The organism is Arthrobacter sulfonylureivorans (genome assembly GCF_047607445.1).
Lineage (GTDB): Bacteria > Actinomycetota > Actinomycetes > Actinomycetales > Micrococcaceae > Crystallibacter > Crystallibacter sulfonylureivorans_A.
Map to the genome: position 1 here is coordinate 1 of NZ_JBLKRT010000014.1, position 102,662 is coordinate 102,662.

Here is a 102,662-nt window from a genome sequence, read left to right on the forward strand (position 1 = left end):
GGAGACGCGACACCTCGCCGCCGGCACGCTGCCGGCAGCGGGGTATCGCGGTGTGTGGGGTCAGACGCGGGCCGGGCGCTGGATGGCCATGGCGCATCCCATCGAGACCAGCACGGCGACCACTGCCAGCAGCAGCATCCCGCCGAAGCCGCCGCCGGCGGACTCGATCAGCATGCCGCTGACCACCGGCCCGATGGCGAAGCCGGTGCCGATCATCAGGTTGGTGGAGTTCATCACGTGGCTGCCGCCGATGTCGGACAGGGATGCGAGCAGGTACGGAAGGATGAAGGTCCAGGCGAACTTGAAGACCAGGGCGGCGAGCGCGAAACGGATGAGCCCCGGTGCACCGAACAGCAGCGCCACGCTGCCGCCCAGCGCCAGGTAGCCAATCAGCAGGAACCATTTGCGCTTCGGGCTGTCGCCCAGGAAGGTTGCCACCAACGGCGCCGCGATGCCCGGAATGGTGGCTATGGCCAGCACCAGGCTGGAGGTCGCCAGGTCGATGCCGGCGCCGCCGGAAATCTGTGCCATGAAGGACCACACACCGCTGAGGCCGATGTAGAACAGCAGCACGGCGGCCAGGCCGATCACGAACTTAACCCTGGACGCCGTCGGTGCGGGGCTCTGCTCCGCTGCAGGGATATCCGCTGTGGCCTGGGCATTTGATGCTTCTCGGGGACGACGCAGCAGATCGCCGTCGATCATCCGCACCACAGGCAGGCAGCAGGCCGTGAGCGCGGCCATGGTCCAGTAGATGGCGGAAACGTCGGCATCGGCATACAGCGCCGGGAACGCGAACAGGATGACTGCACCCATCAGCAGTTGGAACACCACAAAGACGCCGAAACCGCGGCTGGGGTTGGCCGTTTTCCCGCTCAGCGTCAGGATGATGACCGTAATGGATCCGGCCGCCAGGGACGTCACCACGCGCACCAGTACCAGGAGCGCGAAACTGTCCAGGAAGCCGGACACCAGATTTCCGGCAATCGCGATAGCGGTGCATACGTAGGTGACCGTCCTGAGGTTCAGCCGGTTAAGCCAGAGGTAGGCCGGCACGGTGGCCAGGCTGAAGGCGCCGAGCTCAAGCGAGAACAACATGCCCAGCTCTGTGGGCGTCAGGCTGTACTGCGCGATCAGCTTGCCGGCGATGACCGGGGCGATCAGCAGGACCATGTAGAGAACCGCGCTATAGACGGCGATGTAGGTGTAGATTCCGCGGTCGGTGCGGGCGGCGGGCCGCGCGGAAGTCAGCGTAACGGACATCGGTGTCCTTTCGGATTGTATGAAAGATCCGATGGCTCCAGTCGGCAGGCCGGCCGAAGCCATCAGGGTGATTCGGAGGTTTGGCGATACGCGGTGGTCAGGCGTTGGCCTGTTCCGCCTCCGTCGCAGCGCTTTCGGCTGCGGCGGCGTCGTAGACCTTGCGTCCGGCAAACCAGGTCTGCCGGGCGCTGATGTAGCGCACTTCATCGATGGGGACGTCGTAGGGATTGTTGTTCAGCACGATGAAATCAGCGGACTTCCCCGGGACGAGTGAGCCGGTGACGTCATCAAGGCCCATCGCCGCGGCCCCGGCCGAGGTGTAGGTGCGGATGGCCTCATCCAAGGTGATGGCTTGCTCTGGCCACAGCGTTCCCGGGAATTGGCCGGTGGGGTCCTGCCGGGTCACCAGGCCGTAAATGCCTTCCCACGCGTTCGGCGAGACGCTGACCGGCCAGTCCGAACCGCCGGCGATCCGGGCACCTGCATCGAGCAGGCTTCTGTTCGGCTGCATCTTTGACGCTCGATCCGCGGGCAGCACGGCAGCGATGGCCTCGGAGATCACGCCGGGGAACCAGAGCGATGGCGAAATATCGGCCGTCACATCCAGCCGGGCAAAGCGTCCGATGTCGTCCGGATGCACGAACTGGCCGTGCGCAATGTGGTACTTCGGCTCGGTGTAGCCGGCGGCCCGCACCTTCTCGACGGTGTCCAGGACCAGGCGGACTGAGGCGTCGCCGGTGCAGTGGATCTTGGCGGAAATTCCGCGCGAGGCTGTACTCATCAGCCATTCCTCCAACTCCGCCGGATCCATGGTGGTGCCGCCGCAGTGGCATTCCGGGAAGCCGGCCACCGGCAGATACGGCTCGATGAAGGCTGCGGTGCCGGCCGGCGGAACGCCGTCGAGGAAGATCTTGATGAAGTCCGGCCGGTGGTGGCGCGACCGAGTCTCTTCACGGTGGGCAATGATGCCTTCGCCCAAGGGCTGGGTGCCGAAAATGAAATCGTTCGCCTGCATGGAGGAGACGACCCAGGCGTGCAGTTCGCCGTCGTCATCCAGTTGCTTGAGCGCACGCATGAGCGGGAGCGACGCCGCTGCGTCCTGGAACCCTGTGACCCCGTAGGAATGCAGGATTTCGATACCGCGCGCAGCAGCTTGGGCCAACTGCCCGGTGCTCACCGGCTGCAATGCGGCCAGTGTCTGCTCCACGAGCACACCGCCGGCCTCGATCAATACCCCGGTAGCGGCTCCGGACCCATCCCGCAGGATCTGCCCGCCGTCGGGATCGGGCGTGGCGGCTCCAATCCCGGCCAGCTCCAGGGCTCGCGAATTGGCCCACCGGTTGTGCTTTGAATCGTCCTTGAACAGGGCAGGGCGGCCACCCGTTGCCGCATCCAGCCGTGCCAGCGCGTCCGCCGAGTTCAGCTCGGTCATCAGGCCGGACCCCCAGCTTCCACCGACAACCCACTCGTCCGGTCCAAGTCCCGCCGCATAGGAGGCAATAGCTGCCAGGAAGCCGTCCAGGTCGAGCGTGGGAGGCGCGTCCAGTTCAAACAGATCCATCTGGCCGGCGATCATATGGTGGTTGTGGACATCCATCAGGCCCGGCATGACGAAGGCGCCCGCCAGGTCCACGGTGAGGGTCTCCGGCCCGCGAAGTCCCTCGGCCCGTTCCCCGATCGCTTGAATTAGGCCACCGCGGACCGCCATCGCCGTGGTGCGGGGCACGTCCGCATCGAGGGTCTCAATCGTGCCGTTGACCAGCACCACATCCGCAAACTCTTGGGCCACGCCTTGCTCCTCGTCGTTGAATCGTTTCGGTCGATCGAGCATCAGAGTATGTGTGACGCGAGCCATTCGGCTTGACTCTCAGAGCATGACGTTTGATTTCTACTGCAGGAGAATTACCCCGGAACTTGGTGGACCGTGAACCTTCCGGCCGTCAGGCACCTGGTGTGAACCTTCCGGCTGATACACGCGTCTCTATGGATGACGGCGGGTACACCGAGGGCCGAGGCACCTTCACACACTGTCCTGTTCAACAGCACAGCCTGCTCTCCCGGAACACCCGCCGTCATCAGGTTTCGCCAGCACTGTCGGGGAAGGTCAGCCCATGAGTCTCGATGCCGGTCCAAGCAGACGCACACTGCTAGGTGTTTCCGCGGCGGCCTGTTCCGCCTGCGTCCTGGCGGCCTGTGCCCCCTCGGGAAGCGGCAGCGGCGAATCCGCGACGGGCGGCGGCCAAGGGTCTTCGGCGCCCAGTGCCGCCAGCGGCACACCGGTGCAGGTCCTCAAGCTTGCGGACGTTGCTGTCGGGGACAGCGCGAGCGGTGAGGCCAACGGGCAGAAGTTGCTGGTCTACCGACCGGATCAAGAGACGGTGGAGGCCTTCAGCGCCATCTGCACGCACCAGGGCTGCACGGTGGCGCCGGCGGGCGCCGAGTTCCATTGCCCCTGCCACGGCTCTGTCTACAGTGCCCAGGACGGCACGGTGCTGGACGGACCGGCACCTAAACCGCTGCCGCGCTATACCGCCGCCATCGACGGCGACTGGATCACCGTCACGCTGTGAATCCGCCGACTGTTCCCCCGGCTCCAGCGGTTCGGTTAGAAAGATGCAAGGAACTTCCGGAACAATAATCGACATGACTTCCTCGCAGCCTTCCCGCAGAGCCGTCCTGACTGTCACCACTGCCGCCGGTTCGGTGGGCGCGCTCACCGCCTGCTCGCCGTTCCAGGACTTCACCGGCGCGCAGGGCGCTGACCCATCGCCTGTCGCCACCGATGGGACGCCGGTAAGGGTCGGCAAGCTCAGCGACGTGCCGGTCGGCGGCAGCGCCAGCGGTGAGGCGAACGGGCAGAAGATCCTCGTCTACCGCCCTGATGAGACGACGGTGCTCGCGTACAGCGCGGTGTGCACCCACCAAGGCTGCGCCGTGACCGCCACGGACAGCGAATTCGCCTGTCCGTGCCACAACTCCACCTTCGCGCTCGAGGACGGCACGGTGACGGGTGGTCCCGCACCGGCACCGCTCCCCCGTTACGCGGCTGCCATCGACGGCGACTGGATCACCGTCACGGCCTGAATTCCCTTAGTGCCCCTTAAACGCCTCGGCCAGCCACCAGGAGCCGCCGTCGGAGGCGATCTTGGCGTCGATGACCAGGGGCCGGGTGGGCGAGGACGCCAGCCAGCCGGACACACCGGCGAGGTCGTCGAGGGTGCGCACTGTGATGCCGTCGGCGCCGAAGCCGCGGGCCATCGCGGCGATGTCGGTGTCGGGGAAGGTGACCGTTGACAGGTCGACCGGAGCACCGCCGTCGTTGTTGCCGAAGTGGTGTACCTCGGCACTGTAGGCGGCGTCGTTATAGACGATCACCACCAGCGGCAGGCCGAGCCGGACGGCGGTCTCCAGCTCCGCAATCGACATCAGGAACCCGCCGTCTCCGGTGCCGAGGACGGGCAGCCGGTCCGGACGGGCCAGCGCGGCACCGATCGAGGTGGCCAGGCCCAGGCCGATGGACTGGAAGGCCTGGGTGAAACAGAATCCAAACTCGTCGGGTACGTCCAGGTACTGGCTGGGGTAGCCCATGAAGTTGCCGGAATCGATGGAAACTATCCGGTCGGCCGGCAGCAGCTGGTCCAGCCGGCCGGTCAACAGCCGCGGATCGATCCGGTCCTCGGTCGACAGGTCCTCGACCGCGACATCGTGCCAGCGGACGCCGGTGCTGATGCGGTCCCGGACCGGCCCGGTCCGGTACTTGGCGGCGGCGGGGCCCCGTCCGCGCAGGATGTCCAGCACCGCCCCGGCCGTCTGCCCGCTGTCCCCCAGCACACCGAGATCCACCGGCCGGTTGGCGCCGAGGGCGGAGTCCTCCACGTCCACCTGCGCCACCTTGGCCCCGGCACCGATCAGGGCTCCCTGGCGCATGGTCCACATGTTCAGCGTGCAGCCGAATCCGACAATCAGGTCCGCTTCCGAGATCAGCTCCGCGGCCACCGGCGAAGAGAAGCCGCCGGAAATGCCCAACGAGAACGGCTCGCCGTTGAACAGGCCCTTGGCCACCGCCGAGGTGGCCAAGAGCGCGCCGGCCTGGGCGGCCAGGGCGCGCAACTGGTCGCCGGCATCGCGCGCCCCGCGGCCGGCCACGAAGACCGGACGATCCGCGGCGGCGATCAGGTCGGCGAGGGCTTCAGCCGCGGAGCCCGCCGGCCTGACCGGCAACGGCGCGGAGACGGTGGCGGCGGCGCCGTTCTCCGTGCCTCCGGGGGCCGGCTGGGCCTGCACGTCCAGCGGCAGGTTCAGCACCACGGTGCGGCGTTCATTCATTGCCGTGCGGTAGGCCCGGACCGTGTCAGCGACTGCGCTGGCCGCGGAATGCACCCGCTCGGATACTGCGCCCACGCTGCGGGCGAAGCCGGGCTGGTCCATGGCGAAATTGGAGCGGACCGCTGAGCCCGCGGTCTCGGCGGCCAACACCAGCATGGGCGTCCGGGACTTGGCTGCCTCGCCGATCCCGGTGGCGGCATTGGTCAGCCCGCATCCCTGGTGCACCGAAACGACGCCGAGCCGGCCGGACATCCTGGCGTACGCGTCCGCCATGGTGGCCGCTCCGCCTTCATGCCGGCTGGCTGTGAAGGGCACGCCGGCGGCCTTCAGCGCATTCGTGACCGCGAAATTTCCGCTGCCCACCACACCGAAGGCGTGTCCGGCGCCGAGCCCGGCCAAAGTCTGGCCGACTAGTTCGGCGATGGTGCGGGGCGCGTGCATGCGGCACTCTCTTTCACGATGAAGCTTCACGTTGCGGGTATCTGAAGGCGGCGCGTGAACTGGCCGGTGCGCGGCAGTGCCGGCCTAGCGCTCCACCATGGCGAAGATCCGGGCCGGGCTGCCGGTGCCACCGACAATCGGCAGCGGCGCCACCACGATCACCGCGCCCGTGGTGGGCAGCTGCGCCAGGTTCTGCAGCGAGGTGATGCCGTACTTGTTGTTGCCCATCAGGTAGTGGTGCATCGGGAAAATCGGGTCCAGCGCACCGGCGTTGCCGGCGTCGATGCCGACCGTCTCCACGCCGACTCCGGAAATTTTCGTCTCCTCGGCCAGCCACCGCGCGCACTCAACGGTGAACCCCGGAGTGTGGGAACCGGCGTCGTCCGCGTTGAGGAACTTCTCCTGGTCCTGGGCGTACGCATCCCAGCCGGTGCGGAACAGCACCCAGGCGTTATCCGGGATGGGACCGTGCTGCTCTTCCCAAGCCCGGACGTGGCGGACGTCCAGCAGGAAATCCGGGTCCGCGGCCGCTTCGGCGGAGAAATCCAGCACGACGGCGGGGCCCACCAGCCGCGGCAACGGCAACTGGGCGACGTCGTCGCCGTCGCGGCCGGTGGCCCAGTGGATGGGCGCATCAATGTGCGTGCCGATGTGCTCGCCGGTGTGGATGTTCTGGTGTTTCCACATTGGGCCGCGATCGTCATAGGCCGCGATCTCTTCGAGGCTGAAATCGATCAGGTTGGCGAACGGGTCCGGCAGCCGCAGCGTGGGCGTCTGGGCGGACAGCTTGTTGGTCAGGTCGATCAGCTCGATCCGTCCGGTGGACAGCGAGGAGAGCAGGTCGGTCAGTTGGCTCATGGACGTCACTTTCGTCACGGCAGACCACCTTCAACGCACAGTTGCTGCTGGGTGCGAGGAACGGAAGGTCATGCGGCGGTAGGTCGGCGCCCGCGACTTTGCGGCCGCTCATTGCCTATATCTTGCCCCTCCCGGGGCGTCGATGCTTGTGTTACGCCCGTCATCCCGCGGCGGGCGTAACACCAGCAGACATCAGCAAGGCCGGCGTCGGCCCGGCGCTCCGGTTGTTGCCGCTGGCCTGGACGTTAGAACAGGGCCGCCTTGGGCACAGCCGGGAAGATCCCGTCCAGCTCGGCCAAGTCGTCGTCCGTCGGCCGCCAGCCTGCCGATTCGGCGTTCTGCCGGATCTGCTCAGGCTTGGTGGCGCCGGCAATCACCGATGCCACGGACGGCCGGGAGGCCAGCCAAGAAAACGCCACCTCAATCTCCTGCAGCCCACGGGCGGCGGCGAAGCGTGAGAACGCGCCCAGCTGTTCCCAATCCGCGTCCTTCAACAGATTGGTCCGAGAGTGCGTCAGCCGGCTGCCCTCCGGCGCCTTCCCGTCCTTGTACTTGCCGGTCAGCAGTCCGTTGGCCAGCGGGAAGTACGGCAGCACGCCCAGCCCGTAGGCTTCGGCGGCGGGCGTGACTTCGAGTTCCGCCCGGCGGTCCAGCAGGTTGTAGTGGTTCTGGCTGGAGACGAACGGTGTGTAACCGCCCATGCGGGCGGTGAATTCGGCTTCGGCAATCTGCCAGCCGGCCCGGTTGGAATGGCCGATGTAACGCACCTTGCCGGCACGGACCAGATCGTCCAAGGCGGACAGGGTCTCCTCGATCGGCGTCAGCGGGTCAGGAGTGTGGAACTGGTACAAGTCGATCCAGTCGGTACCGAGCCGGCGCAGCGACGCTTCGGCGGCCTTGACGATGTAGCGCCGCGAGCCGCGTGCGCCGAAGTCCTCGCCGTTGGCACCATGCATGTCCATGCCGAACTTCGTGGCCACCACCACGTCCTCGCGGCGGCCGCCGAGCGCCTTGCCCAAGAACTCCTCGCTCAGCCCCGGGGTCTTCCCATAGGTGTCGGCGACGTCGAAGAGGGTCACGCCGGCGTCGAGCGCAGCCTTGACCACGGCATCCGTGCCCTCTTGGGTCTCCGTGGGAGTGTTCGAGCGGCCCAAGTTGTTGCAGCCCAGCCCTACGGCGGAGACTGTCAGTCCGGACTTGCCAAGGCGGCGGTATTCCATCGATACATCCTTCTCGGTTGAGGTTTGTGGCCCGCCTCAGATCCTACCGGGGCGATCCCGCCCGTGATTTTCGGCACGTCACGCAGGGGCCGTCGGCGTTGCCGCTTCTGCCTTTAGGCACCGCTGCACATATGATCGAACCCATGGCCAAAGTTCTGACTTCCCTTCCCGTCGGCGAACGCGTCGGCATCGCCTTCTCTGGAGGACTCGACACGTCCGTTGCGGTTGCGTGGATGCGCGACGGCGGAGCCGTGCCCTGCACCTACACGGCCGACCTCGGCCAGTACGACGAGCCGGACATTGACGCGGTGCCTGGCCGTGCCGCCGAATACGGCGCCGAGATCTCCCGCCTGGTGGACTGCAAGCCGGCCCTGGTGGAGGAAGGCTTGGCCGCGCTGGCCTGCGGCGCCTTCCACATCCGCAGCGGCGGACGTTCCTACTTCAACACCACCCCGCTGGGCCGTGCCGTGACCGGCACCCTGCTGGTGCGTGCCATGCGCGAAGACGGCGTGGACATCTGGGGCGACGGCTCCACCTACAAGGGCAACGACATCGAGCGCTTCTACCGCTATGGCCTGCTGGCCCATCCGCGGCTGCGCATCTACAAGCCGTGGCTGGACCCGCGCTTCGTCTCCGAACTGGGTGGCCGCCAGGAGATGTCCGAGTGGCTGACCGCGCATGACTTCCCGTACCGCGACTCCGCCGAAAAGGCGTACAGCACCGACGCGAACATCTGGGGCGCCACGCACGAGGCCAAGACCTTGGAGCACCTGGGCACCAGCCTGGAAGCAGTTGAGCCGATCATGGGCGTGGCCTTCTGGCGCGAGGACGTCGAGATCGCCACTGAAGACGTTGCCATCCGCTTCGAGGCCGGCCGCCCGGTGGCGATCAACGGCACCGAGTTCGCCGACGCCGTCGCCCTGGTCAACGAGGCCAACGCCATCGGCGGCCGGCACGGCCTGGGCATGTCCGACCAGATCGAGAACCGGATCATCGAGGCCAAGTCGCGCGGCATCTATGAAGCTCCGGGCATGGCACTGCTGCACATCGCCTACGAGCGGCTGCTCAACGCCATCCACAACGAAGACACCGTGGCGAACTACCATGCCGAGGGCCGCCGTCTGGGCCGCCTGATGTACGAAGGCCGCTGGCTGGACCCGCAGTCGCTGATGCTGCGCGAATCGCTGCAGAAGTGGGTCGGTTCCGCTGTCACCGGCGAGGTCACGCTGCGCCTGCGCCGCGGCGAGGACTACACCATCCTGGACACCACCGGGCCGGCGCTCAGCTACCACCCGGACAAGCTCTCCATGGAGCGCGTGGGCGACGCCGCCTTCGGTCCGCTGGACCGCATTGGCCAGCTGACCATGCGCAACCTGGACATCGCCGACTCCCGCTCGCGGCTGGAGCAGTACGCCACATTGGGACTGGTGGGCGGCCCGACTGCCGAACTGGTCGGCGCACTGGAGGCCGGCGGAGCCACCGAGATTGCAGACACTGCGGCGCTGGCCCCGGCAGACCGTGCAGCCGACGAGGCGCTGGACCGCGCCGCGTTCGACGCCGGAACCGACTGATCCGTACGGTCCCGACGCGAGAACGTCGCGAGGACCACGGCTAAGGCCCGGCGCCCCTAGGGTGCCGGGCCTTTCGCGTGTTTGCCGCCCAGTCGCCGGTTGGGCAACCGGTCCTTCGACGGCCGGCTGTCAAGAGCCGGGGCACCGAACGCCTAAACTGGTCGGGTGCCACTTCGCTCTCCTTATCAGCTCGTTGCTACTCCTCCCACCGTCGATGACTACATCAGGGTCAGGACAGGCAGCGGACTGTCGCACAGGACTCCGGAGCAGGCGGCAGCGGCGATCGCGGGGTCATGGTCATTCAGGCAGGTGCTGGGTCCGGACGGCCAACCGGTCGGGATGGGCCGCATCATCGGAGACGGCGGCTGGTACTTCCTGATCGCAGACATGGCCACCCTGCCGGAACACCAACGCTGCGGTATCGGCGGTGCTGTGCTCGATGGCCTGTTGGACGATATCCGCACCCGCGCGCCCCGCGGCGCTTACGTCAGCCTCACGGCAGATCCGCCCGGCCGCAGGCTCTACGAGTCACGGGGTTTCACCGACCTCGGAGCATCCGCAGACGCCATGCTCCTCTACACCTGACGCTGCGGTACCGGCCGGCCGAGCGGCAAGGGGCCGGCAGCGCTAGCGGCTGTACCGGCCGTCTGCACGGCATGGGGTCGGCTGCGCTGGCTGGCAGCGCTTAGCCACGGCCGCATGGCACAGTGGTTGGGTGGCTTTCTCCCGAACCGAACTGCTCAGCTTCCAGAACGCACGTGTCCCCGATCTGCTGGGCCCGGGCCTCCGCCTGCTGTTCGTCGGCATCAATCCCGGCCTATGGTCGGCTGCCACCGGTTCGCATTTCGCCCGACCCGGCAACCGGTTCTATCCTGCCCTGGCAGCCGCCGGCATCACCGATTACCTGATCCGCGCCGGCGACGGGATGGCGGAGGAGGACCGGAACCACCTGATCGCACGCGGCGTCGGCATCACCAATATCGTCCCGCGGGCCACGGCCAGGGCGGACGAGTTGGAAGCCGAGGAACTCCGGACCGGAGCCCGGCGCCTCGAGGGGATGATCGAAGAGCTGGGTCCGCGGGTCGTGGCGGTGGCAGGAGTGACGGCCTACCGAGTGGGCTTTGGGCAACCGAAGGCGCAGCTGGGCCGCCAGCCGGAGCGGATCGCCGGGGCCGAGCTCTGGGCGGTGCCGAACCCGAGCGGCCTCAACGCCCACCACAACCTGGCGACCCTGGCCGCGGTGTACCGCGAAGCTGCCCTTGCCGCCGGCATTGTTCCGGCAGGGCCGGCGTAGCGCCGCGCTGCGAGCTGCCGGCACCAGCGTCAATGTCAGCGCGGCGCCAGCGTCGAGTGGCGGTGTCAGCGCCGGCGTAACGCTGCGTTGCGAGCTGCCGGGTCCAGCGTCAGGTGCCGGTGCGTCAGTGCCGGCGCCAGTGTCAGGGCCAGCGCAGTGTCAGTGACGGGTGTCCCAGTCAGCCCAGGCTGAAGGCTGCCTTGGCCGGCAGAGGATGCTTTTGCTTCACGGCGGCGAGATTGTCGTGCGGGGCAACCCCGATGCTGAGCTTGGTGTAGTCCAGTTTGGCTTCGCGGAGGCAGACCTTCAGGCCCGCCACGGCTTTGGCCGCGTCCGGAGCCATCACGTAGATGTTGAGCTTGTGCGGGACAAACTCGGTCCTCTCCACGGTGCCGAGCCCGCGCCAGGCGAAGTACTCGGTAATGGTGCGTTTGGCCTTGTCTTCCAGGTAGCGGTCGCGTTCGCTGCCGGCGGCCGTCTTCAACGCGTACTGGGCCACCACCCAGGACTGCTCCCCCGGCGCAAGCTCCGCATAACCGTCTTCCGTGCATTGGGCAGCAAAGGCGTCCATCAGCGACTCGGCGCCCTCCGCCGTGACATTCTTGCTGTCCTGTGCGGTGCTCTGGTGGCCGACCGTTCCGTGGTTGACCACGAACTGTCCGTAGTCTTCGTCGAACCACGCCTCGCGGAAGACCAGCGCGCCGTCGTCGTTCTTCTTGTAGACCCGAAGAAAACTCATGTCCGTCCTTTGTTCAACCACGTCAGGGCCGTTCCATCGAACGGCGCGGCCTCTGCCAAAACCTGCTCGTAAAGCGCGCGGCAGCTGTCCTGTATCTGTTCGGCCAGCGCTTCCGGATAGTCCATCGTCACGCGATGCTCGGCGAACTCATCCTCGTCGTCAACATACACGCGGCCCGTGACCGAGCGGATCACGTCCAGGTCCATGTCCGTGACCTGGACTTCCCATCCGGCGGGCAGCAGCGGGTCCACCCGGATGCCGGTAGCCAGGTCAATGTAGATGCGGAAGTCCCCGGGATAGGTGTCGTCGTAGAACGTCGCCACAAAATCGCCCTCGCGGGGCAGCAACTGTACGGCGTCGGATTCGGCGAAGAATGCGACGCCGGGCCGAGCCACAAAGGAGCCGGCCGGCTGGAAAATCCAGTCGCCGTACGAGTCCGATCCCAGGTACGTCCCGGGCACCAGCCAGTGCGCACTGCGGTTGTATTTCCAGTTGCGGAACACCACCATGTCGCCCGGCTGAGCCTGGGCCGGGATGCGCCTGTTCACTGGATCTTGGGTAGCTGGCCGGTCGGCAGTTCCTGGCCGGGCAGCGGGCGCGCGAACGGCACCTTGGTGCCCAGCACCTGCGCGACCGTGTCTTGGGCCACCTGCTGTGCGGTCAGGCCAACTCGTTCCAGCACTTCGGCGCGCGTTCCGTGGGCCAGGAACTCGACCGGCAGCCCCACCTCGTTCAGGGCGGTGTCCACTCCGGCGGCGCGCATCTCCTGGCGGATCCGTGATCCCACGCCGCCGGCCTTGACGCCGTCCTCTATCACGACGACGATCCGGTGCCGGGCCGCGAGTCCGATCAGCGACGGCGCCACCGGCAGCACCCAGCGGGGGTCCACCACGGTGGAGCTGATGCCCTGTGCGCCCAGGCGGTCGGAAACGTCCAGCGCCAACTCGCTCATCGCACCTACGCTGACGATCAGCACGTCGTTTTCCATCGGCATGGTTCCGCCCGATGGCCGGCGGGCGAGAACGTCCACCCCGTCCTTGAGCCGCTCGATGGCCTCGACGTCCGGCCCCACGGAGCCCTTGGAGAAGCGGACCACGGTGGGCGCGTCGCTGACGGCTACCGCCTCGCGCAGTTCTTCCTTCAGCCGGGCGGCATCCCGCGGTGCTGCCAGGTGCAGGCCCGGCACAACCTGGAGCAGCGCCATGTCCCACATGCCGTGGTGGCTGGGGCCGTCGGGCCCGGTCACTCCGGCACGGTCCAGCACCACTGTGACGCCGGCCTTGTGCAGCGCGACGTCCATCAGCAGCTGGTCGAAGGCCCGGTTCAGGAAGGTGGCGTAGAGGGCCACCACCGGGTGCAGTCCGCCGTAGGCCATTCCGGCGGCGCTGGTCAGGGCATGCTGCTCCGCGATCCCGACGTCGAAGACCCGCTCCGGGTGCTTGGACGCGAATTTCTGCAGGCCTACCGGAATCAGCATGGCACCGGTGATGCCGACGATGTCCCGGCGTTCGTCGGCAATATCGGCAATCTCGTCCGCGAAGACGGAAGTCCAGGACTTCCGGCCGCCGGACTCCACCGGCTCGCCGGTCTCCGGGTCGATCACGCCCACGGCGTGGAATTGGTCCGCTTCATGGGCGCGGGCGGGCGCGTAGCCTCGGCCCTTCTCGGTCATCGCGTGGACAATCACCGGCCCGCTGTAGTTCTTGGCCTGGGACAGCGCCGCTTCCACCGCCTCCAGGTCGTGCCCGTCGATCGGTCCGATGTACTTCATGCCGAGGTCTTCGAACAGGCCCTGAGGCGCCCACCAATCCTTGATGCCCTTCTTGGTGGCGTGCAGGCTCTTGTAGGCGAATTGGCCCAGCGGCCCGCCAGACTGCAGCTTCCGTTTCCACCAGTCGAGGGTGCCTTCATAGGCGCGGTGGGTGCGGACCCGGTCGATGGTGGTCCGGCGCAGCGCGGCCAGTTGGTCGGCCAGCCCGCCGATGGTCGGCGCATACGAGCGCCCGTTGTCGTTGACCACGATCACCACGCGCCGGTCCCGGTCCGCGGCGATGTTGTTGACGGCCTCCCAGGCCATGCCGCCGGTCAGGGCGCCGTCGCCCACCACGGCGACGACGTAGCGGTCGCCCTCGCCGGTCAGTTGGCGGGCGCGGGAAATTCCGTCGGCCCAGGACAACGACGACGACGCGTGCGAGCTTTCCACGATGTCGTGCACCGATTCGGCGCGGTCCGGATAGCCTGCCAGTCCGTCCTGCTGCCGGAGCGTTGCGAAGTCCTGCCGTCCGGTGACCAATTTGTGCACGTAGGACTGGTGGCCGGTGTCAAAAACTATGCTGTCGTGTGGGGAGTCAAACACGCGGTGGATTCCCAGGGTCAGTTCGACAACGCCCAGGTTGGGGCCCAGATGGCCGCCGGTCTGTGCGACGTTGGTGATCAGGAACTGGCGGATCTCCTGGGCCAGGTCCTGCATCTGGACCATGTCGATCCGGCGGAGGTCGCGCGGCTCGCGGATGGTCTCAAGCAATCCCACAGAGCAGGTCCTTTCCTTCACAAAGCGTCGGTTAATCCTACCGCCATCCATCCTGCACCTCCCGTTCAGCCGATGCGAGGGTGCACACACAACCGTCGGCCAGTCCCCGGCTGTCCGTGCAGGCCGGAGCCGGGGCTGCACGAGAGCCAGGAGACGGGCCGGAATGCGCCAGGGGCGGGCGTCCGGATTCCCGAACGCCCGCCCCTGTGCTCGCGCACTCAGCGGTGCTTAGCTGGCCGAAATCTGGCGCAGCACGTACTGCAGAATGCCGCCGTTGCGGTAGTAGTCGGCTTCGCCTGGCGTGTCGATGCGCACCACGGCGTCGAAGCTCTTAGCGGAGCCGTCCTCCGCGGTGGCGGTGACCTTCAGCGTCTTCGGCGTGGTGCCGTCGTTCAGGGCGGTCACCCCCTCGATGGAGAAGGTCTCCGTGCCGGTGAGGCCCAGCGACGTGGCGGACTCGCCGGCCGGGAACTGCAGCGGGAGCACGCCCATGCCAATCAGGTTCGAGCGGTGGATGCGCTCGAAGCTCTCGGCGATGACCGCCTTGACGCCCAGCAGCGCGGTGCCCTTGGCCGCCCAGTCACGGGACGAACCGGAGCCGTACTCCTTCCCTGCCAGAACCACCAGCGGAGTGCCGGCAGCCTGGTAGTTCATCGCCGCATCGTAGATGTAGGCCTGCGGGCCACCGGTCTGGGTGAAGTCGCGGGTGAAGCCGCCCTCCACGTTATCCAGCAACTGGTTGCGCAGTCGGATGTTCGCGAAGGTTCCGCGAATCATCACCTCGTGGTTGCCACGGCGGGAACCGTAGGAGTTGAAGTCCTTGCGCTCCACGCCGTTCTCCAACAGGTAGCGGCCTGCCGGGCTGTCCGACTTGAAGGAACCGGCCGGGGAGATGTGGTCGGTAGTGACCGAGTCGCCCAGCTTGGCCAGCACACGGGCGCCGCTGATGTCCTGGACCGGCTCCGGCTGCGCGCTCATGCCCTCGAAGTACGGTGGCTTCCGCACGTAGGTGGAGTTCGGATCCCAAGCGAAGGTGTCGCCCTCCGGGGTCTGCAGCGCCTTCCAGCGCTCGTCGCCCTCAAACACGCCTTCGTAGCCCTTGGCGAACATCTCCTTGTTGATCGCGGAGTCGATGACCTCCTGGACCTCGACCGGGTTCGGCCAGATGTCCTTCAGGAATACATCGTTGCCCTCCGGGTCCTGGCCCAGCGGCTGCTTCTCGAAATCGAAGTCCATGGTGCCGGCCAGTGCGTAAGCGACCACCAGCGGCGGGGACGCCAGGTAGTTCATCTTCACGTCCGGGTTGATCCGGCCTTCGAAGTTGCGGTTACCGGACAGGACCGAGGTGATGGAGAGGTCATTGTCCTGGATGGCCTGCGAGATTTCGGGCTCCAGCGGACCGGAGTTGCCGATGCAGGTGGCGCAGCCGTAGCCGACCACGAAGAAGCCGAGCTTCTCCAGGTACGGGATCAGGCCGGACTGTTCGTAGTAGTCGGTGACGACCTTGGACCCGGGGGCAATGGAGGTCTTGACCCAGGGCTTGGAGGCCAGGCCCTTTTCCACCGCGTTGCGGGCCAGCACGGCCGCAGCCAGCATCACCGAGGGGTTGGAGGTGTTGGTGCAGGACGTGATCGACGCGATCGAAACTGCACCGTGGTCCAGCTCGAACTCGCGCCCGTCTGCCATGGTGACGTTAACGCGCTGGGACGGGCGGCCGTCGCTGGGCAGTGCCACGTGGCGTCCCTGCGAGGCCGAACCGCCGGCGGGGCGGTCATCCTGGGCGGCCGAGGAGTGGCGGAACCGGGAGGTTGCTGCCGGGGCATCGGAGGCCGGGAAGGACTCCTCGATGGCCTCATCCAGGGCGTCTTCGTTGTCCGAAACCACGTAGTTCTGCAGATCCTTGCGGAACTGGTGCTTGGCGGTGGTCAGCTCGATCCGGTCCTGCGGGCGCTTCGGCCCGGCGATGGAGGGAACCACGGTGGACAGGTCCAGCTCGAGGTACTCGGAGAACTTCAGTTCGCGGGACGGGTCGTGCCAGAGGCCCTGTTCCTTGGTGTATGCCTCGACCAGGGCGACGTTCTCCTCGGAGCGGCCGGTCAGGCGCAGGTACTCGAGGGTCACGTCGTCGATCGGGAACATCGCGGCGGTGGAACCGAATTCCGGGCTCATGTTGCCGATGGTGGCACGGTTGGCCAGCGGCACAGCGGCCACGCCTTCACCGTAGAACTCGACGAATTTGCCGACCACGCCGTGCTTGCGCAGCATTTCGGTGATGGTCAGCACCACGTCGGTGGCGGTAGCGCCCGCCGGGATGGAGCCGGTGAGCTTGAAGCCGACAACGCGCGGAATCAGCATGGAGACCGGCTGGCCCAGCATGGCGGCCTCGGCCTCGATGCCGCCCACGCCCCAGCCGAGCACGCCCAGGCCGTTGACCATGGTGGTGTGCGAGTCGGTGCCAACCAGGGTGTCCGGGTAGGCGCGCAGCTTGCCGTCGACCTCGCGGGTCATCACGGTGCGGGCCAGGTACTCGATGTTGACCTGGTGCACGATGCCGGTTCCCGGCGGGACGACCTTGAAGTCTTCGAACGCGGTCTGGCCCCAGCGCAGGAACTGGTAGCGCTCACCGTTGCGCTGGTACTCGATTTCCATGTTGCGTTCCAGCGCGCTGGCGTTGCCGAACACGTCGATCTGCACCGAGTGGTCGATGACCAGCTCGGCCGGAGCCAGCGGGTTCACGCGCTTCGGATCGCCGCCAAGGTCCTTGACGGCCTCGCGCATGGTGGCCAGGTCCACAACACAGGGAACACCGGTGAAGTCCTGCATGATCACGCGGGCGGGGGTGAACTGGATTTCGGTGTCCGGCTGTGCGTCGGGGTTCCAACCGGCCAGGGCGCGGACGTGGTCCGCGGTGATGTTCGCACCATCTTCGGTGCGGAGCAGGTTCTCCAGCAGGACCTTGAGGCTGAACGGAAGGCTCTCGGCACCTTCTACTGAACTCAGCCGGAAAATTTCGTATTCGGAACCGGCGACATTCAAGACGCCTTTGGAACCGAAGCTGTCCACATTACTCATAACAGGACTCCTCTCGCCACACTTTATCTTTGTCCGGGCGGCAACCACCCGCTAGTTAGGCGTCCCTAAGTGTGAAGGGGCCGCTGCGGGGTTTGGCCTCTGGTCGGCTTGCACGCCGAAGCCCGCAAAATCTGCGGGGCAGGGACACCAGGCACCGTCCGGAACCGCTGTTCCCATCCTAGCCGGTAGCAGGTTTACCGGAACCGGAGCGCCGTTCGAGGCCTGCGTCACAGTCAGGATCCACACGCCCGTCGCGACGACCAGCGGCCGCGCCGACGCCGTCGCCGCGCCGTGGGATGCGCCGTGGGCTGCGTCTTGGGCTGCGTCCGGTCGGCGCTGTAGCTGTGGTCAGTCGCCGGGTGTGAGCACCGCGAACGACTCCATGTGGTGGGTGTGCGGGTATAGGTCGAAGACCCGCAGCGAATCCAGGTTCCAGCCCAGCTGCCGGAAGTAGCCAAGGTCGCGGGCGAAGGACGCCGGATCGCACGCAACGTACCCGACCACGCGGGGTTGGCGGGAAGCCACCGCCTGGACCACCGCCTTGCCGGCGCCGGCACGCGGCGGATCAAGCACGACGGCGTCCAGCACCTTGGCCTGCGAGCGCAGCACGCGCTCCACCTTGCCCTGGACGATCTCGATCTGGCCAAAGCCGTGCAGGTTTTTCCTCGCATCCTTGCTGGCGGCCGGCGATCCCTCCACCGAGAGCACGTTGCCGGTGACGCCGACCGCGTCGGCCAACGGCGCCGTAAACAGTCCGGCCCCGGCGTACAGGTCGGCCACGCGCTCCCCCGCACGCGGCGCGACGCCGTCCATCACGGCAGATGTCAGGGTGGCAGGTGCCAGCCGGTGGATCTGCCAGAAGCCGTCGCCGGTGACCCGGTACTGGTGCGGGCCGTTGGTCTCGGCTACCCAGGTGCGTCCGCGCAGCCGGGTGAGCCTTCCCGGTTCGGGTTCCCAGGCCGCCACCGACACGCCGGGCTCGATTCGTTCCGCCAGCTTCGCCAGCCGCTTGGGCGTAGTCCCTGCGGCGGGCACCAACAGCACCAGCGGGGTGCTGCCGTCCTGCGGCGCGGCCACTTCCACCCGCTCCAGTCCGGTCAGGTCCAGCTCCCAGAGCCGCAGGTCGTTGACGGCGTCCACGGCCAGCGGCATGTCCTGAACCGGAATCAGCTCGTCAGAGCGGTGCGCATGCATGGCCAGGCGCCCATCCGGCCCCACACCAAAGGCGGCACGCGTGCGCCAGCCGAGTCCGTCGTCGTACTCCCCCTCCGGAGCTTCCACGGTCACCTCGTGTTCCAGCTTGGCCAGCCGCTGCAGCTGCTCCGCGAAGATCTGGCCTTTCAGCCGGCGCTGTGCGGTGAGCGCGATGTGGCCGAATTCGGCTCCGCCCACTGCGGGCCGTCCGGCTTTCGCGGCGGCCAGCGCATCGGCCGGCGCCCAGGGGTGCGCCACCCGGTCGGCGGACGCTTCCAGCACCTGCACGGTGTCCGCACGCCAGAACCCTGCGTCAGCTCCGCCGTCGGTGACCCGGGCCAGCACGCGTTCACCCGGAAGTGCATGGCGGACGAAGACCACCCGGCCCTCGTGCCGGGCGACGAAGTGGCCTCCGTGCGCCGGGGCACCAACGGTGAGTTCGATCAACTGCGGCGCGGGTTGGGGCGCAGCGTGCGGCACGGGTTCGCTCATGGAAGCTCCTGGTAACGGCGGGCGGAATCGGAGGAGGCCAGCTGCCACGGCACGCTGGCCACCATGACCCCCGGCTCAAAGTGCAGGCGGGCCTTGATCCGCAGCGCGGTCTGGTTGTGGACAAGCTGTTCCCACCAGCGTCCCACGACGTACTCCGGGATGTAGACCACCACCAGTTCGCGCGGGGAATCCCGTCGGATGCTCTTGATGTAGTCAATGATCGGCGTGGTGGTTTCCCGGTACGGGGAGGCGAGCACGGTGATCGGGACCGGAACGTTGAGTTTCTCCCAGTCGCTCAGGGTCCGCTCGGTCTGCTCGGGGTCCAGATCCACCACCACGGCGTCGAGCCGCGATGGCCGCGACGCCCGGGCGAAGGCGAGCGCCCGGACGGTTGGCTTGCGCACATGCGAGACCAGGATCACGGCGTGCACGCGTGAGGGCAGCGCAGTGGTCGGCTCGTCCGGATCGAGCGCGAGTTCCTGCGCCACCTGGACGTAATGGCGGTTAATGCTGTGCATGATCAGCCAGAGCACCACGATGCCCAGCACGGCCAGCCAGGCCCCGAAGATGAATTTGCTGACCAGCACCACCACCAGCACGGTGACGGTCAGGAGAAAGCCCACCAGGTTGATCAGCCGGGAACGCACCATCCGGCGGCGTACCGGCCGGTGCGGGGTGGCCCGGATTTCGCGCGACCAGTGCCGGATCATGCCCAGCTGGCTGAAGGTGAACGAGACGATGACGCCGATCACGTAGAGCGGGATCAGGCGGGTGACGTCCGCCTTGAAGATCAGCACCAGCACGACGGCCGCGGCCGCCAGCGCCAGCACGCCGTTGCTGTAGCTGAGCCGGTCGCCGCGGGTGCGCAACTGGCGCGGCAGGAACCCGTCGGTGGCGAGGATGGATGCCAGCTGCGGGAAGGCGTTGAACGCCGAATGGCTGGCCAGCACCAGGATGGCGGCGGTGGCCGCGACCGTCAGGTAGAAGAGCAGGGCGCCGCCGCCGAAAACCGTTTCCGCCAATTGGCTCAGCACCGGGGACTGGACATAGCCGGCCGGCAGTGCCTCTCCGTTCAGCCGCAGCTGCTCGGCCGGCACCTGCACCACCCGAACCTGCGTTGCCCGGGCCAGGTACATCACGGCCATGGTGATCACCGTCGCGGAAAGGCCCAGCATCAGCAGCGCGAATCCGGCGTTCTTGGCCCGCGGCTTCTCGAAGGCGGGTACGTTGCTGGCCGGGGTCTCCACCCCCGTCAGTGCCGCGGCACCGGTCGAAAAGGCCCGCAGGACCAGCAACGCGCCGGCCACGCCCATCAGGCCGGCCTCCATGCCGGGTTCCGGGACGACGTCGAATGCGGCGCTGGGTGCCTCGCCCAGGCTTCCGGCGAGGTCCAAGACAAAGCCCATCAGGCACATCAGCAGCACGGTGCCCACAAAGACGTAGGTGGCAATCGCCACGGTACGCCGTCCGCGGGCCAACCCGCGCAGATGCAGCAGGGCCAGCACGGCGATACCGGCCACGGCTACCCCCGGCTGCCAGCCGTTCAGAGCGGGGAGCGCGGACACCAGATACTGGGCCGCGGAGGACATGGACACGGCCACGGTGAGCACATAGTCCAGCATCAGGGCAGAGCCCACCGTGATGCCTGCGGACTTGCCCAGGTTCTTGGTCGCGATTTCGTAGTCGCCGCCGACCGGATAGGCGTGGATGCTTTGGCGGTAGGAGGCCACCAGCACCAGCAGCACCACCATCACCGCCAGGCCCACCCAGGGAGCAAGCGCGATGGCTGCCACACCGGCCAAGGCCAGCGTGAGCAGGATTTCGTCGGGCGCATAGGCCACCGAGGAGAGCGCGTTCGCGGAGAACACCGGCACCGCGAACCGGCGCGGCAGCGCCTCCTGCCTCAACCGATCGGTGCGGAATGGCTTGCCCACCAGGACCCGCTTCAGGGCGTCGAAAAATGTCAACACGCTTCGCTCGCTGCGACAGGCACCAACATGAGCCAATTCTTCACGGCTCCGAGTCTATGCCAGCGGAGGCACCCCGCCGGGGCGGACTCCAGTGGGGCTATGGAAACTCCGCCCTCCGATTTCATAGCCACGGAACCTCCGCTGGGGTTAGCATGTGCGTGTCAATGTGCACTGGCTCACACCAGCATCCGGGGCCGTTGGAGCCCGGACTGCTTGCAAAGGAGTCTTGATGGGCAACGCAGCCGCCGTGATGACCGGCCTGAACACCATCGAGATTCAGGAGCGCCCGATGCCTGAGCCGTTGCCGGGCCAGGCCGTGATCCGGGTGGAAGCAGTGGGCGTCTGCGGCTCTGACGTTGCCTATTACCGCTACGGGAAGATTGGCCCGTTCGTGGTTGACGGTCCGTTCATCCTGGGCCACGAGGTCTCCGGCGAAGTGGTCGCTGTCGGCGACGGGGTGGACAACGTCCACGTCGGCGACCGGGTGGCCGTGGAGCCCGGCACGCCGGACCGCAACTGCGAAGAATGCCGGGCGGGACGCTACCACCTCTGCCCCAACCTGGAGTTCCTGGCCACCCCGCCCTACGACGGCGCGCTGCTCCAATATCTGGCCATGGACGCCCGCTGCTATTTTCCGATACCGGATTCGATGAGCTACGAGGAAGGCGCGCTGCTTGAGCCCCTGTCGGTGGGGCTCTGGGGGTGCCAGCGGGCGAATCTGCAGGCCGGCGACGACGTGCTGATCACCGGCGCCGGGCCGGTTGGCCTGCTGGCAGCGGAAGCGGCACGGGCGCTCGGCGCGGGAAGCGTCACGCTCACGGACATCTCCGACTTCCGGCTTGGCGTGGCCCGCGACCACGGATTCGCGGTGGAGAAAAGCGACGCACCGACCTCGCGGACCTTTGACGTGCTGCTGGAATGTTCCGGCGCCAACGGCGTTCTCGCCGCCGGGCTGGGCCGGTTGCACGAGGCAGGGCGGGCCGCCGTCATCGGCTTGGCCAAAACCGAAGAAGTCCCGCTCCCGCTGTCCACGCTCAATTGGAAAGAGATCACCATCTCGATGGTGAACCGGTACAAAGACACCTGGCCACTGGGCATCGCCTTGGTTTCCTCTGGCCGGATCAACTTGGAAGGACTGGTGACGCACAGCTTTTCACTGCCGCAAACCGCGGCTGCGCTGGAAAACACGTCCACCGAGCCTGAATCGCTCAAGGCGATGATCTACCCCCAGCGGCTCTGACCGCGGATGCCGGAAACAGAACGAACGCAACGCGGCACACCATCAGTACAAGGAGTTCCGATGAAGAAGTACACGCGGGGAATCCTAGGCTTTACCACCGCCCGTTTCGCCGCCGCCCCCACCGCCTCCTCCGCCGCCGCCGCCGCAAGCGGTCATGCCGGCTGCCAGAAACAAGGCGGTGGGGGCGGCGGCGAAACGGGCGGGGGCGGCCAGACCGAGGGAAAGATCGCCTTCCTGATGCCGGACCGCGCCTCCACCCGGTACGAGCAGCAGGACAGCCCGCTGTTCAAGGCCAAGGTCATGGAGTTGTGCAGCGGCTGCGAGGTGCTGTACCAGAACGCGGACGGCAACGCTGACAAGCAGCAGCAACAGGCCAATGCCATGATCACGCAGGGCGTCAAGGTGCTGGTGTTGGACGCGGTGGACAGCACCGCGGCCGCCTCGCTGGTCAACACCGCGAAGAGCCAGGGGATCAAGGTGGTCACCTACGACCGCCCGGTTCCGGACACGCCGGCAGACTTCTACGTTTCCTTCGACAACAAGAAGATCGGCAACCTGATCGCCACCGACTTGGTCGAAAAATTAGACTCCGAGGGCGACAAGACCGGCGGCGTGCTGATGGTCAACGGCTCCCCCACCGACAGGGCGGCGCAGCTGATCAAGGAAGGCGCGCAGGAAGCCGTCAATGCCAGCGACCACAAGGTGCTGGCCTCCTATGACACGCCGGAATGGCAACCGTCGAAGGCCCAGGACTGGGTCGCCGGCCAGATCACCCAGTTCGGTGACGACATCACCGGCATCGTCGCCGCCAACGACGGCACGGCAGGTGGCTCGATCGCAGCCCTGAAGGCTGCCGGTGTGTCGCCCATCCCGCCGGTCACCGGTAACGACGCCGAAATAGCCGCGATCCAGCGGATCATCAGCGGCGACCAGTACAACACCATCTCCAAGCCCATCAAGATCGTGGCGGAGAAGGCGGCCGAGGTCTCGGTCCAGCTGCTCAACGGCGAAACCCCGGAACCCGATGCGACGCTCTTCGACACTCCATCGGCCCTGTTTGTGCCGACGGTGGTGACCAAGGAGAACGTCAAGGAAGTGATTTTCGACGGCGGGATCTACAAGCCTGAGGAAGTCTGCACGGGCGAATACAAGTCAGGCTGTGACGAACTCGGCATCCAGTAGCGCAGCGGCGGCCGGCGGTGCCGCGGCCCAGCGGCGCCGCCGTCGTAATGGAAGGGGAAGGCAGTGTCCACTGTGTCAGCGGAGCGGACGGAGGCAGCCGCACCGGTGCTGTCCATGCGGGGCGTGAGCAAGCACTTCGGTGCCGTCGCCGCCCTCACGGACATCGCCTTGGACGTCCATGCCGGAGAGGTTGTTGCCTTGGTCGGCGACAACGGCGCCGGAAAGTCCACCTTGGTCAAGATCCTCGCGGGCGTGCACCCGCAGGACGCAGGAACCGTGAACTTCGACGGCAAGGACGTGACCATCCACACGCCGGTGGATTCCATCCAGTTGGGCATCGCCACGGTGTTCCAGGACCTCGCCCTCTGCGACAACCTCACCGTGGTGGACAACCTCTTCCTCGGCCGGGAGTTGGGGCCGTGGCGGCTGAACGAAGTCGAGATGGAGGTCCAGTCGTGGAAGCTCTTGCGGCAGCTCTCGGCGAAGATCCCCTCGGTCCGCATCGCGGTCGCTTCCCTCTCCGGTGGACAGCGGCAGACCGTGGCGATTGCACGGTCGCTGCTGGGCAGCCCGAAGCTCATCATCCTGGACGAGCCGACGGCCGCCCTTGGCGTGGCGCAGACCGCCGAAGTGCTGAATCTAGTGGAGCGGCTGCGTGAAAACGGACTCGCCGTGATCATGATCAGCCACAACATGCAGGACGTGCAGGCCGTCGCGGACCGTGTTGCGGTCCTGCGGCTGGGGAAGAACAACGGCACGTTCCGGATGAAGGACGTTTCCACCGACGACCTGATCGCCGCCATCACCGGCGCCACCGACAACGTGGTGACCCAGCGCGCGGCCCAGACCGGTGCCGCGGCCGCGGCCAGCACGGACGGAACGGCAGGTCCGGACGGTACGGCACGCGCCTCCGAAGGAGCAGCCGAATCAGGTGCCGCCGACGGACCAGCCGGGCCAGCGGGGATGGGCGGCCCGGGCGGCGGATCAATGCCGCCCGGCCAGCCCGCCGGAAGCACGGACCAACCGGGATCCGGGGCAGTACCGGAAGAAGGGAACGTACCATGACAACGAACCCCACCAGCCCAGTCGTCCCGCTGGCCACCGACCTGCAGGATGAACGGCTGATCCGGACCGAAGGCTTCAAGGGAGCCATCAAGGTCGGCGTCAACCGGGTCCGCGGCGGCGACCTTGGCGTGCTGCCCATCATTGTGGGACTGCTGGTGATCTGGACCATTTTCCAGGCCCTCAACCCGTTCTTCCTCTCCAGCGCCAACCTGGTCAACCTGCTGCTGGAAAGCGCCGCCGTCGGCGTGATTGCGCTCGGCATCGTCTGCGTCCTGCTGGTTGGCGAGATCGATCTGTCCGTCGGCTCCGTCAGCGGCCTATCGGCGGCGATCGTCGGCGTGAGCTTCATCAAGCTGGGCTGGCCGATCGGGCTGGCGGTCCTGACGGCTCTGGCCGCCGGCGCGGTCATCGGCCTGGTCTATTCGCTGGTGTACACCAAGTTCGGGGTGCCGTCCTTCGTGATCACACTGGCCGGCTTGCTTGGTTTCCTCGGCGTGCAGCTGTTCGTACTCGGCGTCGAGGGCACCATCAACCTGCCGTTCGATTCCTTCCTGGTCTGGTTCGGCCAGCAGGCCTTCGTGCCGGCCTGGCTGTCCTACGTGCTGGCGGCGCTTGGCGTGGCCGGCTTCTTCCTCAGCCAGCTCACGCTCTCCCGCCAGCGGGTCAAAGCCGGCCTGTCCGGCCGGCCGATGCGGCTGGTGGTGATCCAGACAGTGGTGCTGGCGGTGATCCTGTTCTTCGCGGTCTGGTACCTGAACCAAACCCGCGGCGTCGGCTGGATGTTCGTCTTCTTCGCCGCACTGGTACTGGTGATGCACTACGCCTTCACCCGGACCCAGTGGGGCCGCTCCGTCTACGCCGTCGGTGGCAACCGGGAAGCGGCACGGCGGGCCGGCATCAGCGTCAACCGCATCTACGTGTCCATCTTCGTCCTGTGCTCGACCTTCGCGGCCATCGGCGGCATGCTGGCCGCCGGCCGACTGGCCGCCTCGGCACAGAGCAGCGGCACCGGCGACGTGAACCTGAACGCCATTGCCGCCGCGGTGATCGGCGGGACCAGCCTGTTCGGCGGCCGCGGCTCGGCGTTCTCCGCCCTGCTGGGCATCTTGGTCATTCAGTCCATCTCCAGCGGCCTGACCCTGCTCAACCTTGAGTCCTCCTTCCGCTACATGATCACCGGCCTGGTGCTGTTGCTGGCTGTGATCCTCGACGCCGTTTCGCGCAAGTCCCGTACCTCCCACGGCCGCGCCTAGTGGCCAGCCGGTTGGGCGATATGTTCCTCGGCATCGATATCGGCACGGGCAGCAGCAAGGCCGTGCTGACCAATGCCGACGGCGAGGTCCTGGACAGCGCGACGGTGATGCACGACGTCTCCTACCCGCGGCCGGGCTGGGCGGAGTTCGACGCCGAGGGCGGGGCGTGGGCAGAGGTGGTCGGGCTCTGCCGGGAGCTTTTCTCCAGGAACGACGCCGGTGCGCTCGCCGGTGTGTGCGTCAGCGCGATGGGGCCCTGCCTGGTCGTGACGGACGAAAACCTGACCCCGCTGCGTCCCGCGATCCTGTACGGGATCGACGCGCGCGCCGTCGTCGAAATCCGAGAATTGACCGAGGAATTCGGCGCCGAGGCGATCTTTCGCGATGCGGGAAAGGTCCTCTCATCCCAGGCCGTCGGGCCGAAGCTCCGCTGGCTGCGCAACCGGGAACCGGAGGTCTTCGCCCGCGCCCGGAACTGGCACAGCCTGAACTCCTTCATCCTGGCCAAGCTCACCGGTGAACTGGTGGTGGACCACCACACCGCCAGCCAATGCGATCCGCTCTACGACCTGCACGCCAACCGGTGGCACCCGGAAAGGTACAGCGCCGTCGCCGGCCACCTGCCGGAGCCCCGGCTGGCGTGGTCGGCCGATGTCAGCGGCCACGTTCATCGCGAGGCGGCCGAGGCGACCGGGCTGCCGGAAGGCGTGCCGGTCTGCGCGGGCACCGTGGATGCCTGGGCCGAGGCATTCAGTGCCGGCGTCCGGCAGCCGGGCGACCTGATGCTGATGTACGGCTCCACGATGTTCTTCGTCCAGGTCCTCGGGGAGTTCCGCGCCGAGCCCAAGCTCTGGACCACGGCCGGAGTGGATCCGGGGTCCCTGACGCTGGCCGCCGGGATGTCAACCTCCGGGAGCCTGACCACCTGGCTGCAGCGGCTGTTTGGCGACGTCCCCTTCGAGCAGCTCGTCACCGAAGCCGCCGCGGCTCCCCCGGGGTCCGACGGGCTGCTGCTGCTGCCCTACTTTGCCGGCGAGCGCACCCCCGTCTTCGACCCCGACGCCCGCGGCCTGATCACCGGTTTGTCGCTGCGCCATGGCCGCGGCCACCTGTTCCGTGCCGCGTACGAGGGCATTGGCTTCGGCATCCGGCAAATCCTGGAGTATCTCGAGAACTCCGGCGAACCGATCCGGCGCGTTGCCGCAGTTGGCGGTGGCACCAAGGCCAGGCTCTGGACGGAGATCGTTAGCAACATCACCGGGCGCGACCAACTGGTTCCGGAGCAGACCATCGGTGCCAGCTACGGGGATGCCCTGCTTGCCGCCATCGGAACCGGTGCGGTGCCGGCCGCTACCAACTGGGCCCGTACAGCGGCCACGGTGAAGCCCGATCCGGCCACCGCCCCGCTCTACGAAAAGCTCTACAGCACCTACGGGCTGCTCTACCCGTCGAACCGGGAACACATGCATGTGCTCGCCGCCCTGCAGGAGCCGGCGGACGAATAAGGGGCCCGGGCAGCGCATGAGAATCCTGGTCACCGGTTCCACGGACGGCCTTGGACGGGCTGCAGCGGACGCCCTGCTGTCCGCAGGCCACGCCGTCGTCGTACATGCCCGCAATCAGGACCGCGCCGCCGCCGTCGACCCACTCGTCGAGCGCGGCGCGGACCTTGTGCTGGGCGATTTCAGCAACCGAGACGCGGTGCGACAGGTTGCCGCGGAACTCAATAACAGGGACCCCCTCGATGCGGTGATTCACAACGCGGGTGTCTGGAGCGGGCGAGCCGTGATGCCGGTCAACATCATCGCCCCCCTACCTGCTCACCGCGCTCCTCGAAGGACCACGGCGGCACGTGTACGTGAGCAGCGGTTCGCACTACGCAGGGCGACCAACGCTTGCAGGGGTCGACTGGCAGGGCCGAACGCCCGGATCGTACGCGGACAGCAAGCTGTTCGTCACCGCGCTGTCCGCCGCGCTCGCCCGAATGTACCCGGAACCGCTCAGCAACGCCGTGGATCCCGGCTGGGTCCCGACCAAGATGGGCGGACCCGGTGCTCCCGACGACCTCGACCTCGGGCACCAAACCCAGGAATGGCTCGCAACCAGCGACCAGGCCCAGGCGCTCACCAGCGGCGGGTACTGGTACCACCGGCAGCGGCAGCAACCGCACCAGGCAGTCAACGACCCTGCCTTCCAAGACCGGCTGCTCCACGCGCTCGCCGAAGAAACCGGAGTGACTCTCTGAGCGGCTTCAGCTGCATGGCGAGATGATGCCAAACTCCCGACCGGCTCCGGGTTAGGCTTCTGCTTGGCTCGTGGGCGGCAAGATAAAGAGCCCTCCCGCGATATGAAGTAAATCGATGGCCGGCATCGAATTATTGAAAAATATTGTGGCCGCACCAGTCCGGATGCCAGCATCTTTCCAACATCCTGAACGGCGCAGATCCAGCTGGGCCGGCTGACCTAAGAAGAAAGCAAGGGGACCATGATCCAGCGCCTGAACGGGTGGGGCCGGGCTGCGGCCAGCATCGCCATGATTGCATTGTTGACGACCACCGCAGGGTGCGGACGCTCCACAGCCCCGGCTGCCAGCGGCGAGACTGGTGCCGCAACGACCGCCGCCGAGGGATCCAGTGCCGAAAGCCTGGTTCCCGCTGACCTGAAGGAAAAAGGGGTCCTCAAGGTCGCCACAGCCGAGGGATACCCTCCTATGGAGATGTATAAGGAAGGGACTACTGAGCTGATCGGTGTGGACCCGGAACTCGCTGAGCTCATCGCCGGCCAACTGGGCCTTGAGTTCCAGATTTCCAACGCGTCCTTCCCCGGCCTGATTCCGGGGCTTCAGTCCAAGCAGTGGGACCTTGCCATCTCCTCGATGAGCGACACCGAAGAGCGCCGGCAGGCAGTCAACTTCATCGACTACTTCGTCGCCGGCGGAGCCGTCATGGTGAACAAGGGAAATCCTGAAGGAATCTCCGGAATTGCCGACCTGTGCGGCAAGAACGTCGTCGGGGCCAAGGGCTCGTCCAATCTGGCCATCCTGCAGGACTACTCCGAGCAGGAATGCAGCACCCCCATGAAGATCTCGGAATCGGAAGACGCACCAACCGGGCTGCTCCAACTGGACACCGGCCGGGCCATCGCCACCATGGTCGACTACCCGGTAGCGATAGAACTGGCGACTAAATCCGGCAAATACGAAGTCCTCGAGGACCAGTACGAGGCCGGGCCCTGGGGCATGGCCGTGGACAAGACGAACCAGGAGTTGACGACCGCAGTGCAGGTCGCCCTCCAGGAACTGATCGACAACGGGGACTACCAGGCCGTGCTTGAGAAGTATGGAGTGACCGACGCAGCCGTTGAGAGCGCGGAAATTAATGCCGGCCAGTAGCGCCGGCACCTCCCAAGTCGGCGACAAGCAGGCGCCGGAGCTTCCGCTCAACGCGAGACGACCGCCGGCGTGGGGTCGCTGGATCGGCGGTACAGCGGCTGGAATCTTCGGGGTGTGGGTCCTCTACATACTGGTGGTGACGCCCAACATCCACTGGGATGTGGTGGCCGCATACATCGCTTCCGGGCCCATCCTCGAGGGTCTCTGGATCACGATTGCCCTCAGCGTCATCTCGATGGCAGCCGGCACCGTCATCGGGTTGGTAGTCGCCATCATGCAGTTGTCCCGGAATCCGGTACTGCGCATTGTTGCCGGGGGGTTTTCCTGGTTTTTCCGCGGCACTCCCCTGTTGGTGCAGCTGCTGTTCTGGTTCAATCTGGGCGTCATCTTTCCCCGACTGGAATTCGGCATCCCCTTCGGCGGTCCCAAATTGTTTGGCGTCGAGGCCTCCATCATCACCCCGTTCATTGCCGGGCTCTTGGGACTGGCGATCAACGAGGGCGCCTACATGTCGCAAATCATCCGTGCAGGCATCCTCTCGGTGGACAACGGCCAGCGGGAAGCGGCCGAGGCGATGGGCATGTCGCGCGCCGGCATCATGGGACGCATCATCCTGCCACAAGCGATGCGTTTCATCCTCCCGCCAACCGGCAACCAGTTCATTTCCATGCTCAAGACGTCGTCGCTGGTATCCATCATCGCCGGGTCAGATCTCATGACTGTGGTGCAGCGGATTTACCTAGGCAACTTCGAGGTCATTTCAATGCTGATCGTCGCTTCGATCTGGTATTTGGTCCTGACGAGCGTGGCCACCGTCGGGCAGCACTTCCTCGAGAAGAAGTACTCAAAGGGCTTCGACGGCAGGACCTCCGTCCGTAGCAAGGTGCTGACCAACCTCGCTCCTATCTCACGACGAAAGCCAGGATTCGATGACTGACGCCGTTGTCCGTGCCCGGTCCATCCGGAAAAGTTTCGGGGACAATGAAATCCTCAAGGGGATCAACCTGGATATTTCCACCGGGGACGTTGTGTGCGTCATCGGGCCGTCCGGATCCGGGAAGACGACGCTGCTGCGCTGCCTCAACCGGCTGGAAGCCATTGACTCGGGCCGAATATGGTTTGACGGAGAGTTGCTCGGATATGTGGAGCAGGCCGACGGGCGTTTGCTGGAACGCAGGTATGAGGACCTGCGGCGGCAGCGCCAGAACATTGGCATGGTTTTCCAACGATTCAATCTGTTCCCGCACCTGACCGCCCTGGAGAATGTCGCCGAAGGGCCCTGGAAGATCAAGGGCCGGTCGAGGGCCGCTGCGGTAGCAAGCGCTGAGGCTCTCCTGTCCAGTGTCGGTCTTGGCGACCGGATGAACTTCTACCCGGCACAGCTGTCAGGCGGCCAGCAGCAGAGGGTAGCGATTGCGCGGGCCCTGGCCATGGAGCCGAAACTCATGCTTTTCGATGAGCCCACGTCCGCCCTTGACCCGGAACTCGTGGGCGAGGTGCTCGCCGTCATGAAGGACCTGGCCAGCACCGGGATGACCATGGTGGTGGTGACCCACGAAATGTCTTTCGCCCGGGAGGTGGCCGACCACGTGATCTTTATGGCCGACGGCGCGATCGTGGAAGCAGGAAGCCCTGAACAAGTACTCGGCAACCCCGAGCACCGGCGCACCGCCGATTTCCTCGCCAGGGTCGGGTAGCGTGTCCGGCGATTACCTGCTGCGCGGTGGCCACGTGGTTGACGGCAGCGGGTCGGTCCCCGTGCGGGCAGACCTCGCCATCGCGAATGGCCGGATCGTTCATCCCGGCGATGTCGACGTGCAGCAAGCAACTGTTCTTGATGTCACCGGGATGGTCGTCAGCCCCGGATTCATCGACGTGCACACCCACTCCGACGCCACGGCGCTGGGTGCGAGCGCCGCAGATCCGTCCCCGGATTTAGCGGCGGCAGCCGCGCGGCAGGGAGTAACGACGGAGATAGCCGGGAACTGTGGGTACTCGCTGTTCCCTGCCGCGACGGAGCCTGCCCACACCACCGGCTTGCGCGAATTCTGCGTTGCACTGCTCGGCCCCGCTGCCGATCCGCTGCCATCGATGGACGCCTTCGCGGCACGCCACGGCGCGGCCGGACGCATCAACAACATCGCCTCGCTGCTGGGCCATTCCAGCTTGCGAGCAGCCGTCATGGGTTTCGCCCAGCGTCGGGCGACCGAATCAGAAACGGCGAAGTTGTGCTCTCTTCTGGACGAGGCCTTGGCTGCAGGGGCAACGGGGTGGTCCTCCGGACTGATTTACCCGCCAGGAACCTACGCAGACACGGCCGAGCTAGTCGCTTTGGGGAAGGTCTCGAAACGGCACGGGGCCCCGTATGTCACCCACCTGCGCGATGAGATGAGCAAAGTGGAGAAGGCCTTGGAGGAGGCGCTGGAGATTGCACGGCGGTCCGGCACTGCCCTGCACGTATCGCACCATAAGACGGCGGGTAGATATGGCATCGGCCGGTCCACCGCCACGCTGGCCATGATGGATGAGGCGCGCTCCCACGGCGTTGATGTCAGCTGCGATGTTTATCCCTATGTGGCTGCCAGCACTTCACTTCATGCCATGCTGCCTCCATGGGCTGCAGACGGCGGTTTCGGCGCCTTGTTGGCCCGGCTCAGGGAACCGGGGCAACGGGACCGGATGCGTGCCTCGATCACCCATGGTGAACCGGACTGGGAAAACACCGTGGGGAATGGCGGATGGGACCGCATTGATATCGCGAGCGCACCGCGCCATCCTCACAGCGAAGGACACAACATCGCCCAGCTGGCGGCACACGCGGGTCAAGACCCGCTGGACTACGTGGCGGACCTGCTGCTGGCTGAATCCGGTGCGGTCACCATCATTTCCCACTCCATGGATGAGGCAGACATGCAGCGGGTGCTGGCGCATCCGGGCACCATGATCGGATCCGACGGCGTGCCCAAGGAAGGCAAACCCCATCCCCGCTGGGCCGGTACCTTCGCTAGAGTCCTCGGCCGCTATGTCCGCGACCTTGGCCTGCTGTCACTGGAAGATGCCATCCGCAGAATGACGGCGCTTCCGGCGCGGAGGTTTGGCCTGGCGGGGAGGGGCCGGCTGGCCCCGGGGGCAGTCGCTGACGTGGCCGTTTTTGACCCGACCGCGGTAACGGATAACGCGACCTTTACGGACCCGTTGCTGCCGCCGACTGGCATCGAGCATGTGTTCGTCTCGGGCACGGAGGTCCTGCGCGGCGGCCGTCTGTTGCAGGCGCGGCCAGGCATGGCGGTGCGGCGGGATCCACGGGCTGAACAGCGCTGAAGCACGCCGGGTGCTAGCCGGCGGAGGCTGAATCGACGGCGGCAATCAGGAGTTCGACTTCTTCACGGATCCGGCTGGCAGTGTTGTGAAGATGCGTCAAGAACGCCGGAACGAGCGGATTGGGGTTGTCCCCACGGGTCGCCGCCCGGATATGCCTGGCAGACGGGTGGGGCGTGGAGAGCCGGCGGAGCGGGACGCGCCGTCGTTCAGCGACAGGGCCAAGGCTGAGAGCGGGAATCAACGCAAAGCCGAGTCCAGCGGACACCATACCGAGGGTGATGTCGTAGTAGTCCGTCCGGCAACGAACGTTCGGTGCGTAGCCCTCCGCGGCACAGATTCTGTCGACTAGCGCCACCTCGTTGTCCATACCCTCTGTGGCAATCCACTGCTCGCTGGCCAGGTCCGCGATCCGTACCGGTCCGTTGGCCCGCTGCCGGTACCCGGGCGGCACGGCAAGGAAGTGGGGATCGACGAGCAGCGGATGGTAGGCGACGCTCGAAGTCCTGCTGTGGGTAATGTTGGAAGGCGCTGCAGCCGAATAGTCGAAGACCACGGCGACGTCGAGTTCGGTGCTCAGCAATCGGGGCAGCAGTTCATGAGGCTGGCCGGGAATGAGATTCAGGTCCACACGGGGACGCTCTGCCATGAACGTGGACAGGGCCGTGGGCACCAAGTGAAGGCCGGCCGAGGCAAAGAAGCCCAAACTCAGGGTGCCACGCTCCCCGCCACCCAGTTCCCGGGCTTCCTGCTCCGCCCGTTCCATCAGGTCGGCGATGGACTCACTGTATTCGGCAAGGCGCCTGCCGGCAGCGGTGAGCCAGACACCCCGTGTGCCCCGCTCGATCAGCTTGGTCTCCAGTTCGCGCTCCAACGTCGAAATCTGGTGCGAGACGGCGGAGGGGGTCAGCTGAAGCTTTTTGGCCGCAGCCGAAATGCTGCCCGTCCTGGACACTTCCAGGAGGGCGCGCAGGCGGCCGGAGGAGAGCATGTGAGCCATTATTCCGCTACCCGCCCCGCCCATGAGAGCATTTCGAACATGCCCGTGTCTTCCCCCTACACTGACGGTGTTCCAGCTGTCTCTCACCTGGCTGTGGATTACCTCGGCCGCGTTCTGGCATCACGCCAGCCCGACGCCGTCGTCTACTCAGCCAGCACGATCAAACTCGCCGTTCTCATCGCCGCCATGCGGCAGGTCGACGCCGGCCGCCTCAGCCTTGACCAGCCGGTGACCGTCAAGGAGCAATTCCGAAGCCGGATCGCCGGCGCCGGCGCCTTCACCTTCGAGGCGGACGAGGTAGACCGAGGGATGCCGCCTTCGGGCAGCACCGTCACGTTGGACGAGGCGTTAGGACGGATGGTCTATGCCTCCTCCAACTCCGGAACGAATATGGTGCTGGAACTGACCGGCATGGATGCCGTAGCCGACGCGCTGGACCTGTGCGGAGCCAAGTCGTCGAAGCTGGAGCGGCTCATCAGTGACCATGCTGCCCGGGATGCAGGCTTCACCCACCAGACGACCGCCGGGGATCTGGTGCGGATCATGCAGGCGATCACGACCGGATCAGTGGCTAAGCCACAGAGCACCGAGTTCATGCTGACGCAGCTTCGTCGGCAGCAGCATCCCGTGATCGGGGCGGAACTGCCGCCGTCAACGGACTGGGGCAGCAAGTCCGGGTGGGTTGACGGGATCCATCATGATGTCGCGTTCGTTGGCAGGCCTGATGCTCCGGGCTCCTACCTTCTTGCTGTCTGCACCCAAGGCTATGAGCAGGCGCAGGCAGTGGAGGTGATCAGCTCAGTAACCGCTGCCGTTCATGCATCTTCCGGAAATCCCTCGGGGCACACTGAGTTTTGGCCCGGGACAGTAGCATGATCTCTTTCCCCTGGGGTATCCCCGGCACCGCCTCTCAGCGGTCATCCCCGTATACTCGAAGCATGCTGATGACCTGCTTAAACCGGGGCCTCGATGCCCAGCAGTCCGCCGTCGAGCAGCGCCGGGGCGAACTGTGAGCGGCGGCCTCGTCGCCCTGCTGGACGACGTCGCAGCCCTGGCCCGGATAGCGGCCGCGTCGCTGGACGACGTCGCAGCCGGGGCCGCCAAAGCGGGCACCAAGGCCGCCGGCGTGGTGATCGACGACGCCGCCGTCACCCCGCAATATGTGTCCGGGGCAGACCCGTCCCGCGAACTGCCGATGATCAAGCGGATCTTCTGGGGTTCGCTCCGGAACAAGCTGTTGATCATCCTGCCCGCACTGCTGCTCATCAGCGCCTTCATCCCTGCGGTCATCCCGTTCATCCTCATGCTGGGCGGCACCTACCTCTGCTACGAGGGTGCCGAAAAGGTGTGGCACAAGGTCCGGGGCCACCACGACGCAGAAGAGGCCCCTGCCGTCGAACGCGGTCCGGCGGCGGAGGGGAAGGTCACCAAGGGCGCTATCACCACCGACTTCATCCTGTCCTGCGAGATCATGGTCATCGCGATGAACGAGGTGGCCGACCAGTCGCTGTGGGTGCGGGCGCTCATCCTGGTGGTGGTGGCGATCGCGATCACGGTGCTCGTGTACGGCGCGGTCGCTCTCATCGTCAAGATGGACGACATCGGCCTGCATCTGACCACGAAAGACTCCGCAGGCTCGAAGCGCTTTGGCGAGCTGCTCGTCAAGGGGATGCCCGCAGTGCTGGCCGCGATCACGTTCGTCGGGACGATCGCCATGCTCTGGGTTGGTGGCCACATCATGCTCCAGGGCGCACACGACCTCGGCTGGCACGCTCCCTATGACCTGGTCCACCTGCTCGAGTCCCCGTTCAGCGGAATCGCAGTGGTCGGCGGCTTCCTGGCTTGGCTCGTGAACACCCTCTGCTCCGCCGTCCTCGGACTGGTCTGGGGCCTTGTGGTCATGGCCGTCCTACACCCACTGCTGAAGGTGCTGCCGTTCGGCAGGAAGAAGGGCGAACACGAAGAGGGCGACGCCCGCGCCGCCGCCGCAGGCCATCAGCCGCCCGGTCGCGACGCCGAACCCAAGTCCTAGCTCCTACGCCGACCGGCCGCCTTCCTGTGGCCTTGGGGCAGCTTTGCCGCCCGCGGCAACTTGAGGAAGTCCCGCACCGCGGGTGGTGGCCTCCGTGCCGCGGCGCTGATGGTGGCGGGGACGCGGCCCGTTCGGCGTTATGGTTGCAGTAGATTTGTATCCGCTGTTTCAGGCTGGTGCCGGAAGGACGTTGATGGCGCATTTTGTGATCATGGGTTGCGGACGCGTGGGCGTCACCCTGGCCCATACCCTGGTTGACTCGGGGCACAGCGTGGCCATCATCGACCAGGACGACAGGGCCTTTCGCCGGCTGCGTTCCGGCTTCACCGGGCGCAAGGTCACCGGGGTTGGGTTTGACCGGGACACGCTGCGGCAGGCCGACATCGAGAACGCCTACGCTTTCGCAGCAGTCTCCAGCGGCGACAACTCCAATATCCTGGCCACGCGTGTGGCGCGTGAAACCTTCCATGTTCCGCACGTGGTGGCGAGGATCTATGATCCCGGCCGCGCGGAAATCTACCAGCGGCTGGGCATCCCCACGGTGGCTGCCGTTCGCTGGAGCGCTGACCAGGTGCTGCGGCGGATCCTGCCGGAGCAGAGCATCAAGGGCGATTTCCGCGAAGCGTCCGGCCGGCTGATCCTGGGCGAAGTGCAGCTGGACGACGGCTGGGTAGGCCGGCAGCTGACCGAGATCGAAGCCGCCTCCGGCGCCCGGGTGGCCTATCTGACGCGCTTTGGTGAAGGAATCCTGCCCGGCCCGGGCACCCGCTATCAGAAGGGCGACATCGTGCACGCCATGATGAGCGTAGATTCAACCTTCGAGATCGACCGGATTCTGTCCAAGCCGCCGGTGGAGGAGTCCGAATGAGAGTCGTCATTGCAGGTGCCGGCAGCGTAGGGTCGTCGATTGCGCGCGAGCTGCTCTCGAACAACCACGACATCCTGCTGATCGACCCGAAACCGGAGGTGATCGGCCGCAGCGGGCTCAAGGGTGCACGCTGGCTCATCGGTGACGCGTGTGAGATCACCACGCTGCGCGAAGCCCGGCTGGAGGATGCCGATGTGGTGGTCTCGGCCACCGGTGACGACAAGGTGAACCTGGTGGTCTCGCTGCTGGCCAAGAGTGAGTTCGGCGTGGGCCGCACCGTGGGACGGGTGAACAATCCAAAAAACGACTGGATGTTCGACGACTCGTGGGGCGTAGACGTTGCGGTGAACACACCGCGCCTGATGACGGCGTTGGTGGAAGAAGCCGTGGAAATCGGCGATCTGGTCCGCCTGCTGACGCTCCAGACCGGTACTTCCTCGATGGTGGAGTTTACTGTTCCCACCGATTCGGCGTTGATCGGCCGCAGGATCGGTTCCATCGACTGGCCTCAGGACGTCACGGTGGTGGCCATCCTGCGCGACGACGCTCCGATCACCCCCAGCCCGGATGATGTGGTGGAAGCCAGCGACGAACTGTTCTTCATCACCACCATCGCCGCGGAGGACGACCTGCGGGCGGTCCTGACAGGGCGGCCGGCCGCCGGAAATTGATTCAGTCGGCCCGCGTTGCCTCGACGGCTGCCGGGCGGGAGACCAGCCAGGCCAGCCACAGGCCCAGTGCGTAGAGCGGAACACCCATGATCAGGCGGGTGGTACCCAGGGCCACGAGCCCCTCATCACCCATGAGGTACAGCGGAACCTGCACTGCCAGCCGCAGGAATAGCACCGCAGTGAGGATCCAGGTGGCGAGGGTGTAAGCCTTGAGCCGCTGCGGCTGCTTCCGCCAGGCGGTCCCCTCGTTGCGAATCAACCCGAAAATGAGTCCCAATGCCGGCCATTTGACGGCAATGGTCACCAGCATGGCCACGATGTAGGCCGCGTTGGTGAAGAAACCCCAAACGTAGAAGTCCTCGGCGCGCCCGGTGCTGTTGGCAACGAACGCGCAGATGGCAACCCCCACCAAGCCGGAGAAGGCCTGGGTGACGGTGCCCCGCTGCACCAGTCGCAGCACGGTAAAGATGGCCGCGGCCGCCAGTGCGCCGATCAGTGCAGGGCCGAGCTCCTGGCCGATGGTGAAGACCACCAGGAAGATCACGCCGGGCAGGATGCTCTCGGCCAGCCCGCGGACACCGCCCACGGTCTTTAAAACGTCAATCTGTCCATCGGCGCTCCGCTGGACCCCGGCACGTGCGGCATAGTTGCTGGCAAATGCTTCGGCAGCGTCCGGCCTCCCCGTGGCCGGTTCTTCGCCGGGGGCGGGGTTGGGCACGGGCTTCTGCCCTGCGTCATACGGGTGACCGCTGTGCTGCGGACGGGAGTCCGGCTGCTGATCTGTCATAGGTCAATTCTCCAACGGGCTGAGGATCTCGTAGCGGGGGTTGTAGATAGTGGCCAGCCCGTCCACATGGAACAGCATGCCCTCGAACGACAGCCGGATGCCGGCCACGATCCCCGGGACACGGTGCTGTCCCAGCCAGACCAGCCTGACTCGTGGGTGTCCGCCGTCGCGGGACTTTCCGGGTAGCTGCTGGCCCGCGTCGGTAACGACGGCGGCAAAACGCGGCGGCCGACCGGGCGGTTCGATGGTTATGGCCTCGACCAAGCCGGTGCCAGCAACGTGGCCGCGCACCGGCAGTTGGGCCATCGGACTGACCCCGGAGACGGGCGGACGCTCAGGCAAATCAGCGAATCTCGGTAATTTCCGGGCCCCGTTCCGGGACAGATAGCCCGGGCTGCGGCGCAGCGGCCTGCTGCTCGGCGGCGCCCTTGGGCATCTTCAGCTGGAGCAGGTCCTTCGGCGGCAGCGGTTGTGTGCCGCGAACCACAATGGTGGAGCGGAACAATTCCTCGAGGTCGGCGGCCTTGGCGCGGTCGAGCGCGGCGGGACCACCGATGACACCGCGCAGGAACCAGCGGGGCCCGTCAATGCCGAGGAACCGGGCTACCCGGTAGCCCTTCTGCCCGTCGGAAGTCTGTGCCGGCAGCTTGGCCACGACTTCGGTACCCATCGGTCCCTCAAACTCCTGGACGGTGCCGCCCTGCGAACCGACGGAGCTGGCGATCTGGGTGCGGATTTCGTCCCACAGGCCCTCGGATTTCGGCGCAGCAAATGCCTGGAGCTGCAGGTTGGATCCGCCAAAGTCCAGCGTCACGGCGACAACCCGCTGAGACTTTTCCTCGATCTCGAGCCGCAGCTGCAGGCCTTCACGGGGGCGGATTTTCAGGGCGCCCAGATCCAGGTAATCGGTTCCGGCGTCCTGTTCGGAGTCGTCGAAGGGGCCGTTGCGGCGGGGACCGCTCTCCGGCGCCTGCTGTGTGGTTTCCTCACTCAGGGCGGACGCCTCGGTAGCCGGCTCTCCGCCGTCGTTCTGGTTCTTCTTTTTGGAACGCCCAAATGCCATAGCTTGAGTTTCCTCTTCCTCCGGTGTTGCACCGGGTTGCTCTCTGTCTGCGCGGCGTGCCGCCGCCTGCGGCAGGTAGCCGCCGCCCTGCTGGCGGGCTTTGCCGCCACCTGGGCCTGCGTCTACTGCGCGCCGAACCCTCCGGTGGACCCGAATCCCCCGGCGCCTCGGGCGGAGTCCGGAAGCTCCGTGACGAGCTCGAAGGCGGCTGTCTCCACCTTCTGGATGACCAGTTGCGCGATCCTGTCGCCCCGCTTGAACGACAGCGTCTCGCTGGAATCGGTATTGAGCAGGGTGACCGAGATTTCGCCCCGGTATCCGGCATCCACGGTGCCAGGGGCATTCACGATGGTCAGTCCGTGCTTGGTGGCCAGACCGGACCGCGGATGCACCAGCGCAACATAACCGTGCGGCAGCGCCAGTGCCACGCCCGTCGGGACCAAAATGCGCTCCCCTGGACCGATCTGGAAGTCAATCCGGGTCCGCAGGTCTGCTCCGGCGTCTCCCGGGTGGGCGTAGGAGGGCGCTTCAAGGCCGTCGTCGAGCATTTTCAGCTGAACGGTCAGTGTTTCAATTGTCTGCTGCACTCGTGATCGTCTGTCCTTGAGAGGGGCGAAGGTGCGGGCTGTTTTCCAGCGTTCCAAAGGCACGCCCGCTGAGATATTCCGCACAACACTCTAGCGCGTTTTCAGCCCTCCCGCCCGCCGACGGGGCTGGTTCCGCCACGGCGGCGGTGGCAAGGTGAAATGGCTGCCAAAAGGTGAAAAGCTGAGTCCATGACACAACCCGCGACCCCTGCAGGCAGCTCCGGTCCCGCCGGCGGTCCTTCCTCCGCGCCCCGCTACGATGAGCGGCTCTGGCCCAACTTCTGGGTCTGGCTGATTGCCGCCGGCACCGCCGCCGCCGTCGTCGTAATGCTGGCCCCGATCAGCATGGCCGCCGGCATCATCGGTGCCATCGTTGCCGCCATCCTGCTGGCCGTCCTGCTGATCGCGTCCACCCCGCGGATCCTGGTGACCGACACCATGCTTCAGGTGGGCCGCGCGCAAATCGAGCGTCGCTATGTGGGGCGCGTGGAGGCATTCACCGGGGAGGCTGCCACCGAGCAGCGCGGTCCCAAGCTGAACGGCACCGCCTACATGTGCATGCGCGGCTGGATTGATCCAGTGGTCACCATCGAGATCACCGACGAAACCGACCTGACACCGTACTGGATCGCCTCGACGCGCCGCCCGCAGCAACTCCTCGCCGCCTTGGACCGTCCCGCCCAGCGCGAGGACTAGCCCGGCGTAGCGTGGCTCCGCCGGCGGCGGCGCCCACCTAGGAGAAGACCGCTGCCACGAGGCCGGTGCCGACGGCAGACGCTACGAGGGCTGGCGCTGTGCAGCTGGCCTGCACAGCACGCAGCTATCCCTCACAGTCCGTGCAATAGAGCAGTCCGTCCTTTTCCTTGGCCACCTGCGACCGGTGGCGTACCAGGAAACAGGAAGCGCAGGTGAATTCATCCTGCTGCGCCGGCAGCACGCGTACCAGCAGTTCCTCGCCGGACAAGTCGGCGCCGGGCAGTTCAAATCCTTCCGCTGCCTCGGCCTCATCCTCGTCGACGACGGAAGACTGCTTGTCGGTGCGCCGATGCGACTTCAGCTCCTCAATGGACTCCTCGCTGGTCTCTTCGTCCGGCTTCCGAGGGGCATCGTAGTCAGTGGCCATTGTTGTTCGTTCACTCCCTTCCGTCTCCAGGTTCATCAAGGCAGGATCCCCCGCCCCGGGACTGATGTCCCGCGCCTGACGAGCCGCTCACACATCAACGTATTCGCCACCGGATTTGTGCCCGTGACGCGAAGATTCTTGCCTATGTAGCGTACGCGTGACAAACTTCACCGCCACCGGGCGCTCGTTCCTGGCTCAAGGCCGGTCGCAATCGACGGCGACCTTGGCCACAAACTCCACGCCACACCTGCAAAAACAATAGGAAAAGCACCGTATCGGTGGCAGAGTTTCAGGCAGAAAGTGTCGTCTGGTGGAGGGTTTTCATGCAGGATCTACGGCTGGTGGGTGTCCATGAGGATGGCGAACATCTGCTGTTGAGCGCAGGTGGAGACGACTACCGTCTGGCGATAGACGAGGCCCTGCGGACAGCGGTGTTCCGACCGACAACCACCCGCGCCCCCGGCGCCGGCGAGCCAACGGAGGCTGGCCTGTCCCCGCGCGAGATCCAGGCGCGCATTCGTGCAGGCGCCACCGCTGAGGAGGTTGCGGCCGAATCCGGCCTCGGCCTCGACCGCATCCGACGCTACGAAAGCCCGGTGCTGGCCGAGCGGCACTACATCGTTGAGCAGGCCCGCAAGGTAGAGGTGGCCGGCCCGTTGCCTGGCCACGACGGCTACCGTTCGGCCTTTGGCGATGAGCCGGCCACCCTGGGCGGCATGGTGGACCACCGGATCCATGCCTTCGGCATCGAACCGGAATCGATGAACTGGGATTCCTGGCGGCGCAGCGACGGCACCTGGGAGATCGTGGCCTCGTTCACCGTCCCGGCTGCACCGGCCACCGATTCGATCGGAGAAGAGCCACCGGCCAGGTGGATCTTCCACGCTTCCCGCCGCACCATCCAGAATGCCAACCGTTGGGCGCAGCAATTGAGCGAGCTCGAGACGGTGGAGGGCCCTGTGCCCGGACGCCGGTTGAAGGCAGTGACCGACCATGTCTTCGACTTCGAGGCCGACACCGAGACAGACCTCGGCCCCAATGACGAGCAGGACGAGGAACAGTCCGCCGAGTCGGAAGAGCTGCTGGAAGTGCTGCGCGCGCGCCGCGGGCAGCGGTTGGGCGTCGATGAGGACGCCGATGACGCGCTGGCCCTAATGCTTACCCAGGGTCCGGTGCCCGCCGCCCATCCCCGGGAGCCGTTTGACGAAGCAGATGAAGATCACGACGACGATGCCCCGGTTCTTCGTCCGCGGGCCGGGTTCCCGCTGACGCTGGCTCCGGCCTATGACGACGGGGCCTTCTCCTCCTTGGAGTTGGAGCACGGCATCAGCACCATCACGCACGAAATCACGCTCTCCGGAGCACCCGAATTCCTCAGGGACTCGCCCGGCGAGGACACTGCCGGCGATGATCCGGACCCGGTTGGCGACGATACCGGAGAAGACGACGTCGAACCGACCGATGACGGGCAGGCCTCCCCCTCCCCTGCCGCCGAGCCTGCCGACGATGCCCGGCCTTCCACCGCGCCGGTCAAAACCGTCACACCGGACAGTACCCTCTGGGCCAGCAACCGGGCCGAGCAGGTTGGGTCCCGGGCGACAGAAGCCGCACCAGCGACCGAAGCCGACGGCTCGGATGATACGGACTCGACGCCGGAACCGCCCAAGCGGACCATCAAGCCCAAGCGGTCCAGCGTCCCCAGCTGGGACGAAATCGTTTTCGGCACCAAACACGACTGACGGCTGCCGGCCTCGATCGGCCGCAGCAGTGGGCGCACATCTCCGGGACGTGCTTCCGGGAAGCGCGTCCCGGACAGCGGATGTTTAGCGGCGTTTGCCCGGGGCGGCCAGCGTCAGCAGGGGAACTTCCCGCTCGGCCTTGGTGAGCGAGCCGTGCTGGCCGACCACGGACATCGCGGTTTCCGGGACCCGGCGGGTGTCGTAGAAAGCCACAGGTTCGCGGGCGGCCACCATCAAGTCACCGATGCGCGGCAGCACCCTGGGATCCACGTGACCGAAGAAACCGTGGCTGATGGCGTCCTCGCGGGTGAAGATCCAGGCCTGGTTTCCGTAGGCGGAGCGCCAGGCTGCAGCCGTTTGTTCGCGGTGCGCGGCAGTGGCATCCGGCTCAAAGTAGAGGTGTACCAACCGGGGCTCGCCCGCGGTGTGCCGGACGCCGGCCACCAGCGCCGGATCGGCCGAGTAATCGAACCGGAATTCTTCGGCCACGTCCAACATGCCGTGATCGGCGGTCAGCAAGAGCAGCGTATCGGCCGGCAGTTGGCGCGTGAGGCGGCGCATGTCCGCATCGAGTTCTTCCAGTTCGCTGCCCCACTGGGCCGAGGCGGCGCCAAACCGGTGGCCGGCTTTGTCCAGTTCGTTGAAGTACAGGTAGACCAGGGCGCGGTCGCTGGCCGCCAGGGCTTCAGCCGCCGCCAGGGTGCGGGCGTGGCTGCTTGCCCCCGGCCGGAAGGAGCTCCCGCGCAGCGCCGCCCGGGTCATCCCGGAGTCGGCGAAGCGGGGAAGACTGACCGTGGTGACCGGCAGGTGTTCCGCCACCTGTTCGAACACGGTTGGATGCGGCTGCCAGACCTGCGGATCAACCTTGGCGTCCCAGCCGCCAAGCTGGTTGACCACCTTGTCCTGGGCCGGGTCCAGGACGTCGTAGCCGACCATGCCGTGCAGGCCCGGCGCCAGTCCGGTCCCCAAGCTGGCGAGGGAAGCCGCCGTCGTCGAGGGAAAAGCGCTGCCGAGGGTGCGCGAGTTCTCCATGGCCTGGCGCAGGAAGGGTGCGTGTCCGCCGCGCTGCTTCAGCAGCGCCTTGCCCAGCCCGTCCACCATGACCACGCAGATGCGCCTGGCCTGCGGCAGTTGCAGGACATTGTTGAAGCCATCGGCGCCCAGGGCGGCGGCGGCACTGGTCATGACCTCGGCCAGGGAGTTGCGGCCATAGCCCGGGGCGGCCGGAAGCGGTGTGTGTGTCAGGGTCACTCAGTCAGTCCCGCAGATCAGCGGCCGTGGTGTCCGCGGACCAAACGGTTGCCGATCCGCGGCCGCGGCTGCACCGGGCCCGACGCGGCCGGTTCGGGGTGGCTGGTGCTGACCTTGCGCAGTGCCCGGGCGAAATCCTTGGCGTTCTGCACCGCTTGCAGGCCGTCGGCCTCCGCACTGACGCGCAGCACGATGTCCTCCTGGACAATGTTGCCGGTATAGCCATGGTCGGCATCGCACTGCGGATCGCCGCAGCCGGCCGGGCCCATGTCCAGGCGCTGGCCGCCGGACCAAGCGATGGCCAGGGTCAACTCGCGGGCCTGGTCGGCGGAGGTGTAGTTCTGCGGCTGGGCGTAGACGTAGCTGAGCACTACCGAACGAATCTGGCTGACCGGCACGGACTCGGTGGAAATCTGCGCCACCATCTGCTCGCCCTCGTCGTCCAGTTGCTGGTCGTCCACGTGGGTGATCACCAGCATGTCCTCGGTGAGCACCAGCACGGTGATGTGGCGGTGCACCTCGTTGCGGTCGAAGTGTGTCTCCAGGTGGACTAAATGCGACAGCGGCTCGCGCTGGTCCAGGGCGTCGTGGACCACATCGGAAACCAGCAGCGGGTAGAAGCCTGCCCGGTTGAGGGCGTCGTCAAGACTGCGGCGTTCGGCCGTCGAAAGGTGGCTCATATACTCCATAATCCCCTACCCTGCGGCCAGATGGCCAACGCAGGCTCAGTCACGCATGGCGCGCCGCGCGCTGTCTGTCCGGTGCGCGTGGTTGCCGAGCCTGATCTCCGCGTTCAGCACGGCGAGGCTGTGATTGGAGAGCTGGACCGGATTGAGCTCCAGCAGCGCCACCTCGGGGTGCTCATCCTTTAGTTGCGCGACCCGGGCGATCAGGTCCTCCAGCGCGGGAACGTCCACGGCAGGCAGGCCCTGATAGCCGAAGAGCTTGCTGGCGGCGCGCGGCCCGCGGACCAAATCCGCCACATCCACGGTGGTCAGCGGCGGGATCCGGTGCGACCAGTCCCCCAACAGGTTCACGGCGTCGCCGGCCAGTCCGAAGGACACGACTGGGCCGAGCAGCGGATCTTCGATGGCGCGGATGGTGCAGGCCTGCCCCGCCGGCACCATGGACTGGACTTCCAGCGGTATGTCGCCGAACTGGGCCAGGCTGGCCCGCATGTGCGCAATGTTGGCCCGGAGGGTCGCGGCGTCGGTGATGTTCAACCGGACACCGCCCAGGTCAAGCCGCTGCCGCAGCCGGGCATCGGTGGTCTTCAGGGCCACGGGCCAGCCGAGCCGCTCGGCGGCCGCCACCGCCTCGTCGTCGCTGGTGAAGGCGGCGGACTCCTGCACGGTGATGCCGTAGCAGCCCAGCAGCCCGGCGGCCTGAGCGCGGGTGGGTGTGAGCAGGTCGGTCCCGGTCACCCCGGCCAGCAGGGCGTCGATCTGCTGCTGTGATGCGGCAGGGTCGCAGCCGGTCGATTCGGTGTATTCGCCCTTGTCGCGGGCCTTCCATTCGGCATAGCGGACGACGGCGGCCAGCGCGTTCACGGCGCTTCCCGGGCTGGCGAAACACGGCAGCGCCCGCTGCAGTCCGCCCGCCGCGGATTCCGGATCCGCCGCGGGTGTTGAACCGGCCAGGGATTCATCGCCGGCTGCCAGCAAACCGTCGGTGCGTTCGGCCAGATCGAGCACGCCGGTAAAGGAGGCCACCAGCGGTTTGCCCGCCTCTTCGGCGCACTCGCGGAGCACTTCGGCCAGCACTGGGGTCGGGATTCCCGTCGCCGGCAGAAGGGTGACGACGGCGGCGTGCACCTCCGGCGCCGACAGCGCATGCCGCACGCGCTGGCGAAGCACCGGCAGCGCCTTGGACTGGCCGGTATTCAGGTCCATCCCGGTTTCCAGCCGGACGACGTCCAATTGGTGGGCCTTGGCTGCATCGGCCACTACATTGCCCAGAGCCAAGGAGTTGCTGAAGACGGCCAGATTCGCTCCGGCCGGGAGCGGCTGGCTGACCAGGATCTGCGCCACGTCCATCAGCTCTTCGTTGGTCTCCACGCGGATCACGCCGGATTGACGGAACATCGCGTCCAGCGCGCCCACCGGCGCCTGGGTGGTCCGCACCGCGTGGCCTGGCGGCAGCTGCAGTCCCATCACGTCGGACTTGGCCACGATCACGGGCTTGCTGAGCGAGAGCCGGCGCGCGATCCGGGAAAACTTACGCGGGTTGCCGATGGACTCCAGATACAGCCCCACCGCCTTGGTGGCCGCGTCATCTTCCCAGTACTGCATCACGTCATTGCCGGAGACGTCGGCCCGGTTGCCGCCGGACACCATGGAGGACAGGCCGAGCCCGCGCCGGCTGGCGGCGGTGTAGAGCAGCACGCCGATCGCTGCCGACTGGCTGAACAGCCCCAGCGGTCCGCGCCGCGGCATGGCAGGGGCCATGGACGCATTCAGCGACACCGCCGGATCGGTGTTCAGCAGCCCCAGCGAACCAGGGCCGATCACGCGCATCCCGTGGGCTCGGGCCTGGCGGACCAGCTCGCGCTGCCGCTGCAGCCCTTCGGCGCCGGCCTGGGAGAAGCCGTCGCTGGCCACCAGGATTCCTTTGACCCCGGCGGCGGCACATTCGCGCGCCACCTTGGATACCTCGTCATACGGCACGGCCACCACGGCCAGTTCCACCGGCTCCGGGACCTCGGCGATGGTCCCGTAGGAGATCATGCCATTCAGTTCAAAGGCCTGCGGGTTGATGGCGTAGACGGGGCCGGTGAAGCCGCCCTCGATGATGTTCTCCAGCAGCGAGTAGCCGACGCTGCCCCAGTCCCGGCTGGCGCCAATCACCGCCACGGAGCGCGGTGCCAGCAAAGCGGCAACGCTCTTGGCCTCGGCCCTGTGTTCGCGGGAGGCCATGACCGCACGGGACCGTTCGGTGGGATCAAGATCGAATTCCAGGGCGACCACACCGTCGTCGAAATGCCGCCGCACTTCATAGCCGGCGTCGTTGAACACCGTGATCATCTTGCGGTTCTCCGGCAGCACCTCGGCGGAAAATTTGCTGATGCGGTTTTCCCGGGCCGCCGCCGCCAGATGCTCCAGCAGGATGGAGCCTAGTCCGCGGCCCTGGTGGACGTCCGAAATGTTGAAGGCCACTTCGGCCTCGGCGGGATTGTCCAGCCGGTCGTAGCGGCCGATGCCGATGATTTCATCGCCGATGGTGATCACGAAGGCAACGCGGTTCATGTAGTCAACGTTGGTGAAACGGGCAAGCTCGCGTGCACTGAGCTTGGCCTTGAAGGTGAAGAAGCGCAGGTAGATGGAGCTTTCCGACTGGCCCACATGGAAGGCTTGAAGCGCCTCGGCGTCGGCAGGGACTATCGGGCGCAGGTGTGCCGTTCCGCCGTCGCGCAGCACGACATCTGCTTCCCAATAATCCGGATAATCCGGGGAATCCGCCTCTTGCGCCATAAACTCACTGTATCCGCATCTTTTAACTAAGGACCGAAGCACTACCCATGCCCCGTCGCCAGACTCCCGCCCCCGAAGAGGACTTCACGGAGAACATCGTCGATATTGACGTGACCTCCGAGATGGAAGGCTCCTTCCTCGAATACGCCTACTCGGTCATCTACTCGCGCGCGCTGCCCGATGCCCGCGACGGGTTGAAGCCGGTACAGCGCCGGATTCTGTACATGATGACCCAGATGGGACTGCGGCCGGACCGGGGGCATGTGAAGTCCGCCCGCGTGGTCGGCGAAGTGATGGGCAAGCTGCACCCGCACGGCGACGCCGCCATTTATGACGCCATGGTGCGCATGGCGCAGTCGTTCTCGCTGCGGATGCCGCTGATCGACGGGCACGGCAACTTCGGATCGCTCGACGACGGTCCGGCGGCCCCGCGATACACCGAAGCGCGGCTGGCTGCCCCGGCGCTGGCGCTGACGGACCATCTGGACGAAGACGTGGTGGACTTCGTCCCGAACTACGACAACCAACTGATGCAGCCGGAAGTCCTCCCGGCCGCCTTCCCCAACCTGCTGGTCAATGGTTCCTCCGGCATCGCCGTGGGCATGGCCACCAACATGGCTCCGCACAACATGGGCGAAGTGATCGCTGCGGCCCAGCACCTGATCGCCCACCCGGAAGCGACGCTTGAGGACATCATGCGGTTCGTCCCGGGCCCGGACCTGCCCTCGGGCGGCAAGATCGTGGGGCTGGACGGCATCCGGGACGCCTACGCCACCGGACGCGGCTCGTTCAAGACCCGCGCCAAGGTGGAGGTGGAGAAGCTCACCGCCCGCCGCACCGGCCTGGTGGTCACGGAACTGCCCTACGGCGTCGGCCCGGAAAAGGTGATCGAGAAGATCAAGGACGCGGTCACGTCCAAAAAGCTGCAGGGCATCAGCGACATTGTGGACCTGACCGACCGGCAGCACGGCCTGCGCTTGGTCATCGAGCTGAAGAACGGCTTCAATCCCAACGCCGTACTCGCCCAGCTATACCGCTATTCGCCGATGGAGGATTCCTTCGGCATCAACAACGTCACGCTGGTGGACGGGCAGCCGCGCACCCTGGGCCTGCTGGAGCTGCTGCAGGTCTATGTGGACCACCGGATCGGCGTGGTCCGCCGGCGCACGGCCTTCCGGCTGGGCAAGAAGAAGGACCGGCTGCACCTGGTCGAAGGCCTGTTGATTGCCATCGTGGACATCGACGAGGTCATCCAGATCATCCGTTCCTCGGACGAGGCAGCTGCCGCCCGCGAACGGCTGATGGCCATCTACGACCTGTCCGAAATCCAGGCCAACTACATCCTGGAACTGCGGCTCCGCCAGCTGACCAAATACTCGCGGATCGAGCTGGAGAAGGAGCAGGACGAACTGCGCCGCGAGATTGCGGAGCTGGAGGAGATCCTGGCCAACGAGTCCACGCTGCGCCAGCTGGTCTCCACCGAGCTGGGCGAGGTCTCCGCGCTCTACGCCACGCCGCGCCGGACCGTACTGCTCGAATCGGAGGCTGCTGCCCCGCTGCGCGGCACCGCGCTGCCAGCGCCCGCCGCTACGGGCAAGAACGCCAAGGCGGCGCTGCCGCTGCAGATAGCCGACGACCCGTGCTGGGTATTGCTGTCCGCTTCCGGCCAGCTGGCCCGGACGGTGGACCAGGAGCCGTTGGCGGATGGCCAGCGGATCCGGCACGATGCCCTGCTGTCCGTGGTGAAGACCACCGCACGGGCCGAGATCGGAGCCGTCACCTCGCTGGGCCGGATGCTGCGGCTTCCGGTGCTGGACATGCCTGTCCTGGCCGGGTCGGCCGGCTCGCCGAACCTGGCCGGCGGTGTTCCGGTCAAGGAGTTCATCACGCTGGCGAAGGGCGAATCCCTGGTGGCGCTGGCGCCGCTGGACAAGGTGCTGGCCATCGGCACCGCGCAGGGCGTGGTCAAGCGCGTCACCCCGGATTACCCGCTGAACCGGGAGGACTGGGAGATCATTGCGCTCAAGCCCAAGGACTACATTGTGGGCCTGGGGGTACCGACCGACGAGGACGAACTGGTCTTCATCACGCGGCAGGCCCAACTGCTGCACTTCCCCGCCTCCACGGTGCGGGCCCAAGGGCGGACCGCCGGCGGTGTGGCCGGAATCAAGCTGGCCGCCGACGACACGGTAACGTTCTTCGGCTCGGTCGCTGCCGGCGATGCGGACGCCGTCGTCGTCACCGTGGCATCGACTCAGGACGCCCTGCCGGGCACCTCCCCCGGATCCGTCAAGGTCACCCCGTTTGCCGAGTACCCGGCGAAGGGCCGCGCCACCGGCGGTGTCCGCGCGCACCGCTTCCTGAAGGGCGAAGACGTGCTCTCGCTGGCGTGGGCCGGTCATGGTCCGGCGAAGGCGAGTTCCTCCAATGGTGCTTCGCGGGCGTTGCCCACCGAGCATGGCCGCCGCGATGGTTCGGGCATCCCGCTGTCCCAGTCGGTGGATGCCGTCGGTCCGTCCTTGTCGCAGCAGTCGCAGCCCTCGCAACAGGCAGCAGAAGACTCGTAGGCTGGGAGCATGCCGATCCCTCCGGATACCAAAGACTGGACCTGGGTCACCGAACGGCGCTGCCCTGAATGCGGCTTCGATCCGGCCGGCATCACGCCGGACCGGATCGGCCCTGCGGTGCTGGCGTCGGTGCCGCGCTGGCAGGCCGCCTTGGCGGAACCCGGCGTCAGCATCCGTCCGGACAGCAGCACCTGGTCAGTCCTGGAGTATGCCGCCCACGTGCGCGACGTCTGTCGTGTGTTCGAAACCCGGTTGCAGCTGATGCTGCGCCACGACAACCCGGGCTTCCCGAACTGGGACCAGGACGCCGCAGCGGTGGAGGGACAGTACGCCAGTTTGGATCCGCGCGCCGTGGCCGAAGAGCTGGCCGCGGCCGCAGCCGACGTGGCCGCCGGTTTCAACGCGGTGACTCCGGCCGAGTGGGACCGCCGCGGCCTGCGCAGCAACGGCTCCGCCTTCACGGTCACCACGCTGGGCAGCTATTTCCTGCACGACGTCACGCACCATCTGCACGACGTCGGCGCCTAGCTACCCTACAGACCCGCCCGCCAGCCACTAACGACGGCGGCGCCCGAGCCAGGCCACGTCACGTCAGGCCGAGTCAGATCAGGCCGAGTCACGTCAAGGGCAGTTCATAGTCCAGGTAGCGTTTGGTCGGCACGTAGCCCATCCTCGTGTACAACGCCAGCGCGCCGCTGGGATTCTCGGTGTCCACACCCAGCCCGGCATGGGCCATCCCGCCGGCCTTGAACCGGCGCATCGCCTCGGCCAGCAGCGACTGGGCGAGCCCGCGGCCGCGCCACGGCCGACGGACGCCCAGCAGATTGGTGAACCCTTCGTCATAGCCCGACTGCAGCACGAAAGCGGGGTCAAAGCTGGCCACCTGGTACGCCACCGTCTCGCCGGACGCGGCCTCCACTACCGACATACTCCATTCCGGCTTGGTCTCCGGGTGCTGCACCAGGGTCTTCCACCGTCGCTCGTCCCTCGGCTCGCTGCCCCAGTGGTCGGCGAACGCCTCGTTGTGGGCCAGCCGCACGGCTTCGCTGTCCCCCGGGTCCAAGTCCACAAAGGCGAAACCCTGCGGCAGCGGTGCGTCCGGAATCTCGTCCAGCGGGCGGGTCATTTCGGTGAAGTAGCGCACCACCGTGGCGCCCACCGCCGCCATCAAGGCGTTGTGCGCCGGATCTTGTTCCTCCGTGCTGGTCCGCAGGACGCCGCCGTCTATGCCGGCAGCCTTGAACCGGCGGCGCTGGCAGTCGGCCTGCCATGCATAGAGTGCCTTCCCGATACCGCGGCGGCGCCAGTCCGGATCCACTCCGCCCCAGGTGTGGGCCACCGGTGAGCCCGCGTTGGCATAGACCCGTCCCACGGCACGCACGGTTCCGTCGGCATCCAGCCCGACGGCGGTGGACTCCGCCGGGTCGTTGGCAGGGTCGTCGAAAGCCTCGGCCAAGTCCGCGGTCGTCTCGGTCCAGACCGGTTTGTCCACCGCGGCCATCCGTTGAATCAACCGGTGCCAGCCGTCGATGTCTGCCTCGGTCATGGCCCGCCACTGCAGGCTGCCGCCGGGATCGGCCGGGAGATCGGGATTCGTCATTGCCTCAGCCTAAGGCAGCAGCGTACTTGCCGGTAGACATCCGCAAGCGGTGCTCGCACCACGCCGCCTGGCGCTCGTCATGGGTCACCATGACCACTGCCTTGCCCGCGAGCGCGCGCCGCAGATCCAGCAGCAGGGCGTCCGCCGCCTCACGGTCCAAATGCGCGGTGGGTTCGTCCAGCAGCACCACGTCCGCGTCGGCGAGCAGCGCCCGCGCCACGGCCAACCGCTGCCGCTGGCCGCCGGACAAGAAGTGCCCGCTCGGGCCGATGCGCGTCTGAAGTCCGTCCGGGAGTCCGGCCAGGAAGTCGCCAAGCCCCACCGCGGCCAGCGCCGAGCGCAGCTGCTCCTCGCTGGGCGCCTCTTCCGGCGGTCGGGCCAGCAGCAGGTTGGCCCTTACCGTGGAGTTGAAGAGGTGCGCTTCCTGGGGCATCCAAGCGATAGCGGAGCGCGGTGCTGCGCCGTCCGCACCGTTGACCAGATACTGTCCGCTGGCCAGCGGCAGGAATCCCAGCAGCACGCCCAGCAGCGTGGACTTTCCGCTGCCCGACGGCCCGGTCACGGCGAGCCATTGCCCGCGCTGCACCCGCAGATCCACTCCGGAGAAGGCATCCTGGGCCGCGTCGGGATACCGGTAGGACGCATCTCGCAGCTCCAGCTCGTCGACGGCGGCCGGCGCGGCCACCGCTTGGTCGGCAGGGAGCGCCGTGCTGCCCAGATCCGGCGCCACCCGCGCCCCGGCAGCACGCCACGCACCCCACTGCTGCACCGCGGTGTTGACTGCCATGAACGGCTCCACCAGCGCCAACTGCATGAGGACGACGACGGCGGCCACCCCAGGTGCGGTGCCGTCAGCTGCCCCAATCATCACCACCGCTGCCAGCGAGCAAGCCAGCGCGGTCAGTCCGTGGCCCAGTCCCTGGGCCCAGGCGCTGCGCCGCACTGCCGCTGTGGACTGCCGGTCCAACCGCCGGGCCCGCTGCAGCAGCGGTAGGGCAGCCGTGTTGGCGGCCAGATCGGGGGCGGCTGCCAGCAGCCGCGTCACGGCGTTCAGTGACGTGCCCTTGAGCTGCACGTTGGTAGCCTGCGCGTGGCGGTCGGCCCAGCGGGTCAGGGCGGGCGCCAGCACCACACAGACCGCCGACAGCACCAGTTGCCAGCCGAGGGCGGCCGGCATCAACAGCGCCGTGGCTACACAGGAGGCCGCGGCCACCAGCAGCCCGACCAGCGGGGCAAAGACGGCCCGCGGAGCGATGTCGCGCAGTTCGTCCACATCTCCGACCAGCCGTTCCAGCGCGCCGCCGCCGCGCGCCAGCCGCCGCCACGCTGCCGGCCGCTGCAGCAGTCCGTTCCACAACCGGAGCCGCAGCCGGTCGGTGCTGTCAAAGACCGCGTCGTGCAGCTTCAGCCGCTCCTGGTAACGCAGCACCGAGCGACCGATGCCGAAGAACCGGACACCGACGATGGACGTCATCAGGTGCAGGATCGGCGGTTGCTCGCTGGCGTAGACAATCAGCCAGCCGGACAGTCCGGCCAGCGAGACGGCGAAGAGTGCTGCGCCGAGGCCGAAGCACAGCGCGGCCAGGAAGCGCGGGCTCCACGGCCGCAGCAGGGCCACTTGCCGCCAGAGGCCGGGTCCGGCAGTGGGGACTCCGGCATCGGGCGCGTCGGTGTGCCGGCGCTCGGCCGCAGCCTCGGTGTGGTCCGTGTCCGGTTCCGCCGTCGGTGCGACGCGGCCGGATGAGAGCGCGGGGGCGGCTCCCCCGCCGGACGGGGCTACCGGCACCACATGGTCGGCGAGTGCCGCGGTGTCCGGGTCGTGGGCCACCAGCACGGTGGTCACGCGGCCGCGGAGCCCGGCCAGCGCTGCCTCAATGGCACGCGCACTCCAATCGTCCACATGGGCGGTGGGTTCGTCGGCGAGCAGCACGTCCACCCCCGGGACGTGCTCGATCCGGACCAATGCCCGGGCCACGGCCACCCGCCGCAGTTCGCCGGGGCTGAGGTCGCCGGTGCCGGCGTCCGCCAATCCGGCAGCGTTTACTGTGGACAGTGCTTCCCTGGCTGCTGCCTGCCCGGCCGCTCCGGTCAGGCCCGCGTACAGTGCCACTTCGTCGGCCACCGTCGCTTCCGAGGGGACCGGGTGCTGCGGGATCCAGGCGATCCGGCCGCGGTGGATGCCGGTCACCTCTCCGGTCAGCCGGATGCCCGCACCGTCGCGCCGCAGGCCCGCCAATATTTCCAGCACTGTGCTCTTGCCGCCGCCGCTTGGTCCGGACAGGGCAGTGATGCGGCCCGCCGGGGCGGTGAAATCCAGCCCGGCCAGCACTTGCCCCCGGCCGGGGTACGCTGCGGACAGGCCGGACACGCGCACGTCCGGTGCTCCCCCGCTTGCCGGCACCAGACCGGCGGGCACCGGACCGGCAGGCACCAGACCGGCGGGAACCGGGCCGGCAGGCACCGAACCGGCGGGCACCGGGCCGGCGGGCACCGGGCCGGCGGGCACCGGGCCGGCGGGCACCAGGGCCCGTCCGGCCGGTGCATCCAGCACGGCCTTGCTGCGCTTGAGCGCTTCCATTCCATCTTCGCTGGCATGGTGCGCCGAGCCGAGGTCGCGCAGCGGCTGGAAACAGTCCGGCGCCAGGATCAGCGCCAGCAAGCCGGCTTCCAGCTCCATTCCGCCGTACACCAGCCGGATGCCGACGAACACGGCCACCACGGCCACCGAAATGGTGGCGATCAGTTCCAGCGCCAACGAGGAGAGGAAGGCGACCCGCAGCGTGGCCATGGTCCGTTCGCGGTAGGCGCGGGCAACGTCGCGCAACGCCTTGGTCTGCGCCGCCGCCCTGCCCAGACCGACCAGGACCGGAAGACCACGGGCCAGTTCCAGCAGATGGTCCGAGAGCCGGTCCAAGGCCGCGGCGGCTTGCTCGGTCCGGTCTTCGGTGTGCTTGCCGATCAGGATCATGAAGACCGGGACCAGGGGCAGCGTGAGCACCACAATCAACGCGCTCACCCAGTCCGCGGCCAGGATCCGCAGCCCCACCAGCAGAGGCACCACGGCACAGGTCACCAGCGCCGGCAGGTACTTGGTGTAGTAGTCGTCCAGGTTGTCCAGGCCCCGGGTGGCCAGCACGCTCAGGGCGCCGTCGCCGGTGGAGGCGGCGCCGCCGGCCGGAGCACCTCCGTCTTCCAGGATCCGCTCGGCCAGGCGGGCACGCAGGTCCTGCTTGACTCCCGCTGCCGCCCGCTGAGCCGCGACGTCCTGGCCCCAGGCCGCCGCCGCCCGGAGCATGGCGCCGATGGCCCCGGGCAACAGCACCCCGTCCCAGCTAAAGGTACCGGCCGCCAGGCCGGCCACTCCGGCGGCCACCGCCGAGGCGAGCAGCACCAGTCCGGCGGCCTTGACGGCGGCGGCTAGCCCCAGCAGGTACAGCGCGCGTTTGCCGGCGGCGCCCACCGGCGGCATGGGCTTCACTGCGCTTCCTTCACGGGGACTTCCTTCACTGCTCGGTCTCCACTGCTCTTTCTTGACTGCTCTGTCTTCACCGCTTGGTCTTTACGGCTTTGCCTTCGCGGCCCGGTTCGGGCTTCGCTGGTTTAACCTCACTGCACGACGACGGCGTGCGCGGCGGGGATAGCGGACGAACTCACCCGTTTGCGGAACACCCAGTAGGTGTAGCCCTGGTAGACCAGGACGGCCGGGATGCCGAACAGTGCCACCACGCTCATCACGCCCAACGTGTAATCGGACGAGGAAGCGGATTCCACCGTCAGGTTGAAGGCCTCGTTGATGGTGGAGGGCAGCACCGTGGGGAATACCGCGGTGAAGATCGTCACCGTCCCGGCGACCAGGAAGACGCCAAGCCCGGTGAATGAGAGCCCGTCACGGCCTGCCTTGGCCAGCAGCCAGGCGGCCACCGCGCCAATAGCGGCAATCAGCAGTGTCACCACCGTGACCGCCTTGCCGTTGCGCAGCACCAGCGCCGCGGCCCAGACGGCCATCGGCAGCAGCGCCACCGGCAGCCAGCGCAGCACCAGCGCCTTGGCACGCAACCTGATCTCGCCGTCGGTCTTCAGCATCAGGAACGCTGCCGCATGCACCAGGCAGAAGCACACGACGGCCAGCCCGCCCAGTACGGCGTAGCCGTTGAACCAGGCGAACGCGCCGCCCACCCGGTCGCCGTTGGCGTTAAGCGGCAGGCCGGTGGTGGTCAGGCCCAGCATGGCGCCGACCCCGAAGGCCGCGACCAGGGAGCCCAACGCGATCGCCCAGTCCCAGCCGGACCGCCAGCGGTCGGAGTCCACCTTGCCGCGGTATTCGATGCCGACGGCGCGGAAAATCAGGGCCAGCAGCACCAGCACCAGCGGCAGGTAGAGGCCGGAGAACAGCGCGGCATACCACTGCGGGAAGGCCGCAAACGTGGCGGCCCCCGCGGTGATCAGCCAGACTTCGTTGCCGTCCCAGACCGGCCCGATGGTGTTGAGCAGCACGCGGCGCTCGGAGTTGTTCCGGGCGAAGCCACGCATCATCATGCCGACGCCGAGGTCGAATCCTTCCAGGAACAGGTAGCCGGTCCAGAAGAAGGCGATGACGACGAACCAGACAGTGGGCAGGGTTTCCATGTAGTCCTCTTATCGTTCCGTGGGAGCCGTTCAGTAGGCGAAGGAGAGCACGTCGTCAGCGTCGCTGTCCTTGCCGCGGCCGCCGGTGCCGTCGCCGCCGCCGTGCGGGCCGCCGTCGTCGTCCTTCTTGGCACTTTCCTTGTTTGCACTTTCCGCGGACGGTGCGTGCAGCAGTTCAGGCATGGCTGCGGGCACACCGCCGCGGCAGTAGGCGGCCAGCAGCTTCACTTCCACCACCAGCAACGTGCCGTAAACCAAGGTGAAGGCACTCAGCGAGAAGATCAGCTCTCCCAGCGAGACGCCCGGCGAGACCGCGGCGGCGGTGAACATGAACACGTTGTCGATGCCGTCGGGATCCGGGTTGGGCGCGACGACGAACGGTTGACGGCCCATTTCGGTGAAGATCCAGCCGGCCGAGTTCGCGCCGAACGGGGCCAGGATGCCAAACACGGCCAGCCGCATCAGCCACTTTGATTCCGGCACGGTGCCCTTGCGCACCACCCACAGGGCGACGGCGGCGGCCGCGGCGGCCAGCATGCCGAAGGTGATCATGATGCGGAAGCCCCAGTAGGTGACCTCCATGACCGGCACGTAGTCGATCTCGGTGCCGGCACGCTCGCCGTAGATCGGGTCGTCCGGCAAATGCGTGCCAAAGCGTTCCTGGTACTCCGGCAGCAGGGTGTTGATGCCCCGGATGTCGGTGTCAAAGTCGCCGTTGGCCAGGAAGGAGAGCATCCCGGGCAGCTCCACCACGGCCACCATGTCGGCGCAGTCGTTCGAGCCGAGGTCGCCGACCGAGAGAATGGAGAAGCCGGTGCCGTCGTGGCAGGCAGCCTCGGCAGCCGCCATCTTCATGGGCTGCTGGTCGAACATGAGCTTGGCCTGCAGGTCACCCGTGAGCGAGACGCCGGCGAAGGAGACCACCGCGACGACGGCGCCGATCCGCAGCGAGCGGAGCCAGACTTTATGGTCCGCCGCGTCCCGGCCGCGGGAAGGCTCCGAACCGACGATTACCTTGCCGTCCCCACCGACGGTATCGATGCCGTCGCGGCGCCGCTTCCACAGGTGGTACCAGCTGATGCCCAGCAGGAACCCGCCGGCCACCGAGAGGGCGCCGAAGATGGTGTGCGGGAAGGCCACCAGCAGGGTGTTGTTCGTCAGCACGGCCCAGACGTCAACCATGACGGGCCGCCCGTCGATCATTTCGACGCCGACCGGGTGCTGCATCCAGGAGTTTGCGGCCAGAATGAAGTAGGCCGAACAGATGGTGGCCAGCGAGGCGCACCAGATACTGAGCAGGTGCACGGCCTTGGGCAGCCGGCCCCAGCCGAAAATCCACAGGCCCAGGAAGATGGACTCCACGAAGAACGCCAGCAGTGCTTCCATAGCCAGCGGCGCGCCGAAGACGTCGCCGACGAAGCGGCTGTATTCGCTCCAGGCCATGCCGAACTGGAACTCCTGGACCAGGCCGGTGGCCACGCCCATGATGAAGTTGATCAGGAACAGCTTGCCCCAGAACTTGGTCATCCGCAGGTACTGGTCCTTGCCGGTGCGGTACCAGGCCGTATGCATGATCGCGACCAGCAGCCCCAGGCCAATGGTCAAGGGCACCATCAGGAAGTGGTAGACGGTGGTGATGCCGAATTGCCACCGTGCGATTTCCAGTGCTTCCAACCCGCTGCCTCCCGGACTGACGTAGCTCCCGGATGGCCCGGGAAACCTTTTCTACAAGCCGTAGAACTTAATCTTCTACGTACTGTAGAACATTTGCGCGAAAGACGGTAAATTAGAGACCAAGAGCACGGTCGCGGGAAGGTACCGCGGGCCGTTGATTCGACGTTAAGAGACGAAAAGGAACCAAATGGCTACTCTCGGAGATCTGGAACGGGCAGTCATGGACGTGCTGTGGTCCCAGAACGCTGCCGATCCCGACGAAAGCGGGCTCACGGCCAACGAACTGCGCGACCTGCTGGCTCAGGCCACCGCCGACGGAGCGGACGGCAAGGAGCTGGCCGTCACGACGGTTCTGACAGTCCTGTCCCGGTTGGAGAAGAAGGGGCTGGTCCAGCGCGGCCGGGACATCCGTCCGCACCGCTACCGGGCGGTCACCAGCCGTGAAGAGCACACCGTGGAACTGATGCACGAAGTCCTGGGTTCGGCGCCGGACCGCGAGGCCGTCCTGGCCCGCTTCATCGGTACGGTCACGGAGCAAGAGGCCGAGGCGCTGCGCAAGATCCTCTCCAGCTAAAGCCGAATGTTCCTGGCCTCCTACCTGCTGGCCGCCTTGGCGGTAATTTTGGCATGGCCGGCGCCCATCCTGCTCTCACGGGCACGCTGGACGGCGCGAAGTCCGGAGAGCGCGCTGGTGCTGTGGCAGGCCATTGCCCTGGCCGGCGGGTTGTCCATGATCGGGGCCATGCTGACGTGGGGGCTGGAACCACTGGGGGAAAACCTGTTGCAGGGCCTTCGGGGCCTGACCGCGCTGTTGCTGGACGGCAGCCCAGATGCCGGACTCGACCTCATCCATGTGTTCGCCCTGAGTGCGGCTCTGCTGCTGACCGTCCATTTGGTCTTCACCTTGCTGCTGACCTACTACAAGATCCGCAAACAGCGCAGCCGGCACCGCGATCTGCTGAACTTGCTCAGTTCCCCGTCCGCCGACTCGCCGCGGACTCTGGTGATCAACCATCCGGCACCGGTCGCCTACTGCCTGCCGGGCGGCGGCGGTTCTGTGACGGTGCTTTCCAACGGGTTGCTGGAACTGCTCTCCCCCGATGAGCTGCAGGCAGTGATGACGCACGAAAAGGCGCATTTGGACCAGCGCCACGATCTGCTTTTGTGGGCCTTCGCCGCCTGGCGGTCAGCCCTGCCGTGGCTGCCCACGTCGAAACTGGCCCGGACCGCGGTCAACGAGCTGACCGAAATGCTCGCCGACGACCACGCGTTGAAGACCTCGGACCGCGAGACCCTCGTGCGGGCGATCGCCGTGGTCGCGGCGGGCGAACGGCCCGAGGCGGGGGCGGCGGTGAGCGCCGGCGTCGGCGACCCGGCGAAGGCCTTGCTCGGCGCGGCCGAGACCGAAACCTTTGTCACCGCGCACCGGCTGCGGCGGCTGCTCTCCCCCGTTCCGGCCCTCGGCCGCGCGGCGCAGTCGGCGGTGCTGCTGGGGTCAGCTTTGTTGCTGGCCGTGCCGACCGTGCTGCTGGTGGCGCCCGGCCTGGCGTCCTAGGCGTCGATCCGTTCGCGGTCCAGCATTGAGGCGCCGGCCACGATGAACTCCTTGCGCGGCGCCACATCCGAGCCCATCAAGAGGTCGAAGGCGCGCTCGGCGGCTTCGGCGTCCTCGATCCGCACCCTGCGCAACGTCCGGTGCCTGGGTTCCATGGTGGTTTCGGCCAACTGGTCGGCGTCCATCTCGCCCAGCCCCTTGTAGCGCTGGATCGGTTCCTTGTACTTCCTGCCGTCCTGCTCCAGGGTGGCGAGCAGCTTGTGCAGTTCGTTCTCCGAATAGGTGTACACCACTTCGTTGGCCTTCGAGCCGGCGTTGATGATCTCCACCCGGTGCAGCGGCGGCACCGCGGCGTAGACCCGGCCGGCATCGACCAGCGGCCGCATGTAGCGGAAGAACAGCGTCAGCAGCAGTGTGCGGATGTGTGCGCCGTCGACGTCGGCGTCGGTCATCAGGACCACCTTGCCGTAGCGGGCGGCGTCCAGCTGGAAACTGCGGCCGGACCCGGCCCCCACCACCTGGATGATGGCGGCGCATTCGGCGTTGGACAGCATGTCGCCCACCGAGGCCTTCTGCACGTTGAGGATCTTGCCACGGATCGGCAGCAGCGCCTGATGGTCGGAGGACCGGGCCAGCCGTGCGGTGCCCAGGGCGCTGTCGCCCTCGACGATGAACAGCTCGGACCGTTCCACGTCGTTGGTGCGGCAGTCGATCAGTTTGGCCGGCATGGTGGAGGTTTCCAGCGCATTCTTCCGCCGCTGTGTCTCCTTGTGGACGCGGGCCGAGATGCGGGATTTCATCTCGCTGACGACCTTCTCCAGCAGCAGCGCGGATTGCGCCTTGTCTCCCCTGTTCGAAGAACCCAACTTCGCTGACAGTTCCTTCTCCACCACGCGCGAGACGATGGCACGGACGGCTGAGGTGCCGAGGATTTCCTTGGTCTGGCCTTCGAACTGCGGCTCGGCCAGGCGGACGGTGAGTACTGCGGTCAGGCCGGCGAAGACGTCGTCCTTCTCGATCTTGTCGTTGCCCGCCTTGAGCTTGCGTGCGTTGGCTTCGATCACCTTGCGGAAGGTCTTTAGCAGCGCCTGTTCGAAGCCGCTCTGGTGCGTCCCGCCCTTCGGCGTGGCGATGATGTTCACGAACGAACGCACCGTGGTGTCATAGCCGATGCCCCAGCGCAGCGCCACGTCCACCTCGCAGTCGCGGTCGACCTCGGCGATCTTGCTGTGGCCGTTCTCGTCGAGCACCGGAACGGTTTCTTTGAATTTTCCCGAGCCGTGGAAGCGCCAGACATCTGTGACGGCGCTGTCGTTGGCCAGGTAGTCGACGAACTCGCCGATGCCGCCGTCGTGGTGGAACACTTCCTCGAAGGGACCCTCTTCGCCGGGGGTACCGGGCAGCCGGCGTTCGTCGCGCAGCGTGATCTTCAGCCCGGGAACCAAGAAGGAGGTCTGCCGGGCCCTGTTCTGCAGTTCTTCATAGGAGAACCTGGCGTCCGGGGTGAAGATCTGCCGGTCTCCCCAGTACCGGATGCGTGTGCCGGTCACGCCGCGCTTGGCGGTGCCCACCACTTCCAGCTTGGATCCCGTGACGAACGGCTCGAACGGGGACTCCGGGCCCGGGCCCTTGGCAGGGTCGATGAATTTGCCCGGTTCGCCGCGGCGGAAGGACATCTGGTAGGTCTTGCCGCCGCGGTCCACCTGGACATCCAGCCGGGAAGACAGCGCGTTGACCACGCTGGCGCCCACGCCGTGCAGGCCGCCGGAGGCGGTGTAGGAGCCGCCGCCGAATTTGCCGCCGGCATGCAGTTTGGTGAACACCACTTCAACACCGCTCAAGCCGGTCTTCGGCTCGACATCCACCGGGATGCCCCGGCCGTCGTCGTGGATCTCCACCGCCCCATCCGGGTGCAAAGTGATCTTGATGCTCTGCCCGTAGCCCGCCAGGGCCTCGTCAACCGAGTTGTCGATGATTTCCCACAGGCAATGCATCAGCCCGCGGGAATCGGTTGAACCGATGTACATGCCCGGCCGTTTGCGGACGGCTTCCAGTCCTTCCAGAACGGAAAGATGGCGTGCTGTGTACTCAGACTTCGTTGGCGCCACGTGTACAGGTGCTCCTTGGCAAGACAGAACGGCGGTTCCTGGCCGCGGCCCGCCGCGAATAACGGACCGTTACTAGGCTAATCCCCTTTACCCGCGCGCTTGTGCACCGCGCCGCACCGGTCAACCGCATGTGACGCAGCTCCCGCTGTAATGCAGCTGTGATACGCGGTGAGCGAAAGTGACCTTAAGATGCGAAGTTTTGCGAGGTCCGGATGGTTGTATGGGTAGACGCACTCGTAAGGAGGTCATCATGACAACAGCAGTAGCCCCCCGTGAACTGACCGCAATGGACCGTTGCGACCGTTGTGGCGCCCAGGCCTATGTACGGGTGGTCCTGGCCTCCTCCGGCGGCGAGCTCCTCTTCTGCGGGCACCATGCCCGGCAGCACGAGCCGCAGCTTCGCTCGAAAGCCTCGGAGTGGCAGGACGAAACCGGCCGCCTGACCGAAAAGGCCGGCGCAGGCGCCGAATAGACCCATGCTTCAGAGCTGCCCATGCAGCTCACTGTGACATGGCCCGGCCGGCCCCCACGTTGAAGGGCGCCGTTCCCCGCATTGGGAGCGGCGCCCTTCGCTTTTTCCGGCGGACGTCGGCTGTCCGCAACCGCGCCCCGGCCAGCCGCCGGCCACAGCCCGCAGCCCCACTCCGTCCGGAGCCGCTGCGGCACCGCCACTGTCATGGATGCAGGGTTAACGGCAGCAGGGCCGGCCCCCTCTCCGGGTGCCGGCCCTGCTGCTGCGTTGTGGGATCAGTCCAGGTAGTCGCGGAGTACCTGCGACCGCGACGGGTGCCGCAGCTTGGACATAGTCTTCGATTCGATCTGGCGGATGCGCTCACGGGTGACGCCGTAGACCTTGCCGATTTCGTCTAAAGTCTTCGGCTGGCCGTCGGTCAGGCCGAAGCGCATGGCCACCACGCCGGCTTCGCGCTCCGAGAGCGTGTCCAGCACGGAGTGGAGCTGCTCCTGCAGCAGGGTGAAGCTGACCGCGTCGGCGGGAACCACAGCTTCGGAGTCTTCAATCAGGTCGCCGAACTCAGAGTCGCCATCCTCGCCCAGCGGCGTGTGCAGCGAAATCGGCTCGCGGCCGTACTTCTGGACTTCGACGACCTTTTCAGGCGTCATGTCCAGTTCCTTGGCCAATTCTTCCGGCGTAGGCTCGCGGCCCAGGTCCTGGAGCATCTGGCGCTGCACGCGGGCCAGCTTGTTGATGACTTCCACCATGTGCACCGGGATGCGGATGGTGCGGGCCTGGTCCGCCATGGCGCGGGTGATGGCCTGCCGGATCCACCAGGTTGCATAGGTGGAGAACTTGAAGCCCTTGGTGTAGTCGAATTTCTCGACCGCGCGGATCAGGCCCAAGTTGCCTTCCTGGATCAGGTCCAGGAACAGCATGCCGCGGCCGGTGTAGCGCTTGGCCAGCGAGACCACCAGGCGGAGGTTGGCTTCGAGCAGGTGGTTCTTGGCCCGCTTGCCGTCGTGGACAATCTGCTCCAGGTCACGGCGCAGCCGCGTTTCCATGGTGCCGTCGTCCTTGGCCAGCTTTTCTTCGGCGAAGAGCCCGGCCTCGATCCGGAGGGCAAGGTCGACTTCCTGCTCAGCGTTGAGCAGGGCGACCTTGCCGATCTGCTTCAGATAGTCCTTGACGGGGTCCGCGGTGGCACCCGCGGAGACTACTTGCTGGGCCGGTGCGTCATCGTCGTCAGCATCGGAGTAGACGAAGCCGGAACCGGTTTCGCCGTCCTTGCCCTTCTTGCCGCTGGCTTCCTCGACGGCTTCAACATCTTCGTCCGCGGGTTCCGGCTCAACGTCTGCATCCTCGTCGACTTCTTCTGTGGCCGGATCGGCAGTGGCCGCGTCCTTCTTGGCGGCAGCACCCGGCTTCCGGCCGCGCCGCTTGGGTGCGGCATCAGCCGTTGCCGCTGACTGGGCGCCGGTGCGCTTGGCAGTCGCGGACTTCTTCGGAGCGGAGGCAGCAGTCTCCTCATCGGGAGCTGCAACAGTCTTCTTGTCCGGTGACACAGAGAACCTTTCGTACGGCGGTCTGTGACGCTACCTGCGGGCAACACCACTATGACCCTGTCAAGTCCGTGTTTGATTTCAAACCAAGTCACGGACGCAGGGTCTGCATCGCATAACCTGATCCGCGGCTGCGGTATTCCCGAGGGAAGTACCGCTGTTTGAAACACGAACCCAACCGGGTCTCGGTTCCCATTGTCTCACGATTCAGCCCACCGGAAGAACCGGATTTGGCTCCCCTTCAGCCCGGCTAAGCAGCCAAATGCCTCGGACCGGGCCACGCCGTCTCGCGCCGGCGTGCCCAACGCGGCAACATCCCGCTGGCCGCCAGTTCACGGACGAGCTCGGCGAGCCGGTACCCGGGGTGCTCGCGCAGGCAGCCTTCGGCGCGCTGGTGCGCATGCGAGCCGCGGCCCCGTGCCCATTCGATCCAGGCATGCAACGCACCGGCAGCGGCCCGGGAGCTTCCGGTGCCAACGGTGTGAAGCTGTCCGAGTAACTGCGCGGTGGCATCCACACGCTGCCAGTCGGGTGCCACGGGCGAGTCACCGACCAGAATCCTGGACAAGTTCCGGGCAGCCGCAGGGTCATCGGCCTCCGGCAACGGCTCGACGTCCGCATCCACGTCCACGTCCGCGCCCGGATCAGGTCTATCGAGGAGTCCAGCCGCGCCGGCCCATAGGAAAGCGGGCTCAAGTCCGTTGCAGGCGAAGATGGCAATGGCGTCCCGAACCGCGTTGTCGGTCAAGCTGGCGAGCAGAAAGGCCTGTGCTTGGGCCGTCATGGTGCCGGCCTGGTTCGCTGTCAGGGCATGCTCCCACCGGCGCAGCGTAGCGAAGTAGAAAACCGGATGTGTCCAGCTCCCGGCAAGTCCGGCGGCCAGTTGGTCGGCTTCCCGTTGGATGGCTCTCGGCGTAGCGGATGCCGGCGGCGTTCCCGCACCGGGCGGTGCTTCTGACCCCCAGGCCTCGAGTGCCGTCCCGGCAGCAGGGCGTTCTCCACGGGGAGCGGCCGGGATTGGTTCGGCTGCGGCCTCCGCCGCCGACGCGGCATAGGTGCTGCCGTTGTAGACAAGTTCGGCGTTCAACGCGCTGTCCCGGATCTGCGATACCGGCCGTCCAGGCAAGGGGCAGCAACTGGTATCGGCGCAGTAGAGCTCTCGCCAATGCTCGGTGCCAACCGCCCAGCCGCCGCGGACCGGCAGTCCCGCGGCCACCAGGGACCGGCCAAGGGCTGCCACAAGTTCAGGATGTGGCGGCCGGTCTGCTGCGCGCCACGCGTGGTGGGTGTAGAGGATCAGCAGCGATGAGTCGGCCTCCTCGTCTGAGCGCAGATAGTCAGCCGCGGTGTCGGCAAACAGCTCCAACTGGCGGTTGTCGCCGGTTCTGGGAAGGTCCAAGCGCAAAGTGGCCCCGAGGCGGCCGCCGGCTAGGGACAGCAGGACCACGCTCTCGGCAGGCAGGAATCCCAGCGTGTGCGGCACGAAGCCCAGGACGTCGGCGGACTGGCGGGCCGTGAATCGCTTCTTCTCCATGGCAGGAGCTTGCTGCTGCAGCGGCCGCGGCGGCCATCCGGCAGAGCGATCCTGTGGACAGGATGCGCCGCAGCGCACCCTGTGGAGGGCAACACGTCAGCCCCGCCGGCTTCCGCCGTTCTCCCGTCGCTCCCTAATCCGCTCGCGCCGCCGGCGCCGGTCCCGTGCCAGCGCATCCCGCAGCGGGGGCACAATGACTCCCCCGTGGGACATCCTCGTGCGCACGCGTTTGCGTACAGCCAAAATGGCCAGCGTGCCGCCGATCAGGAAGACGAATTGGAGGCTGAAGGCCAGCTTGAACGAGTCCAGCGCATACAGCTCACCCTGTGAGAAACCGCTGGCCAGCAGGGTGTCCAGGACAACGCCCATGCCGAACATCACCAGCAGCGCAGAGATGAAGCCGCCGACGTTGACGATGCCGGTTGCCGTACCGGCGCGGCTCAGCGGGTTAAATGTCCGCGCGAAATCGAAGCCGATCATCGATCCCGGGCCGCCGATGGAAACCGCCATCACCAGCAGCAAAAGCAGCCAAAACGGCGCGGGGCCGGGATAGAGCAAGACAGCCAGCCAGGCGGTGGACATGACGCCAATGATCAGCAGAACCATCGTGGAGCGCCGTAAAGGATGCCGGCCTACCCAGCCGCCCAGCAACGGACCCGCAACGAAAGAGGTCAGTACCGCTACCGTCATCAGCACCGACGCCACGGCCGGCGCCAGCCCTTGGGCGGAGACAAGGAACGGGTAGCCCCACATCAGCATGAACACGTTGGCGGGGAACTGGACCGTGAAATGTGTCCACAGCCCCAGCCTGGTGCCCGGTTCCCGCCAGGCCTCGGCCAGCGAGGAGCCGGTCTGGCGCAGCGTCGGCGGCAACGGCTTCTGATGTTGGGCCGGCTCGTTGCGGACCACCGCGAGCGCCAGCACAAAGGCCACCGCGGACAGCGCGGCCACCGAGAGGAACGCCGGCGTCCAGCCCGCAAGGTTCAGGATCGCCACGAAGGGGATGACGCTGATTAACTGGCCGATTTGGCCCAGTTGGCCGGTCAACTGGGTCAACAGCGGGATGCGCTTCGCACTGAACCAACTGGGCAACAGCCTCAGCACGGACACAAAGGTCATGGCGTCGCCGGCGCCCACCAGGACGCGGCCGACCAGTCCTTCCGGTACGGACGACGCAAAGGCCAAGGCGGTTTGCCCGGCCAGCATCAGCAGGGCTCCGCCGGCCACCATGACCCGGGGGCCGTACTTGTCCACCATCAGCCCGACCGGGATCTGCAACCCTGCGTACACCACCAGTTGGACCACGGTGAAGGTCGACAGGGCTGCGGCGGTCGCGTCGAAGCGCTCGGTGGCCTGCAGGCCGGCTACGCCGAATGATGTGCGCTGGGTGATCGCGACCAGGTAGGCAAAGATTCCGCTTGCCCATACCCACCATGCACGCCGCGAATCCATTGCTCCAATATTGCCCGCTTCCCGCGGTGCAAAGCTAATCGGGGGTTCCGGGCTCGGCCGAGGGCCCCTTGCCTCCGTCGTTGTCGCCGGCGGGTTGCGTGGCGAGGAACGCTTCTACCGCGGCACCGAGCTCGTCGGCGTCGGGCAGCTCTTCGTTGTCCTTGACCAGCAGCGAACGGCGCTCTTCGTGCCCGGCATATTCGTCGTAGCGCTCTTCGAGACGGACGACGACGCGCTGCACCTCGGCGGAGTCCTGTACCTGCCGGTCAATCTGCCCTTCGACGTCGCGCCCGTTCTCGCGCAGCCGGTCGGTCGGGAGCACCAGCGAGGTAGCGGCGCCAATATACTCCAAGGCGGCGACGGCGGCAGGAGGGTACTGCGCGTCGGCCAGGTAGTGCGGCACATGGATGGAATAGCCGACGACGTCCCGGCCGGCCTCGGCCAGCCGGACTTCCAGCAGCGGCCCGATGCCCGCCTGCAATTCCGCCTGAGGCTTCCATGTGGTGATGCCGTTGATCAGATCCGGCCGGGACCCGTGGACGGTGACGCCAATGGGCCGGGTGTGCGGCACCGGCATCGGCAGCGACTGAACCCATGCCACCAGGCGCGTCTCGAGCCGGTTCGCCAGCCAGACGACAGCAGCGGAGAAACGGTCCCACTGGTAGTCGGGTTCGGGGCCGGTCAGCAGCAGGAACGGAGTGCCCAGCCCATCGACCACTCGGTAGAGCTCGATGGCGGGTGCTTCATAGTCGGTGAAGTGATCCCCCGCGAACGTGATTTTGGGCCGCCGGCTGCGGTAGTCCACCAACTGGTCGGCGTCGAAGGCAGCAACCAGTTCGGCGTCCAGCTCATCGAGCAGTTCATCGCCGATCTGCTCCATCACGTGACCTGCTTCGGCTGCTCCGGTGAACCCCATGATGAGGTCAAGCCCGCGCAGCGCCGGTGAATCGAACAACTCTGCGTTCGTCGACATCAGCGACCGTGGATCCAACAATGTTCCCTCCGTTCGGGCATCTTCTTCCTTGCAGTACATGGCCCTCTGTCATGACAGCGCGCACGCGGGCGGAAAAATTCCGCGGCTACGGACCTCAGCGGGCGTGAAGAAACAGCGCATCCGTGTGGGAGAGACTACGATCGACAGGTGCAGGCCCTGTTCCGGCGAACGCCCGTCCCGGGTTTTTCCTGCTGGAACTACTGTAAACACAACGGTATGCAACCGGTCAGCGGCGGCCACCCCCGTTCCGCGCTGGTCGGCTGAAGGACAAGTTAGGACAGATCTGCGTGATCCCCACGACCGAGCTCAAGCTCAGCGCCATTGCCAAGGATGTCAGAAAAGCCAAGTCCGATGCCCTGGTCATCGCGGTCGGACAGGGCAGCAACGGCCCGGTTCTGCTGGAGAATCCGTTGTCCGCCAAGTCTGCCAAGGCCTTGGCGGACACCCTGCCGCTGCTCGGCGTCACCGGCGCTGCCGACGAGGTTCACCGGCTGCCGGGACTGCCTGAGTCGGGTACGGATGTGCTGGTGCTGGCCGGCGTCGGGAAGCTGGGGCCGGACCATGCCGTGACCGTTGAGACCCTGCGCCGCGCTGCCGGTTCGGCAGTGCGGCAACTGGCCGGCGTGCAGTCGGTGGCCCTGGGCCTGCCGGCGGCCACGGTGGCCGAGGCCGCGGCGGTGGCTGAAGGCGCAGCGCTGGGCGCCTATGCCTTCAACGAACACCGCAGCCGCGGAAACGATGGCCGCGGCCCGGTCGCCGAAGCCACCGTGCTCACACCGGTTGCCGGCGACAAGCAGTTGGTCAAAGCGCTCAAACGGGCCGCCGTGCTGGGCCGCGCCGTCAATGCGACGCGCTCCCTGGTCAATCAGCCGCCGAGCCACCTCTACCCTGCCTCGTTCGCCGACACCGCGGCACAGATGGCCAAGGGCCTGCCGGTCAAGGTCACCGTGCTGGACGAGGACAAGCTGGAGAAGGACGGCTACGGCGGCTTGACCGGCGTCGGCAAGGGATCCACGCGGCCGCCGCGGTTGGTCAGGGTTGAATATGCCCCGGTCCGGGCCAAGGCGAAACTCGCCTTCGTCGGCAAGGGCATCACCTTCGACTCCGGCGGCCTGTCGCTCAAGCCGGCCGCCGGAATGATGACCATGAAATGCGACATGGCGGGTGCCGCCGTCGTGCTCAACGCCGTTTTGGCCATCGCCGAGCTGGGCGTGCCGGTGAAGGCCACCGCGTGGCTCTGCCTGGCCGAAAACATGCCCTCGGGCACCGCCTCCCGCCCCTCCGACGTGCTGACCATGTACGGCGGCAAGACGGTGGAAGTACTCAACACCGACGCCGAGGGCCGGCTGGTGATGGCCGACGGCCTGGCGGCAGCCAGCGAGGAACACCCCGATGTGCTGCTCGACGTCGCCACCTTGACCGGCGCGCAGATGGTTGCGTTGGGAAGCCGGGTGGGCGCGGTCATGGGCGAAGAACCCGTGCGCGATGCGGTCAAGGCTGCCGCTGACCGGGCCGGCGAACTGTTCTGGCCGATGCCGCTGCCGGACGAGCTGCGCTCCGGCCTGGATTCGCAGGTGGCGGATTTGTCCAACATGGGCGACAAGTACGGCGGCATGCTGACGGCCGCGATCTTCCTGCGTGAATTCGTGGGCGAGACGGACGGCGTGCGGATTCCGTGGGCGCACCTTGATATTGCCGGCCCGGCCTTCAATGAAGGGTCACCGCACGGCTACACCCCGAAGGAAGGCACCGGCGTCGCAGTCCGCACGCTGGTGGCCTACGCGGAGGATGTGGTAGCCCGCAGCGCCTGAGGACCGTATCCCGGCCCACCCACCGGCGTGAATCCGCCCACAATCCGCACTCTTGGTGCTGTCACCAAGTAGATGATGGTATGCGGGACCGCTAAGGTGAAACCCAAACCAACTCCGAGCTTTAACCCCAATCAACTCATCGACGTGTCACCACACGTTACGAACACGCGAGGGAGCGTTCACGTGGCCGATTCGGCAACAGCGCAAGAATTCGACATCCTGGTCCTCGGCGCCGGCAGCGGCGGTTATGCCGCGGCCCTGCGCGCCGTGCAGCTGGGCTTCACCGTCGGCCTGGTCGAGAAGGCCAAGCTCGGCGGCACCTGCCTGCACAACGGCTGCATCCCCACCAAGGCTCTGCTGCATTCGGCCGAGTTGGCCGACCACGCCAGGGACGCTTCGAAGTACGGCGTGAACCTGAGCCTGGACTCGATCGACATGGCTGCCGTCAACGCTTACAAGGACGGCATCATCGCGGGCAAGTTCAAGGGCCTCACCGGCCTGATCAAGTCCAAGGGCATCACCGTCATCGAAGGTGAAGGCAAGCTCGTCGGAACCGACACGGTCGAGGTCGGCGGCACCGCGTACAAGGGCAAGAACATCGTCCTGGCTACCGGCTCCTACTCGAAGACGCTCCCCGGCCTCGAAATCGGCGGCAAGGTCATCACCTCGGACCACGCCCTGCAGATGGACACGCTGCCCAAGAGCGCGGTGATCCTGGGCGGCGGCGTGATCGGCGTCGAGTTCGCCTCGGTGTGGAAGTCCTTCGGCGTGGACGTCACCATTGTCGAGGGCCTGCCCTCGCTGGTGCCCAACGAGGACCCGGCCATCATCAAGCAGCTGGAGCGCGCGTTCAAGAAGCGCGGCATCAAGTTCAACACCGGCGTGTTCTTCGACAAGGTGGAGCAGAACGACGACGGCGTCGTGGTCACGCTGGCTGACGGCAAGACTTTCGAGGCCGACCTGCTGCTCGTTGCCGTCGGCCGCGGTCCGAGCACTGCCGGGCTGGGCTTCGAGGAGGCCGGCGTCACGGTGGACCGCGGCTTCGTGATCACCGATGAGCGCCTGCACACCGGCGTCGGCAACATCTACGCCGTCGGCGACATCGTCCCGGGCGTCCAGCTGGCGCACCGCGGCTTCCAGCAGGGCATCTTCGTGGCCGAGGAAATCGCCGGCAACAAGCCGGCCGTGATCGAGGACATCAACGTCCCGAAGGTCACCTACTGCGAACCGGAGATCGCTTCGGTCGGCCTGAACCAGCCGCAGGCCGAAGAGAAGTACGGCAAGGACAACGTAGAGACGGTCGAGTACAACCTGGCCGGCAACGGCAAGAGCTCCATCCTGGGCACCAGCGGCATCATCAAGATGGTCCGCGAGAAGGACGGCCCCATCGTCGGCATGCACATGATCGGCGGCCGCATTGGCGAGCAGATTGGCGAAGCGCAGCTGATCGTCAGCTGGGAAGCGTACCCGGAGGACGTCGCAGCCCTCATCCACGCGCACCCGACCCAGAACGAGGCGCTCGGCGAAGCCGCCATGGCCCTGGCCGGCCGTCCGCTGCACGGATAACAAGCTTCACCTGGTGCACCCGTCCTCGCCGGACGGGTGCACTAGGCTCAAGAGTAAGACTCGATGTACCGGCCAGGCCGGAAAATAGACTCAAAGGAGAACGGGGACGACATGTCTGAAACCGTGAACTTGCCCGCCCTCGGTGAAAGCGTCACCGAAGGCACTGTGACCCGCTGGCTGAAGCAAGTCGGCGACCGGGTCGAAGTCGACGAACCGCTGCTCGAGGTTTCCACCGACAAGGTCGACACCGAAATCCCCTCTCCCGTAGCCGGTGTGATTGAAGAGATCCTGGTGGCTGAGGACGAGACCGCCGACGTCGGGGCCCCGCTGGTGCGCATTGGCGACGGTTCCGGTTCCGGCCAGGCGGCCGAAGAGGCTCCGGCCGAGGAAGCCCCGGCAGAAGAGCCGCAGCAGGAGGCGGCCGCGCCGGAAGCCCCGCAGCAGGAAGAGTCCCAGCAGGAAGCCCCGGCCGAGGAAGCTCCGGCCGCCGGCTCCGGCGAAGGCACCGAAGTCACGCTGCCGGCCCTGGGCGAAAGCGTCACCGAAGGTACCGTCACCCGCTGGCTGAAGCAGGTCGGCGACACGGTCGAGGTCGATGAGCCGCTGCTCGAGGTCTCCACCGACAAGGTCGACACCGAAATCCCGTCCCCCGTGGCCGGCACGGTCCAGGAGATCAAGGTCGCCGAGGACGAGACCGCCGAGGTCGGTTCGGTGCTGGCCATCATCGGCACGGGGGCCGGTCCCGCCAAGGCGGAGCCGAAGGAAGCCGAGCCGGTGGCCGCCGCCCCGGCCCAGGACCGCGAGGCCCCGGTGGAGGAGCCTGCAAAGGCCGAGCAGCCCGCCGCCGAAGCTCCGAAGGCTGAGGCCCCCAATGCTGAGGCTCCTGCTGCAGCGGCCCCGGAGGCAGCACCTGCCCCCGCCGAGGCTGCCGCAGCCTCCGACGCCGGCTACGTCACTCCGCTGGTCCGCAAGCTGGCCAACCAGCACAAGGTGGACCTCTCCACCGTCAAGGGCACCGGAGTGGGTGGCCGCATCCGCAAGCAGGACGTGCTGGAAGCAGCCGAATCAGCCAAGCCGGCCGCTGCTCCCGCAGCAGCGCCCGCCGCGGCTCCGGCCCAGGCAGCGGCCTCGGCCAAGCGCGGCACCGTGGAGAAGGCTCCGCGGATCCGCCAGGTGATCGCCCGCCGGATGCGCGAATCGCTGGACGCCTCCACGCAGCTCACCCAGGTCCATGAGATCGACATGACCAAGGTGGTCAAGCTCCGGGAACGCGCCAAGAAGTCCTTCCAGGATCAAAACGGCGTCAAGCTGACCTACCTGCCCTTCATCGCCAAGGCCGTTGCGGAGGCGCTCAAGCAGCATCCGAAGCTGAACGCAGAGTACGACGAGGAAAAGCAGGAGATCACCTACCACAACGCCGAGCACCTGGCGATTGCGGTGGACACCGACAAGGGCCTGCTGGTACCGGTCATCAACGACGCAGGCAACCTCAACCTCGCCGGCCTGGCGGGCAAGATTGCCGACGTCGCGGACCGCACCCGGAGCAACAAGATCGGCCCGGACGAGCTCTCCGGCGGCACGTTCTCCATCACCAACATCGGCAGCGTCGGGGCCTTGTTCGACACCCCGATCATCAACCAGCCGCAGGTCGGCATCCTCGGCACCGGCAGCATCGTCAAGCGGCCGATGGTGGTCCAGGATGAGAACGGCGACGATTCGATCGCGATCCGCTCGATGATGTACCTCTCGCTGACCTACGACCACCGTTTGGTCGACGGCGCGGATGCCGGCCGTTTCCTGCAGACGCTGCGGGCGCGCCTGGAAGCCGGGCAGTTCGAGGCAGATCTGGGCCTCTAGCCCGGCAGATCCACACCGCGCACCAATCAGCGACGGGCCGCGTTCAGTACTGGACGCGGCCCGCCGCTGATTCATCTGCCAGGGCTACTACAGCAAGTAGAAAAATCCGTTCCGGCCCGGCATGCCGCAGCCTGCAGGCCCACTGGGGCCCGATAGGCTGGGCCCATGGACATCCTCTACAACCTTCTCGTCTTCCTGCACATCGTCGGTGCGGCCATGATCGTCGGCATCTGGATCGGCAACATGAAGAAGCCCACCGTCCACCCGCGGCAGTTCGACGGCGCCGCCCTGCAGATCATCACCGGTGTGATCATGATGGGCCTGATTCCGGCCATGGACATGGACGCGAACTATGTGAAGCTGACCATCAAGCTGGTCATTGCGCTCGTTGTCGGCGTCCTGGCTTTCATTGGTCGCCGCAAGTACAAGGCCGGCGAACCGATTTCCGCCGGACTGGCCCACTCGGTCGGCGGTCTGGCGCTGCTGAACGTTGCCATTGCGACGTTGTGGAACTAACCCTGCGAAGCCCCTGACACTGCGGCCGGTCCCGGATTCGGGCCGGCCGCAGCAGTTTAACCCGCCCACCGGACAGGCCGCGGCAACTCCCCTAGTATGAACAGGACGGCGCCGGCCGCATTCGGCCGGCGCCGGCATGGAACCTATCCCAGATCGACCAAGGAGGACACATGGCTACAACCCGTACTGCCAGCACCGAATGGAAGGGCGACCTGTTCGGCGGCAGCGGCCAGACCACATTCGAAACGTCTGGAATCGGCACCTACGATGTCACCTGGAAGGCCCGGGCGGAGCAGGCCGAAGGAAAGACCAGCCCCGAAGAGCTGCTGGCTGCAGCCCATGCCACCTGCTACTCGATGCAGTTCAGCAACATGCTCAAGGAACACGGCACCACCGCGGAAAGCATCAAGACCTCTGCAGCGGTCGACTTCGTGCCGGGGACCGGCATCACCGAGATCCGGCTGACCGTCAACGCCACCGTGCCCGGTATCAGCGAGGATGACTTCCAGCGCCTGGCCACCGGAGCCAAGGAGAACTGCCCGGTATCCGGAGCCCTGGCCTCGGTTCCCAGCATCACGCTTGACGCCACGCTGGCCAGCTAGTTTCGACAAGACAGAAGAACCCCGACGCATCCTGGATGCGCCGGGGTTCTTCTCTTTCGCGGACGGCCGCACTGGCGAAGGTCAGCGCAGATCCTGTGGACGCGGCGGCAACGCTCCGGGACGCAGCACCGGATAGCCGCCGCGAGCCGGCGGCTGGTCGGTCGGGAGTTCGCCGAGCATCTCCTTCAGGATCCCCACGCCGTGCTCAAGCTGCGGGTCCTCCCCCGCGCCGTAGGCGTGCGGCGGGAACGGCACCTCAATGTCCGGTTCAACCCCAAAGTTTTCCACGCCCCAGCCCACGCCCTGGGTGAACCAGAACGCGTACCGAGGCTGTGTCACCCCAGTACCGTCAGCCAGCGCAAACTTCGCGTCGATGCCGACCACGCCGCCCCACGTCCGCGTCCCGACAACGGGGCCAATGCCGCGCAGCTTGCTCACCTGCGTGATGATGTCGCCGTCGGAACCGGCAAACTCATCCGTGAGGACCACGACAGGGCCGCGCGGTGCATGTGCCGGATAGGTGCCCGGCTGCTCGCCGCGTGCCAGGCTCCAGGCGTTGACCTTGCGGCCGATCAGTTCGGCGACCAGCTGCGAGGTATGACCGCCGCGGTTGCGCCGGACATCGACGATCAGCGCGTCCTTGGCGGTCTCCACGTCCAGGTCACGGTGCAGCTGGGCCCAACCGCGGGCCACCATGTCCGGGATGTGGAGGTACCCGAAGCGACCGTTCGAGGCGTCGCGGACGTTGCGGCGGTTGCCGGCGACCCAGTTCTGGTACCGGAGCCGTTCCTCGTCACGGATCGGGATCACCGCAATCCGCCGCTGTAGGCCGGCTTCCGGGCTGCCCGATCCGTTGACGATGGTCAGTTCAACGGTCTTGCCGGCGGCGCCCACCAACAACGGCGCCGGGCCGGCGAGCGGATCCACCGGGATGCCGTCCACGGCAGCAATGACGTCGCCCGGTTGGACGGCGGCGCCGGGAGCGGTCAGCGGAGACTGTGCCAGCGGATCCGAAGACTCCCCGGCCAGGATCTTGTGCACCGTCCAGCCGGCCTCGGTCCGCACCAGGTCGGCGCCCAGCAGACCCTGTTTGCCGGCGCCGGGCTCGGTGACCGGTGCGGGCATGACGTAAGCGTGCGAGGTGCCCAGTTCCCCGTGCAGTTCCCAGAGCAGGTCGATCAAGTCGTCGTGGGAACCCAACCGTTCCACCAGCGGCCGGTAGCGGTCGTAGACGCCCTGCCAGTCCATGCCCGCCATGTCCTCGGCCCAGTAGAAGTCGCGCTGCAGCCGCCAGGTCTCCTCGAATGCCTGGCCCCAGACCTTTAGCGGTTCCAGCGTGAGCCGGATCCGGCTCAGGTCCACCTGCACACTCTCCGGCGAGTCGTCGTCGACCTTCCCGCTGACGGGGACGGCCCTGACCTTCGACTTGTGCACGTACACCAGCCGCTTGCGGTCCTGCGACATTTCGTAGGCATCCAGGGCAGGCACCAACACGGAAACCTCGCGGCGGGACAGGTCGAACCGCTCCAGCCGCTGGGACTGCTCCGCGTCCTCGGCGGAAGCACGTCCTTCTCCGGTGACCCCGGCAGGATCCGTGGCCAGCCACAACAAGGCACCGTCCACGGCGGTAAGGCGGGTGTAGCGGCCCTGCTGGACCGGGACCGGAATGATCCGCTCGCCCAGCCGTTCCGCGTCGACGGCGATCTCCGCGGCGGCAGGCTTGGTCTCGCCAGCGTCCGGCTGGCCGTCCTGGTCCTTTTCCGCTGCCGGCGGCGCATCCGGCAACGTGCCGTGCACCGAGGGTCCGAACGGCGAGGGAGTGGCGGCGGCCAGAGCCACAAGGAACGGCTTGGTTGATTCAGGGAAACCCAAATCGAAGCTGTGGGTCGAATAGACCGGGTCGAAGCTCCGCTCGGAGAGGAAGGCCGCGAACTTGCCATCGGGAGTGAAGGCCGGCCCGTGGTCGCGGAAACGCCCGTCGGTCACATCAATGATGCTGCCGGTGCCGTCGGCGCGGACCAGCCGGAGACGGGTCCGGGTGCCCTCCGCCGTCACCGGTTCGGCCCAGAGGATCCAGCGCGAATCGGGTGAGAAGGTCAGTTCGTTGACTGCCCCGTGGTCGGTACCCGCGAGCCGGCGCAGGTCCCCGCTGTCCACGTCCAGGACCAGCAGCTGTCCGTATTCGGTGGCGACCGCCGCCAGTGTGCCGTCAGGGCTGGCGGCCAGCGCGCTCACCCGGTCCGGTCCAGGCAATTCCACCCGGCGCAGCTGCTGCGGCGCCAGCGCTGCGTCCGAACGGGCCTCCGCCTCCTGGCTGTCGGCTCCGCTGCCGCCCTGCCGTCCGCCGGAACGGACTTCGACAATCGGCTGGGATTGGGTCGGGTTAACGACGGCGGAGGCGGACACCGGGCGCGGCAAGCCGGCCGGTTCCGGTTCTGCAGGTGCCGCGCTGGCTTCGGCGGGTGCGGGCGCGTCGGGTTGGGGAAGCTGTTCGAAAACCTGGCGGATGTAGAGGGCCTCTTCGCCCCCGTGGTCGGCGACGTAGACCACCCGCGAGTCCCCGAGCGGCCGGGCCAGCCGGGCCCGGACGCCGGGTGTCGACTCCACGACGCGCGAGGGACCGTCCCGGTGGGTCAGCCAGTGCACTGTTCCGTGTGCCTCGATGACGGATGCGGTTCCCTTCGGATTCGGCACGGCCGACGCCAGGTGCTGCGCCACGTTGAGAGGGCGGCTGCGGCGTCCGGTCGAGGCCGAGCCTAGCGTGAGCTGAAGCCGCCGCGGTTCCGCGGCAAGGGAATCGAGCAGCCACAGCTCGCCGGCGGACTCGAAGACCACGCGGGTGCCGTCCGTGGAAGCGTGCCGGACGTAGAAGCCGTCATGATCGGTATGCCGGCGCAGGTCCCCTCCGTCCGGTCGGACCGAGTACAGGTTGCCGTGACCTTCGTGGTCGCTGAGGAACGCTATCCGGTCGCCGATCCACATCGGATCTGCGAGGTTTCCGTCCAGCTCAGCGGCGAGGCGCCCGAATTCGCCGACGCCATCCCGGTCGATCCAGAGTTTTCCGGCCGTGCCGCCGCGGTACCGCTTCCACCAGGCCGGTTCGCGCGAGAGCACGCTGCCGAGCACCACCGGGCGCTCGTCGCCGAGCTCCGGCCCGAACGCGACCGACTCGACCGGCCCATAGGGCAACACGCGGGCGCCGGAGCCGTCCAGCGGTACGGCGTAGGCCCAGGTGTGGCGCGATTCTTCGCGCTGGAAGGAACTGGTCACCAAGGCTTCGCCCCGTGGTGTGAAACCTTTGACCTTCGTCGATGCATGCCCCCAGTAGGTCAGCTGGCGGAAGCCGCCGCCGTCGACCGTGGACGTGACCACCTCGGGCGCGCTGGCCTGCACCACGCCCCACACCAGGTTCTGGCCGTCGGGCGAGAATCTGGGGTTTCTGGCCGGCAGTTGCAGCGACGAAACCCGCCACGCCCTGCCCCCGGCAATGGGGCCCACCCACACATCGTCCTCGGCGACGAACGTGACGAGATCGGCGTGCACGTGCGGGTAGCGGAAGTAGCTGGATAAAGTCATGCCTCGATCTTAGTCACGGCCGGCAGCAGCCCTCGGGTCATCCGGGCGGCGGCGTTTCATAGACCGCTTGGATCAGCCAACCGACCTCCTGCCACACGAGTTCCAGCTGGATCCGCTGCACGCTGGGTTCGGCGTGGTCCTTCACCACGCTGCCATCGGCCGCTAGCTGGCGGAACGGCGACGTGATGACCGTCGCAGCCACGCGGGCCGGTGGCGACGAGATTCCGGCCGCAGTGTCCTCCCCCGCGAGGTCTTCCACCGTGGTGTCGAAGTCCGCCAGCCAGTCGCCGGCCTCGGTCAGCGCGGAGACAATGTCCTGATCGGTCTCCATCACGGCGGTTCCGGGAAGATTGACCCGCTGAAGCAGCGCCGCGTCCCGGGTTCGCAAGGCTTCGGTGCGCAACCAGACCAGGGCGGGCACGGCCGCGGCCGCGTCGTCGCCGTGCAGCGCCTTCTCGAGTTGCTTCGGCATGGAGCGTGCCTCCGGCGGTGCCGGATGCCGGCTTTCACGCGGCGCCGCCGCAACCGACCGCGCCACGGACTGCCCGTGGCCGGTTACCTGCACGGACTGACGGGCCTCCGGTGCAGCAAAGAAGCCCCCGGCCGCTAGCGCCACTCCCGCTGCCACGGCCACGGCAGTCAGCGCGAACGCTGCCCTGCCCCGCATGCCAGTGGCGGGCGGGGCAGTGGCGCCCATGGGCCGGCCCTGGCCGTGGCCGGCCGCGCCGCTCCCCCGCGACCCGGGCCACCGGGGCACCCGGCTGCGGCTCCGGGCCGGGGACCGGCCGGACACCGGCCGCAATCCCTCCCGCAATCCCTCCAGCAATCCCTCCAGGAGGCCCGCGGGCCTTGCCGCCGTCCCGTGCCGGGTCAGCAGCTGGCTCGCCACCGAAGGATGTGCCGACGCGCTCAGGTCCAGTGCCTCGGGGTGGGCGGCCCGGATCACCCGCCGGGCGAACTCCGCCGCGGACGGGCGCTGGTCCGCGTGCTCCGCCAGCCCTTCCTCCAACAGGGCCACCAGCTCGTCCGGCACGTCGGGGACCAAAGCACCCAGCGGCGGGCGGTGCGCCGTGGCGCCGGGCACCCGTCCGGTGAGGGCGAACCAACCGATGGCTGCCAGGGCATAAACGTCCGCTTCCGGGTCCAGCCCGCCCTCGGCTACATTCCGGGACGGGGCCTTGAAACCGGGAGTCCCTGCCGCCGGTGCCCGGGAGCTGCCCAGTGCCCGCGCCACCCCCAGATCGGCCAGCAGCGGCTTGCCGACAGCAGTGAACAGCACGTTGCCGGGCGACACGTCGCCGTGGACCACGCCGATTCCGTGCAGGTAGTCGAGCGCCTGGGCAACCGGAGACAGCAGCGTCACCGCTTCGCCGACCGCCACAGGTCCCCGCGCGGCGACAAGTGCCGCCAGCGAACCGCCGGCGGCATACTCCAAGAGCAGCCCCGGCCCCCGGTCCGTGGCCACCTGGCCATGCGCCTGCAACAGATGCTCATGGCTGCCACCCGCCAGCAGGACGGACTCACGGCGCGCCGTGGCAGCCGCTCCCTCCTCCCCCTGCTGCCGTCCGGCAACCGGCCAGGGGGCCGGCTTGCCTGCCTCCGCCGCCGCGCCGTACCGTGCCGCGCGCCGGGTGGGAGGCGGCGCACCGGCGTCGTCGTCGTGATTGGCAGGAGTGAGCGGGGCAGATAGCACTTTCAGGGCATACTCAGTGCCCGTGGCAAGCTCCCTGACCAGCCACACCGACGCCGATGCGCCGCTGCCGAGCCAGCGCTGCACGGCGAAGCCCGGTGCCGCCGGGCGCGGCGGTTCCTGTCCTGTTGAGACCGTTCCGCCTGCCCGCTCGTCGTCGCCCATGGACTACTTCTACTCGGTTCACCGTCGGCGCGCTGGAGTTATCCACAGTTCGGTGCGCTACACAAATAGCAGTGCCGGACGCCGAAGCGTAGGCTTGCGGAATGGCTTTAGAGTTTTCGCGGGTGGGATTTGCCCCTGACTACGTCGACTATGAAGAAGGCTGGGCGCTGCAACGCCGGCTGCACAGCGAAGTGGTGGCGGGCTCCGCCCCCAGCACGGTGCTGCTGCTGGAACACAGCCCGGTGTACACGGCGGGAAAACGGACCGAAGAACACGAACGCCCGCTGGACGGCACCCCGGTGGTCAGTGTGGACCGCGGCGGCAAGTTGACGTGGCACGGCCCCGGCCAGTTGGTGGGCTATCCGATCGTGGCCCTGCCCGATCCCACGAAGGTGGCCGACTATGTCGACATCCTGGAGCAGGTCCTGATCAACGTGCTCGCCGACTATGGCGTGGCCGGCACCCGGATCGAAGGCCGGTCCGGCGTATGGATCGACGCCGACGAACGCGGCCCTGCCCGCAAGATCGCCGCCATCGGCATCCGGGTCAACCACCGGGTGACCATGCACGGCTTCGCCCTCAATTGCCGGAACGATCTGGCCCCTTACAGCCAGATCATCGCCTGCGGTATCACCGATGCCGGCACCACCACCATTCAGGCGGAAACCGGACTGGATGTTGCGCCTGCCGACATCGCCGACCGGGTGGAAGCTGAACTCCGCTCGTACGAATCTTCCTTGGTCAAAGCCGGCACCCCCGGAGCTGCGGCCACCGACACCGACCCTGGCCACCGCCAGACCGAAGGAGCCCTGCTGTGACGCTCGCCCCCGAAGGACGCCGCCTGCTGCGCGTCGAGGCCCGCAATGCTGCCACGCCCGTGGAACGTAAACCGGACTGGATCAAGGCCAAGGTCAACATGGGTCCCGAGTACGTGGCCATGAAGAACCTGGTCAAAAAGGAAGGGCTGCACACGGTCTGCGAGGAGGCAGGCTGCCCCAATATCTTCGAATGCTGGGAAGACCGTGAAGCAACCTTCCTGATCGGCGGTTCGGAGTGCACTCGACGCTGCGACTTCTGCCAGATCGATACCGGAAAGCCCTCGCCGATCGACATCCTGGAGCCCACCAAGGTTGCCCAGTCGGTCCAGCAGATGAACCTGCGCTACGCCACCGTCACCGGCGTGGCCCGCGACGATCTGGCCGACGAGGGCGTGTGGCTCTACGCCGAGACCGTCCGGAAGATCCACGAGCTCAACCCGGGCACCGGCGTCGAACTCCTGATTCCGGACTTCTCCGGCAAGCCCGAGCACATCGCGGCGATCTGCGACGCCAAGCCGGAGGTGTTCGCGCACAACGTGGAGACCGTGCCGCGGATTTTCAAGCGCATCCGGCCGGCCTTCCGCTACGAGCGTTCGCTGGACGTTATCACCCAGGGCCGCGATCACGGAATGGTGACCAAGTCGAACCTGATCCTGGGCATGGGGGAAACCCGCGAAGAGATCTCCGAGGCGCTGCGCGACCTGCATGCCGCCGGCTGCGACCTGATCACCATCACGCAGTACCTCCGCCCGACCGAACGGCACCACCCGGTGGAGCGCTGGGTCAAGCCCGAGGAATTTGTTGAGTTGAGCCAAGAGGCCGAGGAGATCGGCTTCCTGGGCGTGATGAGCGGACCCCTGGTGCGTTCCTCCTACCGGGCGGGCCGCCTCTGGGCCACTGCGATGCGCAAGAAGGGCTTGGAGCTTCCGCCCGAGCTGGCCCATATTGGCGAATCCGGCAGTACCCGCCAGGAAGCTGCCACGCTGATTGCTTCCCGTTAACTGAACGGCCGGAACGACGGTCCGGGGCCATCAGGCTGCCGGACCGTCGCCGTGTCCGGAGGCCGGGCGCGAGCGACCCGTCCGTCACGATAGAATTGAACATTATGGCCAATCGCACCGATTCCGACGCCCCGAAGCGGGGTCTCTTCTCACGCAAGCCCAAGGCTGAGAAGCCGTCCAAAGCCAACAAGCAGCCCGGCCGGCTGAAGCAGATCGGCCAGGTCTTCCAAATGACCCGGCGCAATGACCCGAACGTTGTCTGGTTCATGCTGCTGGCCTTCCTCGGCATCGTTGCCGTGGGCCTGGCCGTCGGCCTGCTGATCAACAACTGGATCACGCTGCTGATCATCTCGATCCCGCTGGGTCTGCTGGCTGCCACCTTCATCCTGTCGCGCCGGGCTGAACGTGCGGCGTTTTCGCAGATCGAGGGCCAGCCGGGTGCATCCGGAGCTGCGCTGAGCGTGCTGCGCCGCGGCTGGATCCTGCAGGACCAGCCGGTGGCCGTGAACCCGCGGACCCAGGACGCCGTGTTCCGCGCCGTGGGCCGCCCCGGCATTGTGCTGGTCACCGAGGGCCCCTCGCACCGCGTACGCCAGTTGGTTGAGTCGGAGCGGCGCCGCATGCGCCGCATCCTGCCGAACGTCAAGATCCACGTGATCGAGACCGGCCGCGGCGAGGGCCAGGTGGAGCTGAGCAAGGTGGCCAAGACCGTGCAGAAGCTCAAGAAGGAACTGACCAAGCAGGAAGTCAGCGCCGTGGACAAGCGGCTGCAGGCCCTGGGCAGCAGCAAGCTTCCCATCCCGAAGGGCGTGGACCCGTTCAAGGCCCGCCCGGACCGCAAGGCCATGCGCGGACGCTGATCCTTTCCTCAAAACGCACGTGAGGGGCTGCCGGTAACTAACCGGCAGCCCCTCACGCCTTTCAGGAGTCTTCAGTTGTGCGCGTACCCTGCCGGCTCAGCGGCGGATCAGGATGGTTCCCATGGCCCGGTCGTGAAGGCCGCGCTGGTCGGCGTCGAAAACGACCGCCGGAATCACCAGGCACAGCAGCACGGTGCGGACCACAGCCGGCAGCAATCCGGGAGCGGACCCGTCGAGTTTGCGCACCTGGATGCCGAGCAGCCGGTGCCCGATGCTGTAGCCCAGGGTTCCGACCAGCAGCAACTGCTCGACGGCGAAGACTCCGAGAATGGCCAGCTGCCCCCCGCCCAGGAACGCGTTGGCGATTGCGTAGCAGAGCAGCCAGTCAATCAGCAGCGCCGCCACCCGCCGACCCGGCCGGGCAATTGAGCCGCTGCCGGTTTGGGGTAGCCCGAGCCGCTGGCCGGGCCACTGCTGCATGTTGGACTGCGGAGGGCCTTCAAGCCAGGAACCAAGATCGCGTCTACTTACCACCCCTCAAGTTTACCGGTCGGGCGATGACGCAGGGTTCCCGGGCCGGCGGGCTGCCGCCGGGCATGGGCCCGCGTGCCCTTTGCCCGCTCCGGCTGCAAGCGCCAGGACCGCGGACGGTAAGCTTGCAGTGCACATCGATTTAAGTAACCTGCCTGAAACAATTGCGACACTGACGGGAAATTCCCTGCTCCTACTGTTGTAACTGTTGCCGGCCCCGTAGAGCGGAGGCAGGTTCCCCCAGAATGCGTAAGGAGCATGACCCGATGTTCAAGAATGCGGACGAGGTCCTCAAGTACATCGCCGACGAAGACGTTAAGTTCGTCGATATCCGTTTCACCGACCTGCCCGGCGTCCAGCAGCACTTCAATGTGCCGGCGAAAACCGTAGACGCCGACTTCTTCGTGAACGGGCAGCTCTTCGACGGCTCCTCGATCCGCGGTTTCCAGGGCATCGCCGAATCCGACATGCAGCTGATCCCGGATGTCACCACCGCATTCATCGATCCGTTCCGGGTGGAGAAGACGCTGGCCCTGAACTTCTCCATCGTGAACCCGCGCACCGGTGACCCGTACCACCGCGACCCGCGCGGCGTGTCCGAGCGCGCAGAGGCCTACCTTGCTTCCACCGGCATCGCCGACACCGCGTTCTTCGCCCCGGAAGCGGAGTTCTTCATTTTCGACGACGTCCGTTACCAGTCCAGCCCGGAACACTCCTTCTACAAGGTGGACTCGGTCGAGGCGCACTGGAACTCCGGCAAGAAGGAAGAAGGCGGCAACCAGGGCTACAAGACCCCGGTCAAGGGCGGCTACTTCCCGGTTTCCCCCACCGACAAGCAGGCCGACCTGCGCGACGCGATCTGCGTGGAACTGGACGCGGTCGGCCTCGAGGTCGAACGGTCCCACCACGAAGTAGGTTCCGCCGGCCAGGCCGAGATCAACTACAAGTTCAGCACCATGACGCACGCCGCCGACGACCTGCTGAAGTTCAAGTACATCGTCAAGAACGTGGCCGATGCCTGGGGCAAGTCCGCTACCTTCATGCCCAAGCCCGTCTTCGGCGACAACGGCTCCGGCATGCACTGCCACCAGTCGCTGTGGACCGGCGGCCAGCCGCTGTTCTACGACGAAAAGGGCTACGCCGGCCTGTCCGACACCGCCCGCTGGTACATCGGCGGCCTGCTCAAGCATGCTTCCGCCGTGCTCGCCTTCACCAACCCCACGGTGAACTCCTACCGCCGGCTGGTCAAGGGATTCGAGGCGCCGGTGAACATGGTCTACTCGCAGGGCAACCGCTCGGCAGGCATTCGCATCCCGATCACCGGTTCCAACCCCAAGGCCAAGCGCATTGAGTTCCGCGCCCCCGACCCCAGCTCGAACCCGTACCTGGCCTTCGCCGCCCAGCTGATGGCGGGCCTTGACGGGATCAAGAACCGCATCGAGCCGGCCGACCCGATCGACAAGGACTTGTACGAGCTGCCGGCCGAAGAGGCCAAGGACATCCAGAAGGCTCCGGGTTCGCTGGAAGAAGCCCTTGAGGCGCTGGAAGCGGACAACGAGTTCCTGCAGGCCGGCGGGGTCTTCACCCAGGACCTGATCGACACCTGGATTGCCTACAAGCGCGAAATGGAAATCGCGCCGCTGGCAGCCCGCCCGAACCCCTACGAGTTCGAGCTCTACTACGGCTGCTAGGACACCCTTGCGGTGAACGCGGCCATTCGGCGCCCGCGGGATCCGGAGCTCCTCAAGGCGGCCCACTATTGCCCTCCGGCAGTCAGTGGGCCGCTTTCGTGCGTTTAGACCGCACCGCTAGCGGCCCAAGGCCTTGCGGAATATGGCCACCACGCCAACGAACACCAGCGCGGTGAGCGTCAGCACGAACGAATACGCGACGCCGATGCGAAGTATCACCAGCAGCACCAGGAACAGGACGAGCGCTACGATCAACGCGCTCTTCACCGGTCGCGGGGTACGGCCGCTGAGCGTGGATCCTCCGTTTCCACCCATAAGCCACATTTTGCCACTCCCGCGCCACCACGTCCTGTCCCGGCCGGGTCATCCGCTGCCCTGATACGGCCACCGGTATGGGTGCTGCGGCGGCCCCGGCGGGTGCCAGGTGCCGGGCCAGGATGGTGTCAGCGGCGCTCGGGGCGGGTGCCCGGCGCGGGCCCGGGCTGCGCCTCCGAAAAGCCTAAAGACGCGTTTCGGTGACGGCCGTGAGTAGGAACACCGAGTCCTCCGATGCCTCGACGGAATGCCGCTCCTGCGGAATCACGGCCAGCTGGTCCTGGTTGACCGCCATCCGGCCGGATGCCGAAACCACGGTCACCGACCCTTCAAGGACCAGTAGCGTACCGGCGAGCGGGGCGTTGTGCTCCCCCAGTTCGGCTCCGGCCTTCAGGGCGATCACGGTTTGGCGCAGCGGGCCGTCCTGGGCCACCAGAACAGCGCTGCGTCCGTGCGGCGACCCAACCGCCACGGCCAGATGTTCACGTCCAACCACATCGATGTCGGTCATCGGGCGTCTCCTTCGCTTGGCTTCCGGCCTCAGCCTAACCCGGTCCCCTGCCGGCAGCCATCAAACACGGTAGGGGCCGACGGCGGTGCCTTCCGGCACGGGCCGGCAGATCAGGTGCCGTAACCGTAGAAGTAGCGCTCGAAGATAGCCCGGGCGCGGCGGGTCAGGCGCAGATAGTCTTCCTCGATCGCCGCCGCGTTCCCCGGCTCGTACCCGCACCAGCGGGCCACCGCTTCCAGGTCCCGCCGCGACGCGGGAAGGAGGTCGGAATTCTTCCCGGCCCAAATAACATTGGCTGAACGGATTCGGGTGGCCAGGCTCCAACTGCGGCCCAGGGCGGCCGCGTCGTCTTCCGGAAGCAGCCCGGCGGCGGCGATGGCGGAGAGCGCCTCCAAGGTGTTGCTGGTACGCAGTTCCGGACGCTCGTGGGCGTGCTGCAGTTGCAGCAGTTGGACCAGCCATTCCACGTCGCTGAGTCCGCCGCGGCCCAGCTTCAGGTGACGGGCCGGATCGGCGCCGCGCGGCAGCCGTTCGGATTCCACCCGGGCCTTGATCCGGCGGATTTCGCGAACTTGGTCGCTGCTGAGGTCCGTCGGGTAACGGATCGGGTCCACCAGGGTGATAAAGTCCTCGGCGAGGGCGTCGTCTCCGGCCATCGGGCGGGCACGCAGCAAGGCCTGCGCCTCCCAGACCAGCGACCAGCGCTGGTAGTACTCGCGGTACGAGTCCAGCGACCGTACCAGCGGACCGTTCTTTCCTTCCGGACGCAACGCGGCATCCACCTCCAGCACCCGTTCGGCGAGCACCGGCGGAGTACAGGGCTGCTTCAGCAGCGAGGAAATCCGGGCCACAATGCGCTCCGCCTGCTGCTGGGCCCGGGCGGGATCCGCGCCGGGCAGGGGCCGATGCACGTACATCACATCGGCATCCGACCCGTAGCTGATTTCGCGCCCGCCCTGGCGGCCCATGGCCACCACCAGCAGCGCGGTCAGCCGTTCCTCCGACTCCAGCACGGAGGTCTCCGCCACATGCAGTCCGCCGAGCACCGCGGCACGGTCGGCGTCGGCCAGGGCCGCGCCGACCTGGCGCTGCTCCAACAGCCCGGAGGAGTCGGCCAGAGCGATGCGCAGCGTTTCCCGGCGGCGGATCAGCCGGATCAGCCGGATCGCCTCTTCCGGCACCGGATGGCGGGACATCTTGGACTGGATCTCCTGCCACTGGGCGTCAAAGCTCAGCGGCACCAGATCCTTGTCCGTGCCCAGCCACGCCGTGGACTCCGGCGAAACCTCCAGCAGGTCGGTGATGAAACGGCTGCTGGAGAGGACGTGACACAGCCGTTCGGCCGCGGAGCTTGAGTCCCGCAACATGCCTAAGTACCAGTGCGAGTCCCCCAGCCGTTCGCTCAAGCGCCGGAAGCCCAGCAGCCCGGCGTCGGGATCCACCCCGGAAGCGATCCATTCCAGCAGCACCGGCAGCAATTGGCGCTGCAGCGAAGCCTTCCTGCTGACCCCTCCAGTGAGCGCCTCGATGTGGCGCATGGCGCCGCGCGGATCCAGGTAGCCTAGGGCGGCCAGCCGCCCCTGGGCGGCTTCGGGACTGAGCCGCACTTCGTCCAGACTCAGGTTGGACGCGGCGGCCAGCAGCGGCCGGTAGAAAATTTGCTCATGCAACGCCCGCACCCGTCGCTTGGTCTGCTGCCATTTCTCCAGCAGCTCTGCCGGTGCCGGGCGCCGCTCCAGCAACGCACCCTGCGCGGCCTTGGCCAGCACCCGCTGGGCCTGCTCGCCGTCGGGCATCAGATGCGTCCTGCGCAAACGCACCAGCTGGATCCGGTGCTCCAAAACACGCAGGAACCGGTACGCCTCGTCGAATTCGCGGGCGTCCCCACGGGAGATGTAGCCGGCCACGCTCAGGGCTCCGATGGCCGAGGTGGTGTCGCGCTGGCGGATCGACTCGTCAACGCGCGCATGGACCAGCTGGAGCAATTGGACCGTAAACTCGACGTCGCGCAGGCCGCCGCGCCCCAGCTTGATCTGCCGGCCGCGCTCATGGGCCGGGATGTTTTCGGTGACCCGGCGGCGCATGGATTGCACTGACTCGACAAAACCTTCGCGCTCGGACGAGGACCACACCAGCGGGGCGACCGCTTCCTCGTACCGTCGGCCCAGATCGGCGTCTCCGGCCACCGCCCGGGCCTTCAGCAGTGCTTGGAACTCCCAGCTCTGGGCCCAGCGCCGGTAATAGGTCAGATGGGAATCCAGCGTCCGCACCAGCGGTCCGTCTTTGCCCTCCGGCCGCAGATTGGCGTCCACTTCCCAGAGCCCCGGCTCCGGTCCCGGGGATGAAATCGCCCGGGCCGTGCCGGTGGCCAGGGCCGCGCCGATGGCGGCGGCAGGGCCGTCGTCCAGCTCCTCGGCCTCGACGACGTACACCACATCGACGTCGGAAATATAGTTCAGTTCGCCGGCGCCGCACTTGCCCATCCCGATGATGGCCAGCTTCACGGCCGCAACATCGTCGGGGCCAAAGCGTTCCGCCGCCTCGGCGCGCGCCACCGCCAGGCCGGCCTCCAGCGCCGCGCCGGCAAGGTCGGCAAGCTCCCGGCCGACCGCCGGCATGAAGTCGACCGGCGAGGCGGCGCAGAGGTCACGGATGGCGAGTTCTGCCAGGTGCCGGCGGTAGGTGCTCCGCAGCTCGGTGTAGGCATCCGTGCCGGAGAGGGAGGCGACCGGTTGTTCGGCGAGCGGATCCGCCCCGACGGCGTACAGCATCGAACTGCGCAACCGGGAGGCCGGGACGCTGCCGGGCTCCGGCCCGATGTCCGTGTCCAGCACGTCCAAGTGCTCCGGCCGGCGCAGCAAAAAGTCGCCCAGTGCTTCCGAGGCCCCCAGCAGCCGGAACAGGGCTTCGCTGCTGTCCCCACCGGTATTGATGATCTCGGCCAGAGAGGGGTTCTTCTCCAGCAGCCGGACCAGTGAGACCAGTGCCTGATCGGGGTCTGCGCTGACGGCGAAGCCTGCGTCCAGCCGTTCCGGGGTGACCTCGGACAGCTCCTTGGCCTGCAGGAAGCGGGTGCTGCGCTCCAGGTCGTGGAAACCTCGGGCGATCAGGCGCCGGTTAGTGAGCACTTTCGTCGACCTAGAGGATTCCGATGTTGCGCTTCAGCTCGTGCGGGGTGACCTGCAGCCGATAGTCGTGCCATTCGGCCCGCTTGTTGCGCAGGAAGATTTCGTAGACCTGCTCGCCCAGGATGCCGGCAACCAGCTCCGACTCCTCCATCGCCCGGATGGCGTCGTGCAGGCTGGACGGCAGCGGGTCCAGCCCCATGGCGCGCCGCTCCGCGGTGCTCAGGCTCCAGACGTCGTCCTCGGCGGCCGGCGGCAGTTCGTAGCCCTCCTCGATCCCCTTCAGGCCGGCGCCGAGCAGCACCGCGTAGGACAAGTACGGGTTGGCCGCCGAATCAATGCCGCGGTATTCGACGCGGGCGGACTGGCCCTTGTTCGGCTTGTAGAGCGGAACCCGCAGCAGGGCGGAACGGTTGTTGTGGCCCCAGGAGATGTAGCTGGGGGCCTCTCCCCCGCCCCACAGCCGCTTGTACGAATTGACGAACTGGTTGGTGACGGCGGTGAACTCCGGCGCGTGGTGCAGGATCCCGGCCATGAACTGGCGGGCCGTTTTGGAGAGCTGGTATTCCGCGCCGGCTTCGAAGAACGCGTTCGAGTCGCCCTCAAACAGGGAAAAGTGGGTGTGCATGCCCGAGCCTGGGTGGTCGGAGAAAGGCTTGGGCATGAAGGTGGCATAGATGCCCTCCATCAACGCCACTTCCTTGACCACTGTGCGGAAGGTCATGATGTTGTCCGCGGTCTGCAGCGCATCGGCGTAGCGGAGGTCGATTTCGTTCTGCCCGGGACCATCCTCATGGTGGCTGAACTCCACCGAGATGCCGACGTTCTCGAGCATGGTCACCGCAGTGCGGCGGAAGTCCTGGGCCACGCCGCCGGGCACATGGTCGAAGTAGCCGGCCCGGTCCACGGGCACCGGAATCCCGTCCGGTCCCAGTTCGTCGGACTTGAGCAGGTAGAACTCGATCTCCGGATGGGTGTAGCAGGTGAAGCCCATCTCCGCCGCTTTGCTCAGCGTCCGCTTCAGCACGTTACGCGGATCGGCGCTGGAGGGCTCGCCGTCGGGCGTGAGCACGTCGCAGAACATCCGCGAGGTCTGCTCCGCTTCGCCCCGCCAGGGCAGGATCTGGAACGTGGTGGGATCCGGCTGGACCAGCATGTCCGACTCGAAGACACGGGCCAGGCCCTCGATCGAGGAACCGTCGAAGCCGAGCCCCTCTTCGAATGCACCTTCCACCTCAGCAGGAGCCAGCGCCACGGATTTCAGCGACCCGACGATGTCCGTGAACCAGAGCCGGACAAACCGCACGTCGCGCTCTTCGATGGTACGGAGGACAAATTCCTGCTGACGGTCCATGGGCTGCCTTTCACTGTGTCCGAGAGCGGCTTCTGATGTGGCATCTCAAGCCGCTTGCCAGAGCCTGCCGTGTACTTCCCCTTAGCCTACTGGCAGCACCCCCGAAGTTTCCGCCCCGGTAACGCATCCGCGCCCAAGTGGAGCAAGCAGACGTCTGAGGATTAGGCTCTATCACATGCCCACTTCACAGCCTTCCGGCGCTGAGCAGCCGGCTCCCTACGGCACGTCCGCGGCGGCTGCGGCCTCGCGCCCGGCTCGACGCACCCGCATCCACCACCTGCAACAGGCCAAGGACGAGGGCCGCCGCTTCGCGATGCTGACCGCCTATGACCAGTACACCGCGGAGATTTTCGACGCGGCCGGGATCGAAGTGCTGTTGATTGGCGACTCGGCGTCCAACAATGTCCTGGGCAACGAGACCTCGCTGCCGATCACGGTGGACGAGATGCTGCCGCTCTGCCGGGCAGTCGCCCGTTCGGCCCGCAGCGCCTTCGTCGTCGCCGACCTGCCCTTCGGCAGCTACGAGGTCTCGCCGGCGCAGGCAGTGGAAACCGGTGTGCGCTTCCTGAAGGAAACCGGAGTGCACGCAGTGAAGATGGAGGGCGGCGCCTACTACGCGGACACCGTCCGGGCCCTGGTCCAGGCGGGGGTCCCGGTGATGGCCCACATCGGCTTCACCCCGCAGAGCGAGCATGCGCTGGGCGGCTACCGGGTGCAGGGCCGCGGCGATGATGCCGGGCGGCTGATTGAGGATGCGCTGGCGCTGGAAGCGGCCGGTGCTTTTGCGGTGCTGATGGAAATGGTCCCGGCCGAGGCTGCAGCCAAGGTGGACCAGGCCCTGCACATTCCCACGGTCGGGATCGGCGCCGGCCCGTCCACCACCGGCCAGGTTCTCGTCTGGCAGGACATGGTGGGCCTGCGCGGCGGCAAGATGGCCCGGTTCGTCAAGCAGTACGCGGACGTGCGGAGCATCATTTCCGACGCCGCTGCCGCCTTCCGCTCGGACGTCCAGGACGGCGCGTTCCCCGGCCCGGAGCATTCCTTCTAGGCCAAAGCAACTGTCCGGGACGGAGCAACCGTCCAGGACGGCGGAATGCCGCCCAGCGACATAGCTTGCTGCCGCCGGAGAGGGCGGACGCGGTCAGTCGTCGTCGTCCTGGGCGTCCCACGCCTCGTTGCGCTGCTGCACCTTTTGCAGCGCCTGCTCGGCCTCGGCGCGCGTCTCGTAGGGGCCGATCAGCTGCGTCCAGTCGGACTGCGCGCCCACTTCCACTTCGTGGGTGACGACGTTGTACCAGAATTCCGCCATGCCGGCCTCCTTAAAGTCCATGGCGCCGCCGCCGGGCCAGGGAGCGCCGACGTCTCGCTCGGGCACCGCTGCAGCACCTATATGATCGATACTATGCCCCACAACGCAGCAACAGCACCCGTCGGAACCCTCGTTCAAGGCACCGTCGGCCCCACCTTGCCGGTCCCCGCTTCCATCGAGCGCCCCGAGTACGCATGGAAACCGGCGCCTGCCAAATTCACCGGGTCCGAGGTCAAGACACCGGAGACCATCGAGAAAATCCGCACCGCCGGACGGATCGCTGCACAGGCCATTGTGGAGGTCGGCAAGCACATCGAACCGGGGGTCACTACCGACCAACTGGACCGGATTGGCCACGAGTTCCTGCTGGACCACCACGCGTACCCCTCCTGCCTGGGCTACCGCGGTTTCCCGAAGTCGATCTGTTCGTCGATCAATGAAGTGATCTGCCACGGCATCCCGGATACCACCGTGGTGCAGGACGGCGACATCATCAACATCGATATCACCGCGTACCTGGACGGCGTCCACGGGGACACCAACTACACCTTCCTGGTGGGCGACGTCGATGAGGAATCGCGCCTGCTGGTGGAGCGCACACAGGAGTCACTGCGCCGCGGCATCAAGGCGGTGGCGCCGGGCCGCGAAATTAACGTCATTGGCCGGACCATCGAGTCCTTCGCGAAGCGTTTCGGCTATGGAGTGGTCCGCGATTTCACCGGCCATGGGGTCGGCGAAGCGTTCCACACCGGGCTGATCATCCCGCATTACGACGCCGCGCCCGCCTACAGCCGGCTGATCGAGCCGGGCATGGTCTTCACCATCGAGCCGATGCTGACCCTGGGCACCGTCGACTGGGAGATGTGGGACGACAACTGGACCGTGGTGACCAAGGACCGCAAACGGACCGCGCAGTTCGAGCACACCCTGGTGGTCACCGACTCCGGCGCCGAAATCCTGACCCTGCCCTAGTCCGGCACCGCCTCCGCACCGGGTAGGCTACCGATAGTCCGGCGTCGCACGCCGGCTACAAGCGCACACGGAGGTGGCATGGCGACCCAGGACGCCAAAAACAGCAAGGCAGCCAAACGGGCAGCACGCTCGGCGATCGGGATCGATATCGGCGGAACCGGCATCAAGGGCGGCATCGTCGACCTCAAAAAGGGAGACCTGGTCGGCGACCGCATCCGTTACGACACTCCCCGTCCGTCCACTCCGGAAGCAGTCGCCGAGGTTGTTGCGCGCATCGTCGCCGAACTCTGCGCGCGCCCGGACGGCCCTGGACCGGAGCGCCCGGTGGGCGTCACGTTCCCGGCCATCATTCGCCATGGTGTTGCCCGGTCGGCAGCCAATGTCGATCCCAGCTGGATCGGCACCGACGTCGATTCGCTGCTGAGCGAGAAAATGTCCCGTCCGGTCCAGGTGATGAACGACGCCGACGCGGCCGGGCTGGCCGAGGCGCGCTTTGGTGCCGGGGCCGGGGTGAAGGGCACCCTGCTGGTGATCACCCTGGGCACCGGCATCGGCTCGGCGTTCATCTTCAACGGCAAGCTGGTGCCCAACGCCGAACTGGGGCATCTGGAGCTGGACGGGCACGACGCCGAGACAAAGGCCTCTGCCGCTGCGCGTGAACGCGAAGGCCTGGATTGGGAGGAGTACGCGAAACGCCTGCAGCGCTACTTTTCCCACGTGGAGTTTTTGTTCTCGCCGGAACTGTTCATTGTTGGCGGCGGCATTTCCAAGCGCAGCGAGGACTTCCTGCCCCTGCTTCAGCTGGCCACGCCGATCATCCCCGCGCAGCTGCGGAACAATGCGGGAATTGTCGGGGCGGCACTGCAGTCGGCCATACACTTTGGATTCGCCAAGTAAAAAACTTGGTGCCGGTGGCGGCCTCGGCTTCCCCTCCGCAGCCGCCACCGGAGTCTGAGTGCGCTATTGCGCTGTCAACGGCCGCTGCCGGCCTTCCGGCCCTTGCTGGCCGTTTGCATCACGGCGCAACTGGTCGATGGCGGATTCGAAATCCTCCAGCGACTCGTAGCCCTGGTAAACGCTGGCGAACCGCAGGAAGGCGATCAGGTCCAGCTTCTTCAGCGGTCCGAGGATCGCCAGCCCCACCTCATGTGCGTCGATTTCCGCGGCCCCGCTGGCACGGACCGATTCTTCGACTTCCTGTGCCAGCATGGCCAGGTCGTCTTCCGTGACCGGACGTCCCTGGCACGCCTTGCGCACGCCGTTGACCACTTTGGTGCGGCTGAATGGCTCACTGACGCCGGAGCGCTTGATCACGCTGAGGCTGGTGGTCTCCACCGTGGTGAAGCGGCGCCCGCAGGCCGGGCACTGCCGGCGCCGACGGATCGCCGACCCATCGTCGGTGAGCCGGCTGTCCACTACCCGGGAATCGGAGTTGCGGCAGAACGGGCAATACACGCAACACTCCTTCCGTGGGGGAACACCAACAAAATCATCCTAGAACTAGATCTAGGTGAATTACAAGACTGTGATTACTACATGTTGGGGTTCAGTCCGCTCAGGCAAACCGGATCGCCACTGCATCGCCATGTGCGGGCAGGTCCTCCGCCCGGGACAATGCGCCAATATGTCCGCTGACCTCGCGCAACGCGCCGCTGCCATAGTTGATCACCTGGACCGCACGCAGGAAAGTCGTCACATTGAGCCCGCTGGCGAAGGTGGCGGTGCCGCTGGTTGGCAGCACATGGTTGGAGCCGGCGCAGTAGTCGCCCAGGCTCACCGGGCTGTAATCGCCCACGAAGATCGCGCCCGCGTTGCGGATCCGGGCGGCCACCGCGGCGGCGTCGGCAGTGTGGATTTCCAGGTGTTCGGCGGCGTAGGCGTCGCACACCGCAATGCCCTGGTCCAGCCCATCCACCAGGATGGTGCCCGACTGCGGTCCGGCCAGCGCCTGGCGAACGCGCTCGGAGTGCTTGGTCTTGGCGATCTGGACACCGAGTTCCCCGCGGACGGCCTGCGCCAGTTCCTCCGACGCAGTGATCAGGACGGAGGCGGCATGCGGGTCGTGCTCGGCCTGGCTGATCAGGTCGGCAGCCACGAAGGCCGGATTGGCGGTGTCGTCGGCCAAGATAGCTATTTCGGTGGTGCCGGCTTCGGCGTCGATGCCCACCACGCTCTTGACCAGCCGCTTGGCCGTGGCCACGAAAACGTTGCCGGGTCCGGTGACGACGTCCACGGGTTCCAGTGCCGGGCCGTGCTCGTTGGCCGGCACGCCGTAGGCGAACGCAGCAACCGCCTGTGCACCGCCGATGGCATAGACCTCGTCAATGCCCAGCAGCTTGGCGGCGGCCAGGATGGTGGGGTGCGGCAGCGAGCCGAAGTCCTTTTGCGGCGGCGACGCCAGTGCGATGGACGCCACGCCTGCGGCCTGTGCCGGCACGACGTTCATGACCACGGAGGATGGGTACACGGCCAGTCCGCCGGGGACGTAGAGACCCACGCGGTTCACCGGGATCCACTTGTGCGTCACCACTGCCCCGTCACTGATTTCGACGTCGGTGTCCCCCGGCACTTGTGCCGCGGCGAACCGGCGGGCCCGCACGATGGACTCCTCCAGGGCGGCACGGACCTGCGGGTCCAGATGCTCCAGGGCCTCGTCCAGGGCCGCTGCCGGCACCCGGGGATGAAGCTGCTCCACACCGTCGAACCGGCGCGCGAGTTCGGCCAAGGCGGCATAACCGTCCGCGCGCACCTTGCCGATGATCTCCTCGACGGCGCCGGTGGCGGCGTCGAAGGTGGTCTCCGCCCGGGGCATGGCGGCTTTCAGCTCGGCGGTGCCGAGGCTGCGGCCGCGCAGGTCCAGCGTGGGGAAATCGTCAAAGGCTTTGGCTGCAGAAGTCACCCACCCATTCTACTGACCGCCCGCCGCCTGCTGGGTCAGGCGTCGAGGCAGGCAGGCCCCAGCAGCACCTTGAGGTCGCCGAACAGCGAGGGGTTCGGATTAACCCGCAGGTCCACGCCCAGCTTCATCACCTCGACCTTGCGGGAGCTGTTCAGCCGCACCTGCACCTCGGTGGTGCCGGGATGGGTGCGCAGCACGTCCCCTAGCGCGGTCACCACCGATTCGGTCGCCTTGAAGCTCGCCATCGAAATCACCACCGGCCCGGAATGCCCGTCGCTCAGGTCTGGCACGGTCAGTTCCTGCGCATTCAGCGTGACAGCCCCGTCGTCGCGGCGCTGCAGCCGCCCGCGGACCACCACGATCAGGTCCTCGGCCAGCACGGTGGCGATCGGTGCATAGGCCTGGCCGAAAAACATGACCTCCATCGAGCCGCCGAGGTCCTCGACTTCGGCCCGCGCGTAGGCGTTGCCGCTGTTCTTGGCGATCCTGCGCTGCAGCGAGGTGATCATGCCGGCAATGGTGATGATCTGTCCGTCCGGCGGCCCGTCTTCGCCGATCAGCGAGGTGATCGACATGTCCGCGTGTTGGCTCAGGATCCCGTCCAGGCCCTGCAGCGGGTGGTCGGACACATACAGGCCCAGCATGTCGCGCTCGAACGCGAGCTTGTCCTTCTTGTCCCACTCGGGCAGGTCCGGCACATCCACCGCGAGGCCGCCGGCGGTTTCGCCGCCGTCGTCGAACGCGCTGAAGAGGTCGAACTGGTTGGCGGCCTCGTTGCGCTTGAGCACGATGACCGAATCCACCGCCTCTTCGTGGATCATTGCCAGCGCGCGGCGCGGATGGCCCAGCGAGTCAAACGCGCCGGCCTTGACCAGCGACTCGATGGTGCGCTTGTTGCAGACGACGGCCGGAACCTTTTGCAGGAAATCGCTGAAGCTGGCGAAGTTGCCCTTCTCGTCGCGGGCGGCCACCATGGCGTGCACCACGTTGGCGCCGACGTTGCGGATGGCGCCCATGCCGAAGCGGATGTCCTTGCCCACCGGGGTGAAGTTCAGCGCGGATTCGTTGACATCCGGCGGCAGCACGGTGATGCCCATGTGGCGGCATTCGTTCAGGTACAGCGCCAGTTTGTCCTTGTCGTCGCCCACCGAGGTGAGCAGCGCGGCCATGTATTCGGCCGGGTAGTGCGCCTTCAGGTAGGCCGTCCAGTAGGAGACCAGGCCGTAGGCGGCCGAGTGGGCCTTGTTGAAGGCATAGTCGGAGAACGGCAGCAGGATGTCCCACAGTGCCTTGATGGCTGCCTCGGAGTAGCCGCGGTCCACCATGCCCTGGTGGAAGCCCTCATACTGCTTGTCCAGCTCGGACTTCTTCTTCTTGCCCATCGCACGACGCAGAATGTCCGCTTGGCCCAGCGAGAAGCCGGCCACCTTCTGGGCGATCGCCATTACCTGCTCCTGATACACGATCAGGCCGTAGGTGGTGTCGAGGATTTCCCGGAGCGGTTCTTCCAGCTCCGCGTGGATCGGGGTGATCTCCTGGAGGCCGGTCTTGCGCAGGGCGTAGTTGGTGTGCGAGTTGGCGCCCATCGGACCCGGCCGGTACAGGGCGATCACGGCGGAGATGTCTTCGAAGTTGTCCGGCCGCATCATCTTCAGCAGCGACCGCATGGGGCCGCCGTCGAGCTGGAAGACGCCCAGGGTGTCGCCGCGCGCGAGCAGTTCGTAGGATCCGCGGTCGTCGAGGTCCAGCGTTTCAAGATCCAGGTCCACGTCCTGGTTCATCTTGATGTTCTCGATGGCGTCGGTGATGATCGTCAGGTTGCGCAGGCCGAGGAAGTCCATCTTGATCAGGCCGAGGCCTTCACAGGTGGGATAGTCGAACTGCGTAATGACCTGGCCGTCCTGTTCCCGGCGCATGATCGGAATGATGTCGATCAGCGGATCCGAGGACATGATCACGCCGGCTGCGTGCACACCCCACTGGCGCTTCAGCCCTTCCAGGCCCAGCGCGGTTTCGAAGACCTTGGCGGAATCTGCGTCCGACTTGAGCAGTTCGCGCATCTCCTCGGCCTCGCCGTAACGCTTAGCGCTGGGATCGTGCACTTCCTTCAGCGTCAGGCCCTTGCCCATGACATCCGGCGGCATGGCCTTGGTCAGCCGCTCGCCGGTGGAGAACGGGTAGCCCATCACGCGGGAGGAGTCCTTCAACGCCTGCTTGGCCTTGATGGTGCCGTACGTGACGATCATGGCCACCCGGTCGTCACCGTACTTCTCGGTGACGTACTTGATCACCTCGGGGCGGCGCCGATCATCGAAGTCAACGTCGAAGTCAGGCATCGAGACGCGGTCCGGGTTGAGGAAGCGCTCGAAAATCAGTCCGTGCTTGAGCGGGTTCAGGTCGGTGATGCGCATCGCGTAGGCCACCATCGAGCCGGCGCCGGAACCGCGGCCCGGGCCGACCCGGATGCCGTTGTCCTTGGACCAGTTGATGAAGTCGGCGACCACCAGGAAGTAGCCGGGGAAGCCCATCTGCAGGATGATGCCTATCTCATATTCGGCCTGCTTGCGCACGTCGTCGGGAATGCCGGTCGGGAACCGGTAGTGCAGGCCCTTCTCGACCTCCTTGACGAACCAGGATTCCTCGTTCTCGCCCTCCGGCACCGGGAACACCGGCATGTAGGAGGCCTTGGTGTTGAACTCCACGTTGCAGCGCTCGGCGATCAGCAGGGTGTTGTCGCACGCTTCGGGCACGTCGCGGAAAATGGCCCGCATTTCCGCCGGGGACTTCAGGTAGAACTCGTCGGCGTCGAACTTGAAGCGCTTGGGGTCGGCCAGCGAAGAGCCCGATTGCACGCACAGCAGCGCCGCGTGCGATTTCGCATCCTCGGCGTGCGTGTAGTGGAGGTCGTTGGTGGCCACGAACGGCAGCCCGAGTTCGCGTGCCAGTTTCCGCAGGTCGGTCTGCACGTTGCGTTCGATGTCCAGGCCGTGGTCCATCAGCTCGCAGAAGAAGTTTTCCTTGCCGAAGATGTCCCGGAAATCGGAGGCCGCCTGCTTGGCTTCGTTGTAGAGGCCCAGCCGGAGCTTCGTCTGGACTTCGCCGGATGGGCAGCCGGTGGTGGCGATCAGGCCCTTGCCGTAGGTCTGCAGCAGGTCCCGGTCCATTCGGGGCTTGTACAGATAGCCTTCCAGCGACGCCAGCGACGAGGCGCGGAAGAGGTTATGCATACCCTCGGTGGTCTCGGCCCACATGGTCATATGGGTGTAGGCGCCGGCACCGGAGACGTCGTTGCGTCCGCCGTCGCCCCAGCGCACGCGCGTCTTATCCGCCCGGGCGGTGCCCGGGGTCAGGTAGGCTTCGACGCCGACAATCGGCTTGACCCCGGCGTTGCGGGCCTTGTTCCAGAAATCGAAGGCACCGAAGACGAACCCGTGGTCCGTCGTCGCCACCGCGTTCATGCCCAGTTCCTCGGTGTGGCTGAACAAGTCCGTCAGCCGCGCGGCACCGTCGAGCATCGAGTACTCGGTGTGGTTGTGAAGATGAACGAAGGAATCGTTGCCGGTCTTGGAAGAAGTCACTGCTGCCACCGTTTCATTCTAGGTGTCGGAGCCAGCCAGTCCGGGCTACACGCGGTGTTCGGCCAGTGCCTGCAGCGCGTAAGCCAGGTCCTGCGGGTACTCGCTTTCGTATTCGACCCATTCCCCGGTGCCGGGGTGATGGAAGCCAAGCTTTTTGGCATGCAGCCATTGCCGGGTCAGGCCCAGCGCTGCGGCAAGTTTCGGATCGGCACCATAGGTCAGGTCGCCCGCACAGGGATGCCGGAGCGCCGAGAAGTGGACGCGGATCTGGTGCGTCCGGCCGGTTTCCAAATGGACTTCGACCAAGGAGGCCTTGCCGAAAGCCTCAATGACCTCATAATGGGTCAGCGAATGGCGGCCGTCCTCGACGACGGCGAAGCGCCAGTCGTAGCCGGGGTGCCGGCCGATCGGCGCGTCGATCGTGCCCTCCAGCGGATCCGGCAACCCCTGCACGAGGGCGTGGTAGACCTTGTCCACCGTGCGGTCCTTGAAGGCCCGCTTCAGCAGCGTGTAGCCGTGTTCTGTCTTGGCCACCACCATCACGCCGGACGTTCCCACGTCCAGCCGGTGGACAATCCCGGCCCGTTCGGCCGCACCCGACGTCGAAATCCGGTAGCCGCGTGCAGCCAGGGCACCGACCACGGTGGGGCCCACCCAGCCCGGCGATGGATGCGCTGCCACGCCCACCGGTTTGTCGATGACGACGAAATCGTCCTCGTCTCCGAGAATCTTCAAATCCTCAACCTCTTCCACCACGACGGCGAGTGGATCCCGCTGCTCCGGTACGGTGATCCGCAGGCTTCCCTGTCCCGGTAGCTTCGCCGATTTGGCAATGGCACGGCCGTCCAGTTGCACGTGTTTGTCGCCGAAAAGTGCCGCTGCGGCCGTGCGGGAGATGCCCAGCTGCGCGGCGACCACTGTGTCCGCTCGTTCGCCGGCCGTCCCGGCGTCCAGCTCGACGACCCTGACGTCGTCAGTCACCGCTCTCCCCTGCCGGCTTGTTCCCATCGAGCGGCTTGCCGTCCCCGTCCGACGTGCGGTCCGCGGTCTTGGCGGTCTGCCGGGTGCCGTCCATGCCGATGCCCATGAAAGTCAGCACGCACCACAGGATGACCGCGCCGACGACGGCGGAGTCCGCGATGTTGAAGATGGCAAAGTTCGGGAAGGCGATGAAATCCACCACGTGCCCGACGCCGAAAGCCGGTTCCCGGAACAGCCGGTCGGTCAGGTTGCCCAGCGCGCCGCCGAGCAGGAAGCCGAGGGCCACTGACCACCACAGCGAGCGGACCTTGCGGGCGTAAACCAGAATCGCGATGGCCACTGCCGACATCACCAGGGTAAACACCCAGGTGTGGTCCTGCCCGATGGAGAACGCCGCACCCGAGTTGCGGATGAAGTGCCAGTGCAACAGCGGCGGCAGCACAGGGGTGATCTGCCCCTCGGTCATGGTGGACACAACCCACCACTTGGTCAGTTGGTCAAAGGCATAGGCGAAGGCCGCGCACCCGGCCAGCAGGAGGATGAACCGGCCGCTGCCCTTGCGTTGTCCGGCGTCGGCCGCCGCCTCTTCGTTGGATGGATCAGCTGCCGGTGGAGTTTCTGACATGTCTCTCTCGTCTTCAGTGCCGTCCGGGGCACCGCTGCGGTGTCCAAAGGCAATGGCCGGCGGCAGGATGATCCCGGCGCCGGCCATGGGGAGCCCTGTCGAACAGGGCCGTCAGTTACCTTCCGCGCTTACGCGTCGGCGCTGTCCTTGACTTCGGGAGCAGCGAAGGAACCGCGGGCTTCCAGATCGCGCAGCTGGCCTTCGATGTAGGCCTTCAGACGGGCGCGGTAGTCGCGCTCGAAGCCGCGCAGCTGCTCGAGCTTGCGCTCCAGCACAGCCTTCTGCTGCTCCAGGTTGCCCAGGGTCTTGCGGCTCTTTTCTTCGGCGTCATTGACCAGGCTGCTGGCTTCGAGCTGCGCCTCGGCAATGATCTTGTCCCGCTGCTCCACGCCGGCGGTGACGTACTCGTCGTGGAGCTTCTGGGCCATGGCCAGCACACCTGCCGCCGACTCGGCGGTAGCGGAGCGGTCGGCCTCGGGAGCTGCGGCGGCCGCCGGAGCCGGCTTCGGCTCTTCCTTCGGCTTGACCTCGACCTTGGGCTCTTCCTTGACCTGTTCCCGGACCTGTTCGGTCTTCGGTGCGGCGGAGACCGGGGCCGGCACGGAGGCCTCCGGAGCCTGGCCCGACGTGGCTTCAGCCAGCTTCTTGCGAAGTTCGTCGTTCTCCTGGTTCAGCCGGCGGAGTTCAACGACGATCTCATCGAGAAAGTCGTCAACCTCATCCTGGTCATAGCCTTCGCGGAACTTAGTCGGCTGGAACCGCTTGTTGACAACGTCTTCTGGCGTCAAAGCCATCTGGTCACCTCATACTGGTTCGTGTGGGTCATGAATGCAACGTGCTGGATTCATAACAACGGTAGCGAATAGTCCCCGTGCAACGGACATCCGCCAGCTATATCTGAATCAGAATATATCGTTTCGGAGACGAACACTAACGCGCCTTCGGTCAGGCCAGCCCTGCCACAACCGCCATCGCGATGGTCACGGCAAGGAACAGCACCAGGAAGGCGAGATCGAGCGCGAATCCGCCGATCCGCAGCGGCGGAATGATCCGCCGAAGGCCCTTCAGCGGCGGGTCGGTCACTGTGTAAATCACGGAAGCTGCGACCAGTGCGATGCCGCGCGGCCGCCAGCGCCGGGCGAAGGCCTGCACGACTTCAAAAACGATGCGCACGATCAAGGCCAGTTGGAACAACATCAAGATCAGGTACAGCAGGACGAAAATGATGGACACGCCTGTTCCACGATTCCTAGCGCTAGAAGGATTTTGACGGCGGCATGCCTCCCGGAAAGTGCGGCAGGCTAGCTCTGGTTGAAGAAGCTGGCCTGCTGGTCGCTGGACTTGCGGTCCTCACCCAGCACTTCCACGCTTGACGGCGAGAGGAGGAAAACCTTGTTGGTTACCCGCTCAATGCTACCGTGCAGGCCGAAGACCAAGCCGGCAGAGAAATCGACCAGGCGCTTGGCCTCCGCTTCGCCCATATCGGTGACATTCATGATCACCGGGATACCGTCCCGGAAACTCTCGCCGATCACTTTGGCATCGTTGTAGGAGCGGGGGTGCACGGTGGTGATCTGGTGCAGCACGGTGGCGTCCTCGCGGGCGGACGGAGCGCGCTTGATTGGGGTTACCGGTGCTCGATATTCCTCGGCAGCCGGCTTGACCGGTGCCGCTGCAGGCTCCGCACGGCGTTCCTGTCGGGGCTGGTCCACGGGCTGCTCCTCGTCTCGAGCGGCCGTGTCCGGCTGCTCGGGTTCGTAGTGCTCGTCACCATCGGCGAGCCCAAGATAAATCATTGTCTTGCGCAGTGTGCCTGCCATGGTAGCTCCCATCCTGTCTTCAGCGCTGCTGTCTGCCTTGCGCGGCCCCCGGTCATGAAAATGGGGTCCGGCACAGAGCCTGCCTAGCCAAAACGCTACCGCACGGCCGGTCGTGGTCCGAGGACATCTGATCCGACACGGAGGTGTGTCGCGCCCGCGGCCACCGCTGCTTCCAGGTCCTGGCTCATCCCCGCCGAGATCATGTCGGCCCCGGGATGCTCCTGCCGGAGCAGTTGCGCGAATTCCGCCAGCCGGCCGAAGGCGCGGGCCGGGTCTGCCCCCAACGGCGCGACCGCCATCAGCCCCGCCGGAGTCAGCCCCTCAGTCTCCTGAAGGGCAGTGGCCAGCTCGCGGATTTCTCCGGGCCGGGCACCGCCGCGCGCCGCCGTTCCGGCGGCCGGCGGGAGGTCCGATTCGTCAAGGTCCACTTGGATCAGGCAGCCGAGAGCCGCGCGCGGCTCCAGCCCGGCAGCCTGCCGCCGTTCCTGCTCGGCCGCCATGGCCTTGCCCAGTGCGCGGACAAGCTGTGGCCGGTCCACCGAATGAATCAGATCGGCGTAGCGGACCACCGACTTCGCCTTGTTGGTTTGCAGTTGTCCGATGAAATGCCAGCGCAGCCCGCGGCCGGCCAGCTCCGCCGCCTTCGCGGCAGCTTCCTGGTCCCGGTTCTCCCCGACGTCGCGCACACCCAGGTCATGCAGCAGCGCAACATCGGAGGCCGGGAAGAACTTCGTCACCACAATCAGCTCCGGTTCCGCCGGGAGGCCCGCCGCGGCCCGAGTGATCCTGGCCCGGACACGTTCCAGGTTCGCCGCGAGTTCGGCCTTCCGGGTGTTGCTGTTCATGCGTCCTTCCAGACCAGGCCGGCGAACCGGCCGGTGCTGTGATCCCGCCGGTAGGAGTACAACCGGCTTTCCTCCCGGGTGCAGCCGGGCACCCGGTGCGCCTCCACGCCGAGTCCGGCCAGTTCTGCCGCGGCGCCGGCGGCAAGATCCAGTGCCGGCGTCCCCCAGGCGGTCCGCGACGCCAGTTCGGGAATCCGGGCGGTGGCATCGGCCTGCATGTCTTCGGGAACCTCATAGCAGGCTCCGCAGATGGACGGGCCGATCCATGCCTGCAGTCCGGCGGCGCCCGCATCACGAAGCCCCGCCACGGCGTTGGCCAGCACCCCGTCCAGCAGGCCGCGGCGGCCGGCGTGGGCCACCGCGGTGGCGGCACCGCCGCCGGGCAACGTCCCCACCAGCACCACGGGCAGGCAGTCCGCCACCATCACGGCCAGCGGCGCCCCGCCGTCGGGGCTTACCAGAGCATCGGCCGTCACGGCCAGCTGCGACGAAGCGGGACCGTCGGCGG

At 66.8% G+C, this 102,662-nt stretch carries 85 protein-coding genes and 1 pseudogene; 39 read left to right on the forward strand and 47 right to left on the reverse strand.

What is annotated here, in order from left to right; all coding sequences use genetic code 11:
- Window positions 1–60: 60 nt before the first annotated feature.
- The gene (locus ACMX2H_RS08510) at window positions 61–1,263 is read right to left on the reverse strand and encodes an MFS transporter (protein ID WP_414960082.1); all 1,203 of its coding nucleotides are present in this window, start codon (window positions 1,261–1,263) and stop codon (window positions 61–63) included.
- A 97-nt stretch (window positions 1,264–1,360) separates the two neighbouring features.
- Entirely contained in the window at window positions 1,361–3,094 is a 1,734-nt protein-coding gene (locus tag ACMX2H_RS08515) for an amidohydrolase (protein WP_414960083.1), read from the reverse strand.
- Between the two features lie 280 nt (window positions 3,095–3,374).
- Here ACMX2H_RS08515 and ACMX2H_RS08520 point away from each other — a divergent pair, with 280 nt between their 5' ends.
- Both ACMX2H_RS08520 and ACMX2H_RS08525 read left to right on the forward strand, forming a co-directional pair.
- Entirely contained in the window at window positions 3,375–3,833 is a 459-nt protein-coding gene (locus ACMX2H_RS08520; RefSeq protein ID WP_414960084.1) for a QcrA and Rieske domain-containing protein, read from the forward strand.
- Window positions 3,834–3,906: 73 nt separating this feature from the next.
- Complete coding sequence (locus tag ACMX2H_RS08525) at window positions 3,907–4,347, forward strand: QcrA and Rieske domain-containing protein (protein ID WP_414960085.1); 441 nt, start codon at window positions 3,907–3,909, stop codon at window positions 4,345–4,347.
- 6 nt (window positions 4,348–4,353) lie between these two features.
- On the opposite strand, the gene ACMX2H_RS08530 is transcribed toward ACMX2H_RS08525, so the two are convergent.
- The 3 genes from ACMX2H_RS08530 to ACMX2H_RS08540 all read right to left on the reverse strand — a co-directional run bounded on the left by ACMX2H_RS08530 (window position 4,354) and on the right by ACMX2H_RS08540 (window position 8,108).
- Window positions 4,354–6,030, reverse strand: a complete 1,677-nt coding sequence (locus ACMX2H_RS08530; protein ID WP_414960086.1) for a thiamine pyrophosphate-binding protein — start codon at window positions 6,028–6,030, stop codon at window positions 4,354–4,356.
- An 84-nt stretch (window positions 6,031–6,114) separates the two neighbouring features.
- Window positions 6,115–6,888, reverse strand: coding sequence for a cyclase family protein (locus ACMX2H_RS08535; RefSeq protein WP_414960152.1), 774 nt, complete (start codon window positions 6,886–6,888; stop codon window positions 6,115–6,117).
- Between the two features lie 245 nt (window positions 6,889–7,133).
- A complete protein-coding gene (locus tag ACMX2H_RS08540) occupies window positions 7,134–8,108 on the reverse strand; it encodes an aldo/keto reductase (protein ID WP_414960087.1) in 975 nt (324 codons plus the stop codon).
- 143 nt (window positions 8,109–8,251) lie between these two features.
- Here ACMX2H_RS08540 and argG point away from each other — a divergent pair, with 143 nt between their 5' ends.
- The 3 genes from argG to ACMX2H_RS08555 all read left to right on the forward strand — a co-directional run bounded on the left by argG (window position 8,252) and on the right by ACMX2H_RS08555 (window position 10,973).
- Window positions 8,252–9,679, forward strand: a complete 1,428-nt coding sequence (argG, locus tag ACMX2H_RS08545) for an argininosuccinate synthase (RefSeq protein WP_414960088.1) — start codon at window positions 8,252–8,254, stop codon at window positions 9,677–9,679.
- A gap of 165 nt (window positions 9,680–9,844) precedes the next feature.
- A complete protein-coding gene (locus tag ACMX2H_RS08550; protein WP_414960089.1) occupies window positions 9,845–10,264 on the forward strand; it encodes a GNAT family N-acetyltransferase in 420 nt (139 codons plus the stop codon).
- Window positions 10,265–10,394: 130 nt separating this feature from the next.
- Window positions 10,395–10,973, forward strand: coding sequence for a mismatch-specific DNA-glycosylase (locus ACMX2H_RS08555; protein WP_414960090.1), 579 nt, complete (start codon window positions 10,395–10,397; stop codon window positions 10,971–10,973).
- Window positions 10,974–11,151: 178 nt separating this feature from the next.
- On the opposite strand, the gene ACMX2H_RS08560 is transcribed toward ACMX2H_RS08555, so the two are convergent.
- The 6 genes from ACMX2H_RS08560 to ACMX2H_RS08585 form a co-directional block, all read right to left on the reverse strand.
- On the reverse strand, window positions 11,152–11,712 hold the full coding sequence (locus tag ACMX2H_RS08560; protein ID WP_414960091.1) for a hypothetical protein: 561 nt from the start codon (window positions 11,710–11,712) through the stop codon (window positions 11,152–11,154).
- Complete coding sequence (locus tag ACMX2H_RS08565; protein ID WP_414960092.1) at window positions 11,709–12,260, reverse strand: DUF402 domain-containing protein; 552 nt, start codon at window positions 12,258–12,260, stop codon at window positions 11,709–11,711. Before ACMX2H_RS08565 ends, ACMX2H_RS08560 begins: the two co-directional genes overlap by 4 nt.
- Complete coding sequence (dxs, locus tag ACMX2H_RS08570) at window positions 12,257–14,242, reverse strand: 1-deoxy-D-xylulose-5-phosphate synthase (RefSeq protein WP_414960093.1); 1,986 nt, start codon at window positions 14,240–14,242, stop codon at window positions 12,257–12,259. Before dxs ends, ACMX2H_RS08565 begins: the two co-directional genes overlap by 4 nt.
- Before the next feature lie 228 nt (window positions 14,243–14,470).
- Window positions 14,471–17,314, reverse strand: a complete 2,844-nt coding sequence (locus tag ACMX2H_RS08575; protein WP_414960094.1) for an aconitate hydratase — start codon at window positions 17,312–17,314, stop codon at window positions 14,471–14,473.
- 348 nt (window positions 17,315–17,662) lie between these two features.
- A complete protein-coding gene (locus ACMX2H_RS08580) occupies window positions 17,663–19,000 on the reverse strand; it encodes a class I SAM-dependent RNA methyltransferase (RefSeq protein WP_414960095.1) in 1,338 nt (445 codons plus the stop codon).
- Window positions 18,997–20,970: an APC family permease gene (locus tag ACMX2H_RS08585; RefSeq protein ID WP_414960096.1), complete on the reverse strand. Its 1,974-nt coding sequence runs from the start codon at window positions 20,968–20,970 to the stop codon at window positions 18,997–18,999. The genes ACMX2H_RS08580 and ACMX2H_RS08585 overlap by 4 nt, the downstream gene beginning before the upstream one ends.
- Before the next feature lie 229 nt (window positions 20,971–21,199).
- Between ACMX2H_RS08585 and ACMX2H_RS08590 the strand changes: the two genes are divergently transcribed.
- From ACMX2H_RS08590 to ACMX2H_RS08640, 11 genes and pseudogenes are all read left to right on the forward strand, one after another.
- Window positions 21,200–22,210, forward strand: a complete 1,011-nt coding sequence (locus tag ACMX2H_RS08590) for an NAD(P)-dependent alcohol dehydrogenase (RefSeq protein ID WP_414960097.1) — start codon at window positions 21,200–21,202, stop codon at window positions 22,208–22,210.
- Window positions 22,211–22,270: 60 nt separating this feature from the next.
- Window positions 22,271–23,392, forward strand: a complete 1,122-nt coding sequence (locus ACMX2H_RS08595) for an ABC transporter substrate-binding protein (protein ID WP_414960098.1) — start codon at window positions 22,271–22,273, stop codon at window positions 23,390–23,392.
- Window positions 23,393–23,506: 114 nt separating this feature from the next.
- Window positions 23,507–24,457, forward strand: a complete 951-nt coding sequence (locus ACMX2H_RS08600; RefSeq protein WP_414960153.1) for an ATP-binding cassette domain-containing protein — start codon at window positions 23,507–23,509, stop codon at window positions 24,455–24,457.
- On the forward strand, window positions 24,454–25,710 hold the full coding sequence (locus ACMX2H_RS08605; protein WP_414960099.1) for a sugar ABC transporter permease: 1,257 nt from the start codon (window positions 24,454–24,456) through the stop codon (window positions 25,708–25,710). The genes ACMX2H_RS08600 and ACMX2H_RS08605 overlap by 4 nt, the downstream gene beginning before the upstream one ends.
- Window positions 25,710–27,215 (forward strand): FGGY-family carbohydrate kinase, encoded by a 1,506-nt coding sequence (locus tag ACMX2H_RS08610; protein WP_414960100.1) that lies wholly within the window; start codon window positions 25,710–25,712, stop codon window positions 27,213–27,215. The genes ACMX2H_RS08605 and ACMX2H_RS08610 overlap by 1 nt, the downstream gene beginning before the upstream one ends.
- Window positions 27,216–27,231: 16 nt before the next feature.
- A pseudogene (locus tag ACMX2H_RS08615) lies at window positions 27,232–27,432 on the forward strand (SDR family NAD(P)-dependent oxidoreductase); the annotation flags it as partial.
- Between the two features lie 130 nt (window positions 27,433–27,562).
- Window positions 27,563–27,955 (forward strand): Rossmann-fold NAD(P)-binding domain-containing protein, encoded by a 393-nt coding sequence (locus ACMX2H_RS08620; protein WP_414960157.1) that lies wholly within the window; start codon window positions 27,563–27,565, stop codon window positions 27,953–27,955.
- Window positions 27,956–28,195: 240 nt separating this feature from the next.
- The gene (locus tag ACMX2H_RS08625) at window positions 28,196–29,101 is read left to right on the forward strand and encodes an ABC transporter substrate-binding protein (RefSeq protein WP_414960101.1); all 906 of its coding nucleotides are present in this window, start codon (window positions 28,196–28,198) and stop codon (window positions 29,099–29,101) included.
- Window positions 29,088–30,038 carry an amino acid ABC transporter permease gene (locus tag ACMX2H_RS08630; protein ID WP_414960102.1) on the forward strand — a complete coding sequence of 317 codons (951 nt, stop codon included), beginning with the start codon at window positions 29,088–29,090 and terminating at the stop codon, window positions 30,036–30,038. Before ACMX2H_RS08625 ends, ACMX2H_RS08630 begins: the two co-directional genes overlap by 14 nt.
- Window positions 30,031–30,798 carry an amino acid ABC transporter ATP-binding protein gene (locus ACMX2H_RS08635; RefSeq protein WP_414960103.1) on the forward strand — a complete coding sequence of 256 codons (768 nt, stop codon included), beginning with the start codon at window positions 30,031–30,033 and terminating at the stop codon, window positions 30,796–30,798. Before ACMX2H_RS08630 ends, ACMX2H_RS08635 begins: the two co-directional genes overlap by 8 nt.
- Window position 30,799: 1 nt before the next feature.
- Window positions 30,800–32,422: an N-acyl-D-amino-acid deacylase family protein gene (locus ACMX2H_RS08640; RefSeq protein ID WP_414960104.1), complete on the forward strand. Its 1,623-nt coding sequence runs from the start codon at window positions 30,800–30,802 to the stop codon at window positions 32,420–32,422.
- Window positions 32,423–32,435: 13 nt separating this feature from the next.
- On the opposite strand, the gene ACMX2H_RS08645 is transcribed toward ACMX2H_RS08640, so the two are convergent.
- Entirely contained in the window at window positions 32,436–33,410 is a 975-nt protein-coding gene (locus ACMX2H_RS08645; RefSeq protein ID WP_414960105.1) for a LysR family transcriptional regulator, read from the reverse strand.
- Here ACMX2H_RS08645 and ACMX2H_RS08650 point away from each other — a divergent pair, their 5' ends adjacent.
- The 4 genes from ACMX2H_RS08650 to ACMX2H_RS08665 all read left to right on the forward strand — a co-directional run bounded on the left by ACMX2H_RS08650 (window position 33,411) and on the right by ACMX2H_RS08665 (window position 36,990).
- A complete protein-coding gene (locus tag ACMX2H_RS08650) occupies window positions 33,411–34,295 on the forward strand; it encodes a serine hydrolase (RefSeq protein ID WP_414960106.1) in 885 nt (294 codons plus the stop codon). It abuts the gene before it with no gap.
- Between the two features lie 133 nt (window positions 34,296–34,428).
- Entirely contained in the window at window positions 34,429–35,451 is a 1,023-nt protein-coding gene (locus tag ACMX2H_RS08655; RefSeq protein ID WP_414960107.1) for a DUF808 domain-containing protein, read from the forward strand.
- A 193-nt stretch (window positions 35,452–35,644) separates the two neighbouring features.
- Entirely contained in the window at window positions 35,645–36,319 is a 675-nt protein-coding gene (locus tag ACMX2H_RS08660) for a potassium channel family protein (RefSeq protein ID WP_136785120.1), read from the forward strand.
- Entirely contained in the window at window positions 36,316–36,990 is a 675-nt protein-coding gene (locus ACMX2H_RS08665; protein ID WP_414960108.1) for a potassium channel family protein, read from the forward strand. The genes ACMX2H_RS08660 and ACMX2H_RS08665 overlap by 4 nt, the downstream gene beginning before the upstream one ends.
- A gap of 1 nt (window position 36,991) precedes the next feature.
- Here ACMX2H_RS08665 and ACMX2H_RS08670 read toward each other — a convergent pair whose 3' ends face one another.
- The 4 genes from ACMX2H_RS08670 to dut all read right to left on the reverse strand — a co-directional run bounded on the left by ACMX2H_RS08670 (window position 36,992) and on the right by dut (window position 39,427).
- Window positions 36,992–37,777, reverse strand: coding sequence for a DUF3159 domain-containing protein (locus tag ACMX2H_RS08670; protein WP_414960109.1), 786 nt, complete (start codon window positions 37,775–37,777; stop codon window positions 36,992–36,994).
- A 3-nt stretch (window positions 37,778–37,780) separates the two neighbouring features.
- On the reverse strand, window positions 37,781–38,119 hold the full coding sequence (locus ACMX2H_RS08675; protein ID WP_414960110.1) for a hypothetical protein: 339 nt from the start codon (window positions 38,117–38,119) through the stop codon (window positions 37,781–37,783).
- A 1-nt stretch (window position 38,120) separates the two neighbouring features.
- Window positions 38,121–38,840: a DUF3710 domain-containing protein gene (locus ACMX2H_RS08680; RefSeq protein ID WP_414960111.1), complete on the reverse strand. Its 720-nt coding sequence runs from the start codon at window positions 38,838–38,840 to the stop codon at window positions 38,121–38,123.
- Between the two features lie 122 nt (window positions 38,841–38,962).
- On the reverse strand, window positions 38,963–39,427 hold the full coding sequence (dut, locus tag ACMX2H_RS08685) for a dUTP diphosphatase (RefSeq protein WP_414960112.1): 465 nt from the start codon (window positions 39,425–39,427) through the stop codon (window positions 38,963–38,965).
- Window positions 39,428–39,616: 189 nt separating this feature from the next.
- Here dut and ACMX2H_RS08690 point away from each other — a divergent pair, with 189 nt between their 5' ends.
- Window positions 39,617–40,123, forward strand: a complete 507-nt coding sequence (locus tag ACMX2H_RS08690; protein WP_414960113.1) for a DUF3093 domain-containing protein — start codon at window positions 39,617–39,619, stop codon at window positions 40,121–40,123.
- Window positions 40,124–40,247: 124 nt separating this feature from the next.
- On the opposite strand, the gene ACMX2H_RS08695 is transcribed toward ACMX2H_RS08690, so the two are convergent.
- Window positions 40,248–40,550: a DUF4193 domain-containing protein gene (locus tag ACMX2H_RS08695; RefSeq protein WP_127515375.1), complete on the reverse strand. Its 303-nt coding sequence runs from the start codon at window positions 40,548–40,550 to the stop codon at window positions 40,248–40,250.
- Between the two features lie 323 nt (window positions 40,551–40,873).
- Here ACMX2H_RS08695 and sepH point away from each other — a divergent pair, with 323 nt between their 5' ends.
- The gene (gene sepH, locus ACMX2H_RS08700; protein ID WP_414960114.1) at window positions 40,874–42,289 is read left to right on the forward strand and encodes a septation protein SepH; all 1,416 of its coding nucleotides are present in this window, start codon (window positions 40,874–40,876) and stop codon (window positions 42,287–42,289) included.
- Between the two features lie 84 nt (window positions 42,290–42,373).
- Here the strand turns inward: sepH and ACMX2H_RS08705 are convergent, their stop codons facing one another.
- The 3 genes from ACMX2H_RS08705 to ACMX2H_RS08715 form a co-directional block, all read right to left on the reverse strand.
- Window positions 42,374–43,474, reverse strand: coding sequence for an alkaline phosphatase family protein (locus tag ACMX2H_RS08705; protein WP_414960154.1), 1,101 nt, complete (start codon window positions 43,472–43,474; stop codon window positions 42,374–42,376).
- 83 nt (window positions 43,475–43,557) lie between these two features.
- The gene (locus tag ACMX2H_RS08710; protein WP_414960115.1) at window positions 43,558–44,229 is read right to left on the reverse strand and encodes a DUF5998 family protein; all 672 of its coding nucleotides are present in this window, start codon (window positions 44,227–44,229) and stop codon (window positions 43,558–43,560) included.
- A gap of 36 nt (window positions 44,230–44,265) precedes the next feature.
- Window positions 44,266–47,010, reverse strand: a complete 2,745-nt coding sequence (locus ACMX2H_RS08715) for a bifunctional acetate--CoA ligase family protein/GNAT family N-acetyltransferase (protein WP_414960116.1) — start codon at window positions 47,008–47,010, stop codon at window positions 44,266–44,268.
- Window positions 47,011–47,057: 47 nt separating this feature from the next.
- On the opposite strand from ACMX2H_RS08715, the gene ACMX2H_RS08720 reads away from it, so the two are divergent.
- Entirely contained in the window at window positions 47,058–49,577 is a 2,520-nt protein-coding gene (locus ACMX2H_RS08720; RefSeq protein WP_414960117.1) for a DNA gyrase/topoisomerase IV subunit A, read from the forward strand.
- Window positions 49,578–49,586: 9 nt separating this feature from the next.
- Window positions 49,587–50,105, forward strand: coding sequence for a DinB family protein (locus ACMX2H_RS08725; protein WP_414960118.1), 519 nt, complete (start codon window positions 49,587–49,589; stop codon window positions 50,103–50,105).
- 88 nt (window positions 50,106–50,193) lie between these two features.
- Here ACMX2H_RS08725 and ACMX2H_RS08730 read toward each other — a convergent pair whose 3' ends face one another.
- From ACMX2H_RS08730 to ACMX2H_RS08745, 4 genes are all read right to left on the reverse strand, one after another.
- A complete protein-coding gene (locus ACMX2H_RS08730) occupies window positions 50,194–51,177 on the reverse strand; it encodes a GNAT family N-acetyltransferase (protein WP_414960119.1) in 984 nt (327 codons plus the stop codon).
- Window positions 51,178–51,181: 4 nt separating this feature from the next.
- A complete protein-coding gene (cydD, locus tag ACMX2H_RS08735) occupies window positions 51,182–54,646 on the reverse strand; it encodes a thiol reductant ABC exporter subunit CydD (protein ID WP_414960155.1) in 3,465 nt (1,154 codons plus the stop codon).
- A gap of 137 nt (window positions 54,647–54,783) precedes the next feature.
- A complete protein-coding gene (cydB, locus tag ACMX2H_RS08740) occupies window positions 54,784–55,803 on the reverse strand; it encodes a cytochrome d ubiquinol oxidase subunit II (RefSeq protein WP_414960120.1) in 1,020 nt (339 codons plus the stop codon).
- A 30-nt stretch (window positions 55,804–55,833) separates the two neighbouring features.
- Window positions 55,834–57,477 (reverse strand): cytochrome ubiquinol oxidase subunit I, encoded by a 1,644-nt coding sequence (locus ACMX2H_RS08745; RefSeq protein WP_414960121.1) that lies wholly within the window; start codon window positions 57,475–57,477, stop codon window positions 55,834–55,836.
- A gap of 187 nt (window positions 57,478–57,664) precedes the next feature.
- Between ACMX2H_RS08745 and ACMX2H_RS08750 the strand changes: the two genes are divergently transcribed.
- Together ACMX2H_RS08750 and ACMX2H_RS08755 are read left to right on the forward strand one after the other, a co-directional pair.
- Window positions 57,665–58,051: a BlaI/MecI/CopY family transcriptional regulator gene (locus tag ACMX2H_RS08750; protein WP_136785107.1), complete on the forward strand. Its 387-nt coding sequence runs from the start codon at window positions 57,665–57,667 to the stop codon at window positions 58,049–58,051.
- 6 nt (window positions 58,052–58,057) lie between these two features.
- The gene (locus ACMX2H_RS08755) at window positions 58,058–59,032 is read left to right on the forward strand and encodes a M56 family metallopeptidase (protein ID WP_414960122.1); all 975 of its coding nucleotides are present in this window, start codon (window positions 58,058–58,060) and stop codon (window positions 59,030–59,032) included.
- Here ACMX2H_RS08755 and ACMX2H_RS08760 read toward each other — a convergent pair.
- Window positions 59,029–61,140, reverse strand: a complete 2,112-nt coding sequence (locus ACMX2H_RS08760) for a DNA gyrase/topoisomerase IV subunit B (protein WP_414960123.1) — start codon at window positions 61,138–61,140, stop codon at window positions 59,029–59,031. The genes ACMX2H_RS08755 and ACMX2H_RS08760 overlap by 4 nt on opposite strands.
- 250 nt (window positions 61,141–61,390) lie before the next feature.
- Between ACMX2H_RS08760 and ACMX2H_RS08765 the strand changes: the two genes are divergently transcribed.
- Window positions 61,391–61,612 (forward strand): DUF7455 domain-containing protein, encoded by a 222-nt coding sequence (locus tag ACMX2H_RS08765; protein WP_414960124.1) that lies wholly within the window; start codon window positions 61,391–61,393, stop codon window positions 61,610–61,612.
- Between the two features lie 275 nt (window positions 61,613–61,887).
- On the opposite strand, the gene ACMX2H_RS08770 is transcribed toward ACMX2H_RS08765, so the two are convergent.
- The 4 genes from ACMX2H_RS08770 to ACMX2H_RS08785 all read right to left on the reverse strand — a co-directional run bounded on the left by ACMX2H_RS08770 (window position 61,888) and on the right by ACMX2H_RS08785 (window position 67,115).
- A complete protein-coding gene (locus tag ACMX2H_RS08770) occupies window positions 61,888–63,159 on the reverse strand; it encodes an RNA polymerase sigma factor (RefSeq protein ID WP_414960125.1) in 1,272 nt (423 codons plus the stop codon).
- A gap of 247 nt (window positions 63,160–63,406) precedes the next feature.
- Complete coding sequence (locus ACMX2H_RS08775; RefSeq protein WP_414960126.1) at window positions 63,407–64,690, reverse strand: DUF4192 family protein; 1,284 nt, start codon at window positions 64,688–64,690, stop codon at window positions 63,407–63,409.
- Window positions 64,691–64,786: 96 nt separating this feature from the next.
- A complete protein-coding gene (locus ACMX2H_RS08780) occupies window positions 64,787–66,142 on the reverse strand; it encodes an MFS transporter (protein ID WP_414960127.1) in 1,356 nt (451 codons plus the stop codon).
- A 34-nt stretch (window positions 66,143–66,176) separates the two neighbouring features.
- Window positions 66,177–67,115, reverse strand: coding sequence for a proteasome assembly chaperone family protein (locus ACMX2H_RS08785; RefSeq protein ID WP_414960128.1), 939 nt, complete (start codon window positions 67,113–67,115; stop codon window positions 66,177–66,179).
- A 308-nt stretch (window positions 67,116–67,423) separates the two neighbouring features.
- On the opposite strand from ACMX2H_RS08785, the gene ACMX2H_RS08790 reads away from it, so the two are divergent.
- The 5 genes from ACMX2H_RS08790 (at window position 67,424) to ACMX2H_RS08810 (ending at window position 73,488) form a co-directional block, all read left to right on the forward strand.
- On the forward strand, window positions 67,424–68,947 hold the full coding sequence (locus tag ACMX2H_RS08790; protein WP_414960129.1) for a leucyl aminopeptidase: 1,524 nt from the start codon (window positions 67,424–67,426) through the stop codon (window positions 68,945–68,947).
- A 183-nt stretch (window positions 68,948–69,130) separates the two neighbouring features.
- A complete protein-coding gene (gene lpdA, locus ACMX2H_RS08795) occupies window positions 69,131–70,513 on the forward strand; it encodes a dihydrolipoyl dehydrogenase (protein ID WP_136785098.1) in 1,383 nt (460 codons plus the stop codon).
- A 111-nt stretch (window positions 70,514–70,624) separates the two neighbouring features.
- On the forward strand, window positions 70,625–72,370 hold the full coding sequence (gene sucB, locus ACMX2H_RS08800; protein WP_414960130.1) for a 2-oxoglutarate dehydrogenase, E2 component, dihydrolipoamide succinyltransferase: 1,746 nt from the start codon (window positions 70,625–70,627) through the stop codon (window positions 72,368–72,370).
- A 165-nt stretch (window positions 72,371–72,535) separates the two neighbouring features.
- Window positions 72,536–72,886 (forward strand): hypothetical protein, encoded by a 351-nt coding sequence (locus ACMX2H_RS08805; RefSeq protein WP_414960131.1) that lies wholly within the window; start codon window positions 72,536–72,538, stop codon window positions 72,884–72,886.
- 170 nt (window positions 72,887–73,056) lie between these two features.
- Complete coding sequence (locus ACMX2H_RS08810; protein WP_414960132.1) at window positions 73,057–73,488, forward strand: OsmC family peroxiredoxin; 432 nt, start codon at window positions 73,057–73,059, stop codon at window positions 73,486–73,488.
- 81 nt (window positions 73,489–73,569) lie between these two features.
- Here ACMX2H_RS08810 and ACMX2H_RS08815 read toward each other — a convergent pair whose 3' ends face one another.
- Both ACMX2H_RS08815 and ACMX2H_RS08820 read right to left on the reverse strand, forming a co-directional pair.
- Window positions 73,570–77,064 (reverse strand): S41 family peptidase, encoded by a 3,495-nt coding sequence (locus ACMX2H_RS08815; RefSeq protein ID WP_414960133.1) that lies wholly within the window; start codon window positions 77,062–77,064, stop codon window positions 73,570–73,572.
- A 37-nt stretch (window positions 77,065–77,101) separates the two neighbouring features.
- Window positions 77,102–78,919 carry a serine/threonine-protein kinase gene (locus ACMX2H_RS08820; RefSeq protein ID WP_414960134.1) on the reverse strand — a complete coding sequence of 606 codons (1,818 nt, stop codon included), beginning with the start codon at window positions 78,917–78,919 and terminating at the stop codon, window positions 77,102–77,104.
- Window positions 78,920–79,020: 101 nt separating this feature from the next.
- Between ACMX2H_RS08820 and lipB the strand changes: the two genes are divergently transcribed.
- From lipB to ACMX2H_RS08835, 3 genes are all read left to right on the forward strand, one after another.
- The gene (gene lipB / locus ACMX2H_RS08825; RefSeq protein ID WP_414960135.1) at window positions 79,021–79,737 is read left to right on the forward strand and encodes a lipoyl(octanoyl) transferase LipB; all 717 of its coding nucleotides are present in this window, start codon (window positions 79,021–79,023) and stop codon (window positions 79,735–79,737) included.
- A complete protein-coding gene (gene lipA, locus ACMX2H_RS08830) occupies window positions 79,734–80,738 on the forward strand; it encodes a lipoyl synthase (RefSeq protein WP_414960136.1) in 1,005 nt (334 codons plus the stop codon). Before lipB ends, lipA begins: the two co-directional genes overlap by 4 nt.
- A 104-nt stretch (window positions 80,739–80,842) precedes the next feature.
- Complete coding sequence (locus ACMX2H_RS08835) at window positions 80,843–81,598, forward strand: DUF4191 domain-containing protein (RefSeq protein WP_414960137.1); 756 nt, start codon at window positions 80,843–80,845, stop codon at window positions 81,596–81,598.
- A 96-nt stretch (window positions 81,599–81,694) separates the two neighbouring features.
- On the opposite strand, the gene ACMX2H_RS08840 is transcribed toward ACMX2H_RS08835, so the two are convergent.
- A complete protein-coding gene (locus ACMX2H_RS08840) occupies window positions 81,695–82,132 on the reverse strand; it encodes an RDD family protein (RefSeq protein WP_414960138.1) in 438 nt (145 codons plus the stop codon).
- A gap of 263 nt (window positions 82,133–82,395) precedes the next feature.
- Here ACMX2H_RS08840 and glnA point away from each other — a divergent pair, with 263 nt between their 5' ends.
- Entirely contained in the window at window positions 82,396–83,820 is a 1,425-nt protein-coding gene (gene glnA / locus ACMX2H_RS08845; RefSeq protein WP_414960139.1) for a type I glutamate--ammonia ligase, read from the forward strand.
- 117 nt (window positions 83,821–83,937) lie between these two features.
- Here glnA and ACMX2H_RS08850 read toward each other — a convergent pair whose 3' ends face one another.
- The 4 genes from ACMX2H_RS08850 to ACMX2H_RS08865 all read right to left on the reverse strand — a co-directional run bounded on the left by ACMX2H_RS08850 (window position 83,938) and on the right by ACMX2H_RS08865 (window position 89,125).
- Complete coding sequence (locus ACMX2H_RS08850; RefSeq protein ID WP_414960140.1) at window positions 83,938–84,135, reverse strand: hypothetical protein; 198 nt, start codon at window positions 84,133–84,135, stop codon at window positions 83,938–83,940.
- 184 nt (window positions 84,136–84,319) lie between these two features.
- On the reverse strand, window positions 84,320–84,646 hold the full coding sequence (locus ACMX2H_RS08855) for a cupin domain-containing protein (protein ID WP_414960141.1): 327 nt from the start codon (window positions 84,644–84,646) through the stop codon (window positions 84,320–84,322).
- Between the two features lie 110 nt (window positions 84,647–84,756).
- Window positions 84,757–87,774, reverse strand: coding sequence for a bifunctional [glutamine synthetase] adenylyltransferase/[glutamine synthetase]-adenylyl-L-tyrosine phosphorylase (locus tag ACMX2H_RS08860; protein WP_414960142.1), 3,018 nt, complete (start codon window positions 87,772–87,774; stop codon window positions 84,757–84,759).
- Between the two features lie 10 nt (window positions 87,775–87,784).
- Entirely contained in the window at window positions 87,785–89,125 is a 1,341-nt protein-coding gene (locus tag ACMX2H_RS08865) for a glutamine synthetase family protein (protein WP_127514406.1), read from the reverse strand.
- Between the two features lie 175 nt (window positions 89,126–89,300).
- On the opposite strand from ACMX2H_RS08865, the gene panB reads away from it, so the two are divergent.
- Complete coding sequence (gene panB / locus ACMX2H_RS08870; RefSeq protein WP_414960143.1) at window positions 89,301–90,173, forward strand: 3-methyl-2-oxobutanoate hydroxymethyltransferase; 873 nt, start codon at window positions 89,301–89,303, stop codon at window positions 90,171–90,173.
- A gap of 93 nt (window positions 90,174–90,266) precedes the next feature.
- On the opposite strand, the gene ACMX2H_RS08875 is transcribed toward panB, so the two are convergent.
- Window positions 90,267–90,434 (reverse strand): SPOR domain-containing protein, encoded by a 168-nt coding sequence (locus ACMX2H_RS08875; protein ID WP_136785082.1) that lies wholly within the window; start codon window positions 90,432–90,434, stop codon window positions 90,267–90,269.
- A 93-nt stretch (window positions 90,435–90,527) separates the two neighbouring features.
- Here ACMX2H_RS08875 and map point away from each other — a divergent pair, with 93 nt between their 5' ends.
- Together map and ppgK are read left to right on the forward strand one after the other, a co-directional pair.
- Window positions 90,528–91,406: a type I methionyl aminopeptidase gene (gene map / locus ACMX2H_RS08880; RefSeq protein ID WP_414960144.1), complete on the forward strand. Its 879-nt coding sequence runs from the start codon at window positions 90,528–90,530 to the stop codon at window positions 91,404–91,406.
- A 78-nt stretch (window positions 91,407–91,484) separates the two neighbouring features.
- Entirely contained in the window at window positions 91,485–92,303 is an 819-nt protein-coding gene (gene ppgK / locus ACMX2H_RS08885; RefSeq protein ID WP_414960145.1) for a polyphosphate--glucose phosphotransferase, read from the forward strand.
- 63 nt (window positions 92,304–92,366) lie between these two features.
- Here the strand turns inward: ppgK and nrdR are convergent, their stop codons facing one another.
- From nrdR to ACMX2H_RS08935, 10 genes are all read right to left on the reverse strand, one after another.
- On the reverse strand, window positions 92,367–92,861 hold the full coding sequence (gene nrdR / locus ACMX2H_RS08890) for a transcriptional regulator NrdR (RefSeq protein ID WP_414960146.1): 495 nt from the start codon (window positions 92,859–92,861) through the stop codon (window positions 92,367–92,369).
- Window positions 92,862–92,961: 100 nt separating this feature from the next.
- Complete coding sequence (hisD, locus tag ACMX2H_RS08895; protein WP_414960147.1) at window positions 92,962–94,305, reverse strand: histidinol dehydrogenase; 1,344 nt, start codon at window positions 94,303–94,305, stop codon at window positions 92,962–92,964.
- 35 nt (window positions 94,306–94,340) lie between these two features.
- Window positions 94,341–97,820, reverse strand: a complete 3,480-nt coding sequence (dnaE, locus tag ACMX2H_RS08900) for a DNA polymerase III subunit alpha (RefSeq protein WP_414960156.1) — start codon at window positions 97,818–97,820, stop codon at window positions 94,341–94,343.
- Window positions 97,821–97,928: 108 nt separating this feature from the next.
- Window positions 97,929–98,864: an RluA family pseudouridine synthase gene (locus ACMX2H_RS08905; protein ID WP_240691729.1), complete on the reverse strand. Its 936-nt coding sequence runs from the start codon at window positions 98,862–98,864 to the stop codon at window positions 97,929–97,931.
- Entirely contained in the window at window positions 98,857–99,489 is a 633-nt protein-coding gene (gene lspA, locus ACMX2H_RS08910) for a signal peptidase II (protein WP_414960148.1), read from the reverse strand. The genes ACMX2H_RS08905 and lspA overlap by 8 nt, the downstream gene beginning before the upstream one ends.
- A gap of 128 nt (window positions 99,490–99,617) precedes the next feature.
- Complete coding sequence (locus ACMX2H_RS08915) at window positions 99,618–100,283, reverse strand: DivIVA domain-containing protein (RefSeq protein WP_414960149.1); 666 nt, start codon at window positions 100,281–100,283, stop codon at window positions 99,618–99,620.
- A gap of 151 nt (window positions 100,284–100,434) precedes the next feature.
- Complete coding sequence (locus tag ACMX2H_RS08920; protein WP_136785075.1) at window positions 100,435–100,722, reverse strand: YggT family protein; 288 nt, start codon at window positions 100,720–100,722, stop codon at window positions 100,435–100,437.
- Window positions 100,723–100,790: 68 nt separating this feature from the next.
- Window positions 100,791–101,309 carry a cell division protein SepF gene (locus ACMX2H_RS08925; protein WP_136785074.1) on the reverse strand — a complete coding sequence of 173 codons (519 nt, stop codon included), beginning with the start codon at window positions 101,307–101,309 and terminating at the stop codon, window positions 100,791–100,793.
- A gap of 95 nt (window positions 101,310–101,404) precedes the next feature.
- Window positions 101,405–102,154: a YggS family pyridoxal phosphate-dependent enzyme gene (locus ACMX2H_RS08930; RefSeq protein WP_414960150.1), complete on the reverse strand. Its 750-nt coding sequence runs from the start codon at window positions 102,152–102,154 to the stop codon at window positions 101,405–101,407.
- A partial coding sequence (locus ACMX2H_RS08935) for a purine nucleoside phosphorylase YfiH/LACC1 family protein (protein ID WP_414960151.1) occupies window positions 102,151–102,662 on the reverse strand: 512 nt, incomplete at its 5' end. The genes ACMX2H_RS08930 and ACMX2H_RS08935, both read right to left, overlap by 4 nt.

What these genes read in the sequence shown, in the direction of transcription:
- ACMX2H_RS08510 (WP_414960082.1), bottom strand. Translation starts at nt 1,263, where the DNA reads ATGTCCGTTACGCTGACTTCCGCGCGGCCCGCCGCCCGCACCGACCGC.
- ACMX2H_RS08515 (WP_414960083.1), bottom strand. Translation starts at nt 3,094, where the DNA reads ATGCTCGATCGACCGAAACGATTCAACGACGAGGAGCAAGGCGTGGCC.
- ACMX2H_RS08520 (WP_414960084.1), top strand. Translation starts at nt 3,375, where the DNA reads ATGAGTCTCGATGCCGGTCCAAGCAGACGCACACTGCTAGGTGTTTCC.
- ACMX2H_RS08525 (WP_414960085.1), top strand. Translation starts at nt 3,907, where the DNA reads ATGACTTCCTCGCAGCCTTCCCGCAGAGCCGTCCTGACTGTCACCACT.
- ACMX2H_RS08530 (WP_414960086.1), bottom strand. Translation starts at nt 6,030, where the DNA reads ATGCACGCGCCCCGCACCATCGCCGAACTAGTCGGCCAGACTTTGGCC.
- ACMX2H_RS08535 (WP_414960152.1), bottom strand. Translation starts at nt 6,888, where the DNA reads ATGAGCCAACTGACCGACCTGCTCTCCTCGCTGTCCACCGGACGGATC.
- ACMX2H_RS08540 (WP_414960087.1), bottom strand. Translation starts at nt 8,108, where the DNA reads ATGGAATACCGCCGCCTTGGCAAGTCCGGACTGACAGTCTCCGCCGTA.
- argG (WP_414960088.1), top strand. Translation starts at nt 8,252, where the DNA reads ATGGCCAAAGTTCTGACTTCCCTTCCCGTCGGCGAACGCGTCGGCATC.
- ACMX2H_RS08560 (WP_414960091.1), bottom strand. Translation starts at nt 11,712, where the DNA reads ATGAGTTTTCTTCGGGTCTACAAGAAGAACGACGACGGCGCGCTGGTC.
- ACMX2H_RS08575 (WP_414960094.1), bottom strand. Translation starts at nt 17,314, where the DNA reads ATGAGTAATGTGGACAGCTTCGGTTCCAAAGGCGTCTTGAATGTCGCC.
- ACMX2H_RS08580 (WP_414960095.1), bottom strand. Translation starts at nt 19,000, where the DNA reads ATGAGCGAACCCGTGCCGCACGCTGCGCCCCAACCCGCGCCGCAGTTG.
- ACMX2H_RS08590 (WP_414960097.1), top strand. Translation starts at nt 21,200, where the DNA reads ATGGGCAACGCAGCCGCCGTGATGACCGGCCTGAACACCATCGAGATT.
- ACMX2H_RS08595 (WP_414960098.1), top strand. Translation starts at nt 22,271, where the DNA reads ATGAAGAAGTACACGCGGGGAATCCTAGGCTTTACCACCGCCCGTTTC.
- ACMX2H_RS08600 (WP_414960153.1), top strand. Translation starts at nt 23,507, where the DNA reads ATGCGGGGCGTGAGCAAGCACTTCGGTGCCGTCGCCGCCCTCACGGAC.
- ACMX2H_RS08605 (WP_414960099.1), top strand. Translation starts at nt 24,454, where the DNA reads ATGACAACGAACCCCACCAGCCCAGTCGTCCCGCTGGCCACCGACCTG.
- ACMX2H_RS08625 (WP_414960101.1), top strand. Translation starts at nt 28,196, where the DNA reads ATGATCCAGCGCCTGAACGGGTGGGGCCGGGCTGCGGCCAGCATCGCC.
- ACMX2H_RS08630 (WP_414960102.1), top strand. Translation starts at nt 29,088, where the DNA reads ATGCCGGCCAGTAGCGCCGGCACCTCCCAAGTCGGCGACAAGCAGGCG.
- ACMX2H_RS08635 (WP_414960103.1), top strand. Translation starts at nt 30,031, where the DNA reads ATGACTGACGCCGTTGTCCGTGCCCGGTCCATCCGGAAAAGTTTCGGG.
- ACMX2H_RS08645 (WP_414960105.1), bottom strand. Translation starts at nt 33,410, where the DNA reads ATGCTCTCCTCCGGCCGCCTGCGCGCCCTCCTGGAAGTGTCCAGGACG.
- ACMX2H_RS08660 (WP_136785120.1), top strand. Translation starts at nt 35,645, where the DNA reads ATGGCGCATTTTGTGATCATGGGTTGCGGACGCGTGGGCGTCACCCTG.
- ACMX2H_RS08665 (WP_414960108.1), top strand. Translation starts at nt 36,316, where the DNA reads ATGAGAGTCGTCATTGCAGGTGCCGGCAGCGTAGGGTCGTCGATTGCG.
- ACMX2H_RS08670 (WP_414960109.1), bottom strand. Translation starts at nt 37,777, where the DNA reads ATGACAGATCAGCAGCCGGACTCCCGTCCGCAGCACAGCGGTCACCCG.
- ACMX2H_RS08680 (WP_414960111.1), bottom strand. Translation starts at nt 38,840, where the DNA reads ATGGCATTTGGGCGTTCCAAAAAGAAGAACCAGAACGACGGCGGAGAG.
- ACMX2H_RS08690 (WP_414960113.1), top strand. Translation starts at nt 39,617, where the DNA reads ATGACACAACCCGCGACCCCTGCAGGCAGCTCCGGTCCCGCCGGCGGT.
- ACMX2H_RS08695 (WP_127515375.1), bottom strand. Translation starts at nt 40,550, where the DNA reads ATGGCCACTGACTACGATGCCCCTCGGAAGCCGGACGAAGAGACCAGC.
- sepH (WP_414960114.1), top strand. Translation starts at nt 40,874, where the DNA reads ATGCAGGATCTACGGCTGGTGGGTGTCCATGAGGATGGCGAACATCTG.
- ACMX2H_RS08705 (WP_414960154.1), bottom strand. Translation starts at nt 43,474, where the DNA reads ATGACCAGTGCCGCCGCCGCCCTGGGCGCCGATGGCTTCAACAATGTC.
- ACMX2H_RS08710 (WP_414960115.1), bottom strand. Translation starts at nt 44,229, where the DNA reads ATGGAGTATATGAGCCACCTTTCGACGGCCGAACGCCGCAGTCTTGAC.
- ACMX2H_RS08715 (WP_414960116.1), bottom strand. Translation starts at nt 47,010, where the DNA reads ATGGCGCAAGAGGCGGATTCCCCGGATTATCCGGATTATTGGGAAGCA.
- ACMX2H_RS08720 (WP_414960117.1), top strand. Translation starts at nt 47,058, where the DNA reads ATGCCCCGTCGCCAGACTCCCGCCCCCGAAGAGGACTTCACGGAGAAC.
- ACMX2H_RS08725 (WP_414960118.1), top strand. Translation starts at nt 49,587, where the DNA reads ATGCCGATCCCTCCGGATACCAAAGACTGGACCTGGGTCACCGAACGG.
- ACMX2H_RS08730 (WP_414960119.1), bottom strand. Translation starts at nt 51,177, where the DNA reads ATGACGAATCCCGATCTCCCGGCCGATCCCGGCGGCAGCCTGCAGTGG.
- cydD (WP_414960155.1), bottom strand. Translation starts at nt 54,646, where the DNA reads ATGCCGCCGGTGGGCGCCGCCGGCAAACGCGCGCTGTACCTGCTGGGG.
- cydB (WP_414960120.1), bottom strand. Translation starts at nt 55,803, where the DNA reads ATGGAAACCCTGCCCACTGTCTGGTTCGTCGTCATCGCCTTCTTCTGG.
- ACMX2H_RS08750 (WP_136785107.1), top strand. Translation starts at nt 57,665, where the DNA reads ATGGCTACTCTCGGAGATCTGGAACGGGCAGTCATGGACGTGCTGTGG.
- ACMX2H_RS08755 (WP_414960122.1), top strand. Translation starts at nt 58,058, where the DNA reads ATGTTCCTGGCCTCCTACCTGCTGGCCGCCTTGGCGGTAATTTTGGCA.
- ACMX2H_RS08765 (WP_414960124.1), top strand. Translation starts at nt 61,391, where the DNA reads ATGACAACAGCAGTAGCCCCCCGTGAACTGACCGCAATGGACCGTTGC.
- ACMX2H_RS08775 (WP_414960126.1), bottom strand. Translation starts at nt 64,690, where the DNA reads ATGGAGAAGAAGCGATTCACGGCCCGCCAGTCCGCCGACGTCCTGGGC.
- ACMX2H_RS08780 (WP_414960127.1), bottom strand. Translation starts at nt 66,142, where the DNA reads ATGGATTCGCGGCGTGCATGGTGGGTATGGGCAAGCGGAATCTTTGCC.
- ACMX2H_RS08785 (WP_414960128.1), bottom strand. Translation starts at nt 67,115, where the DNA reads ATGTCGACGAACGCAGAGTTGTTCGATTCACCGGCGCTGCGCGGGCTT.
- sucB (WP_414960130.1), top strand. Translation starts at nt 70,625, where the DNA reads ATGTCTGAAACCGTGAACTTGCCCGCCCTCGGTGAAAGCGTCACCGAA.
- ACMX2H_RS08805 (WP_414960131.1), top strand. Translation starts at nt 72,536, where the DNA reads ATGGACATCCTCTACAACCTTCTCGTCTTCCTGCACATCGTCGGTGCG.
- ACMX2H_RS08810 (WP_414960132.1), top strand. Translation starts at nt 73,057, where the DNA reads ATGGCTACAACCCGTACTGCCAGCACCGAATGGAAGGGCGACCTGTTC.
- ACMX2H_RS08815 (WP_414960133.1), bottom strand. Translation starts at nt 77,064, where the DNA reads ATGACTTTATCCAGCTACTTCCGCTACCCGCACGTGCACGCCGATCTC.
- ACMX2H_RS08820 (WP_414960134.1), bottom strand. Translation starts at nt 78,919, where the DNA reads ATGGGCGACGACGAGCGGGCAGGCGGAACGGTCTCAACAGGACAGGAA.
- lipB (WP_414960135.1), top strand. Translation starts at nt 79,021, where the DNA reads ATGGCTTTAGAGTTTTCGCGGGTGGGATTTGCCCCTGACTACGTCGAC.
- ACMX2H_RS08835 (WP_414960137.1), top strand. Translation starts at nt 80,843, where the DNA reads ATGGCCAATCGCACCGATTCCGACGCCCCGAAGCGGGGTCTCTTCTCA.
- glnA (WP_414960139.1), top strand. Translation starts at nt 82,396, where the DNA reads ATGTTCAAGAATGCGGACGAGGTCCTCAAGTACATCGCCGACGAAGAC.
- ACMX2H_RS08850 (WP_414960140.1), bottom strand. Translation starts at nt 84,135, where the DNA reads ATGGGTGGAAACGGAGGATCCACGCTCAGCGGCCGTACCCCGCGACCG.
- ACMX2H_RS08855 (WP_414960141.1), bottom strand. Translation starts at nt 84,646, where the DNA reads ATGACCGACATCGATGTGGTTGGACGTGAACATCTGGCCGTGGCGGTT.
- ACMX2H_RS08865 (WP_127514406.1), bottom strand. Translation starts at nt 89,125, where the DNA reads ATGGACCGTCAGCAGGAATTTGTCCTCCGTACCATCGAAGAGCGCGAC.
- panB (WP_414960143.1), top strand. Translation starts at nt 89,301, where the DNA reads ATGCCCACTTCACAGCCTTCCGGCGCTGAGCAGCCGGCTCCCTACGGC.
- ACMX2H_RS08875 (WP_136785082.1), bottom strand. Translation starts at nt 90,434, where the DNA reads ATGGCGGAATTCTGGTACAACGTCGTCACCCACGAAGTGGAAGTGGGC.
- map (WP_414960144.1), top strand. Translation starts at nt 90,528, where the DNA reads ATGCCCCACAACGCAGCAACAGCACCCGTCGGAACCCTCGTTCAAGGC.
- ppgK (WP_414960145.1), top strand. Translation starts at nt 91,485, where the DNA reads ATGGCGACCCAGGACGCCAAAAACAGCAAGGCAGCCAAACGGGCAGCA.
- dnaE (WP_414960156.1), bottom strand. Translation starts at nt 97,820, where the DNA reads ATGCTCGACGGTGCCGCGCGGCTGACGGACTTGTTCAGCCACACCGAG.
- lspA (WP_414960148.1), bottom strand. Translation starts at nt 99,489, where the DNA reads ATGTCAGAAACTCCACCGGCAGCTGATCCATCCAACGAAGAGGCGGCG.
- ACMX2H_RS08915 (WP_414960149.1), bottom strand. Translation starts at nt 100,283, where the DNA reads ATGGCTTTGACGCCAGAAGACGTTGTCAACAAGCGGTTCCAGCCGACT.
- ACMX2H_RS08925 (WP_136785074.1), bottom strand. Translation starts at nt 101,309, where the DNA reads ATGGCAGGCACACTGCGCAAGACAATGATTTATCTTGGGCTCGCCGAT.
- ACMX2H_RS08930 (WP_414960150.1), bottom strand. Translation starts at nt 102,154, where the DNA reads ATGAACAGCAACACCCGGAAGGCCGAACTCGCGGCGAACCTGGAACGT.